70 protein-coding genes (1 of these 70 running past the window's edge) are annotated in these 115343 nt (G+C 38.1%); 37 read left to right on the forward strand and 33 right to left on the reverse strand.

Annotated features, from left to right (window positions below; translation table 11 throughout):
* Positions 1-253 precede the first annotated feature (253 nt).
* The 7 genes from DHD80_RS14685 to DHD80_RS14715 form a co-directional block, all read right to left on the reverse strand.
* A complete protein-coding gene (locus tag DHD80_RS14685; RefSeq protein ID WP_251742213.1) occupies positions 254-1627 on the reverse strand; it encodes a toll/interleukin-1 receptor domain-containing protein in 1374 nt (457 codons plus the stop codon).
* 171 nt (positions 1628-1798) lie between these two features.
* Positions 1799-2458 carry a hypothetical protein gene (locus tag DHD80_RS14690; RefSeq protein ID WP_251742214.1) on the reverse strand — a complete coding sequence of 220 codons (660 nt, stop codon included), beginning with the start codon at positions 2456-2458 and terminating at the stop codon, positions 1799-1801.
* Positions 2459-2891: 433 nt separating this feature from the next.
* Positions 2892-3608 carry an FRG domain-containing protein gene (locus DHD80_RS14695; protein ID WP_251742215.1) on the reverse strand — a complete coding sequence of 239 codons (717 nt, stop codon included), beginning with the start codon at positions 3606-3608 and terminating at the stop codon, positions 2892-2894.
* 478 nt (positions 3609-4086) lie between these two features.
* A complete protein-coding gene (locus tag DHD80_RS14700) occupies positions 4087-5037 on the reverse strand; it encodes a Fic family protein (RefSeq protein ID WP_251742216.1) in 951 nt (316 codons plus the stop codon).
* Positions 5038-5252: 215 nt separating this feature from the next.
* Positions 5253-6176 (reverse strand): hypothetical protein, encoded by a 924-nt coding sequence (locus tag DHD80_RS14705; RefSeq protein WP_251742217.1) that lies wholly within the window; start codon positions 6174-6176, stop codon positions 5253-5255.
* Positions 6177-6314: 138 nt separating this feature from the next.
* A complete protein-coding gene (locus tag DHD80_RS14710) occupies positions 6315-8093 on the reverse strand; it encodes a DUF4209 domain-containing protein (protein ID WP_251742218.1) in 1779 nt (592 codons plus the stop codon).
* 225 nt (positions 8094-8318) lie between these two features.
* Positions 8319-8582, reverse strand: a complete 264-nt coding sequence (locus DHD80_RS14715; protein ID WP_251742219.1) for a hypothetical protein — start codon at positions 8580-8582, stop codon at positions 8319-8321.
* A 135-nt stretch (positions 8583-8717) separates the two neighbouring features.
* Between DHD80_RS14715 and DHD80_RS14720 the strand changes: the two genes are divergently transcribed.
* The 7 genes from DHD80_RS14720 to DHD80_RS14750 all read left to right on the forward strand — a co-directional run bounded on the left by DHD80_RS14720 (position 8718) and on the right by DHD80_RS14750 (position 23361).
* Complete coding sequence (locus DHD80_RS14720; RefSeq protein ID WP_251742220.1) at positions 8718-9515, forward strand: sigma-70 family RNA polymerase sigma factor; 798 nt, start codon at positions 8718-8720, stop codon at positions 9513-9515.
* Position 9516: 1 nt separating this feature from the next.
* Entirely contained in the window at positions 9517-10614 is a 1098-nt protein-coding gene (locus tag DHD80_RS14725) for a hypothetical protein (protein ID WP_251742221.1), read from the forward strand.
* Between the two features lie 611 nt (positions 10615-11225).
* Positions 11226-13379, forward strand: coding sequence for a family 43 glycosylhydrolase (locus DHD80_RS14730; protein ID WP_251742222.1), 2154 nt, complete (start codon positions 11226-11228; stop codon positions 13377-13379).
* Positions 13380-13389: 10 nt separating this feature from the next.
* A complete protein-coding gene (locus DHD80_RS14735; RefSeq protein WP_251742223.1) occupies positions 13390-14439 on the forward strand; it encodes a glycoside hydrolase family 43 protein in 1050 nt (349 codons plus the stop codon).
* A 639-nt stretch (positions 14440-15078) separates the two neighbouring features.
* Positions 15079-18129, forward strand: a complete 3051-nt coding sequence (locus DHD80_RS14740) for a TonB-dependent receptor (RefSeq protein ID WP_251742224.1) — start codon at positions 15079-15081, stop codon at positions 18127-18129.
* 10 nt (positions 18130-18139) lie between these two features.
* A complete protein-coding gene (locus DHD80_RS14745; RefSeq protein WP_251742225.1) occupies positions 18140-19786 on the forward strand; it encodes a RagB/SusD family nutrient uptake outer membrane protein in 1647 nt (548 codons plus the stop codon).
* 197 nt (positions 19787-19983) lie between these two features.
* Positions 19984-23361 (forward strand): VCBS repeat-containing protein, encoded by a 3378-nt coding sequence (locus tag DHD80_RS14750; RefSeq protein ID WP_251742226.1) that lies wholly within the window; start codon positions 19984-19986, stop codon positions 23359-23361.
* A 126-nt stretch (positions 23362-23487) separates the two neighbouring features.
* Here DHD80_RS14750 and DHD80_RS14755 read toward each other — a convergent pair whose 3' ends face one another.
* The 13 genes from DHD80_RS14755 to DHD80_RS14815 all read right to left on the reverse strand — a co-directional run bounded on the left by DHD80_RS14755 (position 23488) and on the right by DHD80_RS14815 (position 49300).
* The gene (locus DHD80_RS14755) at positions 23488-23628 is read right to left on the reverse strand and encodes a hypothetical protein (protein ID WP_251742227.1); all 141 of its coding nucleotides are present in this window, start codon (positions 23626-23628) and stop codon (positions 23488-23490) included.
* Between the two features lie 80 nt (positions 23629-23708).
* Positions 23709-24881: a glycoside hydrolase family 43 protein gene (locus tag DHD80_RS14760; protein WP_251742228.1), complete on the reverse strand. Its 1173-nt coding sequence runs from the start codon at positions 24879-24881 to the stop codon at positions 23709-23711.
* Positions 24882-25041: 160 nt separating this feature from the next.
* Positions 25042-25884 (reverse strand): glycoside hydrolase family 16 protein, encoded by an 843-nt coding sequence (locus DHD80_RS14765; protein ID WP_251742229.1) that lies wholly within the window; start codon positions 25882-25884, stop codon positions 25042-25044.
* A 98-nt stretch (positions 25885-25982) separates the two neighbouring features.
* Positions 25983-29102 carry a glycoside hydrolase family 2 TIM barrel-domain containing protein gene (locus tag DHD80_RS14770; protein ID WP_251742230.1) on the reverse strand — a complete coding sequence of 1040 codons (3120 nt, stop codon included), beginning with the start codon at positions 29100-29102 and terminating at the stop codon, positions 25983-25985.
* Between the two features lie 125 nt (positions 29103-29227).
* Positions 29228-32536, reverse strand: a complete 3309-nt coding sequence (locus tag DHD80_RS14775) for a glycosyl hydrolase (RefSeq protein WP_251742231.1) — start codon at positions 32534-32536, stop codon at positions 29228-29230.
* A gap of 90 nt (positions 32537-32626) precedes the next feature.
* Entirely contained in the window at positions 32627-33328 is a 702-nt protein-coding gene (locus tag DHD80_RS14780; protein ID WP_251742232.1) for a hypothetical protein, read from the reverse strand.
* A 200-nt stretch (positions 33329-33528) separates the two neighbouring features.
* Positions 33529-34575 carry a PKD domain-containing protein gene (locus DHD80_RS14785; RefSeq protein ID WP_251742233.1) on the reverse strand — a complete coding sequence of 349 codons (1047 nt, stop codon included), beginning with the start codon at positions 34573-34575 and terminating at the stop codon, positions 33529-33531.
* 13 nt (positions 34576-34588) lie between these two features.
* Entirely contained in the window at positions 34589-36079 is a 1491-nt protein-coding gene (locus DHD80_RS14790) for a PKD domain-containing protein (protein WP_251742234.1), read from the reverse strand.
* 36 nt (positions 36080-36115) lie between these two features.
* Positions 36116-38110: a RagB/SusD family nutrient uptake outer membrane protein gene (locus tag DHD80_RS14795; RefSeq protein ID WP_251742235.1), complete on the reverse strand. Its 1995-nt coding sequence runs from the start codon at positions 38108-38110 to the stop codon at positions 36116-36118.
* A 12-nt stretch (positions 38111-38122) separates the two neighbouring features.
* A complete protein-coding gene (locus DHD80_RS14800) occupies positions 38123-41299 on the reverse strand; it encodes a TonB-dependent receptor (protein ID WP_251742236.1) in 3177 nt (1058 codons plus the stop codon).
* Between the two features lie 388 nt (positions 41300-41687).
* Positions 41688-44087 (reverse strand): sugar-binding domain-containing protein, encoded by a 2400-nt coding sequence (locus DHD80_RS14805; protein ID WP_251742237.1) that lies wholly within the window; start codon positions 44085-44087, stop codon positions 41688-41690.
* A gap of 187 nt (positions 44088-44274) precedes the next feature.
* Positions 44275-48348, reverse strand: a complete 4074-nt coding sequence (locus DHD80_RS14810; RefSeq protein ID WP_251742238.1) for a hybrid sensor histidine kinase/response regulator transcription factor — start codon at positions 48346-48348, stop codon at positions 44275-44277.
* A 262-nt stretch (positions 48349-48610) separates the two neighbouring features.
* On the reverse strand, positions 48611-49300 hold the full coding sequence (locus tag DHD80_RS14815; RefSeq protein ID WP_251742239.1) for an NUDIX domain-containing protein: 690 nt from the start codon (positions 49298-49300) through the stop codon (positions 48611-48613).
* Between the two features lie 195 nt (positions 49301-49495).
* On the opposite strand from DHD80_RS14815, the gene DHD80_RS14820 reads away from it, so the two are divergent.
* From DHD80_RS14820 to DHD80_RS14905, 18 genes are all read left to right on the forward strand, one after another.
* The gene (locus DHD80_RS14820; protein ID WP_251742240.1) at positions 49496-52510 is read left to right on the forward strand and encodes a TonB-dependent receptor; all 3015 of its coding nucleotides are present in this window, start codon (positions 49496-49498) and stop codon (positions 52508-52510) included.
* Positions 52511-52536: 26 nt separating this feature from the next.
* Positions 52537-54090, forward strand: coding sequence for a RagB/SusD family nutrient uptake outer membrane protein (locus DHD80_RS14825; protein ID WP_251742241.1), 1554 nt, complete (start codon positions 52537-52539; stop codon positions 54088-54090).
* Between the two features lie 77 nt (positions 54091-54167).
* A complete protein-coding gene (locus DHD80_RS14830) occupies positions 54168-55718 on the forward strand; it encodes an alpha-L-arabinofuranosidase C-terminal domain-containing protein (RefSeq protein WP_251742242.1) in 1551 nt (516 codons plus the stop codon).
* A 12-nt stretch (positions 55719-55730) separates the two neighbouring features.
* Positions 55731-57347, forward strand: a complete 1617-nt coding sequence (locus tag DHD80_RS14835) for an arabinan endo-1,5-alpha-L-arabinosidase (protein WP_251742243.1) — start codon at positions 55731-55733, stop codon at positions 57345-57347.
* A 45-nt stretch (positions 57348-57392) separates the two neighbouring features.
* On the forward strand, positions 57393-59816 hold the full coding sequence (locus DHD80_RS14840) for a glycoside hydrolase family 127 protein (protein WP_251742244.1): 2424 nt from the start codon (positions 57393-57395) through the stop codon (positions 59814-59816).
* Complete coding sequence (locus DHD80_RS14845; protein ID WP_251742245.1) at positions 59813-60772, forward strand: glycoside hydrolase family 43 protein; 960 nt, start codon at positions 59813-59815, stop codon at positions 60770-60772. The genes DHD80_RS14840 and DHD80_RS14845 overlap by 4 nt, the downstream gene beginning before the upstream one ends.
* A 101-nt stretch (positions 60773-60873) precedes the next feature.
* Positions 60874-61872, forward strand: coding sequence for an arabinan endo-1,5-alpha-L-arabinosidase (locus tag DHD80_RS14850; protein ID WP_251742246.1), 999 nt, complete (start codon positions 60874-60876; stop codon positions 61870-61872).
* 5 nt (positions 61873-61877) lie between these two features.
* Positions 61878-63857: an alpha-L-arabinofuranosidase C-terminal domain-containing protein gene (locus tag DHD80_RS14855; RefSeq protein ID WP_251742247.1), complete on the forward strand. Its 1980-nt coding sequence runs from the start codon at positions 61878-61880 to the stop codon at positions 63855-63857.
* A gap of 70 nt (positions 63858-63927) precedes the next feature.
* Positions 63928-65619 (forward strand): ribulokinase, encoded by a 1692-nt coding sequence (locus DHD80_RS14860; RefSeq protein WP_251742248.1) that lies wholly within the window; start codon positions 63928-63930, stop codon positions 65617-65619.
* Positions 65606-66307 (forward strand): L-ribulose-5-phosphate 4-epimerase, encoded by a 702-nt coding sequence (locus DHD80_RS14865; protein WP_251742249.1) that lies wholly within the window; start codon positions 65606-65608, stop codon positions 66305-66307. Before DHD80_RS14860 ends, DHD80_RS14865 begins: the two co-directional genes overlap by 14 nt.
* Positions 66308-66399: 92 nt before the next feature.
* Positions 66400-67908 (forward strand): L-arabinose isomerase, encoded by a 1509-nt coding sequence (araA, locus tag DHD80_RS14870; protein WP_251742250.1) that lies wholly within the window; start codon positions 66400-66402, stop codon positions 67906-67908.
* 18 nt (positions 67909-67926) lie between these two features.
* Positions 67927-69114 (forward strand): aldose epimerase family protein, encoded by a 1188-nt coding sequence (locus DHD80_RS14875; RefSeq protein ID WP_251742251.1) that lies wholly within the window; start codon positions 67927-67929, stop codon positions 69112-69114.
* Between the two features lies 1 nt (position 69115).
* Positions 69116-70735, forward strand: a complete 1620-nt coding sequence (locus DHD80_RS14880) for a sodium:solute symporter (protein ID WP_251742252.1) — start codon at positions 69116-69118, stop codon at positions 70733-70735.
* 6 nt (positions 70736-70741) lie between these two features.
* The gene (gene fsa, locus DHD80_RS14885) at positions 70742-71398 is read left to right on the forward strand and encodes a fructose-6-phosphate aldolase (protein ID WP_251742253.1); all 657 of its coding nucleotides are present in this window, start codon (positions 70742-70744) and stop codon (positions 71396-71398) included.
* Between the two features lie 37 nt (positions 71399-71435).
* Positions 71436-73400 carry a glycoside hydrolase family 97 protein gene (locus tag DHD80_RS14890; RefSeq protein WP_251742254.1) on the forward strand — a complete coding sequence of 655 codons (1965 nt, stop codon included), beginning with the start codon at positions 71436-71438 and terminating at the stop codon, positions 73398-73400.
* Between the two features lie 337 nt (positions 73401-73737).
* Complete coding sequence (locus DHD80_RS14895) at positions 73738-74283, forward strand: lipid-binding SYLF domain-containing protein (RefSeq protein ID WP_251742255.1); 546 nt, start codon at positions 73738-73740, stop codon at positions 74281-74283.
* Between the two features lie 129 nt (positions 74284-74412).
* Positions 74413-74952 carry a lipid-binding SYLF domain-containing protein gene (locus tag DHD80_RS14900; protein ID WP_251742256.1) on the forward strand — a complete coding sequence of 180 codons (540 nt, stop codon included), beginning with the start codon at positions 74413-74415 and terminating at the stop codon, positions 74950-74952.
* 61 nt (positions 74953-75013) lie between these two features.
* Positions 75014-75679 (forward strand): haloacid dehalogenase type II, encoded by a 666-nt coding sequence (locus tag DHD80_RS14905; RefSeq protein WP_251742257.1) that lies wholly within the window; start codon positions 75014-75016, stop codon positions 75677-75679.
* A gap of 32 nt (positions 75680-75711) precedes the next feature.
* On the opposite strand, the gene DHD80_RS14910 is transcribed toward DHD80_RS14905, so the two are convergent.
* On the reverse strand, positions 75712-79311 hold the full coding sequence (locus DHD80_RS14910) for a metallophosphatase (protein ID WP_251742258.1): 3600 nt from the start codon (positions 79309-79311) through the stop codon (positions 75712-75714).
* Positions 79312-79516: 205 nt separating this feature from the next.
* Here DHD80_RS14910 and DHD80_RS14915 point away from each other — a divergent pair, with 205 nt between their 5' ends.
* From DHD80_RS14915 to DHD80_RS14945, 7 genes are all read left to right on the forward strand, one after another.
* A complete protein-coding gene (locus tag DHD80_RS14915; RefSeq protein ID WP_251742259.1) occupies positions 79517-82303 on the forward strand; it encodes a triple tyrosine motif-containing protein in 2787 nt (928 codons plus the stop codon).
* Between the two features lie 241 nt (positions 82304-82544).
* Positions 82545-85571 carry a TonB-dependent receptor gene (locus DHD80_RS14920; protein WP_251742260.1) on the forward strand — a complete coding sequence of 1009 codons (3027 nt, stop codon included), beginning with the start codon at positions 82545-82547 and terminating at the stop codon, positions 85569-85571.
* Between the two features lie 15 nt (positions 85572-85586).
* A complete protein-coding gene (locus tag DHD80_RS14925; RefSeq protein WP_251742261.1) occupies positions 85587-87044 on the forward strand; it encodes a RagB/SusD family nutrient uptake outer membrane protein in 1458 nt (485 codons plus the stop codon).
* Positions 87045-87069: 25 nt separating this feature from the next.
* Positions 87070-89775, forward strand: coding sequence for a PKD domain-containing protein (locus tag DHD80_RS14930; protein WP_251742262.1), 2706 nt, complete (start codon positions 87070-87072; stop codon positions 89773-89775).
* A gap of 11 nt (positions 89776-89786) precedes the next feature.
* A complete protein-coding gene (locus DHD80_RS14935) occupies positions 89787-91430 on the forward strand; it encodes a family 16 glycosylhydrolase (protein ID WP_251742263.1) in 1644 nt (547 codons plus the stop codon).
* 130 nt (positions 91431-91560) lie between these two features.
* The gene (locus DHD80_RS14940) at positions 91561-93303 is read left to right on the forward strand and encodes a cellulase family glycosylhydrolase (protein ID WP_251742264.1); all 1743 of its coding nucleotides are present in this window, start codon (positions 91561-91563) and stop codon (positions 93301-93303) included.
* A 38-nt stretch (positions 93304-93341) separates the two neighbouring features.
* A complete protein-coding gene (locus DHD80_RS14945; RefSeq protein WP_251742265.1) occupies positions 93342-94142 on the forward strand; it encodes a glycoside hydrolase family 16 protein in 801 nt (266 codons plus the stop codon).
* On the opposite strand, the gene DHD80_RS14950 is transcribed toward DHD80_RS14945, so the two are convergent.
* Positions 94139-94588 (reverse strand): nucleoside deaminase, encoded by a 450-nt coding sequence (locus tag DHD80_RS14950; protein WP_251742266.1) that lies wholly within the window; start codon positions 94586-94588, stop codon positions 94139-94141. The genes DHD80_RS14945 and DHD80_RS14950 overlap by 4 nt on opposite strands.
* A gap of 88 nt (positions 94589-94676) precedes the next feature.
* Here DHD80_RS14950 and DHD80_RS14955 point away from each other — a divergent pair, with 88 nt between their 5' ends.
* Positions 94677-96446: a 1-deoxy-D-xylulose-5-phosphate synthase gene (locus tag DHD80_RS14955; protein WP_251742267.1), complete on the forward strand. Its 1770-nt coding sequence runs from the start codon at positions 94677-94679 to the stop codon at positions 96444-96446.
* A gap of 37 nt (positions 96447-96483) precedes the next feature.
* Complete coding sequence (locus tag DHD80_RS14960; protein ID WP_251742268.1) at positions 96484-97473, forward strand: DUF3078 domain-containing protein; 990 nt, start codon at positions 96484-96486, stop codon at positions 97471-97473.
* A 121-nt stretch (positions 97474-97594) separates the two neighbouring features.
* Here the strand turns inward: DHD80_RS14960 and chrA are convergent, their stop codons facing one another.
* The 5 genes from chrA to DHD80_RS14985 all read right to left on the reverse strand — a co-directional run bounded on the left by chrA (position 97595) and on the right by DHD80_RS14985 (position 105068).
* Positions 97595-98740 carry a chromate efflux transporter gene (gene chrA / locus DHD80_RS14965; RefSeq protein ID WP_251742269.1) on the reverse strand — a complete coding sequence of 382 codons (1146 nt, stop codon included), beginning with the start codon at positions 98738-98740 and terminating at the stop codon, positions 97595-97597.
* 24 nt (positions 98741-98764) lie between these two features.
* Positions 98765-100111: a deoxyguanosinetriphosphate triphosphohydrolase gene (locus DHD80_RS14970; protein WP_251742270.1), complete on the reverse strand. Its 1347-nt coding sequence runs from the start codon at positions 100109-100111 to the stop codon at positions 98765-98767.
* 347 nt (positions 100112-100458) lie between these two features.
* Positions 100459-102924, reverse strand: a complete 2466-nt coding sequence (locus tag DHD80_RS14975; protein WP_251742271.1) for a ribonucleoside-diphosphate reductase subunit alpha — start codon at positions 102922-102924, stop codon at positions 100459-100461.
* Between the two features lie 153 nt (positions 102925-103077).
* Positions 103078-104055, reverse strand: a complete 978-nt coding sequence (locus tag DHD80_RS14980; RefSeq protein ID WP_251742272.1) for a ribonucleotide-diphosphate reductase subunit beta — start codon at positions 104053-104055, stop codon at positions 103078-103080.
* 431 nt (positions 104056-104486) lie between these two features.
* Positions 104487-105068: a DUF3109 family protein gene (locus DHD80_RS14985; protein WP_251742273.1), complete on the reverse strand. Its 582-nt coding sequence runs from the start codon at positions 105066-105068 to the stop codon at positions 104487-104489.
* 135 nt (positions 105069-105203) lie between these two features.
* On the opposite strand from DHD80_RS14985, the gene DHD80_RS14990 reads away from it, so the two are divergent.
* Both DHD80_RS14990 and DHD80_RS14995 read left to right on the forward strand, forming a co-directional pair.
* Entirely contained in the window at positions 105204-105785 is a 582-nt protein-coding gene (locus tag DHD80_RS14990) for a MarC family protein (RefSeq protein ID WP_251742274.1), read from the forward strand.
* Complete coding sequence (locus DHD80_RS14995; RefSeq protein ID WP_251742275.1) at positions 105782-105979, forward strand: hypothetical protein; 198 nt, start codon at positions 105782-105784, stop codon at positions 105977-105979. The genes DHD80_RS14990 and DHD80_RS14995 overlap by 4 nt, the downstream gene beginning before the upstream one ends.
* Before the next feature lie 520 nt (positions 105980-106499).
* Here the strand turns inward: DHD80_RS14995 and DHD80_RS15000 are convergent.
* The 4 genes from DHD80_RS15000 to DHD80_RS15015 all read right to left on the reverse strand — a co-directional run bounded on the left by DHD80_RS15000 (position 106500) and on the right by DHD80_RS15015 (position 111575).
* A complete protein-coding gene (locus DHD80_RS15000; RefSeq protein ID WP_251742276.1) occupies positions 106500-108092 on the reverse strand; it encodes a S41 family peptidase in 1593 nt (530 codons plus the stop codon).
* Positions 108089-108520: a dCMP deaminase family protein gene (locus DHD80_RS15005; protein ID WP_251742277.1), complete on the reverse strand. Its 432-nt coding sequence runs from the start codon at positions 108518-108520 to the stop codon at positions 108089-108091. The genes DHD80_RS15000 and DHD80_RS15005 overlap by 4 nt, the downstream gene beginning before the upstream one ends.
* A 78-nt stretch (positions 108521-108598) precedes the next feature.
* The gene (locus DHD80_RS15010) at positions 108599-109192 is read right to left on the reverse strand and encodes a HupE/UreJ family protein (protein ID WP_251742278.1); all 594 of its coding nucleotides are present in this window, start codon (positions 109190-109192) and stop codon (positions 108599-108601) included.
* A 253-nt stretch (positions 109193-109445) separates the two neighbouring features.
* Positions 109446-111575 (reverse strand): catalase, encoded by a 2130-nt coding sequence (locus DHD80_RS15015; RefSeq protein ID WP_251742279.1) that lies wholly within the window; start codon positions 111573-111575, stop codon positions 109446-109448.
* Between the two features lie 224 nt (positions 111576-111799).
* Between DHD80_RS15015 and DHD80_RS15020 the strand changes: the two genes are divergently transcribed.
* Complete coding sequence (locus DHD80_RS15020) at positions 111800-112975, forward strand: glycosyltransferase (protein WP_251742280.1); 1176 nt, start codon at positions 111800-111802, stop codon at positions 112973-112975.
* Here DHD80_RS15020 and DHD80_RS15025 read toward each other — a convergent pair.
* Both DHD80_RS15025 and DHD80_RS15030 read right to left on the reverse strand, forming a co-directional pair.
* The gene (locus DHD80_RS15025; protein WP_251742281.1) at positions 112954-114306 is read right to left on the reverse strand and encodes a bifunctional PIG-L family deacetylase/class I SAM-dependent methyltransferase; all 1353 of its coding nucleotides are present in this window, start codon (positions 114304-114306) and stop codon (positions 112954-112956) included. The genes DHD80_RS15020 and DHD80_RS15025 overlap by 22 nt on opposite strands.
* A protein-coding gene (locus tag DHD80_RS15030; protein WP_251742282.1) for an acyl-CoA dehydrogenase family protein crosses the window boundary here: on the reverse strand, positions 114296-115343 show its 3' portion. 44 nt of this gene lie beyond the right edge of the window; only the last 1048 of its 1092 coding nucleotides appear in the window; the start codon falls outside the window, past its right edge; it ends in the stop codon at positions 114296-114298. Before DHD80_RS15030 ends, DHD80_RS15025 begins: the two co-directional genes overlap by 11 nt.

The raw sequence follows: 115343 nt of genomic DNA on the forward strand, positions 1-115343 counted from the left end.
GGGCTTTATTTCCAGCACCAATTTTTAAAACGGCCACACATAGAGTTCGTATTAAATTTAATATAGATAAAGATTCCTGCCCACGTTAGCACAAGAAATTAATGGAGTTCTTCATATGGTGAATTGCATAGAACGGTCTTGTTGAACGTAAGTAGCGTGGAATAGGGACGCTTTCTTGTCGGCTTAAACCATTTTCTTTCCTGGTTTCTAAAATTATACTTTTTCTATAATACCCGTTATTTGAGATGAACCGTTAGCTGCTACTGTTTAAACGTTTCTGCAATTGATTCAAATAATCCTCGTAATCATAAAACTTTTCTGCAACATCTATTTCTAACATTTTGTTCAAAATCTTCTTTGAATCACCTTTAATTTCGAGTTCTTCGAGTACTGTTATAATATGGTTTTGTATCTCCTTTTTGATAGTCTTTGTGTATTCAAAGTTTTCTCTTTTAGTCTTCCACACTTTTGAAAAAAACTTCGAAGGCTTTCTTTTTGTAAGGTCTTTTATCCAAATATCATTATCTAATGTCCCGTAAATTAGAATTTCACGATATTTTTCTGGCAACCAATTTGAATCAGAACTTAAAAGCCACACTAAACCTTCAAATGCATCAATGTGTGATCTTGAATAATTGGTATCATGCGCGTAAAAATATGTTCTTGCAATAGTACTTTTTGAATAATTGCCAAATTCTGGATGTCTTAACGCAATTATGTTTCCACAACTTGGTTTTTTATCTAATAAGGTACCTAATTCTCCATATGAAAAAATTATGTCTGAACGACTATCTTTTGTTTCTAGTAAATTATTGAAAACATCTTCAAATCCTTTATCAAATCCAGGAATTGTTAGTTGTGGAACATATAATGCTAATATTTCCGGATTTTGTCTTGCACAATCATAAAGTCCTGGCCATCTATGGATGAACTCATGAACTTTCTCAGGTGGGGTAATAGGATCAATATTTAATTCTTCCCCTTCAAAAGACCAATCAATTTGTAAAACTGTTGAAGCTATATTCAAACCCCTGTTTTTTCCAAAATCATTATCGGCATGAGGAAGCGGAAAAATCCATCTTTTAGTAGAATTTAAATCAGGATATTTCAAAAATTCCTTGTATTCGATCATATCTAACCACCATTCATCAGATATTATAGGTGTCTCTACATTTAGTTTACTTAAGTATTCTTTCGCAACAACAAGCGGACTTTGTTCAGGTTTAATCTTCTTAATCAAATCTATTACTAAGGAGTTAATTCCATTTAGGGAACTACCAGCTAATTTATCTGCTAAGGGAGGAGAAAATTTTGCAACTTCTTCAACGTTAACACGATGCCATATTGGTAGAATTAGATTCTTATTTTCTACCATTTCACGAAGATTTAATCCGTTTAACTCTCTTTTTGCCCAAGGCTTTTTAAAAAAGTTTGGGCTTAAAACTACAATTCCAAAGTTTGAATTTGCTAAACCTTCATCAATTTTTTGAGTTAGACTGTCACCAATTTTTAATGAAAATTCATCATACCATACTTCAATATGTTGCTTTTGAAGTATGTTAGCTAATGGTCTAACAAAATCATCTTTGTCTTCGCTTGCATGGCATATAAAAACATCATATTGCATATAAGAATTCTTAGGTTTCTATGTAAAGCTTGGTGCAAACAGTCTCGGTTATCGCAAGTTGCGGGAGTAAGGACGCGGACTTGTCAGCTTAGTTGTTTTCATAATTGGTCTCTAAAATAGCCATTTTCAGCAGAATACCCGTCTTTGTGATGAACCGACTTGGCTGTAGTGTTAAATGAGATTATTTCTAATGTAATCTTTTACTTCAATTACAAACGAATTATATTCTTTCAGTACTTCTCGTAATTCAAGCGTATGAAATTTTGGAGTTTTTTTTAAATCATTATAATTTAAACTTAGAGCAATTACTATAGGTGTTTCTGCACCTTGATAATTATGTATTTGTGAGTTGACAAATGAATGTTTGAATCCATTTGAAATTTCATTTATATTTTGAAGTAGAATTTTGAATTTTTCTATTTCTTCTATCTCAAAAGATGATTTGTTTAAGTATTCTCCAATTGAGCTTATTTTCAATTTTTTAGGATATTTATTATTCAATTTTTTATAGTTTAACAACCACATCAAACTTATTAATTCATCTGTGGTTTTTCTTATCCAATAAAAAATCTGTTCTGTATTAATTTTTTGTTCGTAAAGCTGATTTGAGTTTCCTACTGGAGTTATTTTTCTATGCTTATCAATTTCTTCAAAATCTTCAAATATTCTAATTATTAAATCATTCAAATAATCCATACGCAGCAACATTTCTACCCAGTTTAAGTTCAAATTGCCAAATGGTGTGTCAGCAGGTAACTCTATAAAATCATTTTTATGAATCGGAGCTTTGTGTTTCTTTAATCCTTCAATCAAGGGAATTGGTTGATTCATTTTTTAACGGGAATTATAAATTAACATTACTGCCAACGGGAGTCTGCGCAGCAACCCCGTTTTTTATAAAAATAGCAACTTCTGGTGTAGTTTAGGTCAATTAGGCGCAGTTTTGTTGAACTGCAATTTTGGGCGTTTAAGATTGGGAAGGTATATAAGAAGGGCATACAAGGGGCAGAATTGGACGGAAATGGGACTAAGCCCTTTGACGCCTGTTCTTTAGCTTTTTTGGTACAAGGATGGACATGAGTCTCCTAAGTAGTAATAGATCCTGAAATTCATTCCGAAAGCGACGCCGACTTACACATCCTACCACGCAATAGGCGAGGTTAATCATTTTCTTTCCTGGTTTCGAAAATTACGCTTTTTCTATAATACCCGGAATTTGAGATGAACCGCTGTTATAGCCAGTGGTTAGTTCCTCAATTCTCTATTAACCTACTGGTGGAGACGGAATATTATCAGATACTTCAGTCCAATATTCATAATTCTCATAAAACCAACATAGATGTTTTGATAATCCGTCAAGATCAGGAAAAATCGTCATTTGATTTACCCCAAGTTGATTTATTGTAAATAATAAGTCTCTTTTTAAGTTTTTAGGAATGATAATTTTATGTAAATCATCATTAGCAATTCCTCTTTTCAATTCTGTGTTAGGTCCGTTATGTATTGTAAAATACCCAAATTGATTTACCAATCGTGAATGAGAAGAATTAGGTTGAAGCATATCAACACTCCCTTTTGGACGATTAAAAGGATTTTTTAAGTCAGCAATACTTAAATATGATCTGGATTTATAAGCATATAATGAGCCATCTAAATCTTGATTTTCTGTACATGCAAAAAATACCGCAACTAAAGGATTATATGTCCAATCTAAAAGTCTTGTTGGTAAACCGGTGTGTTGTGCAATAGTTAATAATTCAATCTCAGATAAAGATTTATTATCTAAATAGGCGTAAGCTCTTCTTTTCCATTGCTTAAAAATATCTTTATCATTTCTTTTGTTGTATGGAGGTCTACCTACTTTAGGAATTAATAGCCAATTTGAGTCACTTTGTCCACGAAACTGGTAACGAGTTGTTTTTCTATAATCCTTTAAAATTTTGAATAAATCCTCAGTATTTTTTAAGTCTGATACTTTCATAAATTTTCGTTTACCATTGGCTATAACTCGTCGCGGTTATCGCAAGTTGCGGGAGTAAGGACGCGGATTTGTCGGCTTAACCATTTTCTTTCCTGGTTTCTAAAATTACACTTTTTAATCAAATGCCAGCTATTTGCAGTTTACTGATGTTGTGCCTTCGTTATTTTTCTTTAAGCGTAATAGTTATCATTTCTTTTATCTTATTTATGTTAATCAACATATTAGTTAGTGATCTTTTTACCATCTTATCTGTATAGCTTTTAAGTATTAAAGCACCTTCAAAAGACAAAATAATATCAGCAAACTTGTTTTCGATTTCCAATTCTTTAACTCTAGATGCCTGGAATACTAATCTTGGAATACGTTTAACGCAAGTAAGGACGTGGATTTGTCGGCTTAGTTGTTTATTACTTGATGTCTAAAATAGTACTTTTCACCAGATTGCCCGTTATTTGCGAAGAACCGATGTTGTGCCCAGTTAAATGCTGTATCTGGTTTTATTTTTCTCCCCTATTTTTTTAAATAATTTGAGTTCTACGCCTTTCTTCAAATCACGACTTGCTGTGGCTCCAGAAATATCTTTGAAAACTTCCATATAATCTTTTCTAGTAAATTCCCTTTTGTTTAATGATATAAAATATTCAAGTCGATCTTTCTCATTAAAAGTACGGTTATTGAAATTTAATAGTTCATCCAGGGATTTATTAATTACTCCCAACATATAGTCAATAAAAGCTGTTGAATTTCCAGCTTTATCACTGTCCGATAATGCTTTGTAATATTTCTCCTGGTCTTTGCTAATTAATGTTTCGAAAGGTATGTATTCAAAAGTTGGATATTTCTCCATCAATATTAAAGTCTGCCATAATCTACCCATTCTACCATTGCCATCTAAAAACGGATGTATAAATTCCATTTCATAATGAAAAACACAACTTTTTATTAATTCTATTTCTTTTGATGTTTTTAAGTAATTAAACAAGTCTTTCATTAAATAAGGAACATTTTCATAGGGCGGAGCAAAATGTTCTACTTGTGATCCTTTCATTATACCAACTCCTTGCTTTCTATATTTTCCGGCGTCTTCGATAAGATTATTCATTAAATGTTTATGGCATTCTAAGAATGACTTTTCATTTGATGGTTTATAATTTTCTAAATGTTCATAAATCTCAATCGCGTTTAAAACTTCTTTTACATCTTTTTTTGGACCAATAATTCTCTTATTTTCAAGCAAAGCAGTAATCTGTTCTTCAGTTAACGTGTTACCCTCAATTTTTAGGGAAGAATGAATAGTTTTAATTTTGTTTTCCTTTCTCAATTTAGGAGAAGGTTTGTATAAATAGTTTGCATTGATAGCTCCGACTTTTTCTGAAATAGAAGTTATTTCATTTAAAATATTAGGAGTAATATCGTAAGGTGGTTTCATTTGATACTATCATTTGATATTATCAAAGGTAAGATCATTTAAATATAATTCGAAGTAAAAATTACGATTTTTAATTGGGCACAACGGTTTCGGTTATCGCCAGTTGGCGGAGTAAGGGACGCGGATTTGTCCGTTTAGTATTGGTTTGTTGGTCAAGTTAATTATTTTCTTTCTAACGGTGCCGCTTATTGGCGATGAACCGTTGTTGTAACGCGTTATTGTTGCGAGAAACACGTTAAACAATATCCTTCTTCTTTGCTTATAACATTTCCTCTACATTCTTCATTCTCACAATCTGCTCTTTCTATGTCATATTGCCCATTGCAGATCATACATTCTATCTTTTCAGCTTCTGGACTATTCGGATTTAAAAATGACCATTTTGGAACTGATTCTACATCATCATTTTTAGTCAACCAATATGTGCAATTTGGACACAGGAACTTTCTACCCCTATAATCAATTGGTAAATAGTCGTTTAATTCTTTTTTGGATAGTGATTTTTTTATAAAATTCAATAATGTAAAGAAATAAGCTTCTTCTATATCCCAATCCCAATAGCCAAACATAGGTTCAGACTTAAATCTTGATCTAAAAAAATCTAACCAATAGGTATTATGGTAAAAAGCTGAAGTAAAAAATATGATATCCTTTACTATAGATTTATAATTCAAATCATTAAAACCTGTGCTATGCACTAATTTATTTCTTCTTATTCTTAAATCTTCAAACTTTTTTACGTAGGATTCTAAGTCGAAATTTTCAGATTCTACAGCACAAAATACTCCAAGGAGGTTTTCTCCTGAAATTGTAATTAATTCATCAAAATTTTTGTCTTTTCTATCAGGTAAGGTTGGCCAATCAGACTTATTATTTTCAAGTAATAATAAAGGACTTTTTTCGGTAACTTCCTTTTTCATTAAATATTCTACACCTTGAAATAGAACTATTAATGAAGTTCTTACGGTTATATCATTATAATTCCAATAATCTTTTTCAGGTACATCATCTTTAATTATTTCATCTTCACTGGCTTCTGAATAAGCGTTTGAAACTTTATAAAGCATTTCAAAGGACTTGTATATACAATCGAGTCCTAATTTTTCAAATTCTTGTGGTGTAGGTAAATCTTTAATCATAATAATGCGTTACAACGGTCTTGTATAACGCAAGTGGCGTGGAGTAAGGACGCGAACTTGTCGGTTTTGTTGTTTTTTAACTTGGTCTCTAAAATAGCACTTTTCAGCAAAATACCCGCTATTTGCTGTTATACGATGTTAGCTGCTGGTTTGTTTCTCCTCAAATGTATATTTTCCTAGTCTTAGAATACAAAAAAATACTAATAAAGCTGATTGATAATGGTAATCTGAAAACTGCAAAAATGAATGAGCAATATTGTTTCTGAGATTTTTGCCTTGATTAATATTAGTAAAAGTGTATTTAAATAGAGCAATATCTTTCTCTGTAAAATATTTCTTAGTTACCTCATTATCTAAAAGCTCTTCCAATAACTGCTCTTTTATCTCACCTCTTTTAGAAGTAGAAGTGTTTCCGCCAGAAAGCCTTATAAAATCCCTTAGAGCTCCTTCAAATTTTAATGTAAGCGAATCCAATGCAAGAATAAAGTTATTTATTTTGTTGGTGTTCATTAACACCGAAAGCTCAAATTGAGCAATTAAATTATGAATTCCAGGCGCAAGCATTGTTAACCAAGAAGAATTAGTATCAATTTCATTTTCAGTCATTCCTCTTTTAAACTTTAAACCATACCAAGAATGTTTTTCGAGAAAATCATAAATTTTATAATAATTGATTTTACCAGACCAAATACCTTCCACCATAACCTTGAGAAATAAACTGAAACATTTAGTTATATGTGATAATGTATAATTTTGGTTTATTTCACGTTTTAATTTTTCCGCCTCTTCGAGATCTTTGAAGTTACTATTTATATCAAATACACTTACGGAAAATAAGTATTGAAGAGATTGTTTTATTGTATTCTTGGAAAGTTCTTCATTTTGCTTTGGATCAACTAAAATATCCTCGTTAATTGCAAAAAAAGTTAGTATTTGTTCGGTTGGTAAATCAAGAATAGGTTTTGAAGTTAATTCTAGATATTTATTTAGCAATTCAGTTCCTTCTTCTCCTAGTTCCCAGTTGAATTTATTTAGCTTGGTTGTTTGCTTTAATTGATTGTATTCCTTTAATAATTCCTCTGCTTCATAACTCTTGCCTGCCATTTTTAGGTATTTAGCTTTTTTGCCCAGCGTAGTTATTTTTAAGAAATCCTTATCGTCTTGATGTTGTTCTAGTATTAAATCTTCATTTATAGCAAAATATTCGAAAAGTTTTTTGGCTGACAAACCTATTTTATTATAAAGCCTGACGCCAATATCCAAAATCATCTTATTTTGAGAATAGAAAGTAGGGTTTTTTAATTCCAACCAATCGAGTATTTCAAAAGCAATTTCCTTTAATTGCTTTGTAGAAAAAATGTTGCTTTCTAAAGTTGTTTCAAGTATACTCGCTTTAAACCAATTTGGTAATTCTTTTAAAAGATTAAGCGACAATGTCTGACACTCTTCTATACCTAGTTTGGATTTTTTAGAAATATATAAAACTGCGGAAAGTAGAATTGGTAATTCTCTGGCTTCTTCAACCTTAATTTTATTAATTGTTTTTATATAATTCAGTATTGCAATTTCTGCAAAATCATTATGCTTACTTTTTTGCCAGAGTAGATGAGAATATCTTGAAAGTAGCCAAGTATTTTTAGTTTCTTCTATTCTGTATTTTAAGTAATCTTGTTCCTCGTCAGTAATTTCAATTTTCTGTACCTTTCCTTTTAAATCAGTTGTTTGAACATTATTTAAAAGCTTTCCTTTATTAAGGTTGTAGTTTAATATTTTACGCTCAACTACAATTTTACTTTTCCAATCAACTTCTAAATTTTCAATAGGTTTTAGCTCCCTTTGTATATTCCATATGTTTAGAGAATTTAAGTTTTCAATAGAATCATAAAATTCTTCAACTTTCTCTGGAATATTCTTCATAGTTTGAAATTTTCTGCAAACTTGCAGCTAACTCGTTATATCCCAAACAAATTATAAATTTAATTCCCTACTCTCCCGGATAAACACAGTTTTTCTAAATTTAAATCAATAAAATAAATGGCAATTACGGAAGACCGTAGAGAGCATTTAAAACATCACCTTTTCAACCTAAAGAATTTTAAGGGTTTCTTAATTAACGATTATTCCCTCTCCAGGGTAAAAACACTATTTCATTTCAGAATAAATAACTTTAGTAATCATATCAGGCTCTATGTTTAATAAATTCGCAAGCCTTACAATCTCTCCTATTGTAAATTTATCTGGATGACTTAGTTTAGCCATATATCTACCGTAATTTATCCCTAATGATCTCGCTATTTTAGTTGGATATAATTCAGCAAGCGTATACATCTTTTTAATTCTTCCCGTCTCAAACATTGATCCTATGGACAGTAGGGTGGGGTCTTTATGGTGGTTGTCTGGTGTCATGGGGTATTTTATTAACCCTAAAATGACAACTAATTCATTTATGGTACTGATTAATATACTTATTATAAATTATAATTTGTATTTTCATTATAATGATTTACTTTTAGTAAATCATAGTTTACTAAAAGTAATTGAATGAAATATTCTTGGGAAAACGATAATTTCGAATTATTAAAACAAGGACATCCAGGCGCTTTGCGATATATACATGCCCGGTACAGCCGAATGGTCTATTGGCTGGGCAAGGGAATCATTAGCGATGATTTCGTGGTAGAAACTTTAGTACAGGATACCTTTTTAAAGCTATGGGCGAACCGGGATCATATAGAATCTGAAAAACATATGTTCTTCTTTCTTAGGATGGTGATGAAAAGGGAATGTTATACCTATTATACCTGTCCTAAACATAAGTTCTTTCGGAGAATAAATGCTTTGGAAAGTTATGAAAACTACCAGGATTATTTGGCAGGCTATGACCCCCTAAGGGATGCCGAGACTTTAAATGACCAGCAACGAAACCAGGAGGCTTTCGATAAGATCAAACGGGTTTTGCCATTATTAAGTGATAAAAGAAAACGCCTGATTGAACTCTGTTTAAAATATGGTTTTCAGTATAAAGCGATTGCCCGGGTAATGGACACCAGTATCACCCAAACCGGCAACGAAGTAAAAAGGGCTATTGCAGATATTAAAAACATCATCCACCAGGGAAGTACACTTGCAGCCAAGCCAAAGCCAGTAATAGCCGTAAAGATACAGGGTGAAATGACTGACGAACAGGAAAAGGTGTTGCAGCTGCGTACGGAAAAGCAATATTCCTTTGCTTCCATCGCTAAGGAGCTCAACCTTTCCCAAAAGGAAGTGCACGCAGCCTTTATGGCCGCCTATAAGCTCATGCAGGAGAAACAGCAGGAGCAATTAGAATCGGCGTAATATGGAAAAATCTACCATGAAACTCACCCGCAAGATCCAGCTGTTGATAGACCTGCCAACCAAAGAAGAACGTACAGAGGCAAAAACCAGGCTGTACCTGTGGCGGAACCGCTGCTACCGGGCAGCGAACCTTATTGTTTCCCACCTCTATGTGCAGGAGATGATTGAGGAATTCTTTTATTTATGCGAAGGTGTTAAGTATAAACTGGTTGATGAAAAGAAAGATGAAAATGGCATTTTAAATCGTTCCCGAACGAATACCACCTACCGGGTTATATCCAATCGTTTTAAAGGGGAAATTCCCACCAATATACTTTCTAATCTAAACCAAACCCTGATCTCCTCTTTCAATAAAAACAAACCGGAATACTGGAGTGGCGAACGCTCCTTAAAGAACTTCAGAAGGGATATGGCTTTTCCCTTTGATATGGAAGGGATTTGTGGATTACAATACGATGCAGACAAGAAAGCCTTTTGCTTTCGGTTTTTCTCCATCCCCGTAAAAACCTATTTGGGGAAAGATTTTAACGATAAGTGGGAATTGATGCATCAGCTTGTAAACGGAGAGATTAAAATGCGTACCTCCCATATCAAATTAAAAGAGGGCAAGATCTTTTTGTTAGCCGTGTTCGAATTCGAGAAGGAAAAGCATATCCTAAAACCGGAAGTGATCGCGGAAGCTACGTTGTCTCTGGAACATCCCATTGTGGTAAAAACCGGGAAGGCGAAACTCAGCATTGGCACCAGGGAAGAATTTCTATACCGAAGGCTGGCCATACAGGCCGCCCTGAAAAGAGCGAGGGTGGGGGTTAAATATTGCAAATCGGGAAAAGGACGTAAAAGAAAAACAAAAGCTATGACCAGGTTTCGGGATACCGAGCATAATTATGTAGACCATCGCCTGCATGTCTATAGTAGGGAGCTTATCAACTTCTGTATAAAAAACCAGGCGGGAACGCTTATTTTATTGGATCAACAGGAGAAAATAGAAATAGCCAAAGAGGAAGCCTTTGTGCTGAGGAATTGGAGTTATTATGAGCTGATGACCAAAATAAAATATAAGGCTGAGAAAGCAGGTATTGAACTAGTGATTGATTAGCCAATTATGAGGGTGCTTGTTAACCCGTAAGGTGAGGTCTACGGTGACACTCACTAAATGCGCCTAGCATATACAACGCGTGGGTAAGCTTATAATTAAAATTTCCCGGACTGAACCAATATAAAGTATTCCTGGCTCACAACTTATAACAGGGTGGATTTAATTTTGAGGGTGCCTGTACACCCGCAAGGTGAGGTCACTGACACTCATAAAATGTACATAGCATATACAGCGGACGTGAGCTCTTATTTATAAAAATATTCAGGCTGGCTACCAGAGCATTAAGGTTATGCAGTCTGGATTAATTTCTAAATCCTGGTATTTTGCATTCCAAAAAAGGAAGTACAGTGATGGCCGGGGAAAAAGTTTAATTAATCCAGGGAAGTAATAAAGGAATTTGAAGCGGGAAAAGATCATCCTACAAGGAATTTTGTTCCATTGAAGGCTTATCTTATTTAGGATTTTAAAATATGGGCCAAAATTTAATTAGATTTTTACTTTATAACTCAGTACTGGAATGGTAAAATTATTAAGATCTCCATTTTATTAAGTGTAAAAACAACAATTAAAAAAAATAATATTAAATTTAGCCAGAATTATAATTAATTGAGATGCAAAATAGTATACTTTACTCATGTAGACGATTAGGAATTATTGCTTTAATAAGCTTATTATTTTCCTGCTCTTCTTCAAATACTGAAAAGGAATATTCAAATTATTTATTCTCTTATTTTACTGGAAATGGGGAAGGTGAAGAAGCCGTTCACTATGCATTAAGTTCTGATGGCTACAATTATTATGCTCTGAATAAGAATAGACCTATCCTTGAAACCAGCGATATCAGTAAAGCGGGTGGAGTACGTGACCCTCATATTCTAAGGGGTGAAGATGGAAAGTTTTACATGGTACTTACCGATCTAAAATCTGCCGAAGGTTGGACCAATACTGCAATGCTTATGTTGAAGTCTGATGATTTAATAAACTGGGAATCTTCATTAATTGATATTCCTGAAACCTATTCAGATCAATTTTCTGATGTAAACAGGGTATGGGCTCCCCAAAGCTTTTATGATGAAGAAAAAGGCAAATACCTGGTTTATTTTTCCATGCTACAGCCAGGCAGTTATGATAAGATATATTACGCTTATGCAAATGAAGATTTCACAGGGCTTGAAGAAGCTCCACAACAATTGTTTTTCAATCCCAAGGAAAAGGCTACAATTGATGGAGATATCATCAAAAAAGATGGCAAATTTCATTTGTTCTATAAGACTGAAGGGGATAGTGATAAAGGTATCAAGGTCGCAATATCTGATAGCTTAACTGGTATTTATGAACCACTTTCCGGGAATGTTGATCAAACCGATAAGGCTGTGGAAGGTTCAGGTGTTTTTAAACTTTTAAATTCTGATAAATACATTCTGATGTACGATGTATATATGGATGGGGAATATCAGTTTGCCGAAAGTACGGACCTGAAAAATTTCAAGATTGTTGATGAGCAGATATCCATGAATTTTCATCCAAGACATGGTAGCGTTCTTCCAATTACAAAGGAGGAAACCGAAAGATTGTTAAATGCATTTCCTTCAAATAATATCCCTGGGATATCAACAGTGACTGGTGAAAATATTAAATCAAATAATGTTGTCATTGATGAGGAAAAAGGTTCCATATTTATTCCGGTAAAAGCGGGAACAGACTTATCTAATTTCGAGCCCGATTTTCAGATGATACAGGCTGAATCTATGAAGCCGGCAGGACCTCAGAACTTTGAAAACGGTGCCGTGACCTATACGCTTCAATCGGGAGATAAAAGTAAATCTTATAAAGTTTCTGTTTCCGTAAATAATAATCCTGTTGTTGAGGGTTACTATGCCGATCCGGAAATTTTATATTCCAATAAAACCAAAAAATACTATCTGTATCCAACCAGTGACGGATTCAACGACTGGTCCGGCACCTATTTCAGAACATTTTCTTCGGAAGACCTGGTAAACTGGAAAAAGGAAGATACCATTCTGGATCTGAAAAAAGATGTTTCCTGGGCCGATCGGAATGCCTGGGCACCGACCATTGCCGAAAAGAAAATAGACGGAAGCTATAAGTATTTCTACTATTTTACCGCGGCACAAAAGATAGGGGTTGCTGTCTCAGATAATCCCACCGGACCATTTAAAGATAGCGGGAAGCCGCTAATCGATTTCAAACCTGCCGGGGTTGAAGGAGGACAGGAAATAGATCCTGATGTATTCACCGACCCGAAAAGTGGCAAAAGTTATCTCTATTGGGGGAATAGTTATCTGGCCGTTGCCGAATTGAATCCGGACATGACCAGTATAAAGCGTGAAAGCATTAAAGTAATGACTCCAGACGAAACTTTTCGCGAAGGAGCTGAGGTTTTCTATAGGGATGGAAAGTATTATTTTCTTTGGTCTGAAGATGATACTCGTAGCCCCAATTATCGAGTGAGATATGCGACCTCAGATTCACCTTTAGGACTTTTAAATATTCCCGAAGATAATCTGGTGATCAAGAGGGATGATGAAAAGCAAATTTATGGAACCGGTCACAACTCAGTTTTAAATATACCCGGTACAGATGAATGGTATATTATTTATCACCGGTTTACCCGTCCTAAGGGCCTTGAGATGGGAAGAGCAGCTGGTTTTCATAGGGAAGTGAGTATTGATAATCTGGAATTTAAGGAAGATGGTAATATTGTGGAGGTTAAACCGACTTTGGAAGGAATTAAACTGGAATAAAGTTTAAAATATGAAATTAAGATTTCTAAGGTTTGTCACACTAGCGTTCTTTTTTAGTATCAGTGGTTGTGCGCAGGAAAAAGAAGAATTTCATTTTGATAACCCTTTGGCTCTGCAAAGAGCCGATCCTTTTGTGACCAAAGCTGAAGATGGTATATATTACTTTATTGCAACTGTTCCGGAATATGATCGTATTGAAATTAGAAAATCTGTGACGATCAATGGGATTAAGGAAGCTGAACCTGTAGTGATCTGGAGAAAACATGATAAAGGCCCAATGGGTAACCATATCTGGGCGCCGGAATTACATCGAATAAATGGAAAATGGTATATATATTTTGCTGCAGGTTCGGCTGAAGAAAAATGGAAAATCAGAATGTATGCCTTATCGAATGAGTCTAAAGATCCTACTAAGGGGCAATGGATAGAGGAAGGCCAGATTGTAAGTAACCGGGACGATTTTGCTCTGGATGCAACCACATTTAAATTATATGATCAACGCTATCTTATATGGACAGATAGGGCATCTGATACCATTGAGAACACCGGCCTATATATTGCAGAAATGACCAGTCCTACGACCCTGGCTGATAAGCAGGTGGTAATCTCTCAACCTGAATATGATTGGGAGATACAGGGACACCGGGTGAACGAAGGACCGTCCGCACTTATTAGAAACGGTAAAGTGTTTATAACATTTTCTGCCAGTGCTACCGATTCCAATTACGCGATAGGGTTGCTTTGGGCTGATGAGAATGCTGATCTTCTTGATTCGGCTTCCTGGCATAAATTACCAGAACCTGTATTTTTTAGCAATCCGGATCTTAAACGCTTTGGACCAGGTCATAATAGCTTTACCGTTTCCAAGGATGGAGAAACCGATATTATGATCTATCATGCCAGGAATTATAAAGAAATTGACGGGGAACCTTTATACGATCCTAACCGAAATACCAGGGCAAGGGTTTTAAAATGGACTAAAGACGGAATGCCCTTTTTTGGACAGGATCTGAGCGACAATGAAATGAGTTGGAAAGAACCGGAAAAGGCAAAGAAATAAGTATTCAAATCAATATAATTGAATACGAGATAGTAAGCCTCTGAACACATATTTCCAGTAGGTCGAGCCTCACAATTCTTTTCACTGGCCAATAGCTGAAATTCTACCGAAATTGGCAATCCTGATCTTTTAAAATTGAAGAGGATCGGGGAATGGAATATTACGTCGCTGTTACGATAAGTATAGGATGGTGCATCCTCCATCAACTCATCAATAAAACGGTATTTGAATTTTTAAACGATAGAGACTTCCCCCCGAAGTAGGTTTTGATGAGGTAAAATATTTCAGGAAGATCTTAAAAAAAACTAGGTAAAAATCCTTCAGAGTTCAAGAGCTAGAAATTTTTAATCTTCTATATTAATTCTATTACAGTTATTGCCCATAATAACCGAAGTAGGTTTACTTATTAAAATCGAGGCAATAGCTTTTTCAATACTTCTTAATAGCAAATAATCTCTTTTATTTCTCTGGGAGCCATAATTTTTTTCTTAAAAAATCTTACAATCTCTAAAAAATAAGTTCTGTAATTAAGAAATTTTTATATATTTGATTTTAATTGTAAAAAACACACTTATTAAAATAAATCATCCTTAATCCTTAACTGGTTTATTAATTACCAACTAGCTTAAAACTAATTTTATGAGAGGAATTTTTCGAATTGACTTAAAAAAGAAGGCAAAATGGCTTTTCATTTTTGTGTTTCCTTTACTTTGGCAGCCTCTTCTGGCTAATGATAATGCCCCTTTGGAATTGTTCCAGCAGGAGGTGACAGGAACCGTTGTTTCTACAAACATGCCTCTAGGTGGGGTTACGGTTATGATAAAAGGTAGTCAGCAGGGAACAGTTACCGATTTTGATGGTAATTACGAATTAACTGTGGACAGGCCAGATGCCATATTGGTATTTTCTTTCGTGGGATTTAAAACCATGGAAATACCTGTAAACGGACAGAATGTTATAAATGTAGAGCTCGAAGAAGATCTAGGTCAGCTTGACGAGGTTGTGGTGATTGGTTACGGTGAACAGGAGCGTAGCAATATTTCAGGAGCTGTTTCGGAAATTGCTTCAGAAGAATTAGAGCAAAATCCTGCACCTAACCTTACCAGTTCTTTGGTGGGCCAAACCGCCGGGATAATTGCTACGCAACGTTCAGGTTCCCCGGGTGACGATTATTCCAATATTTATATTCGTGGTATAGGTACTACTGGGGATGCAAGTCCAATTTTTGTAATTGACGGAATTGTTCGGGGGTATCGGGATTTCGAACAATTAAATGCCAACGAAATTGCGTCCTTATCCGTTTTGAAAGATGCGGCTAGTGCTGCTGTATTTGGTGTTAGAGGTGGTAACGGAGTAATTCTGGTGACCACTAAACGTGGAAGTGAAGGTAAAATGCAGATTAATTTATCAACGAGTCTGGGTATTCAGGAACGTACAAACTCCCCTGAGATCCTAGATTCCTATAGGTATGCTCAATTATATAACGAGGCATTAATAAATCAGGGGGATGACCCAATTTATACCCAGGAAGATCTGGATAAATATCTGAATGGTACTAATCCAGATACGCATCCAAATGTCGATTGGCTTTCGGTATTACAAAACACAGCCTTATTAAGAAAATACGGACTTTCTGCAAACGGAGGATCAGAAAGGGTTCAATATGCAGCATCTTTGAGCTTTCTGGACCAGGATGGTATTGTTCCTTCAAATAATTTCAAAAGATATAATTTTCGGTCGAACGTAGATGCTGATGTAACTGAAACCACCAGGCTATCTTTTGATATTTCGGGTCGTGATGACAGGACCAATAACGTGGCATCACCGGAATTATTCCGTTGGTTGACCAGTACTCCTCCCAATGAAATACCTATCAAATGGTCTAATGGCACATATTCCGGAGGCCCATCTTATCTGTCACTTCCGGAAAATGGTTACCGTAACAGAGCGATTATGGCTTTTAAAAGTAGGTTACAGTTAGTGCAACAGTTACCTGTAGAAGGTCTCTCCATAAAAGGGGTTGCTTCCTATGATAAAACTTTTACAGATCAGAAAAATTTCTTATATCCTCAAACTCCTAATTTCTCCAGGAATAGTGATGGGAGTTTTACAGAAGCACCAATAGGTAAGACTGAATTATATCAGGATCATAATGATTTCCAGTCTATAACCTTAGAAACACATTTAAATTATGATCAGGAATTTGGAGATTCTGATGTTTCAGCTTTATTACTTTACACTCAAACAGAGGAAAAATGGAATTTTATATCGGCATACCGTGATCAATTTACTATCGCAGTAGATGAACTTAATTTTGGAGGGGTAGATAACAGAACTAACGGAGGATACTCAGGTAGGAGTGCCAGACAAGGTGTAGTAGGTCGTTTAAACTGGACTTTCAAGAATCGATATATTCTGGAGGGTAGTTTTCGTGCAGATGCTTCTGAACAATTTGCTCCAGACAAGCGTTGGGGATTTTTTCCTTCCGTATCCTTTGGTTACTTAGTATCACGTGAGCCTTTCTTAGTGAATTCAGAAGTTATAGATTTCTTAAAATTCAGGGGATCTTATGGTGTCCTTGGGAATGACCGTATAGGGGGAGCCCGTTTGCTTTATCTTCAATCTTTTAATCAATCTGGAAATGCCGTTTTTGGTGATGGGCAGGTTCAGCCATCAATCAATGAAGGAAACCTGGCAAATCCTGATGTGACCTGGGAGACGGTAAAAAAACTCAATATAGGGGTTGATGCTACTTTGTGGGATAAGAAATTATCAGTAACTGTTGATTACTTTTATGATAAGCGAAGTGATATCTTAGGATACAGAAACTTATCGATTCCAAGTCTTCTTGGAGTAGGGCTTCCTGTTGAAAATCTATCGAAGGTTGATAACAAAGGATTTGAAGTAGTTCTGGGTCACCAAAATTCTATCGGGGATGATTTTCGATATTCCATAAGTGCCAACTTTACTTATGCCAGGAATGAGATCGTATATATAGATGAGCCGGAAACGGAAAACCCAAATATTAGAAGAACGGGTAGACCGCTTTATTCTCAGTTTGGATATAATGCATTAGGCCTTTTCCAGACTCAGGAAGAAGTTGACAATGCCGCTGAGCAGATTGGAAATACTGCTCCTGGGGATATTCGATATGAAGACATTAATGGTGATGGGGTGATCGACGACCTGGATAGAACATTTATCGGGACATCTAATACTCCTGAGATAATCTTCGGATTGAACGGAAGTTTTGATTATAAAAACTTTGAATTAAACTACCTTTTTCAGGGAGCTACGAATGTTAATCAGTATTATTCTGGTGAAGCCGCATGGCCTTTCTTTCTTGGTACCAGTGGGGCGTATGTGCAGAACCTAGATAGGTGGACACCTACAAACACCGATGCCAGTGAACCTCGAGTTCTAATTAACGCCGATAACAACCACGCAGGTTCATCATACTGGTTAAGAGACGCTACTTACGTGAGATTAAAAAATCTGGAATTAGCATACAATATTCCAGTTGATTCTTTTAAGAATAATTTCATTCAGGGAGCTAGGATTTACGTTAATGGTAATAACCTTTATACATGGACGGACATTGTAAATTTTGACCCTGAAAATGGGGACTCCAGAGGATGGTCTTATCCTCAAATGAGAATTTGGAATGTAGGAGTAAACTTAAATTTTTAAAAACTTTGTGATGAATAGAAATACAATGAAGCTAAGTTATCTAATTGGGGCATTGCTTTGCATTTTCACAATTATGAGTTGTCAAGAAGATTTTCTTGATCAGGTTCCTAAAGAATCCCTTACCGAAGAAACTGTTTGGACCGATCCACAGGGAGCAGTGCAATTCGTAAATGGTATTTATGGAGAAATGCCCTCTGGATTTGATCGTTGGTATGATGGCTGGGCAAAAGGACTTTATCTTTTGGATGGAGCATCAGATGATGGAGATGTAGCTATGGGCTGGACCCATTCAACACTTTTACAGAATGCAGAATTCCTGCCAAGTTATGTGCCATGGGGGAATATGTGGGGCAACTACTATAGTTTAATAAGAAAAGCTAATGTTGCTCTTGAAAATTTAGATCGTCTGGAAGAAGATCCCGAATTAGCTGAAAGATTAAAAGGGGAGGTTTATTTTCTTAGAGGAATGATGTATCATGAACTGTTAAGATTATTTGGTTTCAGATCTGAGGGCGCAGAGCCTACGGGTGTACCAATAATAACTACAGCCTTAGGACTTGAAGATGACCTTCAAATTCCCAGATCTACTTATAACGAAGTAGTTGATTTAATTGTAAGTGATCTGGACAAAGCTGCGGAAATTCTTCCGGCTAAAGGAGAGATTGAAGCTGGTCGTGCGACTTCAGGTGCTGCAATGGCCTTTAAAGGAAGAGTTCTTCTTTACGCCGAAAAATGGCAGGAATCTGCTAATGCCAGTAATGAAGTAATTGGTACAAATTATTCTCTTTTTCCTGACTATAAAACATTATTCTTAACTAAAAATAACCAGGAGGTTATTTTCGCAAAGAAATTTCTTTACCCAGATAAGCATCATCAGTCAAATGCCGGTGGTACTCAAAATGCCGGCTGGGATGTATATAATTCTCCTGAATCCTTCCGTGGGACAAGCGATGGCGGTTGGGGAGGCAATCTACCAACCCAGAACTTTGTAGATTCCTATGATATGGTGGATGGCCAACCACAGGATGAATCTCCCTTGTATGACCCGGAAAATCCTTGGGATAACTTGGATCCGCGTTTCGAAGCTACCGTTGTACATAACGGGGCTACATTCAGAGGCAGGGAAGTGGAATTATTTGTGGGAGGTAGAGATATAAATTTTATTCATACAGGTTATTTCCTTAGAAAATTTCATAATGAAGATCTGGTTATTTACTCTCAATCAAGTGACCAGGATTGGATTTTTATGAGATATGCTGAAGTTTTACTGAATTATGCAGAAGCTCAGAATGAAGCCACGGGGCCGGATGGAACGGTTTACGATGCGATCAATTCCATTAGAAGTAGAGCAGGAATGCCAGATCTACCTCAGGGACTTACCAAGGATTCAATGAGAGAAGAAATTAGAAATGAAAGAAGGATTGAACTTGCTTTTGAGGAACACAGATTTTTTGATATTAGAAGATGGAGGATTGCGGAGGATTTATTGAACGGTCCATTATTAGGGATGAAAATAACAAGAAATGAAGATGGTTCATTTACCTACGAGAAGGACGAATTTGAACAACGAAATTTTCCTTATAAATTATATGTTCTTCCCATTCCCCAGGATGAAATCGATAAAAATCCTGAAGCAGAACAAATTCTCGGATGGTAAGATTTTAAATTCTTGAATTATTTTAAAAGGGTTGCTATTGATGTCTGAATTAGTCTGACTGAAAAAATAGCAATCCTTTTTATTTTTTTGAATACTACCGGTAAGACAAAGCCGAAAAAATTAACTTACCTATGAATGTTTAATTTGTCATATCAAATTTGATAAAAAGAATTAATTTAAATCGAAACTTATAAAATATGGTGCCGATTAAAAGCAATCTTCGAATTCTCCTTATCTGCTTATTTGTTGTGGGCTGTGGAAATGAAGACAAAGAGAATACCATGTTTGAATCTTTAGGATCTTCTGAAACAGGAATTGATTTCACTAATGAGATTATTGAAACAGAGGAGTTGAATGTGATGCAATATGAATATATGTATAATGGTGCAGGGGTAGGGGTAGGAGATTTTAATGATGACCAGCTTCCTGATCTTTATTTTACTTCAAATACAGGAGAAAATAATCTTTATCTTAATAAAGGAAATTTTAAGTTTCAAAATATAACAGCTTTATCCGGCACTTCAGGTAAGGAAGGCTGGAAGACAGGTGTTGCTATTGCAGATGTAAATGCAGATGGTTTACTGGATATTTACGTATGTTATTCAGGATTGGGCAGCAAAAAAAATCGATCAAATCAATTATTTATAAACAAGGGACCAAATAAAGATGGGATTCCTCAATTTAAAGACGAGGCAAAAGATTTTGGCCTCGAGGCAGAAGGGAGCTTTAGTACACAGGCAGTCTTTTTTGATTATGATTTGGATGGAGATCTTGATATGTTTTTATTGAATCATTCAAAAGAATACTACTCCCCATTTTACAATAGCACCAAACTTCGAAATACCAGGCATCCTTATTTCGGGAATGCTCTGTACCGCAATAATAATGGAACTTTTCAAAATGTTAGTGAAAAAGCAGGTATTCATGGTAGCGGATTGAATTTTGGATTGGGAGTTTCCATAAGTGATATTAATGAGGATAATTGGCCAGATATTTATATTTCCAATGATTATGTGGAGCAGGATTTCTTTTACCTGAATAATAAAGATGGAACATTTACGGATGTTTCTAAGAATTCCTTTGGACATATATCTCAATTTTCCATGGGAAACAATGCCGCCGATTTGAATAATGACGGACATGTAGACCTGGTAACTTTAGATATGCTTCCCGAAGATAATTACAGGCAAAAAATTTTAAAAGGTGCTGATGAATATGATAAATATCACCTGGCTATAGATAGTGGATATCATAAGCAGCAAATGCGAAACATGTTACAGCTTAACCGGGGGATAGATACATTAGGTATACCGCAATTTAGTGAGATAGGGCAGTTGTCTGGAATTTCGAATACCGATTGGAGCTGGGCACCGCTTATTGCCGATTTTAATAATGATGGTATCAAGGATATTTTCATAACCAATGGATATTTAAGAGATTATACCAACAGAGACTTTATGAAATTTGAAGTCAATACGGCAGTAGCAAAAGTGAGAAAGCAAGGTGGAGATTTATTCGGCGACAAGGGAAAAGAAAAATATTCAGATGTTATTTTTGAACTGATTAAAAAAATGCCTTCTACCAAGATTTCAAACTATATGTTTGAGAATCAAAATGGGATGATTTTTAAAAACGTGGCAGAGAAATGGGGAGTATCCACGCCCTCAGTTTCAACAGGGGCCGCCTATGCCGATCTGGACAATGACGGAGATTTAGATTTGATTGTTTCCAATACTAACGACCCGGTTGCTATTTACAGAAATCATGTTGATAAAAAGAAAAATAATTACCTTAAAATAAAACTAAAAGGCGACGGTAAAAATACGTATGCTTTGGGTTCTAAAGTTTGGGTGAAAACCGATTCGTCTATACAATTCCTTGAAAATTATAATGTTCGGGGCTATCAGTCTTCTGTGGATCCTGTCCTTTTCTTTGGACTGGGAAAATCTAAAAATGCAGAAATAAAAATTCAATGGCCAGATGGTCGTATAACTACTGTAAACAATGTAAAACCGAATAAGTTTCTTCAGTTTGATCAGTCTAAATCTGTTTCTAAGGAAACTGAAACCAGGATTTTACCGAATAAAATTTTCCAAGAAATAAAGAATTCGGGAATTAATTTTAAGCATATAGAAAATAAATATATAGATTTTAAAGTGAATCGCCTGGCACTGAAACAGAGCTCTATGTCTGGACCGAAAATATCTGTTGGGGATGTAAATGGAGATGGTAACGACGATTTGTTTATAGGAGGTTCCATTGGTCAGCCGGACGTATTATTCATTTCTGATATTTCAGGCCACTTTACCAATGCTAATGAAAAGTTTTGGGCCTCAACTAAAGCTATGGAAACTACTGGCTCCACATTTTTTGACGCTGATCGTGATGGAGATATGGATTTATACGTTGTGAGTGGGGGTAGTCAGGTTGATGATGATCCATCAGGTTTGATGGACAGGCTATATATAAATGATGGACAGGGGAATTTCAGTCTGGTTGGTGATCATGTTTTGCCACCGGCTTATTCTAATGGTAGTGTTGTAACTGCGGGAGATTTTGATCGTGATGGAGATGATGATCTTTTTGTTGGTGGCGGGAGCAAACCCGGCAGCTATCCAGATTCTTCCCTGGGGGGTATACTTAGGAATGATAGTGATGCTAATGGGATCAGTTTTACGATCGCTACTAAAGAGGTCAATTCAGAATTGAGACAACCCGGTTTGGTAACCGATGCCCTCTGGGAAGATATCAATGGAGATGAATGGTTAGATCTTATACTCATAGGAGAATGGATGCCCATAAGGATCTTTATTAACGAAAAGGGTATCCTAGCAGAGAAAACAAAAGAATACGGACTCGAAAAAAGCAACGGGCTCTGGCAGAGCATGGAAAGAGCAGATATGGATGGTGATGGAGATATCGATTTCATAGTTGGTAATATGGGATCTAACCTCCCTTTCAAGGTTTCTGAAGAAGAACCGCTTGAAGCCTATATTGGTGATTTTACTGGAGAAGGAGTGAACAGTTCTGTGATTAGCAACTATATTCAGGGAGATCGTTATCCTATCGCAAACTTAGATGAGTTACAGGATGCTTTTCCCTTGATAAAAAAGAAATTTCTAAAGTACGAGCAATATGCTACCGCAACATTAAAAGATATTTTTACTGAAGAAAAGTTGAATAAGGCAAAACATTTAAATGTTTTTCAACTTAAGAGCCTTTATTTGGAGAATATGGGTGGGCATTTCAGAATGCATATATTACCGTTAGAAGTGCAGTTTTCTGCTATTCAGGGAATCATTGTTAAAGATTTCACTGGGGATGGCATAAAGGATGTCTTCTTAGCAGGAAACTATTATCCTTTTAAAGTAGAATACGGTCCCAGTGATGCCGGAAAAGGCCTATTATTGAGAGGAAATGGGGCAGGTGAATTTAAGACGATCAAAAATGATGAATTAGGGGTATGGGTTGATGGAGACGTGAGGGATGCTGAAATATTAAACCATAAAAATGATACTTATATAATTGTATCAAAAAACAGTGATAGTATACAAATATTAAGATGTATCAAGTAATCTTATTGATTCTCCGCTCAATGAAGGGCTTATATCCTAGTGAGTAAATATATCCCATGTTGATGGAGCTGGACTTAATAATTTATCTTATATATGACCTGGTGATGGAGTCAAAAAGAGATTTAGCTAAAAATCGGCAGTTAAATTTTTGTCAACAACCTGCCCGGGAATTGCTTTTTCGCCAATGGGTTGTACATAACCTACACCCCTGTTTTCCTGAAGGGTAACTTTGCTAAGATACTTTCGTCTTTCGATTACGAGCAGCATTCTTCCTATCTTATGGTATAGTATATCCCGAGTGTTACATACCGCCCAACTTCAACAGTACGTTTTTATTCCAGTATATATCAATTATCCTCAAAAAATGACAAATCCCATTCGCTCTTCCACCTTATTACGGGTTTTCCGTTTTCCCATTCAATGGGTAACCAGATATAACGTCCATCTATATGATTATCAGGATTCCAGCGGTCGGCCATAAAGATAAAAGCATCTTCTTTTCCCTGTGCGGGAAGGATGAACGTGCTTTGTGAATAGAAGGTTTTATCAGCATCTTCTCCTTTAGCCGGATTACCTAAGGCCGTCCATTTACCCATAATTGAATCTGCTACAAATGACCTTGCGGGATTGGGATCCCAGCCTGTAAGTCCGGAAGTTATCATATAGTATTTTCCCTCTTTTTCAAAAATAGCAGGTGCCTCATTTTGACCTCCAACCTGAACGCGTTTCCATTTACCTGTAAAATTTAAATAATCATCGGTAAGCTCTGAAATGTGTAGCGTCTGATTTTCTTCCGAAGAATGAATATGATAGGCAGTTCCATCTTTGTCTACATAAACAGTCATATCTCTGGCCATTTGTCCTTCTTGAAAATCGCGACGCACAAACATTCCTTCATTAAGAGCCTTATGCCATTTTGGAGTCCACCATTCTTCAGGATCACCACCATCAAGGCTTTCTTTCCATTCTTCCTTATAATTCAATGGCCATTCTCCGGCATTGGGGCGGTAAGATCTTATATATTTAAATGGACTCGTAGGAGTATCACTTACAGCTAAACCGGTTCTTGCCGCGCTATAACCCTGTCCTTTCAATTCTAAGTGAAACCACATTATATATTTCTCGGTTTTTTCGTTGTAAATTACCTTGGGACGCTCCATAACGCTGCCTGTGGTAATTTCCGAATCATGATTCTTTTCAACGGCAAGTGCTACACCTTCCTTTTTCCAGTTATAAAGATCTGTTGAGGAGTAGACATTGATACCGACTTGTGCCGTGCTTCCTTTTCCTTTGTGTTCACCATACCAATAATACGTGCCTGTGCTGTCTTCATAATAAATGCCGCCTCCATGAGCATTAATATGTGCGCCCTCCATGTCCCTCCAAATTTCGCCTGGATGAAAAGCTGAATACTTCTTGTTTTCTTCTGTTTGTTTCTTCTCCTGCCCAGATGACAATTTACAGGAGGTAAAAAGAAGGGTAAAACAAATTAGAATATAGAGTATATTTTGTTTTTCCATTGCTGTATATCTTTAGTGTTCGTAAATCTTTAAGTACTGATATTGGTGAAAACAGGGTATAGCTCTCATCATATTTTCCACAGAATATTTTCTGAGGAAAACTTTATTTCCAAAACAAGGAACACAACTGTTTTCTGATCTTCAAAAATTTCATCATTAATTATTTTTTCTGAAAAACTCTTACATCAATCATATATTTTCCGGGAAATTCTGATTTTGAAGGATCTCCACCATTTCCGCCAATTGCCATATTCAGTAAGATATAGTGAGGCTGATGAAAAGGATTAAACCCATCAGGATTGGTAGTAGATGCTAAATCAATTTCATTCAACAATTCATCGTCCAGGTATATTCTGATGTAATCCTCCGTCCAGTCCATTTTCCATATATGAAATTTCTGCGACCACCTTGGATCTTTATCTATAAATTTTGAGAAGGGAATTTTTTCACTGTCCCATGAAACATGTTCCTCACTGCCTTTCCAGGCAGCGTTTGCCAGAATTGCCGATTCGTGATTCACCAGATAAAATTCCATAATATCAATCTCACCGTTAGATGGCCAGGGTTTATGAACACCAAGAGTCCAGATAGCCGGCCACATACCTCGGGAAGTATCAATCTTTGCTTTTACCTCCATCACCCCATATTTAAAGCTGTATTTTCCGTTGGTATTAATGCTGGAAGAAGTATATTCTGCATATTCACGATTTTTTCCCCAATCCGGACTATTGACCTTAAACCTGTCATTTTTAACCTGTTCCCTGCGTCCTTCAATTATGAGAAACCCGTCTTTAACAGAAGCATTATCTTGCTGATACCATTGTAGTTCTTCATTTCTCACAAAACCCTGTTCATATGACCAAAATTCAGGATCCGGATCGCCGGTGGTATTAAATTCATCAGCCCAAACCAATTTGTAGCCTTTAGGGATATTCATCTTTTCCTGAGAAAAACAAAATAGATTTAAGCCCAACACAGTCAACATTAAAATCTTACGCTTCATAAAGTATAATTTCATAGGTCTATTTTAGTTTTAATAAACTATCCCCGGGAACTATGAATCACCACAGGGATAGCTTAAATCACACATATAAAACCATTTTATTCGATCAGGGAAATTGTATAGGTATAACTATACTGGTCTTTCAGTAAAAGATATTGCTCATGAGGCATCGCACCCCAGCTGTTGTCACCTCCCAGTCCGCGTTGTTTTAGGTCTATGTGAAGGAATATTTTATCCTGTGGCTCCAGGTCGGTAGGGTGGCGTTGTGCCTTCCATTTGCCGGGATCCAACTGTTCAGTAGGGATATTAAGAGCGCTAAAACCCAGGGGCTGTGCGCCTTCAATTTTTATACCCTTGCCCTTTCCATCTAAAAGACTTAGCCATCGTGTATCGGTTTTATAACCTGATTCCTGTGGCCGGATATATGTCCAGGTAAACTGGTTGGCTACTTTATCTTTATATTTTCCTAAAAACGAGGCATTATTTCTGTCGCTATAGTTTTCCCAAGGACCTCTACCGTAATAACTTAAATTCTCATAATCTCCAGGAAGTATCATCCTCATTCCAAATCTGGGAATTTCCGGCAAGTCTTTTCCTTTTAAGTCTATACTTGCAGTAACTTCTATATTACCATTATTCCTGATTAAATAAGATACTTTGTAGGGAAAAGAAATCGTATCTGAAAGTTTATAATTTACCGTAATGGGCAGTCCTTTCTCAGTAGCTTTTCCTATTTCAACATGTTCTACCTCTGCCTCTTTAGTAGCATCTTTCCAGAAGATTAATTTTCTGGGCATTCCATTTCCAAAATCATTATCTGTGGGGGCACGCCAGAAATAAGGCTCCGGGAATTGTGAAATCAACTGTGATGAGGTTTCTTTAAAAGTATATTTCTGAAGTTTACCAGTCTCAAGATTGAATTCCCCGGAAATTTTATCAGTGTTAAAAGTGAGGAGCTTATTTTTCACAGAATGCTTTAATCTTTCAGAATTTGAAGCTTCGGAAGAAGTGAAATAGTTATTCTCTCCTAGTTTAAACTGGGCTCTCGCGATTTCATGGTGTTCAGGGACTAATGCTGACCTCTCTTTAGTGTAAGTATAGAGATTCAGAAAATATTCTTTGTTTACGTCCATTTTCGGAAGCTCTAAACGAATAGTTTTCCGTTCATCGGGCGCAAGGCTAATTTCGAAGTTTTCTTTTTCAACAATTTCACCATTCGCAATCAATTGCCATTCAAAATCGTAATTTTTTAGATCCGTAAAATTGAATTTATTAGTGACTGAAAGTGTCTGACTATCTGTAAGTTCAAATTTGATATTCTGATAGACTTTTTTCACCTCCTGTAAGGCGGGGTGAGGTTCCCTTGCCGCATCTACTAAGCCGTTTGCATTAAAATTCTGGTCATTTTGAAGTTCTTCTCCGCCAAGGTCACCCCCATAAGCCCAAAACATTTTACCATCCTTAGTATGAGTTTCTAAACCCTGATCAACCCAATCCCATATAAAACCTCCCTGCATTTTCGGACTACTATCGATAATATCCCAATATTCCTGAAAATTCCCGTTACTATTTCCCATGGCATGGGAATATTCACACAAAATGTAAGGCCGTTCCTGGGTATCATCTTCAGCATATTTTTTCATGCTTTGGATACCCGCGTACATAGGGGCGACGATATCTGTATTCCTGTTTTCCCCGGCTTGTTCAAATTGGACCATTCTGGTAGTGTCACGCTGTTTGATCCAATCATAGGCATCATAAAAAATCTGACCGTTCCCACTTTCGTTCCCTAGCGACCATATGATAATGGAAGGATGGTTTTTGTCCCTTTCTACCATTCTTTTTACTCTATCTAAATGTGCAGGAGCCCATTCGGGTAGGTAAGCCGGGTGTTTAGATTTGTCAAAACCTCCCTGCCATTCGGCGCCCATTGCATGGGTTTCAATATTGGCTTCATCTACCAGGTACATTCCATATTCATCTGCAAGTTCGTAAAGCTCAATACCATGTGGATAATGGCTCATTCTAATTGCATTGATATTATTCTGCTTCATCAGTTCAATATCCCTGATCATCATCACCCTGTCTGGAACGTGGCCTTTGGTACCGTGGTGTTCGTGCAGGTTTACTCCTTTTACGGTGATAGGTTCCCCGTTAACCATTAGCTGAGCGTCTTTGATTTCCACTTTTCTAAAACCTGTTTTTCCTGAAATTGTCCCAATATTTTTCCCTTTTTCATCTGAAAGCGTGATCTGGTAAGAATAAAGATTGGGAAATTCCCCGCTCCATTTTTCCGCTTTCTGGATGGTGGATGAAAATTCCACATTTTCATCAGCTGATAATTTCTTTTTTTCTTCTGAAAAAACCTTTTCACCTTCAGGGCTAAAAAGTTCAATTTTTACTGCAGGTTTTTTTATTTTACTGTCCTTAAATTTTCGAAGGTCTACGCTTAAGTTGAAGATTCCGTCTTCATATGTGTCATCCAGATTAGCGTTAACCCAGTAATCCCAAATGGTGGTTTTGGGCATGGCCTGTAGGTAAACATCCCTTTCAATTCCACTTAAACGCCAGAAATCCTGGTCTTCCAGATAACTCCCGTCATGCCACCTAAACACTTGTACAGCTAATAAATTCTCACCTTTTTCTAGATAGGGGGTAATGTTAAATTCCGCCGGGGTTTTGGAAGCTTTGGTCATCCCCACTTTTTTTCCATTCAAATAAACCTGCGCGTATCCCGAAATAGAACCAAAATGAAGGATGATTTCTTTTTCATTCCAATCTTGTGGTATGGTAAAACCAGTTCTATAGCTGCCTACAGGATTGTATTTCTCATCTATATAAGGTGGATTCTTAGGGAAAGGATAGGTAACGTTGGTGTAAATAGGAATATCAAAACCTTCGAGTTCCCAGTTTGAAGGTACTGTTATATTTTTCCAATTTTCATCGTTTAAACCTGCTTTATAAAAATCTTCAGGTCTTTGCCCGGGAGTTTTAACAATGTTGAATTTCCAGGTGCCGTTCAAACTTTGGTAATATTCTGATTCGGTTTTACTGGCTTTTTTAGCGGTAAGTTCATTTTTGTACAATACAAACTGGGCACGGGCCCCTTCTTTATTCTGGTCTAATTTTTCCGGGTTTTCCCACTCGTTTTGCTTTTCCTGAGCCGTTCCCATTACAGTGATCAGGATACTAAATACCATTAAGACGGTCTTTTTCATTTTCAATTGTTTCGCTGAATATTCCTTACTTCTCTACTTTTTACTAAACTTGATATTTTCAAAATTCTACCATTTGCCTAAAAAGACGAATCAGAAAAAAAGTAAGCATACGCGGTTTTTAATTTTTATTTTTTAATAATTCGAAAGGTCTCCACCGGATCAGAATTTACTCTAATCACGTAAGTGCCAGATGGTTCATTTTCAATATTTACGGATACTTTTCCCTCTTCAATTTCATAAAGTTTTTTCGAAATAAGTGTTGAGTTCATATTATAAATTTCCAATATTACCTGATCAGATTCCGTAGGAATGGAGATTTCAAACAAGCCTTTAGAAGGATTGGGTGAAGCTATAACAGTGTCCAGCAATATTATCTTTCTTGAAAGTATCCCTTCACAATCCTTGGAAGATTTTATTTCTAAAAGATCATTTGCTTTTACTGAAACATCGAATCCTGTTTGGCTGGTTTGAAATTGTAAGATGCCATTGATTACAACATTGTAAGGAGCGGTTCCTGAGGTTACTTCCACATGCGTCCGGTTAAAAACTGCAGAAATCATACCGGTTAAATCTTCACTTTCAGGAACTTCTACAAAATAACACTGTTCTGTATTCGCTTCTGCAACCCAAATACAGATATCATAATTTAATTCTGTTAAATCAGATAATATTAGGGTATTATCTGTGAATGTATAGGGCGTTCCATTTACGGTAGCGCTGTAGGTCAAGTCAGCCTGACCAACAATTGATATTTCCCCATTGTTTTTTCCGGGACAGGTTTCCCCCGTTACTTCAATAGAAAAGTTGTTACCAGATAGGTTAATTTGTGCAAGTTCTGCTACTTTATCTGCCTCTAATGCGTGATTATATATTTTAAAATCGTCTATAGTCGCATCTAAATTAGGATCTGGCCATTGAGATTTCCCTAGGTAATTCTGGGTTGTTTTCCCCAGCATAGATGGGTTAATTGTCATTGCTTCATTCCTTCCGGCCTCTACACCATTTATATAAATAATACCTGTTGAACCTTCTAATGTAACGGCAACATGCACCCATTTGCCTAATTCCGGACTAAGGTTAGTAGTAACAAACTCTTCATTCCCTGCATGTTTAAAAACAAAAAAGTACTTTCCGTCGCTCCCATTTTGAGGAGTTAAAAACATATAAGTATCGGTGCCAGAACCAAAATCAAATATCCGCACCCAGTTTTGAGAGGATTCCAGCTTTACCCATGATGAAATCGTAAAATCGCTAAGGTTTTCCATCATCCCTTCTTCAATTTCCATATATGATTCAGCAGAACCATCTAGGTAAATGCCGCTGTCCTGGCTTCCCGGTTTCCATTGAACAGAAGAATTTAGCGTTCCCTTATAATTTCCCCATTGATCGTGCGGGTTGGAACCTTCATTTTCGTTGAAATCATAATATAAATGCTGACCCGCCTTTGGTTTAGCAAGCTTTATAGAAGATCCTTCACTTTCACCTTCTGCATTGAAAGCCGTTATTTTGTAAAAATAGGTTGTTCCGTTTTCTACATCGGAATCTGTATATTCATTGGTATCTACCGTTGCAATAGTTTCAAATGAACCATCTGCTGAAGTAGAACGTTTTACGTAAAACGCTGCATCATATATAAAATCCCACTTCAATTTTACTTGGGCATCACCCGAACTGATTAAGATATTAGAAACAACATCTGGGGTTTCTATGGAATTAGTCTTCACGGAAACTGGAGAGGATTCCTCACTCTCACCTCCGGAATTTAATGCTGAAACTTTATAATAATAGGTGGTGTTTACATTTAGACCGGTATCCTGGTAATTTGTTTCAGTTACATAGGACGCGATGATTTCGTAAGTGCCATCTTCGGTATTAGATCTTTTTAAATTATAACTTTCAGCATTTTCTGCTTTAGTCCAACTCAAATTAATTATTGAACTAGAAACAGCTTCACCTGTTAAATCAGCCGGTGCTGCCGGAGTTTCACTTTGTTTAAAACTCAGTATTTCAGAATAAACCGATTCTGCGCCATCTTTGCCTATAACTTTTATTCGATAATCTACAGAACTTTGTACCACATCATCAACTCTCAGAACAGTATAATCTGAAGATTCATAAAAAACGGAAAATTCGGTTTCGCCTTCGAGTTTTCTCTCGACGATATATGTATTTACCAAATCATTATTTATTCCTTCCCATTTAATAGTAATATTCTGATAATCTTCAGATAAATCATAAGATAAAGAATCTTTAAGAGGTGTCCAGGTTGGAATATATTCCACAGACGGTTCATATGCTTTTCTCGAATCAAGGCTCGCATAATATTCCCCAGCCGGAGTAAGTGCCTTATAACCACCGTCCCAACTTGAAATTACAGGTGCTGTTTTTAACCATTCATAATTTTCCCAATCTGGATTTCTTGATTTAAAGTCATCATCAATTGTAGCAATCACCGCTCTGGCATCCTGAACCCAATTGTAAATAGAATAGCGTTCCACAAATTCTTTACTTTCCAGTACCTCTAATACGGCTATGAGGTCGTTTTTATGTTTCGTAGCATTTGCATCAGTGATCATTTCAGGATCGTCCGGGAAACTATTTTCTGTCCAGTTGGCGCCTATATTCCATTCTGTAATCCATATGGGGCGTTTATATTGGTTGTATAGATAATCAAGATCGTTTGACCATTGTTCTGCTGATTTATTCCAATAAGCATGAATTGGTATGAAATCAATACGATAATTCCGGGCTTCTGCAATGGTCATAAAATCGGTAAGCCATCCATTAAAAGGATCGGAAGTTGCCGGAGAGCCCAATCTTAAACCAACTTGCATAAAATTCGGCCATCTTTCTATAGCAGTTTCAACGCTAATATTTGCCTGATCTGATCTATCTGGTTCATTATACCCCAGAACATGGGTAGCACCCGTGTTGGAAAGGATATCTCCCCATCCCGGCCAGTCCAAATTTTGTTTTATAGGCACATATTCCAATGCAGGTTTTGTGTTCCCATTGGCAGACCAGTCGTAATACCAGGTACTATTAGTGGCATTTAAATCTATCTCATCCCATCCGGCCCAGCCTTTTTTAGTAATATAGTCGTGTAGGGTCATTACTCTTATAAAGGAGACTGTTCCATTTAAATAGGGTGGGAGAGCAGTCACTTCCAAATTTGCATCATCAGCTCTATAAACCCGACTGTAGCCAGTACCATCAGGATTGGAAGCAAAGGTTACCATATAGCCTTTATCCAGTTTAAAAGATTTAATATTATTATCAAATTCCTCTAAATCTGAATAAGGAGTAAAGATTTCGTATTGCTTTGAACTACCTCCATAATTTTCTTGAGGAAATACCTCTAAAGGTGATTGAGCGGAGACCTGAAAAGAAATAAGGCCACAAAAAATTATAAGAAATGCGTAGTTTTTCATCATATTCATATTAATAGTAAGTTTTTATTCAAAATATCTTTATGTATAAGATATTTTAAGACCTGTTGATTTATTGGTTTGAATCATTTACCTTTATTCAACAGTAAATTTCCACACTTGGCCAACGGTTGCCCCTCCCTGATCATCCCTAACAACTACCTTCCAAAAATAATCTCCGTGAGTTACCTCATCTACGGTTACTGAATTTGAAGTTATTGCTGTTGCGATTATTTCGGTTGGTGGGTTTGACTGGCCAAAATAAACATCGTATTCCAAAACATTATTTTCATCTGCATCGGTAGCAGTCCAACTTAATTCAATTGAGCCACCTGACTGCACGGAATTCAATTCTGGTGAAACTAGGTCTGGAGCAAACGGCAAATAGTTCACTATCCCATCCCCTTCAGTATAAAAATTAAAAACTTCAGAATAGTCACTTGATGCATCTTTGGTATCTGTAGCTTTTATTCTCCAGTAATACATTTCTCCTCTATCCACAGTTATACTTTTGTGAACATCTAAGGTGGAAGCAGATTGTAAGCCTTCAGAAAAATTATTATCTGTAGCAATTTCTACTTCATATCGAATAACATTTTCTTCCTCATCGTTTGAAGGTTCCCATTGAAAGTCAATAGTATTTTCGATACAAACTAAATCTTTGGAGGGATAAATTTGCACAGGAATACTAGGCGCTGTATTTTCAACTGGTTCAGGTGAATCTATACTATCATCCTCATTGCTGCAAGAAGCGAGGAATAAATTAAGACATAAAACTAACAGGTAAATATTTTTCATTTTAAAGGTGTTATAATTTCGTATTGTTTAATATCAATATTTACAAAAGACCTTATTCTGTTGATTCATAAAGGCATAGAACCGATTTGGAACTTTTTGCGAATTTTCAGGACATTGCACTTTATATTTCTAAGGCTAATAATGCACAGGCTATTGAGCCTGTGCATTTTAATAATTTTAGAATAGGCATATCTACTTTACTACTTTACAAATAGTTGAACATTGTCAAATTGTGTCCAACCATCACCTCCATCTGTAGATATGTTGTCGAACTCAATTCCCAGATTTGCTCCAACTGATGCTTCTGTTGCCATGGTGGTCAATTCAAAAGGTTCTTCTGAGCTAAGATCGAATGTTTGAGTTGCCAGGACATTTCTGGTTCCGTCCCCGTTGTCGTAGTATAACGTAACAATAAATTGTGAGCTATTCCAGGCATCCGATGCCTCCACATTAACTTTAAATTCTTCACCAGCAGCGATTATATGATCTGTAAGATTATATACAGAAGGATCACTACTCATTTTATAAGCCACCACGTTTCCATCTTCGGCCGGAGCTTCTACTCCCGAGTCAGCTGCCTGGGTATCGCTATTCCAGCCTGGTATATTCTCCCAGTTTGAATATTTAGCATCACCAGGAAGTGAGAAATCTCCATTCTCTACCGCAATAGATGCAAAAACGGCTACTGCTGCAGCCACTGTTGTGGTATAGGTAGCAGGGATAGAGCCATCTACTACTCCTATTGTTGTTAATGTAACAGAATATTCTCCGGCTTCGGCATAGGTGTGAACCGGATTTTCTTCTGTAGAGGTTTCGCCATCACCGAAATCCCATGTATAGGAAACCGCTCGTTCTGATGTATTAATGAATGTTATGGTTGTATTATCTACCTCATAGGTGAAATTTGCAGTGGGATTAGTTTGTTCGACGGTAATTGTTCGAGTGGCAACTTCAGTTGAAGTGCCCACTTCGCCTATTGCCTTTAATACTACACTATAATCACCTTCAGATGCATAAGTATGTGTAGGATTCACTTTTGTGGAAGTTTCCCCATCCCCGAAATCCCATTCCAGAGCAACCGCATAGCTGGTATTACTTGTAAAAGAAACGTCAAGTTCATTCATTTCAGCTGAAAAATCTGCTGTTGGGGTCATGGGTACATGTTCGTCATCACTACATCCCACCATAACTGTAATGAACAAGCAGAATACTATTTGCTTAAATTTATTTACTATTATATTTTTCATAATTATCAAGATTTTAATCTACTTTTTTAAAAGCCAAATCATTCCAGGTAAGATCGTAAGGTTGGTTTGATCCACTTTTAATGACTATATAAAATGTTTTAGGGGCATCAAATGAATAAAGACCGTCATCTGGGAATTCTCCACCCTTATTAGCATCCTTAAGATCATAAGTTCCTGCTTCTGTTGGACTTTCATTCCATGTACTATAGGACACCTGGTACGGAATACCGGGAGCAAAATCTTCGCCAGGTTGAGGTTGGTCTGTACTGAAAATAAGTTCAGACCAGGTTTCATCTATCACCGAGTTAACGGTTATTGTACCGCTAAGTTGGTAAGTACCGGCTTCTACCGTCACTTCCTGAAAAATATGAGAACCAGCCCATGCACCGGCGCCAGAGAAGTTTATGGAATTACCAGAAATATCTACGCTTACACCTGCAGTAGCTTCCTGAACTGTCCAGTCATTCATATTTATTACTCCTGAATCAAATGGTTCTGAACCTCCACCACCATAGAACTCCAATTCGGCAATATTTCCATATCCATCAGATGAAAAATAGTAGATATACCTGTAGCTTCCTGTACCTGTTAGAGGAACCTCAGTGAGCTCACCTGTTGCTGGAGCATTGGTAATGCTATACAAAACATCATAGTTGTTTAAGTAATCTGGATCATTTGAGCCTCGAATCTCACCACCTACCATGCGGTAGTCATAATCTTTTCTAGGGGCGTATTTTACCAGCGATACTACAGCTTCATTACCTGCCCCCAAATCATAACCTACATATCCTTCCGCGGTTGGACCATCAACAAATGTTTCAAAATTACCATCCAATGCAGCTGTTACATAAGTATTGGGATTATCGTTCCATGAACTTTCATGACCAATCACAGTACCCTGCAATTTGGATAAAACAGTGCCGGCAGAAACTTCTTTTGTTATGGATGCAGGGGTTGTTCCATCAAATCCTGTAACGGTTAAGGTGACCATGTATGAACCAGCGGCTGCATATTCATGAGTTGGATTTTGTTCGGTAGAGGCAGTGCCATCTCCAAAATCCCATGCAAAAGACCTTCCGTAGGTACTATTTGCAGTAAACTTTAATATAAGGGGATTATCTGTACTTGCGGAAGAAGTAAATTCTGCTGTGGGATCGTTTAGTGTAATTATAACGGCTTTCTCAACAACGGCCGGGGTAGAGCCTCGTTCCCCAAAAGCAGTTAGGGTTACAATATATTCACCAGTTTCAGCATAGGTGTGCGTGGGATGGGCTATTATTGCGCTTTCTCCATCACCAAAATCCCAACGAAGTGAATCCCTATCTGTGACATTGCTGGTAAATGCTACCAGGTAGGGATTTGTGTCACTTGTCGTCATGATAAATTCTGCCTTTGGATTCACCACGTTGGAAGTTAGTTCATCATCACCATTACAGGAATAAAGAAGGCTAAGTAGTATTGAAACTACTAGAAGATTTAGAAAATGATTTTTATAGTTTTTCATCTTATTTTATTTCCAATGATTAAAAAAACAATCTATTTATAGATCTGCCGGAGGCGTATTAGCATCCGTTGACCATCCTGGATTTTGATAAATAGGAGAGGTAGAAACATTCTCTCCTTCAGATGTTATAAGGAAGTGTTCTGCCGCAATAGGATTTAGGTAATGTGCCATCGTCCAACTGTAACCGCCATAAACTAATTCATTACCATTTTTTTCATAGGGTCTTAAATATTCGCTTAAGGCTGGAGAAGATACACCAGAAGATGCCGTGCCATAGGTAAGCTGGGAATCTGTATACCATTCCTGCATGGGGCCCCAAAGTTTAAAGCCTTCTATATGGTATGGCTCGGTGATTAATTGATCGAGTGCTCTCCACCTTTTCAAGTCCATCCAGCGAAGGCCCTCTGCCAATAATTCGCTACGTCTTTCACGACGAATGTTATAAAGTGTTGGATCTATTAACTGTCCTGCTGAATAAGCTCCCCAATCATTTTCGGCCTCCCGTTGCATCTGGGTATTAGCAATAGTTTTCTGAAAGTCTGGATCTACTCCAGCACGATTCCTTATAGCTCTCCAATATGAAGTTGCTTTACCATCTATAGTACCATTTCTTTCATAACTAGCTTCCATATAATTTAAATAAGCCTCAGTAGCTCTAAAGACAATTGCGCCAGTAAAACCACCACCATTAGCGCATTGATCAGCATTATAATTCAATCCCTTGCGAATCGAATATCCTGTACTATAACCTTGCTCAACATTGGTATTAGTGATTTCTGGTATAGTTTCAATTTCATTGCAATGGGTTCCAAGAGGAGATTCAAATAATGTATTTATCTGCCCAGGTTCTTTTAAGAATAATTGGAGCCTACCATCACGGTTTTCTCTAACATCAGAGATATAATCATCACCTTGATATCCAGAACCGGCAGCATAAATTGGCAAACCATTTTCCATTAAATAATTATCAACCATTCCACGGGTTAATCCTACGCCATGATTCCCTCTAGATGCATATACCGGCACATTGTGTGAAATGCCCAAACCATTGTCGTAGCGTCTCCATAACAACACCTCACTAAATCCTGACATATCAACTGCACTGAACATATCAAAATAAGGATTGTCAGGATCATTAGTTGATTGTTTTAAAATGCCATTATTAGGAACAAGTTCATAGGAATCTGCAACTTTTGCCGAGGCATCCATCGATTGATCCAACAACCAGTCGATCTCTGCATCAATACTTCCAGCCTGAAATTGATAACCTTGATTATAATCTTTTTCTGCTCCGGGCCAACTGGGACCATTAGGGACAAATGCAGTATTTTTGAAATATTTTAACCAGGTGCCTTCATAAAGGGTCACTCTTGACTTTAGTAGCTGTGCGCTCGCTTTGTTCAATCTGTTCTGGTTACCATCTGGAGAAGTGCTTAGCATCAATTCGATCGCTTTATCTAAATCGGAAATAATGAATCGAACGACTTCAGTGCGTGGTTGACGCTTACTTGCTTCAATCAATGTTTGCGCATCACTTTCCAGCGTTGTTGTTACAATTGGGAAATCACCAAGCGCAATGACCTTTTGAAAATATTCCCAAGCTCTGAAAAAGTATATTTCTCCTATATAATGTTCAACATTTGTAGGGTTTCCTGTAATCTCTCCTGCTTCCCAACGCGGTATTACTGTCTGTAAAAAATAATTGGTTTGATAAATATTGCCGAAATTCCAGTCGCCACCAGTCTGACCAACTTTCCATTGACCAGGTGCATATTTATTATCATAACCAAAAGCAGCCATGTTATCAGTATTATTATCAATTTCAAAGGTTCCAAAAGACCATTGCCAGTGCGTAGGTAAGGTGCCATATCTTTCAATCGCATAAGCTGAAAGTTGAGATTCATCTTGAAGATATGCTTCGGGCGTAATACTTGATAAGGGTGCTCTATCTAAAAAATCCTTTTCACATGAGGTTAGTAAAGTCATTCCCCCAAAAATTAATAGTAGAATAATATTATATTGCTTTTTCATTTTTATACTTTTTTAAAAATTAACACTCAATCCGTAAGAAATGGTTCTGTTTAAGGGATAATTATTTCCTGTCGATGAATCATCAATAGTTTCTGGATCAAATATTTCTGTCATGTTTGTCCCTGTCCAAAGATTTTCTCCTGAGACGTAAAGACGGAGTTTATGAATGCCTAATTTTGCAACTGCATCCTCTGGTAAACTATAACCAAACTGAAGATTTTTAAGTCGAATGTAGGATGCATCTTGAAGATAGCCCGTTTGAGCTTGATGGTTTTTTCCGTTAAACAAAGGTCGTGGATAATAGGAGTCTATATTTTGACCCAGAGGGTGATCTGCATCGGCTCTGTAATAATCGGTATGAGGTTCTAATCCGGTTGACCACCATCTACCCCAATCCCAGGCGCCCCAAAAATAATAGCTATTTACATAATAATCGCGCTTAAGGATGCCTTGAAAAAATATACGGGCATCGAAATTTTTCCAATCAGCATTTAAATCCACTGAGAATGAATATCTAGGTGTATTATTACCAATCACCTTTAAATCTCCGTGGTCATTTTCGGTATATGCACCAGAATCAATTGTACCATCTCCATTTAAGTCCTTATACATTATATCTCCCTGAGCCCATTGACTACCTAAGGCATCTTGTCCCCCATTAGGGAGTGAAGCCAAATGCGCCTCCATTTCACCAGCATACCTGGCTATATCAACAGTTTCATAACCCCATATTTCACCTATAGTTCGATCCTGTACATAGGTGCTTAGGGTTCCCGTTTCATTAGGATATTTGGTGATTTCAGTTTGTGCATCAGATAATAAAATATTTATGTTATATCCAAGACCATTTTTCAATTGGTCCCTCCAGTTTAAGTTAACTTCGAATCCGTATGTTTTTAAATCGGTATTATTTTCAACTGGAACCGCAGTCCCTAAAATAACTGGCAACTCAGGAGCCGGGCCAACCATATCAGTCGTATAGCGGGTAAAATAATCAAATGAACCAGAAAGCCTATTATTGAAAAGGGCCACGTCCAATCCAGCATTCCAGCTTTTCACCCGTTCCCAGGTTAATGATTCGCTAACTAAACCGGGAGCAGAACTTGTATTTGGTTGGGCTGCGTTTACTAACCAGCCTCCATTTGCTGTTCCAATTGGCATTGTGACATAGGTAGGATACCAGCTATTAGTATTTTGATTTCCTAACTCTCCGTAGGATCCCCGGAATTTGAAAGTATTAATTGTGTTTTCTAATGATTCCCAAAATGGCTCTTTCGCAACATTCCATCCTGCTGAAACAGAGGGGAACCAATTCCATCGTTTATCATTTCGAAATCTGGAAGTCCCATCATAACGAAGGTTCCCTTCTAATAAATAACGCTCCTTATAATTATAATTTAGACGCCCAAAAACTCCTTGTGTTGACCAGTGATTATAATCTCCTGCAACTACAGGAGGTGCTAATACCCCATTGGCATCGGTACCACTAGTGGTGTTGAGAGTTGGAAGGGGAGGAACAATAATTCCATCCCTTTCTGCTGATAGAAAACGAGTTTTATTTAATTCCGATTGATAACCTAATAAGACCTTAAAGTTATGCCCTTCTCCAATCTCTTTTGAGTATTCGTTTAAAAGCGTGGCATTTAAATAATTTTCCCTAAATCCCTGTTCATGAACTAAATTGGAGGTACCATATGGAACAGGGTTGCCATCTACATCATGATTGTAAGTTTTTTGAGTATCCCAGTGGCGAAAATTATTCTGAGTTCTGTAACTCATTCTTCCGGTAATTAAAAAATCTTTTACCGGTTCAAGTATCAATTCACCTTGTTGGTACAACCAATCAGTCTGGCTTTTATCACGACCTCCCTCTGCTAAACCTAGAGCTGGGGATGGAGAAGAATATAAAAATCCATTTGGATCATAAAGGGGAAGCATAGGCCATCCCTGACGAGCCAAATTTTCAAATAAACCATCGTTTAATGCTGAGGGTCGTCCAAAATCTTCACGGATAAAACGGTTACTCACACTAACTTTTGCCCAATCTGTTATTTGAGCATCTAATTTTATTGTAGTTGCATAGCGATTAAAGTTATCGGTATTAAATTGCATCAAACCATTTTGGTCTAAATAATTTCCAGACGCGTAATACTGAATATCTTCAGAACCTCCGCTAACACTAATATTATGCTCTTGAGAAAACGATGATTCTTTATAAATCAAATCATACCAGTCATTGTTAGCTTGCCCCGAGGCATATCCATCGGCCCAGATTTGTGGATTATTAGGATTTTGTATAATCTCGTCCCTAGTTAATCCTTGCTGATAATTTAAAATAGCCTGTAGCCTTTCTTCTGAGAAAAAAGGAGCTTCCCCTCCATTAACATGTGCATCATTAAAGAATAAAGCATATGTGTAGGAGTCCATCATGTTTGGAACGTTGATTGGGGAACTAACCCTTATGTTGGTATTATAGTTAATGACCGGTTTCCCTTTTTTTCCAGTTTTAGTTGTGACCAGAATAACCCCAAATGGGGCACGAGAACCATAAATCGAGGACGCAGCTGCATCTTTCAATACCGAGATACTTTCAATATCCTGAGGGTTTATAGCATTGATATCCCCCTCCATTCCATCTATTAAAATAAGTGGAGACCCCGTAGATCCTTGCCCTATTGTTCCCGTACCACGTACATTAATTGTTGAGCGGTCTTCTAAACTTCCCCCGGTTGAAGAAATATTTAAACCCGCAACCAGCCCCTGTAGCATTTGCGATGCATTTTGAACAGGCCTGGACTCCAGTTTTTCCCCATCAACTACTCCTACAGCTCCGGTGAGGTTAACCTTTTTCTGCGTTCCAAAACCAACAACAATGACTTCATCCAGTTGCCCAAGATCTTCCTCTAAACTTACATCAATAACACTTCTACTATCTATGGCAATTTCTTTAGTTGTATACCCTATAAAACTGAAAACTACTATTCCGTTGGCGGGTACATTAATTTGGTAATTCCCGTCAAAATCTGTCACTACCCCATTAGAAGTATTCTTTAAAAGAACAGTAACCCCTGGTATAGGTAATCCTTCCTGATCTGAGACATTTCCAGATACTGAGATGTTTTGTCCGTACGAATAACAAATACCTAATAAAAAGATTAGGAAAAATGTTACCGGAAATTTTTTATTCAAGTAATAATATTTATTCATTTGACTTACTTAATTAGTTAATAGTTTGAGTTAGTTTCTTTAGCCTCAATGCTGAGTTGATGATACTGCAAGAGTCCTGTTAAATTTGTAGTACAAGATTGGTAAAGTGTGGTTCTCCTATGGGATATAAATTGCTAAATTAGGAGTGGTAAATTGTTCAATCCCCCTTTTTTATTATGATTTTGTTATTCTGGGTGATTATATTTTGATATTCAATAATAATAGCGTCCCTTTTTTTCAGACCTTAAAACAATCTTAATTAAAACGTTTTCGTAAAATAGGCTGATAATTTATTCATATTATTTCATGAAAATTTTATTGCGTTCCCATGATTTTTATGAATTTGAATTTTAAAATTCTCTTTTAGAAATCAAATTTTATGTACGGTGATTTTTTCTATTCCCAGATCCTCGGAAGAAATTTTTATTTTTATATCCCCTCCATTGGTTTCCGAAGCTTGAATATAAGCGCGTAATCTCCCTTCAAATGTGTTCCTTTTATTTGACTGATATGATTCATGGCTATCTCTATTTCCGCTTTCAAGTGCCAAAACCTGAGCAGTACCCTCTACCTCAAAACTTATTTCGATATCCTTATTTGTTATTCTAGTACCATTCTTATCAGTAAGCAAAAGGTCAATAATGATGATATCTTTATTATTTGAATAAGTCTTCCGGTTGGTAGTTATCTCCATATTCTTTAATCCTCGAGGAGTATTCAATTCAAACGAAGCTACCTGGAGTCCGTCTTTATAGCCTTTGGCTTCAAGTTTGCCCTTTTTGTATGGAACTTCCCAGTAGACCATTTTTCCGGGAATATACTCAGCTTGTTTGCGACCTAAGGATTTACCATTTAGAAAAAGTTCAATTTCATCTGTATTACTATAAGCTGTTACCCATTTTGTTTCCCCGGTAGTACCTTTCCAGTCCGGCTGAATATTTCTTCTGAGATTCACATTGCTTTCGCTATCGGTCACACCTAAATAAATCATCGGCTTATCGCTCCATAGACTCTGACGGAAATAAAAGTCAGCTTTTGGTTTTCCGGCAAGATCCAGAACTCCCGCACCGCTACTCCTATTGGGCCATTCTCTGGCTTCTCCAATAAAATCGAAAGCGGTCCATAGAAATTGCGAAGGGATATAGTCATTTTCAGTTACTGCCAGCCAGGCTTCCAGTGCATCACCGTTTTCACTACCGTAGATAATCCTCTTAGGAAAAGCTTTGTGATCTTCCTCATATCGATATTCCTGATAATTATAACCTACTATGTCCAATACCTGTGGATAAATGGTATGATTAGACATAGTCACACCGGCAAGAGCTGCAGTAACTTCTCTCGTAGTATCGAACATCTTCGCAGCGTTTACCAGCTCATTGGCAAGTTTGCCTAATTGAGATGCCGGGGGATTATCAGGGTTATAACCTTTTCCATAGATCTGAGGATTGCGACCTTCGTCTAATACAGGGTGGCTATATGGATCATTTGGATAGTCGATTTCATTCCCGATACTCCACATAATAATAGAAGTATGATTTCTATTCCTGCGAATCATATCCTGGACATCACGCACGCCCCATTCGCTAAAATCTTCATGAGAACCATCATTCCCTGGAGCCCCGACATTCCAGCCGGTGATCCATTTATTTTTTCCGTATTCCCACTCATCAAAAGCTTCATCCTGCACTAAAAATCCTATTTCATCAGCCAGATTATAAATATAGTCCTGATGTGGATAGTGACTCATTCTGATGGCGTTCGCGCCCATTTCCTTGAGTGTTTCTAAACGTTCACGCCAAACAGCTTCTGGTACCGCCGCGCCCAAAGCTCCGGCATCGTGATGAATACAAATACCTTTGATTAGCATATTCTTAGCGTTCAGAAAGAATCCTTTATTAGCATCAAACCTGAATGACCTGAAACCAACCTTTTCCGTCCAGGTGTCGACAATGTCCTGATCATCTTTCTGAATACTAACTTTAAGATCATAAAGATTTGGATTCTCGGGAGACCACAGGTTTGGATTTTTAACTTCGAAATCCAGTTCTATATAATTTTGTTTTTTTGGTCTTAATGACAATGGTTTTTCAGAAGTCGCCACCGTATTCCCATTTTTATCAAGCAAATCGGCTTTAATAGTTGATTTTATGATTTCATCAGTCTGGTTTTTGATTTCTACCGCAACCTTAGCCTTTCCCTTTTCTGCGGAAACTTCAGGAGTGGTAAAAAATACTCCCCATTGCGCAAAATGTACCGGTTCTTGTTGAAGCAAATAAACATTGCGATAAATTCCGGAACCGGAATAATATCTGGAATCGGCAAATTCAGTGTGGTCTGCCTTTACCAGTATTTCATTATTATTAGTTTTTAGATAGGGGGTAAGGTCATATTGAAAGGGAATGAAACCATTTGGCCTTTTGCCCAGAAGGTGCCCGTTGATCCAAACTTCACTGTTTTTGTATACCCCGTCAAAATAAATGGCGTAGGTATTTTCAGGTTTATAATTGCTGATGCTAAAAGTCTTCTTATACCAGCCAATTCCACCGGGAAGGAATCCAGTACCGCTGGCCCATTTGGAATTAAAAGGTCCTTCTATACTCCAGTCATGGGGGAGTTTTATATTCCTCCAATCTGAATTATTCGAGAACACTTTGGTGCTATCTCCTTTTTGAAATTGCCAATCTTTATTAAAATCGACTTTGTTATCCTTTTGGGCTGAAATTAATGATGAATAAAATAAAGCGATCAGTATGAAAATAATTCTTGTCATTCGAAAATTTAAATTTTTCATACAAGATCATTATACTAAGGCAAAATAAACAGGGTTTATTGGCTCAATTCAGGGGGGTAAATTGTGCATGGTGATGAAAGCCTTAAATTATGACATGGTTTTTTAGCAAATCATAAATATTAAGCCGTAGAATTTTGAATCTCGAATTTTCTATTGAAAAAAAATTTTACTTAAAATCGGATGGATTTTTGCCAAAACGTTCTTTAAAAATCTTTCTAAAATATTTTATGTTATTAAAGCCGACTTCGTAACAGGCCTGAGAAACCGTGTAATTTTCATGGGTGATAAGATCTGCAGCTTGTTCGATCTTTAAATTCCTGATATATTCGTTAATACTCTGATCTGTTAAAGCTTTTAGTTTACGATATAAAGATGCTCTACTCATCCCAACATCTTTTGCAATATCATTCACATTGGCGCTATTGGTTGCTATGTGTTTCCAGATGGTTTCATCTAACTTTTTCAGAAAAGTTTTTTCCTTTGATACTAATCCACTGGATACTTTATTAGATTCGTCGGTGGGTTCTATTTTCTTTTTAAATGATTTTTTTAGGGACTCCCGGCTTTCTAAGAGGTTTTGAACTCTAGTTTTCAGAAGCTGTGTATTAAAAGGTTTGGTAATATAATCATCGGCACCCTCTTCATAGCCTATATTCATACTTTCAATGGCTGTATCTGCGGTTAAAAGTATGATGGGTATATGACTTGTGGCAAAATTCCCTTTTAAATCTGCACATACATCAAAACCACTTTTTTTGGGCATCATTAGATCTGATATTATTATGTCAGGTACATATTTTTGGGCTTTTTTTACACCTTCCAATCCATTTATAGCATGAATTATATCATAGTCTTTTTTGAAGATGCTATTTAAAAAACTTAATATTTCCTTATTATCATCAATTATTAAAATTAGTTTTCTGTTTTCGCTAGAAGTGACATATGCGAGTTGACTATCGAAATTGAGAATTTGGTTGATTTCAGCAGGTTCCTCTAATTCATCTAATTCTTTGGCAAAATCTTCTTTTGAAGGAAATTCCATTTCTTTAATAGGAATTTTTAGACAAAAATTAGTTCCTTCATTAATTTTGCTTTCCGCTATAATGTTACCACCATGAAGCTCCGCAAAACTTTTTGATAAAGCCAGGCCTACTCCTGTACCGGCTCGATTCTCGGCTGTATTCGCCCTATAATACCAATCGAAAATGTGTGGTAAATCATTTGGCAATATTCCTTTACCTGAATCCTGAACCTTAATTTCAAAACCCATATCGTTGCTAAGGAAGTTAACCTCAATTTGATCTCCTTTATCACAATACTTCAAAGCATTAGAAATGAGATTGCTAACAATAATTTCGATTTTTTCGATATCAATTTTAAAAATCCTTGATTCGATTGGCCCAATGTAGTTCAGGGTAATTTTTTTATCCTTAGCCAATGCTGCGTAAGTTTTTACCCAGCGTCGTACCCTTGAGGGTAGATCATGCGGTTCTAAAATTATTTTTGTCATACCCTCTTCAGCCTTTCTAAACCTAAGCAGCATATCGATAGATTTAAATAATTTCTTAGCATTCCTTTGAATGAACAATAAATCCTTCTTTGAATCTTTACTGGGTTCTTTTGATAACAAATTTTGAACTGGTGCCAAAATAAGGGTTAATGGAGTCTTTAATTCATGGGAGAATGCCGTAAAGAATCTAAAACGTTCTTCATTAAGGTCATGTTCTAAAGTTCGCTGCTTTTGCTCAAATAGTAACGAGTTTTTTAATTTAATACGCTCTGAGTAGTATCTCATTACCAACCATATACTTAAAATAATAAATAATGCCATTAAGATATAGGCTGGGATTGTTTGCCAAAATGGGGGAATTATTCTAATATGGAGATTCTTAGTATTTCCTTCCCCCAAACCAGAGTCAGTCTTCACAATAAAGTTGTAGTCTCCCGGCGGGACACCTGTAAAATTTGCAGTACCAGAATTTTGATTATCTATCCAAAAGTCATTATAATTTTCCAGCTTATAAGAGTAAGTAAGATTTTTAGCCGTGGGATATTTTAAAGCAACAAAATCAATCGAAAAGGTACTCTGGTTGTAATTTAGGTTAATAGTATCTACATACGGTAGGGCTTCCTTCAATATGGCATTCTTGTCATTTTTTGATATATTAATATCCCTATTTAAAACTCTTAGACCTATAAATCTTAGGGGCAGTTGATTTTCTGACGGAGTAAAATTAGTAGGATCAAATATATTGAGACCGTTATTACCTCCAAAAAAGAGTTTACCCTCCTCATTCATAACGGCAGCTCCAATATTAAATTCGCCTTCCTGGATATTATTGAGAGAACTTATGTTTAATATTTGATTTGTTTGGGTGTTATACCTATTCAGTCCATTGTAACTACCCATCCATACATAAACAGAATCCTGCTGGATCATACTATTAATAGTGTTATTACTTAACCCATTTTTTTCAGTAAAATTTTCGATCTTTTTTAATTCAGGATTTATTTTCAAAAGACCGCCATACCGGGAACCTGCTAGTATATTCCCATCAGGGAGAATTAAAAGGGAAAAGATAACGTTTGTCATTCCTTTAAAATTCGCTTGGTTGTACTCCCGTATAGTGCCTTCATCTGGATTATAAATAATAATTCCGGAGCCATAAGTTCCCAGCCATAAATTTCCCCTTTCATCTTCAGCTATATCCCTTATATCAATTTTCCCCAGACTTTCTATATAATTAAACTCGTCTTTCTTGCTATTGTATTCAAACAGGCCCCCTCTATTGGTTCCTATCCATAAAACATTAGTATGGGATTCAAAAATTACACGAACATCACTCCCATTGGAAGTAGATCCTTGTAAATAATGTTTATTTTTTCCGGTTTGAGGATTCAATAGGTTTAAACCACCCTGATAAGTTCCTACCCACAATGAATCTGAAGATTGTTGATAGAGAGAAATCAAATAGTTATTACTAAGACTATTGGGATCGTCTTCATTATGCTGAAAATGTTTTATACTACCTTTATCCGGATCATAAAGATCCAAACCTCCCCCATCGGTACCTACCCATACCGTATTTCCACTAGCTTTTGCAAGCGATCCAATTCTATTATGGCTGATGGAGTTTGTTCCGAAATTTAGCTGCTTTATTAAGTTTATTTGTTCGCCCCCTGGTTTCACAAAAATTACTCCAGTTGGAGTTGCAAGCCACATATTTTCATGCCTGTCTTTAAATATGGACGTTACAGTTCTATTATATACACTTTTGCCATCGTTGCGCGGAAGGTACCATCTAATCGTTGGGTGATTTCTTCCAGTGAGGTGAGAAATATTTAGGATATTAAGTCCGCCATTTCTGGTTCCTATCCACATTTGCCCAAATTGATCTTCCTGAAAGCTTAAAATATCATCGTCACTAAGTCCTTTTTGAAATTCAGCCGAACTTCTTAAATAAATAGATTCTCCTTCATGTGTTTTAACTAACAGGCCATTACGGGTCCCTATCCATATATTTTGCTGTGAATCAATATATATTCTATTTACAACCGGGCTGGGTAATTCGAGGTTCGGAAGGTTTGAAGAATGGGTAATTGTACCATTATTAAGAGAAATTTTCCATAAACCCATGTCAAATGATCCAATCCACATAATAGAATCGCCCTGTATATCAATTGTAGAAATTTCTGTAGAAGGAATTTCCATATTAGAATTAAGAAAATCCCGTAAACTTGAAATATTATCAAGCCCTTTATTGGCTACTTTTATGCCCTCATGATAAGAGGCGACAACAATATTGCCATCGGGTAGTTCTTGAATTACGCTAGCATTATTATAAAGGCCTTTTTTTTCATTCAGGAGCCGAAAAGTATTGTTTCGTAGATTGTATGAATTTAACCCGGCATCTGTTGCCAGCAATAAATTGTCTTGGGAAATTTCAATATCCTGAATATAATTGTTTGCTAATGTAGCATGAGGTTCATTTATTTGTGTTTTAAACTGGAGGAATTTTTTACCATCATACCGGTTCAATCCATCATAAGTTGCAATCCAAATAAATCCTAAGGAATCTTGGTAGATGTCATTTACGAAATTGTGAGAGAGTCCTGAAGAAACATCCAAAAGGTGGAAGTTTAAATTTTCTTCGGAAACATTTAACTTATTAGTTTCCTGTCCCATTGCCATACAGCAATCCAAAATTGCAAATAAGTAAAGCAAATGCGAAATTTTCATTTTCTGAAGATTATATCAATAAAATTAATTATTGCAATCGTTAAATTAAGGTAATTTTCAAAGAGGGTAAATTTCAATTGAATTAATGATGATTCATCTCTTCATATAAATCTTATGGACAAATTAAAATGTCAAGATCTTGTGTGGTTTGAATATTTTAAAAATCCTGCAATTGAAACCACGAAAAATCAATCCAGCGGAGTAGGAGTGATTTGAAAACTTTCTAAACGCACTATAAATAATTTTAAGTCATCCAGGGTAATTACAATTTAAATGAAAATCCCTCCGCCTTTTTCCTTTTGTATTTCTGTTCATCGAACATATGTAAGAAAGAACCTTTTCTAGATGAATTCATGTCTTTTTCATCCAGTTTTATCAAAATGTCCATCGCATTGATTTTATTGATAAAATTTCTCTTGTCAATCTTTTCGTCCAGAATGGATTCATAAAGTTTTTGAAGTTGCCGCATGGTAAATTTTGGTGGTAATAATTCGAAACCAATGGGCTCTTTCGATGTTTTATAACGGAGCCTGTTAATAGCATTTTTTACCATAATATCATGGTCGAATATGAGTTTTGGGGATTCGGAAACTTTAAACCATTTTGCAGAATATTGTTCTATAAGTTCTTCATTGTGGTCCTCAATATTTATTAAGGCATAATATGCAACAGAAATAGTACGTTCGGCTGGATCACGATCAATCTTACTGTAACTATGAAGTTGTTCCATATACACATTATGAATACCGGTAAGGGTTACTAATATTCTGTCAGCAGCCTGATCTAAATTTTCCTGCTTTCTAAGAAACCCCCCCATCAAGGACCATTTTCCTTTTTCCGGTTCGAAATCCCTTTTAATAAGCAGGATTTTAAGGTCTTCTTTATCAAATCCAAAAATAATGCAATCTACAGCTAGTAGGATTTTGTCTTCCGTGGAGTAATTATTGAGCATAGACCAAATTTAAAAATTTTATTGAAATCCCTGATTTTAAAGCAAGAATTTAAAATTGGAAGATCTTACAATTACCATATTCATATAATATTAGCATCAAAGTTAAAGAAATGTAAAATTTAACTTGCTTTTCTGAAAAAACTTTGATTAATTTGGAAATGTAAATATCACACTTATAAATTTCAATTTAAAACTATGAGAATAAACCTTCTAAAACGAAATCGATTGAGCTGGTTATGTCTATTACTAACATTTATCAGTTTCTCGACATTTGCTCAAAACAGTACCGTGTCGGGAGTAGTCCAATCTGCGGGTGATGAACTTCCTCTTCCCGGCGTGAATGTCATCGAACAAGGAACTTCAAATGGAGTCACAACAAACATGAACGGAGAATATTCAATAGAAGTAGCGCCAGATGCGGTGCTGGTTTTCTCTTTCGTAGGTTTTGAAAACAGGGAAATTGAAGTGAATAACCAAACAACTATTAATGTCATGATGGTCGATAACCTTGAGGCATTAGAAGACGTGGTTGTGATTGGATATGGAACTCAAAAAAAATCTGATCTTACGGGATCGGTAAGTATTGTAGATGTAGATGAGGCGAAAAAAGTCATTACACCAGATGTTGGAAAACTTCTTCAGGGTCAGGCAGCAGGTGTTACCGTTCAATCTTCAGGAGAACCGGGAGGATTTGTAAATATTAAAATCCGCGGAATTACATCTTTTAATAATAACAATCCATTATTTGTGATCGATGGCGTAATTGTAGATTCTCCTTTTGATTTTCCTCCGGGAGAAATTGAAAGTATACAGGTGCTGAAGGATGCCTCAGCTGCAGCCATATATGGTCAGCGAGGTGCAAATGGGGTTGTAATCATCACTACCCAACAAGGGAAAGATGGAGTTAACAGGATTTCTTATAAATCACAGATTGGATTCCAAACCGTTCCCAAAAAGATTCCTTTAACTAATAGGTTGCAATATCAAAAGATCACCAGTGCAGCAGAAAGGAATGCCGGTCTTGAAGTAGTGCCCGGGAATGATCCTACCAGTGATTTATATATTGATGATGTAGATACAGATTGGCAAGAGGCAGCTTATGATACCGGAATAGTTGAAAATCATAATTTAAGTTTTACGGGAGGAGCTAAATCGCTGAGTTACAACCTTAATCTTGATTATTTTAAAAATACAGGATACTTTGAAACTCCCCAGGATTATGAAAGATATTCCACAACTCTAGACCTTAACGGTGAAAAAGGACGTTTCAGGTATGGTGCTAAACTCGCTTATACAAGTTCAGATAAAAATAACTTCAGTGAATATTTACCCGGTGAAACCGCGGTTGTTGACCTCCTTGGAGCCATTCCAACCATGCCCGTATATGATGAAAATCGTCTGGGCGGATTTGGGGGAGCAGATAACCTAACGCAAAGAGCTATTACCTTAAACGTTATAGGTTACCAAAACCTTATCACGAACCTGAGCTCAAGAAACAGGTTTCTCGGAAATATCAATGCTGAATATGATATTCTGGACGGGCTAACCTATAAGTTCAATGCCAGTGCAGACAGGCTTGATTTTAAAAATAAATTTTTTAATCCACCAAGTGATCTGGGATGGTACTACATTACCACCAATGATGAAGCTGCTTTAGATGCTTCAAACGGAAGTACGATTAGAACTATCATTAATAACCTACTTAGCTACGATAAGGAATTCGGGAAACACAATATTGGAGCACTTATAGGTGTAATTCAGGAACGCAGCGATTTTGAAGTTACTACTGGTCGAGGGGTAGGTTTTCTTCCAGATGAAATTGGTAAAATTCAATTTGCCGATGCGATCTCTGGAACAGAATATGAAAATACGGTAACGTCTCTTTCTTACCTAAGCCGATTAAATTATGGCTTTGACGATAGGTACTTGTTAACATTCAACTTTAGGCGAGATCGAACTTCGTTATTTGCTCCTCAAAACAATACGGGAGACTATTTTTCAATTTCAGGAGCATGGAAAGTACACAATGAAAATTTTATTGAATTGCCTGAATGGTGGAACACTCTGAAAATAAGAGGTGGTTACGGCCAGCTTGGAAATAATACAATTGGGGTATATGATTATGCGGCCGTGGTTAATCCTTTTGCAAGTTATGCTTTTGGAAACAGTCTGGCACCAGGAACCATTGCTATAGATATAAAAGATCCCGATGTAAAGTGGGAGGATACTGAAACTGTGAACGTCGCTGTGGAAACAGGAATGTTTAATAACAAATTGCAATTCACTACAGAATATTTTAAGAAAAGGTCCAGTGATCTTTTAGCAGATGTTCCTCTTCCTTATTCCACCGGGGCATTTCCGGCGAGTATAACCACAAATGCGGCGACAATAGAAAATCAGGGACTTGAATTTTCTCTAAGTTATAGTAATGCCGAACATGAATTTCAGTATAATATTTCAGCAAATCTTGGTACCTTAGAGAATAAAGTAATAAAAATCGGGGAAGACGATCTCCCTATTTCCGGGGCGGCGTCAAGAACTGAAGTTGGCAGATCTATTGGCGAATTATATGTTTTCGAAACTGAAGGTATATTCCAAAACCAGGCAGAGATTGATGCACATGCCACACAACCCGGGGCAGCTCCTGGAGATGTGAAATTTGTAGATGTTAACGAGGATGGGCAAATTACCGATGATGACCGTACATTTCAGGGTGTTACCATTCCTAAATATAGCTATGGTTTAAATTTTAGTTCCTCTTATAAGAATTTCGATTTTTCTTTCTTCTGGCAAGGGAATGCAGGTAACAAAGTTTTCAATGCTACTTACCAGGGATTGATGGTTGGCCAGTATACAAACCACCATATAGATTTGTTAGATTACTGGTCTCCGGAGAACACAAATACGAATGTTCCCAGACCGGTAATTGGAGATCCTAACGGAAATGCCCGAGCTTCAGATAGATTTATTGAAGATGGCAGCTATATCAAACTTCAGAATATACAATTAGGGTATACGATGCCATTACCGAAAGACTTATTTGTACAGCGGGCAAGAGTATACGTTACAGGACAAAATGTCCTTACTATTAGCGATTACCGTGGATATGATCCAGACTTTATAAGTGATGGGTTATTCTCAAGAGGTTTTGCCAGGGGAAGTTATCCTAATCCGCGTACTATCGCATTAGGAATTGAAGTAGATTTTTAAAGTAAAAAAATAAAAAAACATACAAAATGAAAAATCAAGGATTTTTATATGCAATACTTTTCTCAGGTTTATTCCTGTTGAACGGATGCGTAAAAGAAGATGATCTGGTTCAATCAGATCCAAACGTGAAGACCACTGAATCTTTCTGGGAGAATGATAATGATGCGCTCCTGGGAATAAATGCAACTTATGGAAGTTTGCTTACCGACGGGACCTACATGCGTAGTACCCCCTTGCTTTTAGACCTGAAAGGAGATGATAGCAGGAGCCAGAGCCCATGGGGTGCAATGTTCAATGTGGGTCGTTTTAATTCGAGTATTGCAGATGCCGCGATATATGGATGGGCATTTGAAACATATTATCAGGGAATTTACCGTGCCAATCAGGTTCTTGAAAATGTACCTAATATAGAAATGGAAGATGAAGCATTGAAAGAAAGAATTCTGGGTCAGGCGTATTTTCTACGGGCTTTATATCTTTTTCATGCAGTGAAATTGTTTAAGAATGTACCGCTCCCTACTAATACAGATATCTATCACGAACAGAAAAGTATGGAAGAGGGTTGGGCGCAAATTATGGACGATTTAAACAAAGCGGCTGAAATGTTACCGGTTAGTTATGATGATGTATCGGGGCGTGACGCTGGCGAAGTAGGCAGGGCAACCAGAGGGGCAGCACTCGCTTACCTAGGAAAAGCACAATTGTTTAATCAGGAATTTGAAGCAGCAAAAGGCAATTTTAAAAAAGTAATTGATCTGGGTATTTACTCCTTGGTTCCCAATTACAAGGATAATTTCACCAGTGAAAATGAAAACAATTCCGAATCTATTTTTGAAATTCAATTTAGTCGTGATGCCGGGGGAGTAGATCTAGGCTGGGGAGGAGCACCTCAATCTGCCTGGGGGAAAACTTCCGCAAGGGCAATTACCTATGCACCAAGAGGTTTTGGTTGGACAGATGTACAACCCACCCAAACTTTGTTCGAAGAATTTATGAAAGAGAAAACCATCAACGATGAAACCGACCCACGTCTTAATGTGACCATTGCATGGAATGATCCTGATGGATATTCGCTTTACGGACAGGATTTTGCGACCTTTTATGCTGCAAACCCTTCCGATTTGAATGCTTTATTCGTAAATAAATATCAGAATTCTTATGGTGATCGGGAAAACGAGTTTGACTGGAGATCTGGTATCAATGAACGTATCATGAGATATGCAGATGTACTATTGATGTATGCTGAAACTCTTAATGAAACCGGGGATACAGATGGCGCTTATACCTATGTGCAAATGGTAAGGGACCGTGTTAATTTACCTGATCTAAGGGAAATAAAACCAAATATGACCAAGCAAGAAATGTTCGAACAAATTGCGCATGAACGATTTCTGGAACTGGCCCTTGAAGGACATCGCTTTGACGATATTCGGCGTTGGGGATGGTTAGATACTAGATTGGACTGGCTGGTGGAGAGAGATCCGGAATTTGAAACTTATTCAGATGGAAGGGAATACTTTCCAATTCCACAAACTGAGGTAGATAATAATCCTGGTACAGTACAGAATCCCGGATATTAAATAGTCTTTTAGAATAGTTTTGTTTTAGCTGAATATGCCTGGTGGCCATATGGCCACTGGGTATTAATCTCATATTTATGAAAAATTTCAAAAACATATTACTTTTTCACAGTCTCCTATTTTCGGTTGCTTTGGGTTTTAGTCAGGAAGTGTCAAAAATAGTATTAGAGCCTTCTGAGGATACAACTATTATTAGTAGGCATATTTATGGGCATTTTGCGGAACATCTTGGAAGGTCCATATACGACGGTCTTTATGTGGGGCCAGAGAGTCCAATTCCTAATACCGATGGGGTACGTAATGACATTATTCAGGCATTAAAGGATATTCAAATTCCAAATTTAAGATGGCCAGGGGGATGCTTTGCCGATACCTATCACTGGAAAGAGGGAATTGGCCCAAAGGAAAATCGACCCACAATTGTGAATCAGTGGTGGGGTGGGGTAACAGAGGACAACAGCTTTGGAACACACGATTTTCTAAACTTATGTGAAAGATTAGGGGCAGAACCTTATTTAGCGGCCAATATTGGTAGTGGTACAGTTAGGGAGTTTACAGACTGGATTCAGTATGTAAATCATGCTGAAGGCAGCCCGATGGCTAAATTGAGAAAAGAGAACGGTAGAAATAAACCCTGGAATGTAAAATACTGGGGAGTTGGAAATGAGATGTGGGGTTGCGGTGGAAATATGACGCCAGAATATTATGCAAACCTTTATAAGCAGTATGCCACTTTTATGGCAGATTGGGGAAATAGTTCAAACCTGTATCGTATAGCGTCTGGAGCTAATACCGATGATTACCATTGGACTGAAGTTTTAATGAGGGATATTCCAAAGAATCTTATAGAAGGAGTGGCCCTGCATTCATACTCTTTTGTAGAATGGGAAAACAAGGGTTCTGCTTCTAATTTTAATGAAGCCCAGTATTTTTCGACCATGCAAACAGCCCTAAAAATGGAAGAGCTGGTAACAAAACATATTGCCATAATGGACAAATATGACCCGAAAAAAAAAGTGGATCTAATTGTTGATGAATGGGGTGGCTGGTACGACGTTGAAGAAGGAACTAATCCGGGATTTCTTTATCAGCAAAACACGATGAGAGATGCGATGATTGCGGGAGCAACCCTCAATATATTTAATAATCACAGTGACCGTGTAAAAATGGCAAATCTGGCTCAAACCGTGAATGTACTTCAGGCTGTGGCATTAACAGATGGGCCAAATATGATTCTTACCCCTACCTACCATGTGATGAAAATGTATACGGTGCATCATGATGCTGAGCTAATACCTTTAAAGCTTAAAGGTGCAGAATATTCATTTAATGGAGAGTCTTTACCGGCCATTTCGGTTTCAGCATCTAAGAATAAATCCAACAAAGTCAATATTTCCCTGGTAAATATTGATTCTAAAAAGAAAAATAAAATTGAATTGGACCTGGGAAATCTTGAAGTAAAAGATATGACGGCCACAATTTTAATTGCAAATAAATTGCAGGATCACAATACGTTTGATATTCCTGAAAAAATTAAGCCTGGCCAATTCAAAGATTTTAAACTGAAGAAAGGAAAACTCGAAGTGGAATTACCCCCATTTTCAGTAGTAGTACTTTCAGAAAAATAAATAATTATAGGGATGCTTAGAAGAAGATTTTTGACGGGTAGCGCCTTGACGATCATGTTGGTATTGATGATTTTTGTTTCGGCATGTACCAAGGATGATCCGTTACCAGAAGAAATGGAAGAAGTAGTTGAAGAGGAAGAAGAAGTCCCTGTCGATGCTTTTGCCGGTCCTACCTATCGCGATGACTATACCAGTATCGCATCGTGGAATAACCGTTCCCAATGGAACCTTGCCAATGTGCATGATCCTTCTGTGGTAAAGGATGGGGATTATTATTATATGTACCAAACAGATGCTTCTTATGGCAATGCCCATGACGGTCATGGACATTATCCTTCCAGGAGGTCCCAAGACCTTGTAAACTGGGAATATATGGGGGCAGTTTTTTCTGAGGCCCCGGGATGGATTAAGGATTCGCTTAATAATATGAGGGCAGATATGGATCCTGCCTTGCCACCAATACAAAATCCAAATTATGGCTTTTGGGCTCCCCACATTACCAAAGTTGGGGATATATTCAGGTTATACTATAGTGTAGTGGTGACCAATCCTATTGTAGGCAACGATCCTAACACTTCCTGGACCGAGCGTGCTTTTATAGGTCTTGCGGTAAGCAGTGATCTTTCTTCCGGTAACTGGGAAGATAAGGGAATGGTGATAAGCTCGGTTGCTGATGGTTTGGAGAGCTATCAAAGAAACGGTGGAAATGACTGGAGCGCTTATTTTAAATTTAATGCCATAGACCCAAGTTTTGTGGTCACTCCAAATGGTGAGCAGTGGCTGGTTTACGGTTCCTGGCATTCAGGAATAGCCGCGGTACAAATAGATCCTTCAACCGGTAAACCATTCAAGCTGGAAACAGTTGCCGACTATGGCGTACGCATTGCAGGTCGGGGAAGTAATGACAATAGATGGCAGGGACTGGAAGCTCCTGAAATAATTTACAATGAGGATACAGGTTATTATTATTTATTTCTTGCCTATGATGAACTTTCTGTGGCATATAATACTAGGGTTGCCCGTTCCCAAAATATTACCGGTCCTTATGTGGGTATAGACGGCCTGAATGTAACCGCAGGTGCCCAGGCATGGCCAATACTTACACATCCGTACAAATTTGATGGCCACACGGGCTGGGTGGGTATTTCCCATCCTTCGGTTTTTCAAAATCCAGATACCAAAGAATGGTATTATTCTTCACAGGGAAGATTGCCAGAAAATGTTCCTGGTATAAATGTTTCTAACGCCGTGATGATGGGGCAAATTCGGGAAATTTACTGGACTGAGGATGGCTGGCCCCTCGTCGCACCTGAACGTTATGCCGGGGTGCCTGATGCTGAAATCACAAAAGAAGACATTGTAGGTACCTGGGAAGAAATTACCCTTGAATACCAGTATAGGATTATGCAAACTTCTTATGATGTAGTGTTCAATGCAGATAATAGTTTGGGCGGAAGCCTGTCGGGTTCCTGGAATTTTGATGAAGATTCTCAAAAATTGACCATAAATGGAAACAATTTTATAGTGGATACTGCCTGGAATTGGGAAGCATCCCCGCGGAAGAAAACATTTACCTATGTTGGATTATCTTCCACAGGGCGCTCTATTTGGGGTAAGAAGAAAAATTAATTTACTGATCATACATCACTTTTAATTAGCGAAATCATTAGGGAAATGAAGCAAAGAATTTTTAAAGATCGAAGTTTTCCGGGAAGCCGCTTTTTGCTGGTCTTTTCAGCATTACTTATTTTAAATGGTTTCGTTGCTACTGCCCAGGAAAGTCAGGAAAAATTGATGCTTTTTCCACTCCAGGATGTGCAGTTAAAAAAAAGTCCATTCAAAAATGCCATGCTGGTAGATATGGATTATATGCTGGAACTAGATCCTGATAGATTACTGGCGCCTTTTTTAAGAGAAGCAGGTTTAAAGCCAAAAGCTGAAAGCTATACAAACTGGGAAAATACGGGATTAGACGGCCATACAGCAGGGCATTACCTTACCGCACTTTCTTTGATGTATGCTTCTACACGCAATGAAGAGGCATCAGCCCGGCTTGATTATATGTTGGAGGAACTTAAAAAAGTTCAGCAAGCGAATGGGAACGGATATATAGGAGGTGTGCCCGGCAGCAAAAAATTATGGCAGGAAATTGCTAAAGGTGAAATAAACGCCGGTAGTTTTAGCCTGAACGATAAATGGGTTCCTCTGTACAATATTCATAAAACTTACGCCGGTTTGCGCGATGCCTACCAGATTGCAGGACGCGAAAAAGCTAAACCTATGCTCGTGGCATTTACAGACTGGATGCTGGAAGTAACCTCAAAGCTTTCAGAAGAGCAAATCCAAAAGTTGCTTATTTCGGAACATGGCGGATTGAATGAAGTTTTTGCCGATGTTGCTGAAATTACAGGAGATCAAAAATACCTGGATTTGGCCTACAGCTTTTCGCAGAAAACATTACTGGAACCTTTGGAAAAAGAAAGGGATGTGCTGAATGGGATGCATGCGAACACGCAAATCCCAAAAGTTATTGGTTTTGAGGCTATAGCATCTTTAGATCAAAATAAAGATTATCACGAAGCCGCAAAATATTTCTGGGATAATGTGGTAAAGAAACGCACGGTAGCTATAGGAGGAAACAGTGTTCGGGAACATTTTAATCCCACCGATGATTTTTCTACGATGATCTCAGACGTGCAGGGACCGGAGACCTGTAATACCTACAACATGCTAAAACTTAGCAAAAAACTATTCCTTGCTGAAGCTGATGAGAAATACATCGATTTTTACGAACAGGGATTGTACAATCACATCCTCTCTTCCCAACATCCGGAAAAAGGCGGTTTTGTATATTTCACTCCCATGCGCCCGGGCCATTACCGGGTTTATTCGCAGCCGGAAACCAGCTTTTGGTGTTGTGTGGGATCGGGTATTGAAAACCATGGAAAATACAATGAGCTGATTTATGCCCATACTGAAAATGACCTGTTTGTAAACCTTTTTATCCCTTCTACTTTAAACTGGGAAGAAAAAGGCCTAAAACTTACACAGGAGACTGCTTTTCCGGAAGAAGAAACTACTTCGTTTTTGATCCATACCAAAGCACCGCAACAACTTAATTTAAAACTAAGGTACCCGCGATGGGTTTCTCCCGGGGAATTGGAGATCCATGTCAATGGAGAACCTATAAAGATCAATATCGCACCGGGAAACTATATTTCCCTTTCCAGGAATTGGAAAGATGGTGATAGGGTAGATATAAAATTGCCCATCCACCTTACTTCAGAGAGCTTGCCTGACGGATCCAATTATAAAGCCTTAAAATATGGGCCTCTTATTTTGGCAGCAAAAACCGGAAATGAAGATATGGAAGGTTTATTTGCAGATGCCAGCAGGGGAGGGCATATTGCTGCTGGAAAAACTATTCCTTTGACTGAAATGCCTTATTTTCTTTCAGATAAAACCGAAAATATAGAAAACCTGGTAAAAAAAGTTCCCGGTAAAAAATTGACGTTTTCAGCAGCTGAGGTTTTATATCCCGCAGGATATAGAGATCTGGAGTTTATTCCTTTTTACAAAGTACATGAGTCAAGGTACGTTATGTACCTTCCTTTGGAAACTATTAAAGGGATTAAAGAAATAAAAGAAAAATTGAAACAGCAGGAGAAAGAAGAAAAAATTCTGGCTGCAATGACCATAGATAAAGTTTTTCCCGGGGAACAACAGCCTGAAGCAGATCACTTTATAAAAAGTGAAAATTCGAACATGGGAGTAAATCAGGACCGCCATTGGCGGGATGCGACCGGCTGGTTCAGCTATGTTTTACAGGATCAAAAAAGCGAGGCCGAAGAATTAAGGGTCACTTACTATGGTACCGACAGGAATCGAAAATTTAAAATTTTGATTGAGGGGATTATAATTGCTGAAGAAAACTTTAAAGACGATAAAGGAGATATCTTTTACACGAAAGAATATTTGCTTCCGAAGAAATTAATGAAACAACACAGGAAAGAATTGACCATTCGGTTTGAAGCGGCAGAAGGTTCCTCAACAGCCGGCATATACGGAGTAAGATTAATGAAAACTGAAAAAAAATGAATAAAATTATAATCGGTTTATTAGTTCTGATTTTTCTGCCTGTATGCCAGGCCCAGAATGATCAAGACTTCCATAATCCCATAATTACTGAAAAATTTACGGCAGATCCTGCCGCGCTGGTATATAAGGATTCGGTGTACCTGTACACGGGTAATGATGAAGCGCCAGAGGATTTTCATTTCTATAAAATGAACGAATGGCTGGTCTATTCTTCCGCAGATATGGTGAACTGGAAAGAACATACGGTGCCTTTAAAAGTTTCAGATTTTAAATGGGCAAAAGCTGATGCCTGGGCAGCCCAGGTAATCGAGCGGAATGGAAAATTTTACTGGTATGTAAGTGTTTCTCACGATTCTATACCAGGCAAAGCAATAGGGGTTGCGGTAGCCAATAATCCTACAGGACCTTTTAGAGATGCGTTGGGAAAGGCTTTGATCACTAACAATATGACTACCCAAACAGCTATAGACTGGGATGATATAGACCCTACTGTTTATATTGATGAAAAAGGACAGGCCTATTTGTACTGGGGAAATACCGTGCTGTACTGGTCTAAATTAAAGGACAATATGATTGAACTGGAGGGTCTTATTCATACTGTAGATCTTCCAAATTTTACCGAAGCTCCCTGGATTCATAAAAAGGCAGATTGGTATTATTTAAGCTATGCCTATGGCTTTCCTGAAAAGATAGCTTATGCGATGAGCCATTCTCTGGAAGGGCCCTGGGAATATAAAGGATTGTTAAATGAAATTGCAGGAAACAGCAATACCAACCATCAATCCATCATCGAATTCAAGGGAACCCCGTACTTTATTTATCACAATGGTGGAATTAACCCTAACGGAGGTAGTTTTCGAAGATCGGTTTGTATAGACCGGTTGTATTATAATCCTGACGGAACCTTAAAGAAAGTTCAGATGACTTCAGAAGGTATTCAGACCACTGACAATTAAAGGATGATAATTGAGCTCAGTCTAAGATGTCACTCTGAGCGAAGTCGAAGAGTGAAAAGTAGAAAATAAAAAATAGCCAATAATTAATTGAAATTGAAAACATGAAAACTTTCAAAATTCTATCCGCTTTGATTTTTCTGGGAATTTTGAGCTCCCAGGCGCAGGATACCAGGGATATTAGAGTTCACGATCCGGTAGTGGCAAAGGAGGGAGACACTTATTACCTGTTTAATACAGGTAAGGGAATAGGTGTATACAGTTCAAAAGATCTAAAAGACTGGAAACCTGAACCTTCTGTTTTTACCGAAAAACCAGCGTGGACAGATTCTGTTGTTCCTAATTTTAAAAATCATATTTGGGCTCCAGATATTATAAAAAAAGATAGCACCTGGTACCTTTATTACTCTGTTTCAGCTTTTGCCAAAAATACTTCGGCAATAGGTGTTGCGACGAATAAAACCTTAAATCCCAAAGATCCGGATTATAAATGGACAGACCAGGGGATTGTAATTCGTTCCATTCCCAACCGCGATATGTGGAATGCTATAGATCCTAATGTAATTTATGATAAAGAAGGTACTCCCTGGATGGCGTTTGGTTCTTTTTGGAACGGACTAAAGATGGTTAAGCTCAGTGAAGAATTAACCCAGATAGCAGAGCCCCAGGAATGGTATACCATCGCCAGCCGTAAACGCAGTTTTGGAATCCCTTCAGAAGATCCGGGAGATGCGGCTTTGGAAGCGCCATTTATATTCAAGAAAGGGAACTGGTATTATCAATTCCTCTCGTGGGATCTATGTTGTCGCGCTGAAAAAAGTACCTATAAAGTGGTTGTGGGAAGATCAAAACAAGTAACCGGCCCTTATGTGGATAAGGATGGAAAGTCTCTTAACGAAGGAGGAGGTACTTTGCTCCTGCAGGGGAATAAGAACTGGTACGGAGCGGGTCACAATTCAGTTTATAATTTCGACGGAAAAGATTATATGTTTTTCCATGCCTACGATGCCAATGATAAAGGCGCACCTAAACTTGGAATAAAAGAAGTGAAATGGAAGAACGGCTGGCCTTCAGTTGAACCCATGAATGAGCAAATAAAATAAATATAATGAAAAGAATAATCAGAAAAATAATTCCCGTTATAGTTATCTGTCTGGGGCTAACGGCCATCGCACAGGAACACGAATTAAAGATAGATGCCACGAAATCGCTTGCCAAAATTCAGCCCACGATGTACGGGATTTTCTTTGAAGATATCAATTTCGCGGCCGATGGTGGTTTATATGCCGAAAAAGTGAAGAACAGGTCCTTCGAATTTGAACTTCCTAAAATGGGGTGGATAGAACCTGACAGTGATCGGCATTCTTTCAATAAAAATTCAGGGATCGCCAAAATTGTAAGATATCAGGATGAATCCGGAAACCACAATTTCGCCAGAATCACGATAAATGATGCTTCAGGATATAAACTGATTAATGAAGGTTATCGCGGAATGGGGATTAAGGAAAATGCTGAATACCGCATATCTATTCAGGCGGCCCAACCTAAGGGTATTGAAAAAATCAATTTTAAGCTGATCGATGAAAGCGGAAATGTTATTGGCAAAACAAGTATTTCTGTAGATTCTGATTCATGGAAAACCTATGAGTCAGTTTTTACTGCAACCAAAACTCTTGAAAAAGCCAGGCTTGAAGTGACTTTTGAAGGAAACGGTGCAATAGACCTGGATATGATCTCCCTGTTCCCGGTAGATACCTGGAAAGGAAGAAAGAATGGATTGAGAAAGGATCTGGTACAGCTGCTTGATGATATGGATCCCGGATTTTTACGCTTTCCAGGCGGTTGTATCGTAGAAGGAAGAACCCTCGAGAAAAGATATCAGTGGAAAAAGACGGTTGGACCGGCTGAAGATCGGGAGATTTTGGTGAATCGTTGGAATACCGAATTTTCTCATCGCCTTACCCCAGATTATTACCAGAGTTTCGGACTTGGATATTTTGAATATTTTCAACTTGCCGAAGATATGGGAGCAGAAGCGCTGCCAATTCTTGGAGTTGGGATCGCCTGCCAGTTCAATACAGGAGAATTAGTACCTATGGAAGATCTTGATCCCTATGTAGAAGATGCCATAGACCTTATCCAGTTCGCAAATGGTTCAGTCGATTCTGAATGGGGAAAAATACGTGCCGAAATGGGACATCCGGAACCTTTTAATCTCAAATATATCGGGATTGGAAATGAGCAATGGGGTCCGGAATATATTGAACGTTATAAAGTTTTTCAGACAGCAATTCAGGAAAAATATCCTGAGATTACCATAGTTTCCGGTAGCGGACCTTTCCCTGAAGGTGATTATTTTGAATACGGCTGGGAGCAGCTAAAAAAGCTCGACGCGGCTATTATTGATGAGCATTATTATAAGCCGCCAAAATGGTTTAGAGAGAACGCTACCCGTTATGATGATTATGATCGCAACGGCCCCAAAGTATTCGCGGGAGAGTATGCCGCGCAAAGTGTTGCCATAGCCAGCCCTGATAATAAGAATAACTGGGAAACCGCAATGTCTGAAGCTGCTTTTATGACCGGTTTAGAGAGAAACGCCGATGTGGTTCATTTAACCTCGTATGCTCCACTTATGGCACATAAAGAAGGATGGCAATGGACACCCGATCTTATCTGGTTTGATAACCTTTCCTCTTACGGAACTCCTAATTACTATGTTCAGAAATTATTTGCGAATAATTCCGGAACTGATCTTCTCAAAATAACTGAAAATAAAAAAGCACTTACCGGGCAGAAAGAACTTTATGCTTCTGCGGTTCGAGATACAGATAAAAATGAGATTATTATAAAACTCGTGAATACTTCCAGTTCAGAAAAAGAAATAGAAATGGATATAAAAGGAGTTCGTTTAAATGAGAGTGGGGAGATGTTGACTTTACAAACTAGTGACCTTTCCGCCGAAAATTCTTTTGAGAAACCTAAGAATATAAGTCCTCAAACTCAGAATGTTAAACTTAAGGGGAGAGAACTTGAAGTAGACCTTAAACCATATTCAGTAAATATTATAAAGTTTAAGATTAATTGATATTATAAATGTTTAATACACACTTACTAAATGAAAAGTTTATATTTGAAAACAATAAAGTAAACAGAGCATGGGTAATTATGTTATAGGACTGGATTATGGGACCGATTCGGTGCGGGCAGTTTTAGTAAACGCTGAAACCGGAAAGGAAGAAGCGTCTGCCGTTCACTGGTATAAGAGATGGAAGGAGAAATTGTATTGCGAAGCTTCTCAAAACCTTTTCCGGCAACATCCACTTGATCATGTGGAAGGACTGGAGAATACGATCAGGGAAGTGATTTCAAAATTAGGTGTAAAGGCAGAAGAAGTAAAAGCCATCTGTATAGACACTACCGGATCATCTCCGGTACCGATTAACAGGGAAGGTAAGCCGCTTGCATTTGAAAGTGGCTTCGAAGAGAATCCTAATGCCATGATGGTTTTATGGAAAGATCATACTTCTATTAATGAAGCTAATGAGATCAATGAGCTTGCCAAAAGTTGGGGAGGCCCCGATTATACAAAATATGAAGGGGGGATCTATTCTTCTGAATGGTTCTGGGCCAAGATCCTGCATATCGCCCGGGAAGATGAGCAAGTGAAAAATGCCGCGTATTCTTGGATGGAACACTGTGATTTAATGACGTTTATGCTGATTGATTCAGATCTTGAAAATTTTAAAAGAAGTCGCTGCGCTGCGGGTCACAAGGCCATGTGGCATGAGGACTGGGAAGGACTCCCTTCAGAAGATTTTCTGGGGAAACTTGATCCTTACCTGGCAGAATTAAGAAATAGACTTTACTGTAATACCTATACTTCTGATGAGGTCGCTGGAAATCTTAACCAAGAATGGGCAACTAAATTAGGTCTAACCACTAATTGTGTGGTGGCCGTGGGAACTTTTGATGCGCATTCGGGAGCTGTAGGAGCCCAGATAGACCAACATTCCCTGGTTAGGGTTATGGGAACTTCTACCTGTGATATTATTGTTTCGGCTCATGAGGAAATAGGAACTAATACCGTAAAAGGAATCTGCGGACAGGTTGATGGCTCGGTTATTCCGGGAATGATTGGCCTGGAAGCGGGACAATCTGCTTTTGGAGATGTACTTGCCTGGTTTAAGGACGTGTTAAGCTGGCCTTTGGAAAATCTGGTTTACAAATCTGAAACCCTTTCTGAAGAACAAAAGCAGAAACTTAAGGCAGAAATAAATAAAGACTTTATTCCGAAATTATCAAAACAGGCAGAGGAACTGGAACTTTCAGAAAGTATTCCAATTGCACTTGACTGGATCAATGGCAGGAGAACTCCCGATGCTAATCAGGAACTTAAAAGTGCGATCAGCAATCTTTCCCTGGGGACAAAAGCCCCGCATATATTTAATGCTTTGGTAAATGCTATTTGCTTTGGCTCTAAAATGATCGTGGACCGGTTTGAAAGTGAAGGGGTAAAAATAGATAATGTGATTGGTATTGGCGGGGTAGCCAGAAAATCTGGGTATATCATGCAAACTTTGGCAAATGTCCTCAATATGCCTATCAAAGTAGCATCTTCCGATGAAGCGCCGGCACTTGGTGCAGCAATTTATGCGGCGGTGGCAGCAGGTTTGTATCCAAATGTGATCGAAGCCAGTAAAAAACTAGGCAGCCCGTTTGAAGCCGAATATCATCCACAACCGGAAAAAGTAGAGGAATTCAAAGTTTATCTCAAAGAATATAAAGAACTGGCTGATTTTGTAGAAAATAATATCAGCAAAAAAATCAAGGCAAATGAGCTCGTATAAAGATTTAAAAAAGGAATGTTACGATGCCAATATTCAGTTGAATAATCTTGGGCTGGTGATTTATACCTTCGGAAACGTGAGTGCGGTAGACCGTGAAAAAAATGTTTTTGCGATCAAACCCAGCGGTGTTCCTTATGAAGATTTAAAACCTGAAGATATCGTGATCCTGGATTTTGAGAATAATGTGATCGAGGGAGACATGCGGCCATCTTCTGATACCAAAACCCATGCTTTTTTATATAAGAACTGGAAAAACATCGGTGGGATTGCCCATACACACGCGACCTACTCGGTGGCCTGGGCTCAGTCGCAAAAGGATATCCCGATTTTTGGAACCACGCATGCTGATCATTTAACCGAAGATATTCCCTGCGCAACACCGATGAGAGACGATTTAATCGAAGGAAATTACGAGTATAATACAGGAATCCAGATCCTGGACTGCTTTAAGGAAAAGGGAATTTCATACGAAGAAGTGCCTATGGTCTTACTGGGAAATCATGGCCCATTTACCTGGGGAAAGGATGCTGCTAAAGCGGTTTATCATAGTAAAGTTTTAGAGGCCGTTGCAGAAATGGCATTTCTCACCCTTCAGATAAATCCTGAAGCTCCAAGAATGAAAGATTCATTAATCAAAAAACATTACGAGCGTAAACATGGCAAGGACGCCTATTACGGTCAGAATTAATATTATATAATATTAGACCTCACAGGTTTTAAAAACCTGTGAGGTCTTTATAATAGTCACGAAAGAATCCAACTTATTTAATTTAAAAATTAATGATCAATATTGAACAAAAAGAAGTCTGGTTTATCACCGGAAGTCAGCATTTATATGGAGAAGAAACCCTAAATCAGGTTGCGGCCAATTCAGCAGCAATTGTAAAGGGTCTCAACGAATCCAGTTTAGTTCCCGTAAAGCTGGTACATAAAGACACGGTAAAAACTCCGGACGAGATTACTCAGGTGATGCTGGAGGCCAATAATAATACGGATTGTATCGGGATCATTACGTGGATGCATACGTTTTCACCTGCCAAAATGTGGATTAATGGTTTGAGTATTTTGAAAAAGCCTATCTGCCATTTGCATACGCAGTTCAATGCTGAAATTCCATGGAGCAAGATCGATATGGATTTTATGAATTTAAACCAGTCGGCTCATGGGGATCGTGAATTTGGGTTCATTATGTCGAGGATGCGTAAAAAACGAAAAGTGATCGTTGGTCACTGGAAAACCGAAGCTACTCAGCGAAAAGTGGGGAACTGGCTGCGTGTAGCCCTTGGATGGGATGAACTTCAAAATCTCAAGGTTGCCCGAATTGGGGATAATATGAGGCAGGTAGCCGTAACAGAAGGTGATAAGGTTGCCGCGCAGATCAAATTTGGGGTTTCGGTGAATGGCTATGATGCTTCAGATGTAGTAAAACATATCAATTCAGTTTCAGATTCAGATTTGAACAAATTGCTGAAAACTTACGAAAATGAATATGAACTCACTGCTTCTTTAAAGGAAGGCGGCGACAAAAGAGACTCGCTGATAGATGCAGCAAAAATAGAATTGGGGCTTCGCGCATTTTTAGAAGAAGGTGGATTTAAGGCCTTTACCGATACTTTTGAAAATTTGGGTGAACTAAAACAACTTCCCGGTCTTGCCGTGCAGAGACTAATGGCTGATGGGTATGGTTTTGGGGCAGAAGGTGACTGGAAAACAGCGGCATTATTAAGAGCCATGAAAGTAATGACTCAGGGACTTGATGGAGGAACTTCTTTTATGGAAGATTATACCAATCATTTTACTTCAGACCGTGATTATGTGTTAGGTTCCCATATGTTGGAAATTTGTCCCTCTATAGCCGATGCAAAACCTACCTGCGAGGTACATCCTTTGGGAATTGGAGGGAAAGAAGATCCAGTAAGACTTGTTTTTAATTCTCCTAAAGGCCCGGCTTTAAATGCATCCCTTGTTGATATGGGGAATCGTTTCAGACTAATCGTAAATGAAGTTGAGGCAGTAGAACCAGAAGCAGATTTACCAAATTTACCCGTTGCACGCGTACTCTGGGATCCAAAACCAGATATGGATGTAGCGGTAACTTCATGGATCCTTGCCGGGGGAGCACATCATACCGTCTATACCCAGGCCTTGACCACAGAATTTCTTGAAGATTTTGCAGATATTGCCGGGATAGAACTTTTGGTGATTGACGATAAAACAACGCTAAGGCAGTTTAAAGATACACTTAATGCTAATGAAGCTTATTACCATTTGTTCCAGCATGGAATGTAACCACTAAAAATTTATATTATGAACAACCTTTATAAACCTCTGAAAATTTTAAGCCTTGCACTGGCTCTAATTTTTATCCAGTGTAAGGATGCGGAAAAAAATAAGGAACCTGAAACTAGTCCTAAAACAGATGGACCGGGAATGAAAATAGATCAAAGCGGTTTTGGTAAAACTGCCGACGGTAAAGAAGTGGAGAAATATATTATTTCCAATTCCGCAGGACTCGAAATGAGCGTAATTAGTTATGGCGGGATCATTACTTCTTTAAAGGTTCCTGATAAAAATGGGGAATATAAAGATGTAGTTCTTGGATTTGATAATATTCAGGATTATGAAAATGGCAGCCCTTATTTTGGGGCGATCATTGGTCGGTATGGAAACCGTATTGCCAAGGGGAGATTTTCGCTTGACGGAAAGGAATACAAATTAGATACGAATGATGGGCCCAATAGTCTGCATGGAGGGAATAAAGGTTTTGATAAGGTACTTTGGAATATTGAGCCAAGTTCAGGGGAAGATGAAGCCTCACTAGAGTTAAGCTATACCAGTAAAGATGGAGAAGGCGGTTACCCTGGAAACCTAGAAACTACCGTAACCTATACCCTGAATTCAAACAATGAGTTACATATCAAATATGAAGCGACTACCGATAAAAAAACCGTTGTAAACCTCACGCAACATTCCTATTTCAACTTAACAGGTGATTTCAGTAAAAAAATCCTTGATCATGTAGTTGAAATAAATGCTGATGAATACCTGCCGGTAGATAAAACTTTAATCCCTACCGGGGAACTTAAACCGGTAAAGGGAACTCCATTCGATTTTACTGAACCTGTAAAAATTGCCACCGGCATGGAGCAGGAAAATTCGAATGAACAGCTAAAAAGAGGTCCCGGCTTTGATCATTGCTGGATATTGAATGAACAGGATAGCGGAGTGCGATTTGCAGCTTCCGCCTATGAACCTGGGAGCGGTCGGTTTATGGAAGTTTATACCAATGAACCAGCACTTCAGTTTTATATTGGTAATTTCCTGGACGGCACGTTGCCTGCCAAAGGTGGCGGAAATTATGAAAAACGTACCGGTTTCTGTATGGAAACCCAGCACTATCCAGATTCACCAAACCAAAAGGATTTTCCTTCCGTAGTACTGGAACCGGGATCAACCTATACTTCTGAAACCTCTTATAAATTCTCAGTTAAATAATATGCAAATTTTAGATACATTAGACTGGATCACCATTTCGATATATTTCGCTGTGTTAGTGGGAATTGCGGTCTGGGTGATTAGAAAAAAACAGTCGAATACAGAAGATTATTTTTTAGCGGGTAGAAATGTTGGCTGGTTTGTAGTTGGTGCATCTATTTTCGCCTCCAATATTGGTTCGGAACACGTTGTTGGGCTTGCCGGAGCTGGCGCAGGGGATAAACTACCCATGCTTATTTATGAAATACAGGCCTGGGTAGTATTAATATTAGGTTGGGTTTTTCTTCCCTTCTATGCCCGTAGTGGTGTTTTTACAATGCCTGAATTTCTGGAGAAACGATTTGATGCACGATCTCGCTGGGTCCTTTCAATATTCTCAATTATTGCCTATGTGCTTACCAAGATATCGGTAACTATTTATGCCGGTGGGATAGTAGTATCAGCTTTACTCGGAATAGATTTCTGGACTGGAGCTCTTGGTACAGTTATCCTAACGGGAATTTATACCGTTCTTGGCGGAATGCGTGCCGTGGTTTATACCGAAACCTTACAGGCGATTATTTTGGTAATTGGAGCGGCTGCACTTACATTTATAGGTTTAGACAAAGTAGGGGGTTGGGAAAGTATGACCCAGACTGTTGGTCCCGAATACCTTGATATGTGGAGGCCGGCTACCGATCCCGATTTTCCGTGGCCTTCATTATTGATCACAAGTACTATTGTTGGAATCTGGTACTGGTGTACCGACCAATATATCGTTCAGCGCGCTCTAACAGCTAAGAACATCAAAGAAGGACGAAGAGGTACTATTTTCGGCGCTTTGCTAAAATTGCTTCCTGTATTCTTATTCCTAATTCCGGGAATTATCGCGCTAACATTGAAGATGAGAGGAGAACTTCATTGGGATAGCCCGGATGAAGCTTTCCCGGTATTGATGAGTAATTTATTGCCTTCAGGACTTCGCGGACTGGTTGCCGCAGGATTATTAGCAGCCCTTATGAGTTCCCTGGCTTCAGTATTTAACTCGTGCTCTACTTTATTTACGGTAGATATTTATAAAAAACTACGTCCCAATACCCCTGAAAAGAAACTTGTTCAGACGGGACAGATCGCCACGGTATTTATTGTAATTATCGGGATTATCTGGATCCCAATTATGGCAAATATCTCCGGAGTCTTGTATGAATATTTACAAAGTGTCCAGTCGTATATCGCACCACCGATTACGGCAGTTTTCCTTCTCGGTATTTTCTACAAACGGATCAACTCAGAGGGCGCTTTAACCACGCTGGTGGTTGGATTACTTGTGGGCGCATTGCGTATTGTTCTGGAAATAGTAAAAGATTCCCTTGATCCCGATAGTTTTTTGTTTCTGCTGGGTGATATGAACTTCCTTTCCTTTGGGGCATGGTTCTTCCTTTTCTGTATTATATTGATCGTGGTGGTGAGTTTACTAACTCCTGCTCCTGCTGATGAAAAGATTGAGAACCTAACTTTTCAAACTATTTCAGCGGAAGAGAAAAGAAAAAACAAAACAAGTTATAACTGGAAAGATATCGCTGTGTCAATTTTAATATTGATTATAGTTGCCGGGGTGATGATATTCTTTAATGGAAATTAATTAGATATGAAATTTTTTATAGATACAGCTAACCTTGATCAAATTAAAGAAGCCCAGGATCTAGGTGTATTGGATGGGGTGACTACGAATCCTTCGTTGATGGCAAAAGAAGGGATCACCGGGAAAGATAATATCCTTCAGCATTACCTTGATATTTGTAAAATTGTTGATGGAGATGTTTCTGCGGAAGTGGTTGCCACAGATTTTGATAATATTATTAAGGAAGGAAAAGAACTTACACAATTGCATGAACAAATTGTAGTAAAGGTTCCCATGATCAAAGAAGGGGTGAAGGCCATTAAATATTTTTCAGATAATGGCATTCGCACGAACTGTACTCTGGTATTTTCTGCAGGGCAGGCATTGCTTGCCGCAAAAGCCGGGGCCGCTTATGTGTCTCCTTTTCTGGGCAGGCTGGATGATATTTCTACAGACGGCCTTCAGTTAATTGCAGATATCAGGCTTATATATGATAACTACGGTTTTGAGACCGAGATTTTAGCAGCATCCATCAGGCATAGCATGCACGTTATAAACTGTGCGAAACTTGGAGCCGATGTGATGACCGGTCCGCTTTCTTCTATAGAGGGATTATTAAAACATCCATTAACAGATTCAGGTTTGGAGAAATTCCTGGAAGATGCCAAGTCATTCAATCTTTAAATGAAAAAGCACCTCTATATTCAGAAAAACCTTTTCCATGAGTGATAAACACACTTTATACGCTTTAATTCTTCTTCTACTATCTGCGAGTAGCTTCGGTATGTTGGCGCAAACAGTCGGGAATGTAAAAAGCCCGGATAAAAACCTTTCCGTAGAGCTAAAGCTGAATGAAAATGGAGCATTGCTCTATCATATTCAGTTGAAAGACGAAGTTTTTCTGGAAGATTCCCCGCTGGGATTGAAAACTTCCATAGGAGATTTTTCAACTGGGTTAAAATTTATTTCAACTAAAGATTCGGCTATTTCTGAAACTTATGAAATGGATAGGGCTAAGGTGAGTAAGGTAAATTATACGGCAAGAGAACTGGTTAGTACATTTACGAATGAAAATAAGGATACGCTGCAGGTAATTTTCAGCATAAGCGATCGCGATGTGGCGTTTTCCTATAAAATTATTCCGGGAAATGATCAAACCAAAATTCGCATAAAAGAAGAAACCACAGGATTCGATCTTCCGGACTATGCGACTACGTATATCACGCCACAGGCGCTACCTATGACCGGTTGGGAGAATACCAAGCCAAGCTATGAGGAAGAATATACCCTCAACGGATCTATGGGAACGCCTTCTCAATATGGCGTGGGATATACTTTTCCCGCTTTGTTCAAATTAGCTGAAAATGGCTGGATATTAATTTCTGAAACAGGCGTCCATGGACAATATGTAGGTTCCAGATTGGGCGAGGGCATAGCCAAAGGACTTTATAAGCTGAATTTTCCGCAGGAAGCTGAAAATAACGGAATAGGTGAAACCTTTCCATCCATGGCCTTGCCAGCCCAAACGCCCTGGAGAACAATTACACTGGGAGAAACCTTAAAACCAATAGTTGAGTCCACGGTAGCTTTTGATGTGGTGAAACCGCTTTATGAGGCTTCGGAAGACTATAAAATGGGAAGGGCTACCTGGAGCTGGATTGTATGGCAGGATAACAGTATGAATTATGATGACCAGGTTAAATTTATCGACCTCGCCGCAGATCTTAAATTTGAATATATTCTTATTGATGCCAATTGGGACAGGAATATCGGTTATAAAAGAATAGAAGAGCTGATTAACCATGCCGACTCCAAAAATGTAAAGACACTTTTATGGTATAATTCCAACGGATACTGGAACAATGCTCCGCAGACTCCGCAAGATAAGATGAATTTTTCGCCTGAAAGGAAAAAAGAAATGCGATGGATGCAGGAGATTGGGGTGAAAGGTATTAAAGTAGATTTTTTCGGGGGTGACAAGCAATCAACCATGCAACTTTATGAAGATATTTTATCCGATGCTAATGAATATGGCCTTGGAGTTATTTTTCATGGTTGCACTTTACCCCGTGGATGGCAACGAATGTTCCCAAACTTTGTAAGTTCTGAAGCGGTGCTGGCATCAGAAAATCTTGTCTTCCGGCAGGATGCTTTAGATAAGCACGCCCTAAATGCCACGCTCTTGCCTTTTACCAGAAATGCCGTGGGAGCCATGGATTTCGCACCTGTTTTTCTGAATAAGAAGCTGTCCAGAGATCAAAAGGAGGGGACAGTTCGCAGTACCACAGATGCTTTTGAACTGGCTACATCGGTGCTATATTTTTCACCCATTCAGCATTTTGGATTGACCCCAAATAATTTAGAAGAACAACCGGAATTTGTACTGGATTTTTTGAAAAATGTCCCCACTACCTGGGATGAAACGGTATTTATTTCCGGTGCTCCTGAAAAGGAGGTCATTTTGGCCCGAAGAAAAGGTGAAAAATGGTACATCTCAGCAGTCAACGGGGAGAAAAAACCTAAAAAATTGGAAGTAGAATTTCCTATGCTGGCAGATAAAAAGGTTCAAATGATTTATGATAAAAATGATAAAACTGCCGGAACGAAAGATGTGAAAGTCGGGAATAATGGTGCAATCACTTTAGAACTTTTACCCGAAGGAGGGGCTGTTTTAATCAGTAAATAGAAAAGAATTCAAGTAGTTAAACAAGTATTTTAATTTTCACTAATTTTATTAACTTGACATTATTCTAAATTACTTATTATATAGGGTGTAATTTGTTTAAATTTGAAAATCAGCGAGTTAAAAATTCACCGATCGTCAAAAGTTAAACAAGTTAAAAGCCCATCATAAAGGGCAACTCAGCCAGGATATATATTCTGGCGAGGCTACTTTTTAAATCCCTTCCTAAAACAGCTTAACAGATATTAGCATACTGTTTTAAAGTTTGCTTAAATAACATCGGCTTAACAGTCTTCCCCACATCCATCTCTTAAATTCGAGTAACCAAAAAAATAAAATAATGAAAAAATTAAGCAGTTATTTAGGTATGGCAGGATTATTAATGTTGTTCGTGGCAATAACAAGTTGTGGCCCCGGGAAAAATGCTAATGTAGATTCTTTGATAAAGGATGCAAATGATGCGAAAGCCAACATGATCCAGGCTGATGCAAGCGTGCAGGAATTGTTTGCTAGCTCGGCTGGATATGCCATATTTCCAAATGTTGGAAAAGGGGCATATATCATTGGCGGCGCTTCAGGAAACGGGATTGTTTATGAAAACGGAACTATGATTGGATATTCCAATCTAAAGCAGGTTGATGTTGGACTTCAGGTAGGTGGTGAAGCTTATAGCGAAGTGCTATTCTTCGAAACTAAGGATGCGCTGAATGATTTTAAAGATGGGGAATATGAGCTTTCCGGAAATGCAACCGCTGTAATTATCGAAAAAGGTAAATCTAAAACTATTAAGTTTGAGGATGGAATTGCCGTAGCAACAATGCCTAAAGCAGGAGCTATGATTGGAGTTTCAGTTGCCGGACAACGATTTGGATATACCGCAAAATAATTAAGCACTTATATGTTACAAAGCCGATTAAGAATCGGCTTTTTTTATCCTTTTGCGTTTAATAACAAAGCATTAACTCTTGACGAATTGAATTGTAAGTACCTTTAAGCGTAATAAAAAATCAAAACTATGAAAAAATTATTTTTACCCGTAATGGCCTTTTTCGTTCTGGCTTTGTCTGGTTGTTCTTCTACGATCGATAATGTAAAAAAAGATCAGATTGCAAAAGATGCCCAGGTTGCCAAGACAGCTTTCATTAACAGTAGCACCAATCTGGACGAATTATTTCAAAAATCTGAAGGTTATGCGATCTTTCCTAATGTGGGAAAAGGTGCCATGGTTGCGGGGGGTGCTTCAGGAAATGGAGCAGTTTATCAAAAAGGTAATCTTATTGGATATGCCAAACTTAAACAGGTTGATATAGGTTTTCAATTAGGGGGCCAGGCTTTTAGACAGGTGATTTTATTTCAAACCACCAAAGAATTAGAGCGTTTTAAAAATGGAAATTTTGAACTTTCAGGAAATGCATCTGCCGTGGCGATGGATGATGGAGTGGCAAAATCTGTAGAATTTAGAGATGGTTTGGCCATTGCAACTATGCCTAAGGCTGGAGCAATGATCGAAGTTTCGGTTGGAGGACAAAAATTTGAATATATTCCATTGAATTAATAGTTGAAATATTGAATTTAAAAGCCGGCAATTTGTCGGCTTTTTTTAATCCTAAGAAACAATGAAGAATCCCAATCTTATCGTTTTTGACGTAAATGAAACCTTGTTGAATATGAGTCCGTTAAAAGCGAATATCAATAACGCGTTTCAGCATGACCAGGTGGCAGAGATCTGGTTTGAGCAACTGCTGCATTATAGTCTGGTAGAAAGTACGATCGGTAATTATCAAAATTTCAGTGAGATTGCCCGGGCAGTCCTACAGATGAATGCAGTTCAGCATAATTTGAAGTTTACAGAATCTGATATTCAAAGTATCCTGGAACCCATTACGCAACTAACCGCGTATCCCGATGTTCCCAAAGGTTTTGAGATTTTGAAAGAGAAAGGATATAGGCTGGTGGCCTTGAGCAATGGGAAACCTGATGTTTTAAAGGAACAGTTAAATAATTCAAATTTGACCGGTTTCCTCGACAATATCTATAGTATTGAGGGTTGTAAAAAATATAAACCCCATCCTGAAGCTTATCACTATGTTTTGGAAAGTGAAAACTGTTCCGCAGAAAATGCCATGATGGTCGCGGCCCATGGTTGGGATATCTATGGAGCTTCTGAAGTTGGGATGCAAACAGCATTCATCAGGCGGCAGGATAAAGTTTTATATCCTTTGTCTAAAACTCCAAATTTTGATGTGAAAAAAATAACCGATCTCGCGGAAAAACTCCGCTAAGATCGGTTATTTACCCTGGTTATTTAGTTTTTTTAAAAATCGAAATTAAAGGTGAAATTTAATCTTCCTCCTTCATCACCTACGTAGTATCCAATATTTCCGGTAAAAGCTTTGAAGGCATTTATAAATATCGATCCACCCCAATCGGTATGCCAGTCATTAGAATTATCATCATCCAGCCAAACCCTACCATAATCGAAACCAACGCTGGCTCCCATACGAATTGGGATAAAATTGGTCCTAAATTGTGCAACACCACTTCTAATATCGATGTTTTGATAGAAAGCATATTTACCATTAAAACGCTGATTACGATAACCTCTTAGGCTATTTTGATCTCCACCACCCAAAACTGCAGCATGATAAAATTCATAATTATCCCCAATTATCGCTTCCCCGCCAATTTTGGTGGCCAATGCGGCAAAACCACTTTCATGCAACGGGTAATCCAGCGCTAACATGGGTCTTACGTATGCAAATTTATTATCAAATTCGTCGATATTCGCTTTATAACCTGCGGTAAGATCCAGTTCTACACCTCTGGATGGAAAAGCTTCCCGATCTTTATTAAAATAATTATAATTCAATTCCCCTCCTGCATAAAGCTGACTTTCAAAAATTGGATCGGCTGGTGTAAAAGTATCTGCTACAAAACGGCCTTCATCATAATCTACTTCCATAGATTCTATCATGGGCATGACGGTAAAAGAGCTTTTTTTGCCATTTCTCCAGATGAGCGATGGGGCAAAATGCCATTGTTGAACTTTAACCCGGTTATAATCTTTGGCTACATCATCAGGGTCATATTCACTATCATTACCGCTTCCGAAGTAGTTCAATGTGAAATTCGGACTGGAATAATAGGCATTTAAGCCGAAGTTCCAGTTATAGAAAATATGTGCAAATTCTGCGTTGTATTCTACATCGAATCCCTGCGTAGCGAAAAAGTAGTTACCGCTAAGGCTTTGCCTGGTGGTAAAGGGGTTTCTGGCCAGGCCGTATGTTGTATAGGTGTTTTTAATACCAAGTTTAAAACCAGTATCCGAATTAAAATCGGCACCTGGAAATAAAGTATACTCTCTTATTCTTTTCTTTTTAGGGTCATAATTGTTGATGTCGTAAGAATCGACTAACATTTTATGCGCACCCGGGGTTTTAATGGTATTGTCTTTACTCTTATAATCGTAAAGTTTTGCTTTTCTGGTGTTCTGAAAATCATAAATATCATTCTCTTCCCCGCCAATTATTTTTAATGGTACCAATTGGGAGCCTTTCCCCACAATCTTAAATTCGTCGTCACCATCCAGGCCATAAATCCAAACCTCCCTGGTCATATCTGAATTATATGATTTTTCAGCTTTGATGTCGCCATCCTTATTTTTAAGCTGGACAGTAGTAATCCCTTTAGCTTTCCTGGTAATAAGGAATTTATCATCATCATCAGTACCAATAAACATATCAAATTCAGCCAGATGCTGATAATATTCCCGGGCGATTTTTTCAAGATTGCCTCTTCTCGCTTTTAGGGTAGTTTTTATATGCTCTACATTTTGATCCTTATTGATTCCAGCGGGTAATACTGCAAATGCTTCCTGTATCACTTCATCAGTAATATTATTCTGAATATAATCTACTTGTTTTTGCCAGTCTTCCCATTGTGCATTTCTAATAAAAGCTTTATCCAGAGGATACCCGGCTACATTGAACCATTTTGGCCTTTTCACCATATCGGTATAATTTTCCAAAGCTCTAAATTGTGAAAAACCCAGTTTCAAAAGGGTGAGGGCAAAGCCATCATTTTTTGGAAAAACCTGATCCCGGTCTTTGGCAATAGGGAGATATTTTTTACCTCCCTTATCATCTTCAAATTCTGCCCATTCATATTGCCCATCATGTCTATCCCAATCGCCCATCAGCATATCCAGCAGCCTGGCCCTTATAAACATATCTTCATCTACATAAATATCCTTTGATTCCCTTATCTTCAGAAAAAGATCTGGGGTATTCACGATATCATCAGCATTACCGAAAACCTCGAGATCCTTATTTTCATCTCCTACATGTTTCTCAAACATATAAAGTTCATCCCCATAGTCAATATTAAAAACTCCCAAAGCTTCCTGTTTTGGGACATAATATAATTTTGAATTAGGATGGTAAATATCCAATTCATCCATCAATCTACCAGCAGGAAATGTTCCATAGGGGAAAGCGGTAGTATAAAAATCCTGCACATATCGCTCTGCGATGGTATTTTCTAAAAAATCTTCCACATAATGCGTTTGAACAACTGATGTTTGCAGGTATTGTAAGGCACTTTTCTTAAGTGCCCTTAGTGTATATTCATGTTCATCATCGTCTATAAAACTAAGAGACCTGGACTGGTGACCACCACCGGCGCCCAAAACTTCAAGATTCCCGGGGATTGTATCTAAATACAGGACTGGAAATTCGAATTTTTTACTATAAAAAGATCTGTAATGTTGTCCCCAGATAGCTTTGAATAAGCCATCCTTATCGGTTTCCTTCTCGGTGTAAACAGAGGAAATGGTGGTTTTACCTAATTTTTGCTTTGGCCAGGTGACATCAGATAGTTTCGGTCTTTCGCGGGATATTTGTTGATTAAAAATAACTTCGGAGCCCGATGGTGTAACTTTAAAAAATTCTACATCTGAACTCCCGTCCTTAAAAACATTCATCTTAGCATAACCCAGGTCATAAGCCGCAAAATCACCATGACGCTTGATTGGATTTGCTTTTTTTGGATTTTGAGTTACCCCAGATATGATTTGTTCAACTCCATCGTCTTGCAAATACTGTAAGTTATGATCCTGTCCGGAAAGGAATATTACATCATGATATTGTTGGGCAAGGGTGGACAAAGTTCCCATTAATTTGGCTAAATCTGGATTCCTACGGGTTTGAGTTCCCGTACCAATTATTTTTTCGAAAAAATTTAATTTGGTTTGGGTCATCACCGGGTGATACACCGCTACTAACACGGTTTTCATCTGGTTATCCTCCAGTTCATCATTAAATTCTTCCCTAAACTGGGTACGTGTTTTTATGTCACATTTATTATTGATGTAAGGATGTTCATCCCAATTTTCGAGATACCATTGTGAATCGATCATAATAAGCTGAACATCATCGCTAAGGCTTTCGCTTTCGATAGGGCAACCGTCATTAGGCCAAAATTTCACTTTTGAATTGTCCTGTAAAAATGATTCAAGATCATCTATATTATCTGGGGCATCCTCCTGCCATTCGTTATAACCGGGAGTGATAATAACCCTTCCTTTGAATTCTTCAATTTTAGAAAGCAGGTTTTTTTTCAGGTATTCTTCAACCCGATCACGCCCATTATCTTTATCTGGAAAACCTCCTTTAGGGACGATGTTCCCTGTGATTACTAAAGTTGAAGAATCTTCTTCTTTTGAAGCTCTCACGATTTCAGAAAGAATTTTATCGTTGGAAGCGTCATCACGTATACCTGTATTGGAAGTGATGTATACAGAGTGGATATTGTTTTTTTCCTGGGCTAATATGGTAGTGTTCGTAAAAAGGAAAATTATTAAACCGAGATAAGTAAGTAGGTTTTTCGGAAAAACTGAATTGGTACTTTGAGACATATATGAGTTAGGTTGTTTGATAATTCACCAAAAGTAGTATAGTTAACCGTCAAAAAAATTCAATAAAAATGAATCTTCATTGGGCTTTATCAATATTTAACATCTACAACTAAAAATTTTATTAACACATTTTAAGCAATTTAACGAATTATTTTCAGCTTTGAACCAGGATGATTACCTTTCAATCACACCAAAAATATTTTTTTTGAACAATTTTTTTAATTCAATATTTTTCTTCCTGTGCTTATCGATTTTCGCTCAGGAATTACCTCCGGTAGTAAATTTCACCCCAAATGATTACGCTGCGGGAAATCAAAACTGGATGGTCTCCCAATCTTTAGATGATCATTTTTATTTCGCCAATAATAGCGGATTGTTGGAATTTACCGGTGAAAAGTGGAATTTGTATCCAGTGCCTAATAAAACCGTGGTGCGGTCGGTTTTATCATTTAAAGATAGGATTTATACCGGTGCCTATATGGAATTTGGTTACTGGACCAAAAATGAATTCAAGGAACTTGAATATCATTCACTAAACGATAAATTTCCCAATCTCATGGTAGACGGGGAACAATTCTGGAATATTGAATCTTATGAAGGATTGATCATTTTTAGAAGTTTTGAAGGGGTATATTTTTATGATCCGGAACCCAATTCAATTATCCTTATGGAGAATTCCCGGGGCAAACCAATTTCTGCGCTTTATAAACTGGAAGATGGAATTTACTTTCAGTATGTGGGTGAAGGGCTTTTTAATATAAAAAATGGGAAACCACAACTCCTTATTCCGCAGGAGAAATTAGGAAAAGATCAGGCAGTAATCGAAATTTTTAAAAGGAATGGCAAGTTGGCATACGTTTCCCAAAATGCACAATTTTATGAATGGGATGAAAATAATTTGGTGCCTTTCTTTACTGAAACCACTTCGGAATTTAACAACCAACAAATCCTTTCAGCCGATTATTTGAAGAATGGAAACATCTTACTGGGAACCGTGGGCAAGGGAATTTTTGAAATTAATTCAGAGGGAAAAATGCTTCATCATTTCAACCAGGAAAATGATTTGCTGAACAATACTGCACTTGCTTTATATGAGGATAAAACGGGCAATGTTTGGGCGGGGCTGGATTTTGGAATTTCTCTTTTGGACCTCAATTCACCTGTGACCGGTTTTGAGGATAATCGCGGCGAGATTGGCTCGGTTTATTCATTTTTAGCGGAGGGGGAAGCCTTATATCTTGGAACCAATCAGGGTTTATATTATCGTGATAATGGGGGATCTAAATTTGATCTTATTTCGGGAACCAATGGGCAGGTATGGGATATCAGGAAAGAAAACGGAGTAATCTTCTGTGGACATAATAGTGGTACTTTTCAGATAGACGGTAATAAGGCGACCAAAATTTCTGATCGCTTGGGAACATGGCTGGTTAAAGCAGTGAATGAGAAAACTTTTATACAGGGACATTACAACGGGATCAGTTTCTTAAAAAAGAAGGATAATAATACTATTGTGGATACTCCCATGATTGAAGGTTTTCCGCATTCCTCTAAATTTATCGAGATCGACGATAAAGGTGATATCTGGATTGGCAATGAACATAAAGGAGTTTTCAGAATAAAATTGAATGATTCGCTGCAGGTATCTTCAATTATAAATTATCCCCTAAAAGAGGAATCTGGTGTGAACTCCAGTATTTTTCAGTTTAACGACACGCTTTACTATAGCACCCAGGAACACATTTACCAGTTCAATGAAAGGAGGGAGGTTTTTTCAAAAAAGAATTCCCTCGAAGAATTATTTAAGAATAAAAGCAGACTTTCCGGCAGAGTGGTAAGCGATACAAATGCTGAAAAAATCTGGGCCTTTGGAAATGAAGGAATTTATGAGGTAAGTAGGGCCTCTTTAAATAATTCCTATGAACTTAAGGTGATCTATATCGATCAAAAATTCAGGAATATTGCCGTAGGTTATGAAAACCTTTCCAAAATTAATGAAAATGAATATCTGGTAGGTATTTCAAACGGGTATTTAAAATTTGATAATGCTACTTCTTTTAAGCAAACTCCTTCCGTTCATATAAATAGTATAGTCGCCGGAGATATTAATTCTGAAAAGTTTCAGGTAAAGCCTGATGAATCGGGAGAATTTGGGTTTAAAAATAATAATATCGACTTTGAATTTAGCACCCCTAATTATTCCAAATATTTAGAAGCACAATATAGTTACCGGCTGTTAGGGCTAACCGCTAAATGGAGCAGGTGGGATACCGGGTCTATGGCCAGTTTTGAAAACTTACCCTTTGGAGAGTATACTTTTGAAGTTCGTTCAAAAGTCGGAAATGAGCAAAGTGAAATTTCTACTTATGAATTCGAGATCAAGAGGCCGTTTTACCTGTCTTATATAGCGATCTTCCTGTATGTGTTCATCATTATCGCAATTATTTTACTGGTGAATGTACTTTATAACAGGCATCATCGTAAGATAGTATTGGAAAACGAGCGTGCCTTAAAACTTAAAAATCTGCAGGCGGAACAGGAGATCATTAAATTGAAAAATGAAAAGCTGGAGCAGGAAATGGATAGTAAGAACAGGGAACTGGCTGTATCTACTATGAGTATGATTAAAAAGAATGAATTTCTTACGCATATTAAAGATGAATTGAAAGACAAAGCCGATTCTTCAAAAATTCGGTCGGTGATTAAAACCATAGATAAGGATATTAATGAAAAAGACAATTGGGAATTCTTCAAAAAAGCTTTTAGTAATGCCGATAAGGATTTTTTCAAAAAGGTTAAAAACTTGCATCCTGAATTAACTTCCAGTGACCTTAAACTTTGCGCTTATCTCAGATTAAATTTGTCTTCAAAGGAAATTGCTCCACTCTTGAATATCTCAACTAAAAGCGTGGAAATTAAACGATATCGTTTGCGTAAAAAGATGGATTTAGACAGAAATGTGAATTTGACGGAGTATATTCTAAATCTTTAAACTTTACAATAAAGAAGAATAACTCTACATAGCCTTAACATGATGGAGAATTAACCTTTCCTTTCGGTTAATTTATTTGAAGTCTTATTTTTATCGTAAGTCCTTCTATTTCTTATTTTACAATAATTTTGTGTAAAGATAATTGAGGTTTAATTGTATGTAGATTTTTTGTAAAGGTGGTTCTTCCCAATACTTAACACTCCCTCCCTATATTGTACTTTCAATTTTAACAATTATACACATGAAAAAATACACCTGCCTATTCCTCTTATTATGGAGCGGGTTATTTACGGCGAACGCACAGGGTAGATCTGTTAGCGGTACAGTTACCGATTCTAATGGAATACCCCTTCTTGGAGTAAATGTTATTGTGAAAGACCAGTCAAAGGGAACAACCACCAATTTTGACGGAAATTATTCACTTAATAATTTGTCTCCCGAAGATGTAATTCAGTTTAGTTATATCGGGTTTATCTCCCAGGAAGTTCGGGTAAGTGATCGGCAGATTATAAATATTCAAATGGCGGAAGATGCCCAGGCACTTAATGAGGTGGTAGTAATTGGATATGGAACCCAAACCAAAAAAGAAATTACCGGGGCGGTTAGTACGGTAAGTAGTGATGTAATAGAAGATCTAAATCCGGTAAGAGTAGAACAGGCATTACAGGGTCGAGTTGCCGGGGTAAATATTACTTCAACTTCCGGCTCTCCGGGAAGTGCTTCTACTATTAGTATTCGTGGGATTTCGACTAATGGGGATTCACGACCTTTGATTCTCGTGGATGGCGCTGTTATTGAGGATTTAAGTGTGATTAATCCAAATGATATTGAAAGTATTAGTGTCCTTAAGGATGCTACAGCAGGTATTTATGGAGTTAGGGCAGCAAACGGGGTAATTTTAATCACCACCAAAGGTGGTTTCAAAAATTCTGATTTGAGAGTGGAACTTGATGCCTATACCGGCGTGCAGGAAACCAGTAGGAAATTACCCGTTTTAAATGCCACTGAATATGCCGTTATCCTTAACGAAGCTTTCGCCGCCGGGGGCCAAAATCCCCCATTCCCAAACTTTAGAAATTTAGGCGAGGGAACCGATTATCAGGAGGAGGTTTTTCAGCAGGCAATCATGTCGGACCTTAACCTTAGTGTTTTTGGGGGTGGTGAAAAAACAGCCTATTCCTTTGGCGCGGGTTATCTCGATCAGGATGGGATCGTAGGTGGGAATGCTTCAAATTTTGAACGATTTACGGGAAGAATGAATTTCGATTATGATATCATGGAAGATCTAAAATTTTCCACCACGGCTATTTATACACATTCCAATAGAAAAACGCTTGCGGAAAACAGTCTTGGTTCGGTATTGTTCAACGCAATCAACATGGCGCCCACTATTCCTGTCCTTGATGAAAATGGGGATTTTAGCCTTGCCGAAGGTTTAGGGAACGAGGTGATCAACCCCGTAGCTCAAATAGCGAATACTTATAACAACTCCGAGGTAGATAAAATTACCGGGACATTAGGTTTAAGCTATGATTTCTTTGAACATTTTAAAGCGGAAACCCGCTACCAGTTCAACTATTCTGAAGTTAGGGGAAATAGCTTTTTACCTACTGCTTTCTATGGTTCAGGAAAAGTTTTTAATATAGACCGAAATGTAGTTAATGAAAGCACGAATTATTTTCGGGATTACACATTTGATGCTTTTCTTTCTTATACAAATACATTTAATGAACTTCATAACCTAACCTCTCTTTTAGGTACTTCCGTATTTAAAACTACAGGGGATTTTTACGGTTTTACAGGTTTTGATATTCCTGGAAACCTTTACGAAAATGCAAGTATCGAGAATGCTTCAGATGTGGTGGATAATTATCAGAATGTAAGCAACAGGATCTTTGATTCCAGATTGCTGTCATATTTTGCCAGACTTCAGTATAACTACGATCAGCGGTACTTGCTTTCCGCAGTAATACGTCGTGATGGATCTTCCAATTTTGGTCCTGAAAACAAATTTGGCTGGTTTCCTTCTGCTTCCGCAGGTTGGGTAATTAGTGAAGAGGATTTTTATGGGGAGAACGATATTGTAAATTTCTTAAAGCTTAGAAGTAGTTATGGGATCCTGGGAAATGACCGTATTGGTGCTTTTGGATATGTTTCCCTACTCAATGGTGAAGGGACTTACGTTTTTGACGATACACTTTTTTACGGAATTGCCGCCGGAAGACTTTCTAACCCTGAATTACAATGGGAAGAACAAACTGCTTTTGATATTGGTGTGGACGCAAAATTATTTAACGATAAGCTGGATGTTACTGTGGATTATTTCCAACGACAAACCGATGATTTATTATTAGTGCCACAAGTATCCGGAATTTTAGGAGTTGGAGCTCCCGGTGCCGGTGCACCTATTGTAAACGCAGGTTCTGTAGAAAATAAAGGTTGGGAATTTTCAATGGCATATAATCAATTTGTAAATGACGATTTTGAATTCAATATTAATTTCAATTTAACCACTTTAGAAAATGAAGTGCTCTCTGTTGCCAATGAAAATGGATTTGTTCCCGGAGGATTTTTCGCCGTGGGACAGGGTGATGCCCCCTCAAGAATGGAAGCAGGACATCCTATTGGTTACTTCTACGGCTTACAAACCAACGGGATTTTCCAAAATGCCGCTGAAGTTGCCGCAGGAAATCAGCCTAACGCAAGTCCGGGAGATCTACGTTTTATAGATCAGGACGGTGACGGGACGATCACTCCAGATGATCGTGTAGAAATTGGAGATCCGATTCCAGATTATACCATGGGTCTTAATTTAGGCTTCAATTATAAGAATTTCGATTTTGTCGCTTATGCCTTTGCATCTGTTGGTAATGATATCGTAAGAGCTTATGATCGTAACGAAACCAGGACGAATAAAACATCTTTTGTACTTGACCGCTGGACAGGCAAAGATACAAGTAATGATTATCCAAGAGTGAGTACAGGTGCGAATGGGAATAATACTTTTTCAGACTTTTTTGTGGAAGACGGTTCTTATTTAAGACTTCAAAATGTGCAGTTGGGTTACAGTCTGGGTGAAAATATAACCGATCAACTGGGCATTAGAAAATTAAGATTTTACGTTTCAGTGAATAACGCTTTCACCTTAACAGAATATAATGGTTATGATCCTTCTGCATCTTCCGGAGACCCTATTGGGGGTGGAATAGATCAGGGGTTTTATCCGGTACCCAGAGTTTATACAGCAGGATTAAACTTTAAATTTTAAAAAATGAAGATGAAAATGAAAACAATCAAGAATCGAATAATCTTCAGTTTAATTGCTTTTGTGGCTATTTCCTGTAGTGATGATTTTGTAAATGTAGTTTCAGAAAATGAAAGTTCAGATAATTATTTTAATTCTGAAGAAGATTACCAACAGGCGTTGATTGGAGCTTATGATTTGCTGCAGGCAACTTATTTAAATGTGATGATTGGCGAAATAGCGTCAGACAATACTGTGGCCGGTGGTGAAAGCGCCAATGATGTAATAGGCTTGCAGCAAATTGATGATATGCAGCATACCCCGGTAAATCAACAATTGCGGGATATCTGGAACTGGATGTTTGCGGGGGTAAACCGTGCAAATTATATTATGCAGTACCAGGATAAAACCGATTTTGCCGGAAAGGAAGCTGTAATCGCCCAGGCCAGGTTTTTAAGGGCTTATTATTACTTTGAACTGGTAAAATTCTTCGGGGATGTGCCTTTAGTGGTAGATCGACCATTGGAATTTGGTGATCAGTTTACCGTAGATCGTACTCCACAAGCAGAAGTTTATGACCAGATAGAAGCAGATCTTATTTTTGCTGCGGAAAACCTTCCGGCAACTCAGGCTCAGGGGGGAAGAATTACTTCCGGTGCGGCCAATGCCCTGCTGGGAAAAGCCTATTTATATCAAAAGCAATATGATGACGCAGCAATTGCCCTTGAAAAAGTGGTTAATGGGCCTTATTCGCTGGTTGCAGATTATGCAAGCATTTTCGAACAGGAAGGTGAAAACGGACCAGGTTCAGTTTTTGAAATTCAGTATACCGATAAAGAAGGAGCGGGATTTGGTTGTCTACAATGTTCTGAAGGGAATGTTGCCGTTGGTTTTAACGGGATAAGAAATTTTAACGGCCCTATTTTCGATTCAGGTTTTAGTTTTAATCTTCCCACACAGGAAGTTGTTGATGCCTTTGAGTCTGGAGATATTCGTAAAGATGTGGCCATTCTTGATATTGAAGCTTTTGCTGCCGCCAATGGGGCAACGTATGTTGAAGGTTATGAACACACCGGTTATTATAATAGAAAATATATCGCCAGGAAAGGCGATCTCAATACAGGGGATCAAAATCTTACCAATCCTAATAATTATCGGGCAATTCGGTTTGCTGATGTCTTATTAATGGCGGCGGAAGCGAACTATTTAAAGGCCAGTTCTAATCCAGATAAGGCTAAAACTTATTTGAACAGGGTTCGTGACCGTGCAGGATTAGATCCTGTTACTGAAAATGGAGCCGATCTTTTAGATGCTATTTATGATGAAAGACGTGTGGAACTGGTAGGTGAAGGACATAGATTTTTTGATCTGGTTCGCACTGGCAGGGCCGCCACAGAGATCGATGGTTTCCAGGCCGGCAAACATGAACTTTTTCCCATTCCACAAATAGAAATTGAACTGGCAGGAAATAATTGGGAACAAAATCCAGGATACTAAATAAAAATTAAACACCATTAATAAGATGAAAATATTTCGATTACTAACAGTTTTATTCATTTCCACGCTTGGCTTTACCGCCTGCGAAGATGAGGAGATCACGAATTACGCATTTGATGATATTTCAGCTCCAACAAATGTAACTGCAGCATTTGATATTGCTCAGGACGATTCAGGAACGGTTACTATTACGCCAAGTGGTGAAGGAGCGCAAATTTTCCAGGTTTATTTTGGAGATGCAGAAAACGAAACTCCGGTAGAAGTTGCCAATGGTGAAACCATTTCATATACGTACGGAGAAGGAGAGTATCTGGTAAGGGTTGTTGCGGTTGGTTCAACCGGGCTTACCAGCGAATTCAACCAAAGATTGATGATCGCCTTTAAAGCTCCAGAAAATTTAGTAGTAAATGTAGATCAGTCTGCTTCAAATCCTGCGATGGTTAGTGTTAGTGCTTCTGCAGATAATGCCACGATGTACGACGTTTATTTTGGTGATTCTGAAGATGAAGAACCAACACAACTAATGCCAGATGAGACTATCAGCTATACCTACACTGCTCCGGGAACTTACACCCTAAGGGTAGTAGCGCGTGGTGCTGGTGTGGCAACTGCGGAAACTAGTGTTGAAGTAGTGGTTCCTGAGGCCAGTGATCCAATGAAATTACCGGTAACTTTTGACGATCCTGCGGTTGGATATAAGGTTGTTGCTTTTGGAGCTGAAAATACCGCCTTCGAAATTGTGACAAATCCTAAATTATCCGGATCTAACGATATAGAATCTATGGTTGGAGCACTAACTAAGACAGGTGCTGCTTATGAAGGACTAACCTTCAACCTTGATGAAGCGATTGATTTTTCAGCAGGAAGTAAAACATTTAGTTTAAAGGTGTATTCAGAAGAAGCATTCACTACACTTTTAAAATTAGAAACAGGGATAAACGGTGAAAGATCTAATGAAGTGAAAGCCGAACATGGTGGAACAGGATGGGAAACCTTAACCTATAATTTCGATACAGATGCAACTACCAGTTATGTAAATAATGATGATACGGGTGGAGCAGCATTTGTTCCGGTTGGCCAGTATGCTGCCGTTTCTTTATTTTTTGACCTTGCCGGAAGCGCTTCTGGAACCTATTATGTAGATGACCTTATGAGAGAAGGAGATACTGATGGTGGAGGAGATCCCGAAATTGCAGAAAGCTTTCCCATTAGTTTTGAAAATGGCAAGACCCTTTCAGGCGTATTTGAAGGTGATGTGGTAACCGGGATTCCGGTGGCAAATCCGGATATGACCGGAAATAATTCCGCAACTGTATATGAATTTACAAAAGGTCAGGGAGCTGTGTGGTATTCCGGTATATTCCATATTTTCCCTCAGGACATTGATCTTAGCAAAGGTCGCACCTTCTCTTTCAAAATTTGGTCGCCTAAAGCGGGCATCAATGTGAGGATGCAGTTGGAGAAAGAAGGTGACGGCGGCGCTGCCACCAAATTTATAGATAAAACGTTAAGCGAGGCGAACACCTGGGTAACCCTTACCTATGATTTTTCTGAAATAATCGATGCCAGTGTGGCTTATGATAAATTCGTGATCTTCCCTGAATTTGATGCTGAAGTTCAACCATCGGGAGATGGTTCAGTATATTATATCGATGATATTGCCCAATCTGCAGATGGAGATGGTGGCAACAATGCCGGAACGGCTAAAACCAGTTTTCCTGTAGATTTTGAAGCTGCCATAAATGGTGGTGCGGCAGGAAATTGGGCAGTTTTTGAAAATGTTGATAATCCTGAATTAGAAATTGTCAATAATCCTGATGCCAGTGGAATTAATACCTCTATGAACGTAGCTAAATTCACTGCCAGAGTAGGGGGTGAACCATACGCAGGAACTGAAACTGTGCTTGAAAATCCATTTACGCTCAGTGCATCCAATAGCACCGTTAAAATTATGGTGTGGAAGTCGGTGATCAGTGATGTGGGAGTAAAATTTGCCAATGCGGCGGGTGGTTCTACCGGGGAGATTAAGGTGGCCAATACCAAAACGAATGAGTGGGAAGAACTTACTTTTGACTTTTCAGGCGTGATTGGAAATCCTAATAATACAGATATTACCAACCTGGTTATTTTCCCTGATTTTCAGGATAGATCACAGGAGAACGTAGTGTATTTCGATAATGTTACTTTAAACGCCCAATCTACCGGGGGTAATGGCGGTGGAAGTACAGGAGGAACTTTTGGACTACCTATAGATTTTGACGGAGGGGATGATTATACAACCGGTACCAACAGTGTTCCTTTTGAAGTTGTTACCAACCCTAAACAAACGGGGATCAATGCTACAGATACTAAAGTTGGACAGGTTACCAACCAGGGAGGACAATACGAAGCCTTGACTTTTATACTTGATGAAGCCATCGATTTTTCAGGGTCTAACAAGGTCATTACTATGAAGGTTTATTCCGATGTTGCCTATCAGGTTTTATTCAAACTGGAAACCGGTGTTAATGGTGAAAGGTCTAATGAAGTAGAGGTAAGCCATACCGGTTCAGGATGGGAAGAATTAACTTTCAATTTCGGCACCAATGCAAGAACGAGCTACATAAGCAATGATGATCCGGGAGGAGCGGCCTTTGTACCAACCGGGCAGTATGATGAAATATCTATATTCCTTGATTTTGCCGGATTTACTGCGGGCACTTTCTATATTGATGATATTGAGCAAAACTAGAAAATAAAAAAATGAAATATCTAAAATTAATTTTAAGCTTTTTGGCAGTCGCACTGCTGGTCACAAGTTGCCAGGAGGATGATCTTGGCCTTGAAACCATGATGGTGCCTTCTAATATCCAGGTGAATACAGATATAAGCGACGATGGTTCGGGGATTGTGATTTTTAACGTTTCCGCAGATAATGCCATAACCTATCAGTTTAATTTTGGCGACGGCACTACCGGCACTTCCTTAGACGGCACTTATACCAAACGCTTTAACCGGAATGGCTTAAATACCTATCAGGTAATTGTGGTTGCCTACGGTAAAGGTGGGATTAGTAGCTCCAAAACGATTGAAGTATCTGTAGAAAGTGATTTTTCAGATCCTACAACAAAACAATTACTTACCGGAGGCGATACGAAAATGTGGTATGTCGCTGCATTTCAGCCGGGACACCTGGGAGTAGGGCCTTCTTCAGGAGACGGTTTTAACAGTCCCATTTATTATCAGGCAGCACCTTTTGAAAAAGACGGGGCTGAAGCCAGTGACTGTTTTTATACCGATGTGCTGACATTTAGCACAACCGGTGAAGAGAACTTCACCTATAACCAGAACAATAACGGCGCGACTTTCTTTAATGCTGATTTTGTCGGCCAATTTGGAGGGCCCACGGGTAGTGGCGATCAGTGTATCGCTTTTGATACGGGAGCACCAAAAAATGTAACTCTCGCCCCGGCTACTTCAGGTATTGAAAGTTCTACGGGAACAGTTTTGGAATTTTCCGAGGATGGCTTTATGAGTTATTATATTGGTGCAAGTTCTTATGAAGTACTGGATGTGGATGATAACAGCCTTTATGTGCGTGCCATTATGGGCAATAATCCAGATTTAGCCTGGTATTTAAAGTTTACCACAACACCATACGAGCAACAACAAGCTGGTGGCGGCGGAGGTGGCGAAGCAGATTTTGAATCTCAATATACAGATCTTTTCTTTTCTGATGAATTTGAGGGAGATGCATTAGATACTTCGGTGTGGAACTACGAAACGGGAAATGGAACAAACGGATGGGGTAATGGTGAAGTCCAGTATTATACCAATGAGGAGAAAAATGTCAAGGTTGAAAATGGCAACCTTATCATCACGGCGATTAAAGAAGAAACCAACGGTTTTGGATACTCTTCCGGACGAATCAATACGATGGATAAATTTGAATTTACCTTTGGGAGGGTGGAGATAAAAGCAAAACTTGCCGGTGGCGGCGGGACCTGGCCAGCACTCTGGGCTTTGGGCGCTAACTTTGATGTGGTGGGATGGCCTACAACTGGGGAGATCGATATCATGGAGTTTGTGGGCAATGAGCCAAACCGCGTTCAATCGGCTTTGCATTTTCCTGGAAATTCTGGTGGGAATGCCATTTTTGAAGGAGTAAGTATAGAAAACGCGACATCAGAATTTCATGTTTTTGAAGTTGAATGGACGCCGGAAACTATTACTTTCCTGGTTGATGGGGAAGTAAATTTTAGTTTTGATAATGATGAAGATAAACCGTTTAACAAAGATTTCTTCTTAATTATGAATGTTGCAATGGGTGGGGCACTTGGTGGCGCTATAGATCCGGCTTTTACGCAGTCTTCTATGGAAATTGATTATGTAAGGGTTTATAATTAATATAGTTTGATACATGCCAAATCATCCCAAAGTCCAGGTTTTGGGGTGATTTTTTAATTCAAAGTGAGATTTAAATATTTTACCTTTAAGCTTACTTCCTCATTTTTTAAGTAGTTAACGAAAATATTATATGAAAAAATTTTCTGGTATTTTAATTTTACTGTTTTTGTTCTTCAACTTCTCAGGATTCTCCCAGGAGAATAATACAGGTTTTTTGCATACAAAAGACAAAAAAATTGTTGATGCTAACGGTGAAAATATAGTTCTAAGAGGGATTGGCCTTGGCGGATATATGCTCCAGGAAGGCTATATGCTGAAAGTGCCATTTTCAGGACAGCAGTACGTATTTAAGGACAGTATTCAAAAACTGATTGGCGAAGAGAAAACGGAAGAATTCTACAAAACCTGGCGACAGAATTTTATTCAGAAAAAAGATATCGATTCCATGAAAAAGTGGGGTTTTAATTCCGTGAGGCTTCCTATGCATTTTAACCTCTATACTTTACCGGTTGATGCAGAACCTGAAAAAAATAAAAATACCTGGCTGGAAGAAGGTTTCCGATTAACCGATTCTTTGGTTAGCTGGTGCAAGGCCAATGAGATGTACCTTATTCTGGATATGCATGCCGCGCCTGGAGGGCAGGGTCAGGACGTAAATATTTCCGATAGGGATCCTTCCAAACCTTCCTTATGGGATATTGACGAAAATCAGCAAAAACTGGTTGCCTTATGGAAAGAACTGGCATTGAGATATAAAGATGAAAAAACCATTGGTGCCTATGATCTTATTAACGAACCTAACTGGAGTTTTGAAGGTCGGGAAAATGGTGTGGAAAAAAATGGGATAGCCGATACTTTAAACGAGCCTTTAAGAAAGTTGATGGTTAAAATTACCAAAGCCATTCGCGAAATAGATCAAAATCACATGATCGTGATCGAAGGCAATGGCTGGGGAAATAATTATAATGGCATTTTCCCGCTTTGGGATGATAATATGGTGATCAGTTTCCATAAGTACTGGAATTATAACAACACGGAATCCATCCAGCAGTTTTTAGATTTTCGTGATGGGCAAAATGCCCCTGTTTGGATGGGGGAATCTGGTGAAAATTCCAATGCCTGGTTTGCTGATGCTATTGGATTAATGGAAAAGAACAATGTTGGCTGGTGTTGGTGGCCGTTAAAAAAGTTGGGTTCTAATAATCCAATCGAAATTAAAATAGATGAAGGGTATCAAAATTTGTTGGATTATTGGAAAGGTGAAGCAGAAAAACCTTCCAAAGAAGAGGCTTATGCTGCCATCATGCAATTAGCTGAAAATACTAAAATTGAAAATTCCCTTATCCATTATGATGTAATTGATGCCATGATCCGGCAGCCTCGATCTTCTAAAACCAAACCCTTCAAACCAATTTCCAATAATTCCATTGAAGCTGAAAATTATGACCTGGGCAATGATGGGAATGCTTATAAAGACAAGACTTCAGCCAATTACTGGGTTGCCAACGGTGGGAAAAGTGAAACCGGAAACAGCGGTGGTGCTTATCGCAATGACGGAGTGGATATTTTTGAAAATTCCGAAGCGATTTATGTTTCAGATACCGAAAATGGTGAATTTTTACACTACACCTATTTCCTTCCTGAAGGAGGAACGTACCGAGTAGAATTGAAAATTTCTTCTGAAGAGGATATTTCGGTCAAAATTGAAAATAATGCGAAAACTTTTGAAATTTTGCCCATTAAAAATACAAATGGCGAATGGAAATGGATTCCATCTGATACAGTAAATCTGAAAGAAGGTACGAATACGCTTAAATTTGAAATGCTCTCCGGCGATTTCAAATTCGACAAAATAAGATTCATAAAATTATAAACAAGATTTCTAAATTATAGGATTTCCAAAACCAAAGAATGAAAAATTTCAAAATATTCAACCTATTGCAAAAGAAAACAGGCAAAATTGGACTCTTCATACTAAGCCTGGGAATAGTATCCTCCTGCGGCAGGAAATTGATCTTTGAAGAGAATTTTGAAGGTGATACCCTGAATATGGAGGTTTGGAATTATGAGGAGGGAAACGGTTGCCCGGAACTTTGTGGCTGGGGAAATAATGAATTACAGATATATGATCGCAACAACGCTGAAGTAAAAAATGGCAATCTGGTGATCACTGTGGAGAAAAAAGACAGCACCTATTATTCTTCCAAGATCACCACAGAAGACAAAATGGAATTCACCTATGGTGAAATTGAAATCCGCGCAAAACTGGCTACAACTGAAGGTTTATGGCCTGCGCTATGGATGCTTGGTGGAGATATCGATGAGATAGGCTGGCCAAAGAGCGGGGAGATTGATATCCTGGAATATATAGGCAGAGAACCCGGCATTGTTTTTACAACCTTACATACCCCCGCCAGTCATGGAGATAAAGTAGTAAACACCAAAAAGACTAAAATTGAAGGAATTGAGGAAGGCTATCATATCTTTAAGGTAAACTGGACCAAAAATTTTATTGAATTTTTTGTAGATGGAAATGCTTTGTACAAGTTTATACCGGAAAAATATGATGATGAAAATTATCCTTTCCGCAAGGATTTTTATTTTATCGTAAATATGGCCGTGGGTGGTGGATTAGGAGGGCCGGTGATTCGGGATGAGGAATTACCCGCTAAATTTTATGTAGATTATATTAAAGTCTGGCAGAAAAATTAATTCAGGTTGCGTTTTTCAATAAAAAACCGCTTTAAGAGCTCTGAGGCTTCAGCAGCCATAATTCCACTCACAACTTCAGTTTTTGGATGTAATTGAACGCCTGTTTTTCTATAACCGCGTTGAAGGTCTGGAGTGCCAAAAACAATTTTCGAGATCTGGCTCCAGTAGAGTGCCCCAGCACACATCTGGCAGGGTTCCAGGGTAATATACATGGTACAGCCAGTCAGATATTTTCCGCCTAAAAAATTAGAAGCCGCGGTTATGGCCTGCATTTCCGCATGCGCGGTCACATCATTTAAAGTTTCGGTAAGATTGTAACCTCTGGCAATGATCTTATCCTTTATCACTACCACTACGCCTACCGGAATTTCTCCTTTTTCAAAAGCATATTCGGCCTCCTGGAGCGCTTTTTTCATGAAATATTCGTCGTTAAAGGGAGAAAGCATAAAACAATTTTTCGGAAAGATATAAATTTTAAGATTCAGCAGGTAGTAGCTGGCCATATTTCAGATTTCATAATGTAACTTTGTTTGCATGTCGCGATTACTGGATCAAATCAATTTTCCCAAAGATCTTCGGAAATTATCTGAAGAGGAATTAGTTCAGCTTGCTACTGAATTGAGGAAATTCATTATTGATATTGTGGCAACCAAGGAGGGCCATTTAGGTGCCAGTCTTGGAGTCGTGGAATTGACCATTGCCCTGCATTATATTTTCAATACGCCGAAAGATCTCTTAATTTGGGATGTGGGACATCAGGCTTACGGCCATAAAATCCTCACCGGCAGAAAAGCTGTTTTTGAAACCAATCGCCAGCTCCATGGAATTAGCGGATTCCCAAAAAGAGGTGAAAGTGAATATGACGCTTTTGGAACGGGACATTCCTCTACTTCAATATCTGCGGCACTTGGAATGGCTATCGCTTCCAATTTAAACGGGGAAACCGAAAAACAACATATCGCGGTCATCGGCGATGCTTCTATTGCCAGCGGAATGGCTTTTGAAGGTCTTAACCATGCGGGCGTTACGAATGCAAATTTACTGGTGATCCTTAACGATAATGCGATTGGTATAGATCCCAGTGTGGGAGCGTTAAAGGAATATCTTACCAGAGCCCGGGTAGGTTACAAACCTGAAAAAAGCAATATTATTGAAGCGCTTAATTTTAGATATTTTGGTCCGGTAGATGGCCATGATATCAAGGGTTTGCTGAAAATCCTTTCAGAAATGAAAAATATCAAAGGGCCTAAATTTTTACATGTCATCACCAAAAAGGGAAAAGGCCTGAAAAAAGCAGAAGAAGACCAGGTGAAATATCATGCTCCGGGAAAATTTGTTGCGGAAACCGGCGAACTGGTAACATCTGAGTCGGTTGATTTACCTTTAAAATATCAGGATGTATTTGGTTTGACTTTAGTGGAGCTTGCCGAAAAAAATGAAAAAATTATTGGGATCACTCCGGCCATGCCTACAGGTAGTTCCTTAAAATATATGATGGAACGTTTTCCCGATCGAGCTTTTGATGTGGGCATTGCCGAGCAACATGCGGTGACACTTTCTGCCGGAATGGCGACGCAGGGATTTGTTGTTTTTTGTGCTATTTATTCAACCTTTCTGCAAAGGGCATACGATCAATTGATCCATGACGTGGCTTTACAGGATTTACCGGTAATTTTCTGTTTGGACCGGGCGGGGCTGGTGGGCGAAGACGGCGCCACACACCATGGGGTTTTTGATATTGCCTATGCCCGCGGTATTCCAAATTTGCATATTGCGGCTCCCAGAAATGAAGTGGAACTTCGAAATTTGCTTTACACCGTTCAGTTGGGAATTGAACATCCCATTATAATTCGATATCCCCGTGGTCGCGGGGTTTTAAAAGAATGGAAATTGCCTTTCAAAAAAATTGAAATTGGGAAAGGTGAATGTTTAAAGGAAGGTTCAAAAATTGCAGTTTTAAGCCTTGGAAATATGGCTCAAAATGTGGAAAAAGCAATTGAAGCTATTTCAGAAAAAGATAAAATTGCGCATTATGATATGAAATTCGTAAAGCCAATTGACGAGCATTTGTTAAAATCTATCTTCTCCAGGTATAAAATAATATTCACTATTGAGGACGGGGTAAAAAAAGGTGGTTTTGGAAGTGAAATTTTAGAATTCGCTGCAAAGCAGGAGTATAAAGGGCTTATTGAAATTTTAGGTGTAAAAAATACGTTTATTGAACACGGAAATATAAATCAGTTACAAGAAATCGCGCAAATTAACGTTGAAGGAATACGGCAAAAGCTGGAATCTTTAATATGATTTTTTATTTTTGCAATCCTGAAACATCTACCAATTAATGAAATTCAAAATATTCCTTCTTTTTCTTTGTTTATTTTGCCTTCAATCTTATGCGAAAACTAGTTATCCTGTAAGCGTTAGCGATACAACATCTATTAAAAAAGATACTACGGTTTCTGATACCATGATGATTTACTGGACAGAGAAAAACACCTTAGGAGTAAATTTGAATGAGGTCGCATTTGTGAATTGGAACTCTGGAGGGAATAATTCCATTTCAGCATTATTTTATGCAAATTTTGAACGCAACTTTAAAAGGGATTATACGATCTGGAAAAATTCGGCAAGTTTTCGCTTCGGAATAAACGCGCAGGAAGGGCGGGAAATTAGAAAAACTGAGGATGAATTCAGGATAAATTCATCTTTTGGTTTCCGAAGGGATTCTACCTCCCACTGGTACTATTCGGGTCAGTTTAGTTTTAATACACAATTTTATAAAGGCTTTAAATATCCGGATACCGATGTGGCTATCTCTCAATTTATGGCTCCAGGATATTCATTCTTGGGTGTTGGAGGCCAATATTCAGATCCTGTGGAAGACCTCACGGCATATTTTTCCCCGCTTACCATGAAATCTACTTATGTGCTCAACCAACGGCTGGCCAATGAAGGGATGTTTGGGGTGGAACCAGCGGTAACAGATGAACTGGGAAACATTATCAAAGAAGGTGAAAATATGCGTACCGAAATTGGTGTTCTGGTCACCAGCGATTTTTCCAAAGAAGTCTGGGAAAATATAAACCTGAACAATAAGGTTAGTTTGTATAGTGATTACCTTAATAAATTCGGAAACATTGATGTAGACTGGCAGCTTAATGTCAACCTGAAAGTAAACGATTTTGTGAAAGCCAATGTAGGTACACATATTCGTTATGATGACGATGTGAAATTTAAAGAGGATACCAACGGAGATGGTCGTCTGGAAACTTTAGGCCCCAGGCTGCAGCTAAAGCAAATGCTGGGGGTTGGGGTGATCTATGAATTTTAGTTCTTCATTTAAAGTTTACCTGCAAGCTAGGCAAATTACCCGTGTTTCTTGATTTGCTTCCGTTAGCTGGGTAGATGATTCAAATAAAGTGTGGCTGCTATTTTTAGTAATCTAACAGGTCTCAGAAAAGCTCGATTAAACTAAGCAAATAACCCAAGAGTGCCCCGCCCAAAACGATATAGACCACATTCACTTTTTTAAAAGTAAAGGTGATAACAATACTCAAAATAGCGATTAGCCACGCCCTCCAATCGGTTAAAACGGCTTCGCCTAATTTAATGGTGACGGCTATCATAACGCCTACGGCAGCGATATTTACGGCATCAAGGAAGCCAGCGGCAAGGGCAGAATTTCGAAGTTTCGGTACGATGGGGTTTAGCAGTAAAACAAAAAAGAAAGAGGGTAAAAATATTCCGGCCGTGGCCGCCAGTGCCCCACCTAATCCGTTAACCTGAAAGCCGATAAAGGTAGCGGTGGAAAGTACGGGTCCCGGGGTAAACTGGCCAATGGCAATGGCATCCAAAAGTTGCTGTTTTGTGAGCCAACCGAGTTTTTCTACCAATTCCCCGTCCAGATAAGCCACCAGTACATAGCCGCTGCCAAATAATACCGCGCCTATTTTCAGGAAAACCAAAAACAGTTTAGTGTTGGAAATACCTTGCACGGCCAGTGAAAGGGAACCGGCAATACCCAATGGAAAAATAAAAGTACTATCTGCCTTTTTAAGCATTTTAGGTACGCCAAACCAAAGCAGTCCTATTGCCCCGGCCCCCAGGATAGCCATAATTTCATTTACCCCGAGAAAAGAGGCTGTGATTACCAAAACACCTATAACCCCAAGTTGCCAGTTTTTTAAAGCCTTTTTACCGAGTTTGTAGATGGCAGATAAAATAATGGCGAGCACAGCGGGCTTAATTCCGTAGAGGAAAGGTTCAATGGCGGGCACTTTTCCATATTCCACATAGAGCCAGCCTAATATCCCGGTGAGTACCACTGCGGGAAAAATAAAGCAGGCACCAGCCACAAAAAGGCCTTTCCATCCGGCCCGTTCATGGCCGCAATGCATGGTCATTTCAGTAGAATTGGGTCCGGGAATAAGGTTGGTGGCACCAACCAGGTCGAGAAAATGTTGCCGGGACATCCATTTTCTTTTTGTGACCACTTCCTCCTCCATCATGGCGATATGGGCCGCAGGACCTCCAAAAGCGATGATCCCCAATTTAAAAAACAGCCCGGCTACTTCTTTTAATTTGTCACTTTGATTCATTCCCTTGAATTTTAAGTTGCAAATTTATAGACGCATGCCCATATATTTTTCAAAGGAAGCCACCGTCTTACCATCGGTTAACGAAGCGGTATAAGAACAAATGCCAATCAATTTTTCATAAACAGAATCTTTCTCCTGTAAATAATCTAATTGAGATAATGATTTTAAGATCAGTTTTCTGAAATTGGAAGCCTCATTTTCTTTTTCCGGAATTAAAGCGGAAGTGAAAATATCAAGTAAATAAGCCAGCATTCGGTAACCCGCAATTTCTTTGTTGATCACTTCTTCACTTTCATAGATTTTTTCAATACTAATTTTGATAATATCTTTGATCTGGGCTTCGTAACTGCTTTTGTCAAAAAGGGATTCATGAAATTCCCCTTTTAAAATTGCTTCCTCATTTTTAAGAAAAATATCTGCAGCTTCGTTGATTAATGTGCTTATAGCTAGTGCTCGCAAATAAGCAAGACGATCAGCCGTATTGGTGAGCTGATTGTATTTTGAGGTATTAATGTTATTTTTGACCAGTTTTATGAGGTACTCCAACGCATAATCTTCATCGATTAATCCCAGATTAATTCCGTCTTCAAAATCGATAATCGTGTAACAAATATCATCAGCCGCTTCTACCAGAAATGCGAGCGGATGCCTGCAATATCCAATATCCTTACCTTCTCTCGTCTTCTCAAGCCCCAATTCCTCAGCAACTTCTTCAAAAACCGCTTTTTCATTTTGGAAAAAACCGAATTTCTTATCCTCAATTTTTTTTGAAGGTTTATGCGGAAGTGATTCTTTAGGATATTTGGTAAAGGCTCCAAGAGTTGCATAGGAAAGGCGAAGGCCACCCTGAATTCCCGGAAGGTTTTCAGTTAAAATTTTAAAACCATTGGCATTTCCTTCAAATTTCGCCAGATCCTGAAATTCTTTTTCTGAAAGTTGCTCTTTAAACCGCTGCCCGTTTCCGTAGCTAAAATATTCACCAATCGCTTTTTCCCCGGAATGTCCGAAGGGCGGATTCCCAATATCATGCGCCAGAGCCGCTGCAGCTACAATTGCTCCAAAATCATTCATCTGGTAGCCAAAAGTATCTTTGAGATGCGGATGTTTTTCCAGTAATTTTTGACCGGTCAGTCTTCCTAAAGACCTTCCCACTACTGAAACTTCCAGGCTATGCGTTAAACGGGTATGTACAAAATCGGTTTTGGAAAGTGGGATTACCTGGGTTTTATCCTGTAAACTGCGGAAAGCCGATGAAAAGATGATCCTATCATAGTCTACTTCAAAGCCAAGCCGGGTTTCATTTTGTTCTTTACGCAGCCTTTTGTGCGTATCTCCAAAACGTTTTAATGAAAGCAGCTGTTCCCAGTTCATTTTTTTGAATTTAGTAAAGTCTGCAAGGTTTTTAAACCTTACCGGATTATTTTAGGTTAACCAAAAATACGTAAAAGAAAGCCCCGCCTAAAAAGTAATTCGATCGTCCTCCTGAATTTATTTCAGGATCTTATATAACTGAAATTTCAATAATTCAGAAGCTGAAACATCCCGATAGTCATAGGGACATCTTGACGGAAAAAGTTTTTGTTCCTGGTAAATCCTCTTTGAGGTGTCGTCTATTTTTTAGGTGGAAATAGTGGTTCCCGGTCCATTTAGTAAAATTTATTAATCCTGCAAGGTTTTCGAAACCTTGCAGGATTTTTTCTTCGTTAATAACAAGCTGGTTAAGATCCGCACATAAGGCAGTCGTCTCCTTCAGCTTCTTTAGACTGTGCGATGATCGCTCTTAATTCTTCAGGGCTCAGCGAACCTTCCTCTTCAGAGCGTGGAGAAAGTACCGTATTTGGCTTATCCTGAAGTTTTTCCGCAGCTCTTTGCGGAGCCGTGGAAATTTCTTCAACCGCAATAGGTTCTTTTTTTACTTCTTTTTCCAAAGTGAATTTGATAGCGTCTACAGCAGATTTTGTTCTCAAATAATACATTCCGGTTTTGAGTCCGCTTTTCCAGGCGTAAAAATGCATGGACGTAAGCTTGCTGTAATTCGCATTTTCCATGAACAGGTTAAGCGATTGGGACTGGTCGATAAAATATCCGCGGTGACGGGACATATCGATAATATCTTTCATGCTCAATTCCCAAACGGTTTTGTACAATTCCTTAAGATCATCTGGAACCACATCGATATCCTGGACTGAACCATTATTCCTCATAATAGCGTTTTTCACATCTTCTGTCCACAGGTCTCTGGAGACAAGATCCTCCAGTAAATGTTTGTTTACCACGATAAATTCTCCCGAAAGCACTCTTCGGGTATAGATATTTGAAGTGTAAGGTTCAAAAGCTTCGTTATTTCCCAGGATTTGAGAAGTGGATGCGGTGGGCATGGGAGCTAAGAGAAGTGAGTTTCTTACTCCGTTTTTCATCACCTGCTTGCGTAATTTTGCCCAGTCCCATCTTCCGCTTAAATCTTCATCTTTAATTCCCCATAAGTTATACTGAAATTGACCTTCGCTAATAGGCGAGCCCTTAAAGGTGGAATAAGCGCCTTCTTCCTTAGCCATTTCCATAGAAGCGGTAACCGCTCCAAAATAAAGGGTTTCAAAGATTTCCTGATTTAGTTTTTTAGCTTCATCTGAAGTAAACGGAAGTCTTAATTTAATAAAAGCATCAGCCAGGCCCTGAACTCCAAGCCCGATGGGACGATGACGCATATTGGAATTTTCTGCCTCAATTACGGGATAGTAATTACGGTCGATCACTTTATTCAGGTTCTTGGTCACCCTTTTAGTGATCTTAAAAAGTTCTTTGTGGTCAAATTCATCTCCTTTCACAAACATGGGCAGCGCAATGGAAGCAAGGTTACACACCGCTACTTCATCTGGGCTGGTATATTCTAATATTTCTGTACAAAGGTTGGAAGAGCGAATGGTTCCCAGGTTTTTCTGGTTAGATTTCCTGTTCGCGGCATCTTTGTAAAGCATGTACGGAGTTCCGGTTTCAATTTGAGACTCCATGATCTTTTCCCAGACTTCCCGGGCTTTTATTGTTTTCCGTCCTTTATTTTCAGCTTCATATTTTTCATAAAGTGCTTCGAATTCATCTCCATAGGTATCGAATAGCCCAGGACATTCATTAGGGCACATCAGCGTCCACTTCCCATCTTCCTGAACACGTTTCATAAAAAGATCTGGAATCCACATCGCGTAGAAAAGATCCCTGGCGCGCATTTCCTCTTTTCCGTGGTTCTTTTTAAGATCAAGAAAATCGAAAATATCAGCATGCCATGGTTCTACATACATAGCGAAAGAGCCTTTACGTTTCCCGCCACCCTGGTCCACATAACGGGCAGTATCATTAAAAACTTTTAACATAGGAACAATCCCATTGGAAGTTCCGTTCGTTCCGGAAATATAGGATCCGGTCGCACGAACATTATGAATAGAAAGGCCAATTCCCCCGGCAGACTGGGATATTTTCGCAGTTTGCTTGAGCGTATCATAAATACCATCGATACTGTCATCTTTCATAGTTAAAAGAAAACAGGATGACATTTGTGGTTTTGGCGTTCCTGCATTAAAAAGTGTTGGAGTTGCATGTGTAAAGAATTTCTTCGACATTAACTCATACGTTTCAATTGCAGCATCTAAATCATCGATATGAATCCCAATTGAAACACGCATCAACATATGCTGGGGCCGCTCAGCGATCTGGCCGTTCAGTTTTAATAAATAGGACCTTTCCAAGGTTTTAAAACCAAAATAATCGTAGCTAAAATCGCGGTTATAAATAATGGTTGAATCCAGTAATTCTTTGTTTTCTGCAATGACCTTATAAACCTCGTCTGAAAGCAGGGGTGCTTTTTCATCATTCCGCGGATTCACATATTCATAAAGATCTGTCATCACTTCAGAAAACGACTTTTTTGTATTTTTATGAAGGTTGGAAACCGAAATTCTTGCGGCAAGCCTGGCATAATCCGGATGAGCCGTAGTCATTGTAGCGGCAATCTCTGCTGCTAAATTGTCCAGTTCACTCGTAGTTACATTATCATATAATCCTTCAATAACCCGCATTGCAACCTTTACAGGATCTACAAGTTCATTTAAACCATAACAAAGTTTTTTAACTCTGGCGGTGATCTTGTCGAACATTACAGGTTCCTTTCTCCCGTCTCTTTTTACTACATACATAGGCTGGTATTTTTTTAAAAGGCTCGAAAAATTGTCGTTAAAATTGGCAAATAACGAATCCTTTCGGTTTAAAACCGGTGTTAGAAAATTATGATATTAGTGAAAATATAAACTCAGCAGCGCTGTGTTGGGGTTCGCAGCGCAAGTGAGCTTTTAGAAATCAGCATCAAAGCTAATTTCGTCTGATTCTTTGTCTTTGTTCATCACCCCTGCTTTTTGATATTCACTTACGCGTTTCTCAAAGAAGTTTGTTTTACCCTGCAGGTTGATCATATCCATAAAGTCGAATGGATTGGAAACATTGTATTCCTTTTCACATTCCAGTTCTACTAATAGTCTATCTGTAACAAATTCAAGATATTGGGTCATCAATTTCGCGTTCATTCCAATAAGGCTTACCGGTAAAGATTCGGTAACGAATTCACGTTCAATATTTAATGCATCCACAAGGATCTCTCTAATTTTTTCCTTGGGAACTTTATTTACTAAGTGATGATTATGAAGATGCACCGCAAAATCACAATGCATTCCCTCATCACGGGAAATTAGCTCGTTCGAAAAAGTAAGCCCGGGCATTAATCCCCGTTTCTTCAGCCAGAAGATAGAGCAAAACGCACCTGAAAAGAAAATTCCTTCTACGGCAGCAAATGCTATCAATCTTTCGGCAAATGAATCAGAATCAATCCATTTTAGAGCCCAATCGGCCTTTTTCTTAATCGCCGGAAAAATTTCAATAGCTTTAAAAAGGTTGTTCTTCTCCTTATCATCTTTCACATAAGTGTCAATCAATAAAGAATAGGTTTCAGAATGGATATTTTCCATCATAATCTGAAAACCATAGAAAAATTTAGCTTCTGAATATTGTACTTCATTCACAAAGTTTTCAGCTAAATTCTCATTTACAATCCCATCTGAAGCCGCGAAAAAAGCGAGAATATGCTTTAAAAAATAACGCTCATCAGCATTTAATTTATTTGTCCAGTCATTCATGTCCTGGTGAAGATCGATCTCTTCAGCCGTCCAAAAGCATGCCTGCATTTTTTTGTACCAATCCCAAATATCATTGTGTTTGATAGGGAAAATTACAAAGCGATCTTTGTTTTCCAATAAAATTGGTTCTGGTTGAGACATGGGGGATAATTTTTTGGTAAAAGGTTAATATGCTTTTAACAAAGATTTAAAATAGAAAGGAATAATGAAACAAATGTGCGTAAACCTTTTCAACAAAGTTTTCAACACGGGCAATTATTTGCTTTCATGGCATTTTGCTAATATGCAATTTTAAAAGAATGATAATCAATTAATTATGTAGAATACTGGGGCGTTTTAATATATATAATCCTAAATACTGAAGCGGTGAAAAGCGCTGTTTCAGGGGTCTGTTGGAATGGTTAATAAAAATTAAAATTTTTGTCAAAATCAAATTTTTTGGACTCAAATTTTGAGCTAAAGCGTTAATTTTAAATCTGAAAAATATATAAAGGCGTTTTGTTTGACTTTTCAACTGCGCTTAAGGCGACAAAAAACTTATGTGAGGTATCTGAACGGATAAGTATATGATTTTATTTTTTAATTCCTTTTTCAAACTTACCGGCTACTTTTTCAAGTTCCTGATACCAATTTTCGCCAAATTTCCGGATAAGGGCATCTTTAACAAATTTATAAACAGGAACCTGTAATTCAGCTCCAAGGCTACAGGCATCATCGCAAATATGCCAGCGATGATAATTTACCGCAGAAAACGAGGAATAATCATCTACCCGGACCGGGTATAAATGGCAGGAAACAGGTTTTTTAAAAGATATTTTTCCGGCATTATAGGCTTCTTCAATGCCACAAAGCGCAGTTCCCCTCGTGTCAAAAACAACATAGGCACAATCTGCCCCGTCGATCAGGGGTGTTTCAATTTCACCATTTTCCGTAATGACGTAAACACCTTGTTCTTTAATCGCTTTTTTACCTTCTTCCCGGAGAAACGGTTCCACTTCCGCATAAATTTCTTCCATGATCTTTGTTTCCCCTGGCTCTATCGGCGCACCCGCTTCCCCATCAATACAACAAGCCCCTTTGCAAGCAGATAAATTACACACAAAATCATTCTTGATGATCTCTTCAGAAACGATGGTTTTATCAATTTGAAACATGGGGCAAATATAATTTTTAAAGCTGAATTTTTGACTTAAAAGGATGCCTTTAATATTTGCTAAATTTTAACCATTAAGGAATTATATATCTGAAAAAACAGACTACTTTTGCCGGCAATTTGAAAATAAGGAATTATGTTTAAACTCATTGATTTCAGAGAAATATTCACAGCAGGGATGATTCTTTTTGCCGTAATCGATATTGTTGGGAGCATTCCAATCATTATCGATTTAAAAAGGAAAACCGGACATATAGAAAGTAAAAAAGCTTCTATAGTGGCCGGCATTATTATGATTGTCTTTTTATTTTTAGGAAAGGAAATATTGAACTTAATTGGGATTGATGTTAATTCGTTTGCAGTAGCAGGTTCTTTTATTTTGTTTTTCCTGGCCTTGGAAATGATTTTAGGAATTAGTCTTTATAAAGACGATCAACCGGAAACGGCCTCTATTGTACCCCTGGCATTTCCTTTAATCGCAGGAGCAGGAACTATGACTTCTTTGGTCTCCTTACAGGCGGAATATGAAACGATAAATATTATTGTCGCTATCGTTATCAATATTATATTTGTATACCTGGTTTTAAGATCTTCCACGAAAATCGAAAAATTTCTTGGTAGCCAGGGTATTAATGTAGTGAGAAAAGTATTCGGGGTGATTTTACTGGCCATTGCGGTTAAACTTTTCGCTGCGAATATTCAGAACCTTTTTATATGAAGTATCTTATTTATACCATAATTGCCTTAGCTGTTGTTTTTATTGGAATTAGTGTGGGTAAACTGGATTTCCAGAATCTACTTGAGGGAGACAGTATGTATGCACTTATAGTCATTCTTGCAAGTCTTTGTGTAATCGTATTAATGTCTATATTGCTGGTTTCCAGAACCATTTCTAAAAAGCAGGACTCTTAGGTTTAGCTTTTAATTATCACGATTGTACTGCGGATAATTTCACTTTAAAAATAAAAGCCGAAATGAATCAGGTACTTGCTAAAAGCATACCTTTTGTTGCTGAGTAATATAGAGCCAATAAATTTTGGATGGAAAAATAAATTCTCCATCACAAGTAAAAATTTTAAATAAAATGGAATAATTGTGAATTTGGTTTCACAATTTAGAAATTTAAGAAGTAATATATACTTAGAGGAAGTGAAAACAAGGCGATCATCATACAGCTTTGCTGAAGGTTCCTAAAGATCAGGGCTTTTTTCAAATTTTTTCTGAATTCTAGGTCTTCGCTATTTCTAATCTGGTCTTTTAATAATTTTCTGGAAACATTCGACGAGTTTACAAGAATTTCCTTTTTAAGAAAGAGCACAGCGCTGTTATCCATCAATCGGAAAGTAACTGCGACGATAAAAAAAATTAGAGGGGATATTGCTCCTAAAAGGCTAATATTTTCAATAAAAAAGTCCACTTCATCCCGAAACTATTATTTTTCTTTCGACAATTGGATAATTTTCTCGATTAATCGATCATCATCATTTAAATATCGTTCAAATACATTGCTTCCAAGCAATTGCTGGATCATTTCAGCCTTGATATAATTGCGTAATAGGGGTTTGTATTCGTTACTCGTCGTGTTAATTCGTTCATTAAATCCTCGAAGAAATCGATCAAATCCCAATAACATATCATCTGAAACCACGATTTTTTCTTCGAAATTTTCTATGGTGACGGTGTTATAAAATTTACGGTCTTTTTCCAGCAAATCGAACACGAATTTGCTCATATAACCCCCGCGAAGCAAAAGGGTTAATTTCTCCCGTTCGGGATTGGTGTTTTTAGGTACAAAAACATCGGGGATGATCCCGCCACCACCATACACCACCTTACCTCCGGGTGTCACATAACGAAGGGAATCATTCACCTGAATGCTGTCCTGGCTGCTTAATTCTCCATTTTTATACCTGCGCATATAATCTTTAAAGTATGACTCATTTCCTTCCTGGTAGGATTTCTGGATAGATCTGCCCGTAGGGGTATAGTAGCGTGCTATGGTTAGTCTCACGGCACTACCATCGCCAAGATCCATTTCACGCTGCACCAAACCTTTTCCATAAGAACGCCTCCCTACAATGGTGCCTACATCATTATCCTGTAAGGCTCCTGCCACGACTTCGCTAGCAGATGCTGAGTTTTCATCAATTAAAACAAATACTTTTCCGTTCTCAAAATCGCCTTTTCTTTGTGCATAGGTTTTTTCTATCGCGCCGCTTTTGTTTTTAGTAAAAAGGATAAGCTTATCATCTTTAATAAATTCATCTGCAATATTAATAGCTTCAGAAAGATAACCTCCCGGATTACCACGAAGATCAAGGGCGATTTGTTTCGCGCCTTTTTTTTCCAGAAACTTCAATGCATCCCGAAATTCCTCATAGGTACTTTCAGCAAAACGGTTCACTTTTATATATCCCAGATCTTTGGTGAGCATATAAGTGGCGTCTACACTTTTTAAGGGTACTTTACCCCTTTTCAGCTTAAACGTCAAAAGGTCCTGAAAGCCTTTTCGCATAACTTTTAAGGTCACCGGAGTATTCGCTTTTCCTTTTAATTTGTGGGTGATGGAATCTTCAGAAAGATTTTTATCGAACAGTCGCTCCCCATTTGCAAACATGATACGATCGCCACCTTTTATCCCAATTTGTTCACTTGGGCCATTTTCCAAAGCGCGAATCACCACAATAGTATCCCCAACTTTATAAAAACTAACGCCAATACCCACGAAATCACCTTTCATATTCTCGGTAACCGAGGCATATTCTTCTTTGGGGATGTATACGGAATGTGGATCGAGATTCTCAAGAATCCTGTTGACGGTAACATCTACGATGCTATCGGTATTTACATCGTCTACATATTCATAATCGATATAATCAATAAGCCTGTTTAACTTTTGCTTTTTTGGGTTGGCAGAAAACAATTCATCTGAAGTATCAAAATTCAACCTGGCGCCAAGGATTATTCCTGCCGCACAGGCAATACTTAAAAGAATGGGTGTGTATATGCCTCTTTTTGTTTTCAATCTTCTAAATCTTTAATCTGCTCAATTTCAACCCCGGCTTTTCCTAAAAATTCGATCCCGGAATTATCCTTATAATCTATATTAAAAACCAGTCTTTTAATTCCCGACTGGTGAATTAATTTGCTACATTCTTTACAAGGGCTCATCGTTATGTACAAGGTAGCATCTTTACAGGACTGTGTAGAACCGGCAACCTTTAAGATTGCGTTAGCTTCAGCGTGTAAAACATACCATTTTGTATAACCTTCCTCATCTTCACAAAAGTTCTCAAAACCTGTAGGGGTTCCATTGTAACCATCAGAAATAATCATTCTATCCTTTACAATTAACGCACCAACCTGTTTTCTATTACAATGAGATAATTTACTCCATTCCCGGGCGATCCTCAAATAAGCCTTATCGAACTTCAGCTGTTTCTCTGTATTCATAAATGGCGGAAAATCATTATTTTATATCTTTCTCTGCAAATTAAAGCATTCTGAAGAATTCTGAGGAATAATAAAGCGCTAAAGTGAAAGATTTACATAGGCTTTTTGAAGTATGGGAAGAATCACCCCAATCACAATGGAGGAAGTAATTAAAATCCAATCGCGGCGATTCACTTTTAAAAAATTCTGAAAAATATAGGCCAGGATTAAGACAGATAAAACCACGATCACCTGGGCCAGTTCTATGCCCAGCGCAAACTCCAATAATGGAAGGATTTTAGAATGCGCTCCTGCGGCGATCATTTTGAAATATGTAGAAAATCCCAGTCCGTGGATAATTCCAAAGAAAAGTGTGGTGATATATAAAAGATTGAAGCCGCTCTTTGCCGGTTTCTTCTTCGCTATAAAAATGTTATAAAGCGCTGTGATCAAAATGGTAACGGGAATTAAGAATTCTACCAGAGAAGATTGAAAATTGATTACCCCGTAGGCTGCCAGAAACAATGCGATCGTATGGCCCAGCGTAAATAAGCTTACCAGCAATAATACTTTTCGCCAGCTATTAAAGTTATAACCTGCTACCAAAACAATTAAAAACATCACATGGTCGTATGCGTTCCAGTCTAAAACATGTTTTAGGCCTAATTCGAAATAAAGTTGGAATTGAGACATTTTTTAAATTTAAAACGAAATTACAATTCCTTCCCAGAAGATAAAAGTATCCAAATAATTTATAAAATTCCCCTACGGTTTGCCTCGGAGATAATGGGTTTTAAGAATTTTTTTATTAAAAAAACCGTCATTCCGAACGAAATAGGAATCTTTTTTATTTATAAAGTTTAGATCTTTATTAAAATAAGATTTCTCGACTTCGCTCGAAATGGCGGAATATCATTTTCTGAGACAACTTCTTAGTTTTAGTTCATTATGCCGGAATTTTTTTCGCTTCTTTTTCCCGCTTCCAGTTTCTATGCATGGCAATTGCCTTTATAAATTTTGAAGGTTGCTTATCTATACAAACTGCCTCATCATCTTTAAAATCCTTTCCGTGGGTAGCTTCGAACAAATCTTTTGCTTCCCCATCCAGCGCAATTGCTTTACAATGCTTCAGGCTTTCATTGATAAATTTCTTGGCTTTAGCGGTTTCCATTAATGTATCGATACTTTTCTTTCCTCCCGGAATATATAAGGCATCAAACACTACACTTTCCGTAGTCATAATCGCGGCGTCCACTTTATGGGATTCATTTTTAGAACATTTAACTTCCCCGCCGTGTGAACCCACTACTTTAACCATGGCATTTTCTTTTTCCAAAGCAGTTTTCATTTTACTGAATTGTTCATGATTAAAACCATCACTTACCAGGAAGGCAATTTGGCGTGTGGCAATGCCTTTGGTTTTAATATGGGTTTGACTTAGCGCTTCAGATTTGTCTAAGTAATCTTTCCTTTTCTTAGGTTCGTTTTTATCCCCGGGATCATCGGCGCCAATAGCCTGATTTATCGGTTTTTCAATTTTAGAAGGAATTTTCATCCCAAGGTTTTCAGCAACTTTCTTGGCCAAACTTTTATCAATTTCATTGATTAGCCATAACATCCTTTTTTTGATATGGTCGTAATTTACCTTGCCCAACTCAAATGAATAAGCCTCGGCAACATGCTCTTTTTCCCAGTCTTCCAAACTGCGGTAGAAAATTCCCGGTTGAGAAAAATGATCGCTAAAACTTTCACTTCGCGCCCGTACTTTTTTTCCATCCAATCGTTCTTCGTAGCTGGTGAAGCCACCATCAGCCATTTTTGCCAGATGGGGACAACCTCCACCTAGTGAATTGGGGAAATAAGCAGTTTTACCTTTATTCACGGTCATACGCATGTGCGCATCACGTTGGTTATTATGTGTTTCATTGATGGGCCTATTGATAGGGATTTCATGAAAATTAGGGCTTCCCAAACGAGACAATTGCGTATCTGTATAAGAAAATAGTCTTCCCTGCAATAAGGGATCATTTGAAAAATCGATACCGGGCACAAGATGTCCCGGATGGAATGCCACCTGCTCGGTTTCAGCAAAGAAGTTATCGGGGTTCCTATTTAAGGTCATTTTACCAATTCGCTGTACCGGCACCATTTCTTCCGGAATTAATTTGGTAGGATCTAAAAGGTCAAATTCAAATTTATGCTCATCTTCTTCGGGAACGATTTGGAGACCAAGTTCCCATTCGGGGAATTGTCCCGCATCAATCGCATCCCAAAGGTCCCGACGGTGAAAATCACTATCAGCGCCGTGAAGTTTTACCGCTTCATCCCATGTTATGGATTTTACTCCCAGCAAAGGTTTCCAATGGAACTTTACAAAATGGGATTTCCCCTCTTTATTGATGAGTCTAAACGTATGGATTCCGAAACCTTCCATCATTCTTAAACTTCGTGGAATCGCCCTGTCGCTCATGACCCAAATGTGATTGTGCAATGTTTCCGGACTAAGCGATACAAAATCATAAAAAGTATCGTGAGCAGAAGCTGCCTGCGGAATTTCACGATCTGGTTCAGGTTTAACCGAATGGATCAAATCCGGGAATTTCATGGCATCCTGTATAAAGAAAATGGGCATATTATTCCCTACCAGATCAAAAATGCCTTCTTCCGTATAAAATTTAACGGCAAATCCGCGAACGTCCCTGGCCGTATCTGCAGAGCCTTTGGAGCCTGCAACTGTTGAAAATCTTGTAAAAACTGGTGTTTTTCGATTGGTATCCGTAAATATTCCTGCTTTGGTATATTTTTCCTGACTTTCATATAATTCGAAATGTCCATGGGCAGCACTTCCGCGGGCATGCACAATTCTTTCCGGAATTCTTTCGTGATCAAAATGGGTGATCTTTTCGCGAAGGATAAAATCTTCCAGAAGCGTTGCCCCACGTTCGCCTGCTTTTAAGGAATTATTAGTGTCATTTACTTTAAGTCCCTGATTAGTGGTCATTGTTTTACCTTCAGCAGTGGAAATATTCTTTTCTAAATCCTGAATTTTTTTGCTTTCATCTTTCTTTTTCGCCATGTTTTTTCTAATTAGTTGTTGTTTAAATTTAGGAGTATTAAGGAAGCATCTTAAGGCTTGTACTGTTAAACATTTCTTATCTTTTCAAAGAAAAAATTCTGGAAAGCTTTAGAATGGAATACATTACTTTAAATCGCTTTTGGAGTTTATATCAAGCCGGAAATTCTATAGATTTATTCAATAATTTTTTCCTGAAATAAAATGTAAGCTTACAACAAATCAATATGGATTCAACAGCTGCGCCTTCCAGGATTCCAGACTATTACGATCAGGTAGATAATACTATCCTGGATGCTTTTGCCCGTGAATTTGCAAGGGATTTACCTCCCCCTCGTGAAACTGTAAAATGTATAATTACAATTCCCGCACATAATGAAGAGGCGGTAATATCTCAATTATTACTTTCACTCCATAATCAGAAAGGCTTTCCGGAAGATAAGGCTGTGGATGCGTTCTATGAAGTTATTATCTTTTGTCATAAATGCAGTGATAAAACCTATTTGCGCTGTCAGGAATTTAAAAATTCAGCGAATTATACCAATTTTCATATCATTCAATCTCAGGATGAATTAATTAATAATGTTGGGGCCGTTCGTAGAATACTTATGAATATGGCCTATGCGAGGCTTGCCGACAAAGAAGGATATATCGCAACGAGCGATGCGGATACAATCCTGCATCCTTATTATATTTCAACATTAAATACTTTTTTGAACAGCAGTTACGATCTTATTTGTGGTAAAATAAATATACAATCCCAGGCAGATGGAAATGCCCATAAAACCATATTGCTGAAAGAGGATTACCATAAATCACGTTTGGAACTCGAAGCGCGGTTGCAAATGGCTACTGAAAATCCCCTCCCGGAACATTTGGACAATTCCGGGCCTAATTTGGCGGTTCGGGCAAGGGTTTATAAAGAAATTGGCGGTTTACAGCCTATAGGTTTTTGTGAGGATATCGCCTTTTATGACACGATAAAATGGAGTGGTTATCATGTATTTCACACTTCTCAATTAATTGTCACTACGTCTTCAAGAAAACAAACGAAAGTGCCCTGGGGTTTTGGTACCGAATTGGAAATATGGGACAAGTCTGATTCGATTTCTTTCGAGGTAGAAAGTTTAGAGGAAATTTTGCAAATGTCCAAAATCATGCAGCTTCTACAAAGGTCGGGAGAAACGTTTACTTCTGAGGATTTGGCGAAAATTCAGGAATTAACCGGATTATTAGATGTAGACTTTAATATTCTTCGAAAAACCTGGCCAACCAGTATTGGATTATATCATTATATAAGGAAACAACTTGAAAAAGACGCTGCATGGAGAAAGAGATTTCCAAAAAAAGTTATTACTGAAGCCTTAAAAGAACTACAGGATTATGTGACATCATTTAAATAATTCTTTTGCCAGACCTGAAGGATATAATTTTGAGTTTCCTGCTGTTCGATTTCCTGAAATAGTCCATTTTTCAGAATAAACCTTTCAAATTCATGATGCACTATTTCCCCGGTTAGTGGATAATCTGGCACAAATCCCGTCCAGTGGACCATCAGAAATTTACCTCCATCCACTAGATTTTCTTCAATATTCCTGAATAAATTTTGGAGCTCTTCCATACTGAGATAATAAGCCATTTCGCAACAGGTGATAAGATCAAAACTGCCCTGAGGAAATGTTTTGGTAATATCCTCCACCTTAAACCTAATATTATCAATTCCTAAACAGGTTTTCTTGGCCATTTCTATAGCGGTGGAATTAATATCTATTGCCAGTAATTTTTCACTCAACTGAGATAATAATTTTGTTTGCACCCCAATAGAACAACCTAACTCCAATGCATTTTTAAACTTTGCATTCCCGAGTGCCTCCACACTTACTTTGTATTTTTCATGTTCATAAGGGCTCTCCTTAAAATTCCATGGATCGGGATTATTTTCATATAACCGGTCAAAATAATTTTCTCCCAGGCTTTTGCGATCACCGGTAATTTCAGTAAAAAAATATTCATAATCACCGGTGAATGGCTTCAGCAAATCTTCAGTTAATATAAAGCCATTGGGATCATCAAAGATGAGTTTCCCCAGTTGTGATTGGTGGCAATGGATAGCTTTCCATTTTAATTCTTTCACCGAAGAAATATCCAATCGAAAAGGGGATATTTTTTGCATATCCGGATAATCTTCAGGATCTCCATTTTTCCAGAGCCAGATAGGATATTCAAGTATTATTAAAGGTGCTTCAAGTTTAGAAATTGCCAGTTGCCCAATCTTGCTGGTGATGATATGATCTGGATGTGGGTCTTTTCTCCAGGGAAGTAAAAGGGTTTTGATTTTGTTCTTCTCAATATATAATTGAAGATGTGTGGCTAATTGCTCCAGTTCTTCATCATTTAAAGAAGAGAGGCCGGAATCCTGCTGCCTTAAAAATTCCACTGCATTTACATTTATTCCTAAAGTTTCGCACGAACTAAGTGCTTCTTTCTCGCGAAGTTTAGCCAAAGCTTCTACCGGATGGGTTTTTGAAGTATGCGAAGCAGTTCCACTGGTCATAAAAATAACCTTTACCCGTACTTTTTTTGCCGTCATCAAGGCTATAAAACCGCCGCAACCCAAAGCCTCATCATCGGGATGTGGGGCCAGCACCAGCGTATTACCAAAATCTTCCGCAAGTCTGGCCAGGTTTAATAACGGAGCCTTGCGAATGCCTGCCCGGGTGTTTTTATTTGCCATTCTGGAAGAGTTCAATCTGTCGTTTGCCAATATTTAATAAAGTATGATCGGGGGCAGGCTGTTTAAGATATACGCTTAGATCCCGATGGATGCGTTCTAAAGGATGGGGTTTTAGCAGGCCCTGAAGCCCAACGCTCATCTCACAAAGAGCCAGTGTTTTTTCACAAATTTCACGGGTAAGGATTCGGAAGGAATTGGCAATATCCATGCATTCTTCAGGAAATTTCTCCCTTTTGTCGAAGGCTTTTCCTGCTTTTTTCAACCAGAGATTTCCAGTTTCCATGAGTACTTTTATTTTGCCAATTCTTGTAAGCTGTAAAACATCATCAGTTCGTTTATATTCCACTAAATGATCCAGGGTTGCTTGAAATGCAGCCCGTGCACCGCCAAGTTGAACCGCTGCAAACCGAATGGCACCTCCCACAAATTCAGGATTGGCAAAATATGCTGATGGTTTTCCCAGGATTTGATCCTCTGTAATAGTAATTTCAGAAAAATCGAATCTGCAGCTCACGGAAGCACTCATTCCCATTGGTTTCCAATAGGCATAATCTTCAGTAAGCCCATATTCATCTAAATTCAAGACAAGCATCAATTTTCCGTCTTCGCCATCGGCCGTCACTATAGGCCGAAGAATATGATTAGCTCCGGAACAAAATATTTTCGCGCCTTTTAAGGTATATCCCTCTTTGGTTTTATTTATCTGAAGTGCCTCTGCGGGAATTTCAGAATTCCATATTCCGAAGAATGTGCCGTTTTTGGCCTGAGAAAAATAGTCTCTTTTTTGTGCTTCAGTTCCAAATTGATTGATGAGGGACAGGGCATTTATATGTCCTTCGTAGATTCTACCTACAGATAAATCATAAGCTCCAAGTTTTTGTAATACCCGTAGAATTTTGGATGTGCCCCCATTAATTCCCAAACCTTCCCCCCCATATTCGATGGGAACATTTAAAACCATCAGGGGAGTAGACTGAAGTTTTTCCATAAACTTTTTTGGATAGTTTTCATCACCGGAAGTATATTTTTTGGGGATA

It is taken from the genome of Gramella sp. AN32, assembly GCF_023718305.1.
Taxonomy (GTDB): Bacteria; Bacteroidota; Bacteroidia; order Flavobacteriales; family Flavobacteriaceae; genus Christiangramia; species Christiangramia antarctica.

Bases quoted from the DNA above. Each gene is read 5' to 3' on its own strand.
- DHD80_RS14685 (WP_251742213.1), bottom strand. From the start codon at position 1,627: ATGCAATATGATGTTTTTATATGCCATGCAAGCGAAGACAAAGATGAT.
- DHD80_RS14690 (WP_251742214.1), bottom strand. From the start codon at position 2,458: ATGAATCAACCAATTCCCTTGATTGAAGGATTAAAGAAACACAAAGCT.
- DHD80_RS14695 (WP_251742215.1), bottom strand. From the start codon at position 3,608: ATGAAAGTATCAGACTTAAAAAATACTGAGGATTTATTCAAAATTTTA.
- DHD80_RS14700 (WP_251742216.1), bottom strand. From the start codon at position 5,037: ATGAAACCACCTTACGATATTACTCCTAATATTTTAAATGAAATAACT.
- DHD80_RS14705 (WP_251742217.1), bottom strand. From the start codon at position 6,176: ATGATTAAAGATTTACCTACACCACAAGAATTTGAAAAATTAGGACTC.
- DHD80_RS14710 (WP_251742218.1), bottom strand. From the start codon at position 8,093: ATGAAGAATATTCCAGAGAAAGTTGAAGAATTTTATGATTCTATTGAA.
- DHD80_RS14715 (WP_251742219.1), bottom strand. From the start codon at position 8,582: ATGACACCAGACAACCACCATAAAGACCCCACCCTACTGTCCATAGGA.
- DHD80_RS14720 (WP_251742220.1), top strand. From the start codon at position 8,718: ATGAAATATTCTTGGGAAAACGATAATTTCGAATTATTAAAACAAGGA.
- DHD80_RS14725 (WP_251742221.1), top strand. From the start codon at position 9,517: ATGGAAAAATCTACCATGAAACTCACCCGCAAGATCCAGCTGTTGATA.
- DHD80_RS14730 (WP_251742222.1), top strand. From the start codon at position 11,226: ATGCAAAATAGTATACTTTACTCATGTAGACGATTAGGAATTATTGCT.
- DHD80_RS14735 (WP_251742223.1), top strand. From the start codon at position 13,390: ATGAAATTAAGATTTCTAAGGTTTGTCACACTAGCGTTCTTTTTTAGT.
- DHD80_RS14740 (WP_251742224.1), top strand. From the start codon at position 15,079: ATGAGAGGAATTTTTCGAATTGACTTAAAAAAGAAGGCAAAATGGCTT.
- DHD80_RS14745 (WP_251742225.1), top strand. From the start codon at position 18,140: ATGAATAGAAATACAATGAAGCTAAGTTATCTAATTGGGGCATTGCTT.
- DHD80_RS14750 (WP_251742226.1), top strand. From the start codon at position 19,984: ATGGTGCCGATTAAAAGCAATCTTCGAATTCTCCTTATCTGCTTATTT.
- DHD80_RS14755 (WP_251742227.1), bottom strand. From the start codon at position 23,628: ATGCTGCTCGTAATCGAAAGACGAAAGTATCTTAGCAAAGTTACCCTT.
- DHD80_RS14760 (WP_251742228.1), bottom strand. From the start codon at position 24,881: ATGGAAAAACAAAATATACTCTATATTCTAATTTGTTTTACCCTTCTT.
- DHD80_RS14765 (WP_251742229.1), bottom strand. From the start codon at position 25,884: ATGAAGCGTAAGATTTTAATGTTGACTGTGTTGGGCTTAAATCTATTT.
- DHD80_RS14770 (WP_251742230.1), bottom strand. From the start codon at position 29,102: ATGAAAAAGACCGTCTTAATGGTATTTAGTATCCTGATCACTGTAATG.
- DHD80_RS14775 (WP_251742231.1), bottom strand. From the start codon at position 32,536: ATGATGAAAAACTACGCATTTCTTATAATTTTTTGTGGCCTTATTTCT.
- DHD80_RS14780 (WP_251742232.1), bottom strand. From the start codon at position 33,328: ATGAAAAATATTTACCTGTTAGTTTTATGTCTTAATTTATTCCTCGCT.
- DHD80_RS14785 (WP_251742233.1), bottom strand. From the start codon at position 34,575: ATGAAAAATATAATAGTAAATAAATTTAAGCAAATAGTATTCTGCTTG.
- DHD80_RS14790 (WP_251742234.1), bottom strand. From the start codon at position 36,079: ATGAAAAACTATAAAAATCATTTTCTAAATCTTCTAGTAGTTTCAATA.
- DHD80_RS14795 (WP_251742235.1), bottom strand. From the start codon at position 38,110: ATGAAAAAGCAATATAATATTATTCTACTATTAATTTTTGGGGGAATG.
- DHD80_RS14805 (WP_251742237.1), bottom strand. From the start codon at position 44,087: ATGACAAGAATTATTTTCATACTGATCGCTTTATTTTATTCATCATTA.
- DHD80_RS14810 (WP_251742238.1), bottom strand. From the start codon at position 48,348: ATGAAAATTTCGCATTTGCTTTACTTATTTGCAATTTTGGATTGCTGT.
- DHD80_RS14815 (WP_251742239.1), bottom strand. From the start codon at position 49,300: ATGCTCAATAATTACTCCACGGAAGACAAAATCCTACTAGCTGTAGAT.
- DHD80_RS14820 (WP_251742240.1), top strand. From the start codon at position 49,496: ATGAGAATAAACCTTCTAAAACGAAATCGATTGAGCTGGTTATGTCTA.
- DHD80_RS14825 (WP_251742241.1), top strand. From the start codon at position 52,537: ATGAAAAATCAAGGATTTTTATATGCAATACTTTTCTCAGGTTTATTC.
- DHD80_RS14830 (WP_251742242.1), top strand. From the start codon at position 54,168: ATGAAAAATTTCAAAAACATATTACTTTTTCACAGTCTCCTATTTTCG.
- DHD80_RS14835 (WP_251742243.1), top strand. From the start codon at position 55,731: ATGCTTAGAAGAAGATTTTTGACGGGTAGCGCCTTGACGATCATGTTG.
- DHD80_RS14840 (WP_251742244.1), top strand. From the start codon at position 57,393: ATGAAGCAAAGAATTTTTAAAGATCGAAGTTTTCCGGGAAGCCGCTTT.
- DHD80_RS14845 (WP_251742245.1), top strand. From the start codon at position 59,813: ATGAATAAAATTATAATCGGTTTATTAGTTCTGATTTTTCTGCCTGTA.
- DHD80_RS14850 (WP_251742246.1), top strand. From the start codon at position 60,874: ATGAAAACTTTCAAAATTCTATCCGCTTTGATTTTTCTGGGAATTTTG.
- DHD80_RS14855 (WP_251742247.1), top strand. From the start codon at position 61,878: ATGAAAAGAATAATCAGAAAAATAATTCCCGTTATAGTTATCTGTCTG.
- DHD80_RS14860 (WP_251742248.1), top strand. From the start codon at position 63,928: ATGGGTAATTATGTTATAGGACTGGATTATGGGACCGATTCGGTGCGG.
- DHD80_RS14865 (WP_251742249.1), top strand. From the start codon at position 65,606: ATGAGCTCGTATAAAGATTTAAAAAAGGAATGTTACGATGCCAATATT.
- araA (WP_251742250.1), top strand. From the start codon at position 66,400: ATGATCAATATTGAACAAAAAGAAGTCTGGTTTATCACCGGAAGTCAG.
- DHD80_RS14875 (WP_251742251.1), top strand. From the start codon at position 67,927: ATGAACAACCTTTATAAACCTCTGAAAATTTTAAGCCTTGCACTGGCT.
- DHD80_RS14880 (WP_251742252.1), top strand. From the start codon at position 69,116: ATGCAAATTTTAGATACATTAGACTGGATCACCATTTCGATATATTTC.
- fsa (WP_251742253.1), top strand. From the start codon at position 70,742: ATGAAATTTTTTATAGATACAGCTAACCTTGATCAAATTAAAGAAGCC.
- DHD80_RS14890 (WP_251742254.1), top strand. From the start codon at position 71,436: ATGAGTGATAAACACACTTTATACGCTTTAATTCTTCTTCTACTATCT.
- DHD80_RS14895 (WP_251742255.1), top strand. From the start codon at position 73,738: ATGAAAAAATTAAGCAGTTATTTAGGTATGGCAGGATTATTAATGTTG.
- DHD80_RS14900 (WP_251742256.1), top strand. From the start codon at position 74,413: ATGAAAAAATTATTTTTACCCGTAATGGCCTTTTTCGTTCTGGCTTTG.
- DHD80_RS14905 (WP_251742257.1), top strand. From the start codon at position 75,014: ATGAAGAATCCCAATCTTATCGTTTTTGACGTAAATGAAACCTTGTTG.
- DHD80_RS14910 (WP_251742258.1), bottom strand. From the start codon at position 79,311: ATGTCTCAAAGTACCAATTCAGTTTTTCCGAAAAACCTACTTACTTAT.
- DHD80_RS14920 (WP_251742260.1), top strand. From the start codon at position 82,545: ATGAAAAAATACACCTGCCTATTCCTCTTATTATGGAGCGGGTTATTT.
- DHD80_RS14925 (WP_251742261.1), top strand. From the start codon at position 85,587: ATGAAAACAATCAAGAATCGAATAATCTTCAGTTTAATTGCTTTTGTG.
- DHD80_RS14930 (WP_251742262.1), top strand. From the start codon at position 87,070: ATGAAAATATTTCGATTACTAACAGTTTTATTCATTTCCACGCTTGGC.
- DHD80_RS14935 (WP_251742263.1), top strand. From the start codon at position 89,787: ATGAAATATCTAAAATTAATTTTAAGCTTTTTGGCAGTCGCACTGCTG.
- DHD80_RS14940 (WP_251742264.1), top strand. From the start codon at position 91,561: ATGAAAAAATTTTCTGGTATTTTAATTTTACTGTTTTTGTTCTTCAAC.
- DHD80_RS14945 (WP_251742265.1), top strand. From the start codon at position 93,342: ATGAAAAATTTCAAAATATTCAACCTATTGCAAAAGAAAACAGGCAAA.
- DHD80_RS14950 (WP_251742266.1), bottom strand. From the start codon at position 94,588: ATGCTTTCTCCCTTTAACGACGAATATTTCATGAAAAAAGCGCTCCAG.
- DHD80_RS14955 (WP_251742267.1), top strand. From the start codon at position 94,677: ATGTCGCGATTACTGGATCAAATCAATTTTCCCAAAGATCTTCGGAAA.
- DHD80_RS14960 (WP_251742268.1), top strand. From the start codon at position 96,484: ATGAAATTCAAAATATTCCTTCTTTTTCTTTGTTTATTTTGCCTTCAA.
- chrA (WP_251742269.1), bottom strand. From the start codon at position 98,740: ATGAATCAAAGTGACAAATTAAAAGAAGTAGCCGGGCTGTTTTTTAAA.
- DHD80_RS14970 (WP_251742270.1), bottom strand. From the start codon at position 100,111: ATGAACTGGGAACAGCTGCTTTCATTAAAACGTTTTGGAGATACGCAC.
- DHD80_RS14975 (WP_251742271.1), bottom strand. From the start codon at position 102,924: ATGTATGTAGTAAAAAGAGACGGGAGAAAGGAACCTGTAATGTTCGAC.
- DHD80_RS14980 (WP_251742272.1), bottom strand. From the start codon at position 104,055: ATGTCTCAACCAGAACCAATTTTATTGGAAAACAAAGATCGCTTTGTA.
- DHD80_RS14985 (WP_251742273.1), bottom strand. From the start codon at position 105,068: ATGTTTCAAATTGATAAAACCATCGTTTCTGAAGAGATCATCAAGAAT.
- DHD80_RS14990 (WP_251742274.1), top strand. From the start codon at position 105,204: ATGTTTAAACTCATTGATTTCAGAGAAATATTCACAGCAGGGATGATT.
- DHD80_RS14995 (WP_251742275.1), top strand. From the start codon at position 105,782: ATGAAGTATCTTATTTATACCATAATTGCCTTAGCTGTTGTTTTTATT.
- DHD80_RS15005 (WP_251742277.1), bottom strand. From the start codon at position 108,520: ATGAATACAGAGAAACAGCTGAAGTTCGATAAGGCTTATTTGAGGATC.
- DHD80_RS15010 (WP_251742278.1), bottom strand. From the start codon at position 109,192: ATGTCTCAATTCCAACTTTATTTCGAATTAGGCCTAAAACATGTTTTA.
- DHD80_RS15015 (WP_251742279.1), bottom strand. From the start codon at position 111,575: ATGGCGAAAAAGAAAGATGAAAGCAAAAAAATTCAGGATTTAGAAAAG.
- DHD80_RS15020 (WP_251742280.1), top strand. From the start codon at position 111,800: ATGGATTCAACAGCTGCGCCTTCCAGGATTCCAGACTATTACGATCAG.
- DHD80_RS15025 (WP_251742281.1), bottom strand. From the start codon at position 114,306: ATGGCAAATAAAAACACCCGGGCAGGCATTCGCAAGGCTCCGTTATTA.